Annotated in this window: 103 protein-coding genes (1 of these 103 running past the window's edge); 64 read left to right on the forward strand and 39 right to left on the reverse strand. The window is 69.9% G+C overall.

Features of this window, described 5'->3' with window-relative positions; translation table 11 throughout:
- Positions 1 to 150: 150 nt before the first annotated feature.
- The 8 genes from C6Y14_RS34440 (at position 151) to C6Y14_RS34475 (ending at position 7515) form a co-directional block, all read left to right on the forward strand.
- Positions 151 to 798, forward strand: coding sequence for an HAD family hydrolase (locus C6Y14_RS34440; protein WP_107020815.1), 648 nt, complete (start codon positions 151 to 153; stop codon positions 796 to 798).
- An 80-nt stretch (positions 799 to 878) separates the two neighbouring features.
- The gene (locus C6Y14_RS34445) at positions 879 to 2129 is read left to right on the forward strand and encodes an MFS transporter (RefSeq protein ID WP_107020816.1); all 1251 of its coding nucleotides are present in this window, start codon (positions 879 to 881) and stop codon (positions 2127 to 2129) included.
- Positions 2080 to 3252: an acetoin utilization protein AcuC gene (locus C6Y14_RS34450; RefSeq protein WP_107020817.1), complete on the forward strand. Its 1173-nt coding sequence runs from the start codon at positions 2080 to 2082 to the stop codon at positions 3250 to 3252. Before C6Y14_RS34445 ends, C6Y14_RS34450 begins: the two co-directional genes overlap by 50 nt.
- A gap of 332 nt (positions 3253 to 3584) precedes the next feature.
- On the forward strand, positions 3585 to 4400 hold the full coding sequence (locus C6Y14_RS34455; protein WP_107020818.1) for a phosphatase: 816 nt from the start codon (positions 3585 to 3587) through the stop codon (positions 4398 to 4400).
- 129 nt (positions 4401 to 4529) lie between these two features.
- Positions 4530 to 4739: a helix-turn-helix domain-containing protein gene (locus C6Y14_RS34460; protein WP_093781815.1), complete on the forward strand. Its 210-nt coding sequence runs from the start codon at positions 4530 to 4532 to the stop codon at positions 4737 to 4739.
- A gap of 165 nt (positions 4740 to 4904) precedes the next feature.
- Positions 4905 to 5003 (forward strand): 30S ribosomal protein bS22, encoded by a 99-nt coding sequence (locus tag C6Y14_RS34465; RefSeq protein WP_003948845.1) that lies wholly within the window; start codon positions 4905 to 4907, stop codon positions 5001 to 5003.
- Positions 5004 to 5342: 339 nt separating this feature from the next.
- On the forward strand, positions 5343 to 6404 hold the full coding sequence (locus C6Y14_RS34470; protein WP_107020819.1) for an NAD-dependent epimerase/dehydratase family protein: 1062 nt from the start codon (positions 5343 to 5345) through the stop codon (positions 6402 to 6404).
- A 25-nt stretch (positions 6405 to 6429) separates the two neighbouring features.
- Positions 6430 to 7515: a lysophospholipid acyltransferase family protein gene (locus tag C6Y14_RS34475; protein ID WP_107020820.1), complete on the forward strand. Its 1086-nt coding sequence runs from the start codon at positions 6430 to 6432 to the stop codon at positions 7513 to 7515.
- Positions 7516 to 7624: 109 nt separating this feature from the next.
- On the opposite strand, the gene C6Y14_RS34480 is transcribed toward C6Y14_RS34475, so the two are convergent.
- The 3 genes from C6Y14_RS34480 to C6Y14_RS34490 all read right to left on the reverse strand — a co-directional run bounded on the left by C6Y14_RS34480 (position 7625) and on the right by C6Y14_RS34490 (position 11188).
- A complete protein-coding gene (locus tag C6Y14_RS34480) occupies positions 7625 to 8860 on the reverse strand; it encodes a DUF5667 domain-containing protein (RefSeq protein ID WP_107020821.1) in 1236 nt (411 codons plus the stop codon).
- Positions 8861 to 9176: 316 nt separating this feature from the next.
- Complete coding sequence (locus C6Y14_RS34485; RefSeq protein ID WP_107020822.1) at positions 9177 to 9953, reverse strand: ECF subfamily RNA polymerase sigma factor, BldN family; 777 nt, start codon at positions 9951 to 9953, stop codon at positions 9177 to 9179.
- Between the two features lie 302 nt (positions 9954 to 10255).
- The gene (locus C6Y14_RS34490; RefSeq protein WP_107020823.1) at positions 10256 to 11188 is read right to left on the reverse strand and encodes an HAD family hydrolase; all 933 of its coding nucleotides are present in this window, start codon (positions 11186 to 11188) and stop codon (positions 10256 to 10258) included.
- A 426-nt stretch (positions 11189 to 11614) separates the two neighbouring features.
- Between C6Y14_RS34490 and C6Y14_RS34495 the strand changes: the two genes are divergently transcribed.
- The 9 genes from C6Y14_RS34495 (at position 11615) to C6Y14_RS34535 (ending at position 24022) form a co-directional block, all read left to right on the forward strand.
- Positions 11615 to 11881: a glutaredoxin family protein gene (locus C6Y14_RS34495; protein ID WP_107020824.1), complete on the forward strand. Its 267-nt coding sequence runs from the start codon at positions 11615 to 11617 to the stop codon at positions 11879 to 11881.
- A 331-nt stretch (positions 11882 to 12212) separates the two neighbouring features.
- Positions 12213 to 12986, forward strand: a complete 774-nt coding sequence (locus tag C6Y14_RS34500) for a redox-sensing transcriptional repressor Rex (RefSeq protein ID WP_107020825.1) — start codon at positions 12213 to 12215, stop codon at positions 12984 to 12986.
- A complete protein-coding gene (locus tag C6Y14_RS34505) occupies positions 12983 to 14890 on the forward strand; it encodes a glutamyl-tRNA reductase (RefSeq protein WP_107020826.1) in 1908 nt (635 codons plus the stop codon). The genes C6Y14_RS34500 and C6Y14_RS34505 overlap by 4 nt, the downstream gene beginning before the upstream one ends.
- Positions 14887 to 15846 carry a hydroxymethylbilane synthase gene (gene hemC / locus C6Y14_RS34510; RefSeq protein WP_107020827.1) on the forward strand — a complete coding sequence of 320 codons (960 nt, stop codon included), beginning with the start codon at positions 14887 to 14889 and terminating at the stop codon, positions 15844 to 15846. Before C6Y14_RS34505 ends, hemC begins: the two co-directional genes overlap by 4 nt.
- Positions 15843 to 17531: a bifunctional uroporphyrinogen-III C-methyltransferase/uroporphyrinogen-III synthase gene (locus C6Y14_RS34515; protein WP_107020828.1), complete on the forward strand. Its 1689-nt coding sequence runs from the start codon at positions 15843 to 15845 to the stop codon at positions 17529 to 17531. The genes hemC and C6Y14_RS34515 overlap by 4 nt, the downstream gene beginning before the upstream one ends.
- Positions 17532 to 17772: 241 nt before the next feature.
- Complete coding sequence (hemB, locus tag C6Y14_RS34520) at positions 17773 to 18765, forward strand: porphobilinogen synthase (RefSeq protein ID WP_107020829.1); 993 nt, start codon at positions 17773 to 17775, stop codon at positions 18763 to 18765.
- Positions 18766 to 18899: 134 nt separating this feature from the next.
- Positions 18900 to 21623, forward strand: coding sequence for an ABC transporter substrate-binding protein (locus C6Y14_RS34525; protein ID WP_107020830.1), 2724 nt, complete (start codon positions 18900 to 18902; stop codon positions 21621 to 21623).
- Positions 21624 to 21761: 138 nt separating this feature from the next.
- Positions 21762 to 23012 carry a helix-turn-helix domain-containing protein gene (locus tag C6Y14_RS34530; protein WP_225891426.1) on the forward strand — a complete coding sequence of 417 codons (1251 nt, stop codon included), beginning with the start codon at positions 21762 to 21764 and terminating at the stop codon, positions 23010 to 23012.
- 107 nt (positions 23013 to 23119) lie between these two features.
- Complete coding sequence (locus C6Y14_RS34535) at positions 23120 to 24022, forward strand: SAM-dependent methyltransferase (protein ID WP_107020832.1); 903 nt, start codon at positions 23120 to 23122, stop codon at positions 24020 to 24022.
- Between the two features lie 24 nt (positions 24023 to 24046).
- Here the strand turns inward: C6Y14_RS34535 and C6Y14_RS34540 are convergent, their stop codons facing one another.
- From C6Y14_RS34540 to argS, 3 genes are all read right to left on the reverse strand, one after another.
- The gene (locus tag C6Y14_RS34540) at positions 24047 to 24844 is read right to left on the reverse strand and encodes a DUF4253 domain-containing protein (RefSeq protein WP_107020833.1); all 798 of its coding nucleotides are present in this window, start codon (positions 24842 to 24844) and stop codon (positions 24047 to 24049) included.
- A gap of 97 nt (positions 24845 to 24941) precedes the next feature.
- The gene (locus tag C6Y14_RS34545) at positions 24942 to 25868 is read right to left on the reverse strand and encodes a phosphotransferase family protein (RefSeq protein WP_107020834.1); all 927 of its coding nucleotides are present in this window, start codon (positions 25866 to 25868) and stop codon (positions 24942 to 24944) included.
- A gap of 300 nt (positions 25869 to 26168) precedes the next feature.
- Positions 26169 to 27944, reverse strand: coding sequence for an arginine--tRNA ligase (gene argS, locus C6Y14_RS34550; RefSeq protein ID WP_107020835.1), 1776 nt, complete (start codon positions 27942 to 27944; stop codon positions 26169 to 26171).
- A gap of 331 nt (positions 27945 to 28275) precedes the next feature.
- Between argS and lysS the strand changes: the two genes are divergently transcribed.
- Positions 28276 to 30045, forward strand: coding sequence for a lysine--tRNA ligase (lysS, locus tag C6Y14_RS34555; protein ID WP_107020836.1), 1770 nt, complete (start codon positions 28276 to 28278; stop codon positions 30043 to 30045).
- 262 nt (positions 30046 to 30307) lie between these two features.
- Here the strand turns inward: lysS and C6Y14_RS34560 are convergent, their stop codons facing one another.
- The 3 genes from C6Y14_RS34560 to C6Y14_RS34570 form a co-directional block, all read right to left on the reverse strand.
- Complete coding sequence (locus C6Y14_RS34560; RefSeq protein ID WP_404828863.1) at positions 30308 to 31738, reverse strand: DUF2637 domain-containing protein; 1431 nt, start codon at positions 31736 to 31738, stop codon at positions 30308 to 30310.
- A gap of 184 nt (positions 31739 to 31922) precedes the next feature.
- Positions 31923 to 32819 (reverse strand): DUF3558 family protein, encoded by an 897-nt coding sequence (locus tag C6Y14_RS34565; RefSeq protein WP_107020838.1) that lies wholly within the window; start codon positions 32817 to 32819, stop codon positions 31923 to 31925.
- Between the two features lie 149 nt (positions 32820 to 32968).
- Positions 32969 to 33880 (reverse strand): hypothetical protein, encoded by a 912-nt coding sequence (locus tag C6Y14_RS34570; protein ID WP_107020839.1) that lies wholly within the window; start codon positions 33878 to 33880, stop codon positions 32969 to 32971.
- A 206-nt stretch (positions 33881 to 34086) separates the two neighbouring features.
- Between C6Y14_RS34570 and C6Y14_RS34575 the strand changes: the two genes are divergently transcribed.
- The gene (locus C6Y14_RS34575; RefSeq protein WP_107020840.1) at positions 34087 to 35280 is read left to right on the forward strand and encodes an RtcB family protein; all 1194 of its coding nucleotides are present in this window, start codon (positions 34087 to 34089) and stop codon (positions 35278 to 35280) included.
- 100 nt (positions 35281 to 35380) lie between these two features.
- Here the strand turns inward: C6Y14_RS34575 and C6Y14_RS34580 are convergent, their stop codons facing one another.
- Positions 35381 to 36175: an SDR family NAD(P)-dependent oxidoreductase gene (locus C6Y14_RS34580; RefSeq protein ID WP_107020841.1), complete on the reverse strand. Its 795-nt coding sequence runs from the start codon at positions 36173 to 36175 to the stop codon at positions 35381 to 35383.
- 428 nt (positions 36176 to 36603) lie between these two features.
- Here C6Y14_RS34580 and C6Y14_RS34585 point away from each other — a divergent pair, with 428 nt between their 5' ends.
- Positions 36604 to 37716: an LLM class flavin-dependent oxidoreductase gene (locus tag C6Y14_RS34585; protein ID WP_107020842.1), complete on the forward strand. Its 1113-nt coding sequence runs from the start codon at positions 36604 to 36606 to the stop codon at positions 37714 to 37716.
- A complete protein-coding gene (locus C6Y14_RS34590) occupies positions 37713 to 38339 on the forward strand; it encodes an FMN reductase (RefSeq protein WP_107020843.1) in 627 nt (208 codons plus the stop codon). The genes C6Y14_RS34585 and C6Y14_RS34590 overlap by 4 nt, the downstream gene beginning before the upstream one ends.
- A 472-nt stretch (positions 38340 to 38811) precedes the next feature.
- Here C6Y14_RS34590 and C6Y14_RS34595 read toward each other — a convergent pair whose 3' ends face one another.
- The gene (locus C6Y14_RS34595; RefSeq protein WP_107020997.1) at positions 38812 to 40116 is read right to left on the reverse strand and encodes a glycosyltransferase family 4 protein; all 1305 of its coding nucleotides are present in this window, start codon (positions 40114 to 40116) and stop codon (positions 38812 to 38814) included.
- 237 nt (positions 40117 to 40353) lie between these two features.
- Between C6Y14_RS34595 and C6Y14_RS34600 the strand changes: the two genes are divergently transcribed.
- A complete protein-coding gene (locus C6Y14_RS34600; RefSeq protein WP_107020844.1) occupies positions 40354 to 41118 on the forward strand; it encodes a response regulator transcription factor in 765 nt (254 codons plus the stop codon).
- Entirely contained in the window at positions 41119 to 42600 is a 1482-nt protein-coding gene (locus C6Y14_RS34605; RefSeq protein WP_404828865.1) for a sensor histidine kinase, read from the forward strand.
- A gap of 285 nt (positions 42601 to 42885) precedes the next feature.
- Here the strand turns inward: C6Y14_RS34605 and ppk2 are convergent, their stop codons facing one another.
- Complete coding sequence (gene ppk2, locus C6Y14_RS34610) at positions 42886 to 43779, reverse strand: polyphosphate kinase 2 (protein ID WP_107020845.1); 894 nt, start codon at positions 43777 to 43779, stop codon at positions 42886 to 42888.
- Positions 43780 to 44089: 310 nt separating this feature from the next.
- On the opposite strand from ppk2, the gene C6Y14_RS34615 reads away from it, so the two are divergent.
- Both C6Y14_RS34615 and C6Y14_RS34620 read left to right on the forward strand, forming a co-directional pair.
- On the forward strand, positions 44090 to 44932 hold the full coding sequence (locus C6Y14_RS34615; RefSeq protein WP_225891427.1) for an ABC transporter ATP-binding protein: 843 nt from the start codon (positions 44090 to 44092) through the stop codon (positions 44930 to 44932).
- Between the two features lie 14 nt (positions 44933 to 44946).
- On the forward strand, positions 44947 to 46260 hold the full coding sequence (locus C6Y14_RS34620) for an ABC transporter permease (protein ID WP_107021000.1): 1314 nt from the start codon (positions 44947 to 44949) through the stop codon (positions 46258 to 46260).
- Positions 46261 to 46380: 120 nt separating this feature from the next.
- Here C6Y14_RS34620 and C6Y14_RS34625 read toward each other — a convergent pair whose 3' ends face one another.
- The 3 genes from C6Y14_RS34625 to C6Y14_RS34635 all read right to left on the reverse strand — a co-directional run bounded on the left by C6Y14_RS34625 (position 46381) and on the right by C6Y14_RS34635 (position 50328).
- Positions 46381 to 48033, reverse strand: a complete 1653-nt coding sequence (locus tag C6Y14_RS34625; protein WP_225891428.1) for a methyltransferase — start codon at positions 48031 to 48033, stop codon at positions 46381 to 46383.
- A gap of 133 nt (positions 48034 to 48166) precedes the next feature.
- Positions 48167 to 49330: a 4-hydroxybenzoate 3-monooxygenase gene (locus C6Y14_RS34630; RefSeq protein ID WP_107021001.1), complete on the reverse strand. Its 1164-nt coding sequence runs from the start codon at positions 49328 to 49330 to the stop codon at positions 48167 to 48169.
- A gap of 335 nt (positions 49331 to 49665) precedes the next feature.
- A complete protein-coding gene (locus tag C6Y14_RS34635; protein ID WP_199854965.1) occupies positions 49666 to 50328 on the reverse strand; it encodes a hypothetical protein in 663 nt (220 codons plus the stop codon).
- 139 nt (positions 50329 to 50467) lie between these two features.
- On the opposite strand from C6Y14_RS34635, the gene hemL reads away from it, so the two are divergent.
- From hemL to ccsB, 7 genes are all read left to right on the forward strand, one after another.
- The gene (gene hemL, locus C6Y14_RS34645) at positions 50468 to 51787 is read left to right on the forward strand and encodes a glutamate-1-semialdehyde 2,1-aminomutase (RefSeq protein ID WP_107020847.1); all 1320 of its coding nucleotides are present in this window, start codon (positions 50468 to 50470) and stop codon (positions 51785 to 51787) included.
- On the forward strand, positions 51784 to 52458 hold the full coding sequence (locus C6Y14_RS34650) for a histidine phosphatase family protein (protein ID WP_107020848.1): 675 nt from the start codon (positions 51784 to 51786) through the stop codon (positions 52456 to 52458). The genes hemL and C6Y14_RS34650 overlap by 4 nt, the downstream gene beginning before the upstream one ends.
- 473 nt (positions 52459 to 52931) lie before the next feature.
- Positions 52932 to 54182: a polysaccharide deacetylase family protein gene (locus C6Y14_RS34655; protein ID WP_225891429.1), complete on the forward strand. Its 1251-nt coding sequence runs from the start codon at positions 52932 to 52934 to the stop codon at positions 54180 to 54182.
- A 54-nt stretch (positions 54183 to 54236) separates the two neighbouring features.
- Positions 54237 to 54881: a TlpA family protein disulfide reductase gene (locus C6Y14_RS34660; protein WP_107020850.1), complete on the forward strand. Its 645-nt coding sequence runs from the start codon at positions 54237 to 54239 to the stop codon at positions 54879 to 54881.
- A 6-nt stretch (positions 54882 to 54887) separates the two neighbouring features.
- Positions 54888 to 55655 (forward strand): cytochrome c biogenesis CcdA family protein, encoded by a 768-nt coding sequence (locus C6Y14_RS34665; RefSeq protein WP_199854966.1) that lies wholly within the window; start codon positions 54888 to 54890, stop codon positions 55653 to 55655.
- A gap of 3 nt (positions 55656 to 55658) precedes the next feature.
- Positions 55659 to 57494: a cytochrome c biogenesis protein ResB gene (resB, locus tag C6Y14_RS34670; RefSeq protein WP_107020852.1), complete on the forward strand. Its 1836-nt coding sequence runs from the start codon at positions 55659 to 55661 to the stop codon at positions 57492 to 57494.
- Positions 57491 to 58636: a c-type cytochrome biogenesis protein CcsB gene (ccsB, locus tag C6Y14_RS34675; protein ID WP_107020853.1), complete on the forward strand. Its 1146-nt coding sequence runs from the start codon at positions 57491 to 57493 to the stop codon at positions 58634 to 58636. The genes resB and ccsB overlap by 4 nt, the downstream gene beginning before the upstream one ends.
- Here the strand turns inward: ccsB and C6Y14_RS34680 are convergent.
- From C6Y14_RS34680 to C6Y14_RS34695, 4 genes are all read right to left on the reverse strand, one after another.
- Positions 58633 to 60711: a hypothetical protein gene (locus C6Y14_RS34680; RefSeq protein ID WP_318658078.1), complete on the reverse strand. Its 2079-nt coding sequence runs from the start codon at positions 60709 to 60711 to the stop codon at positions 58633 to 58635. The two genes, ccsB and C6Y14_RS34680, sit on opposite strands and share 4 nt — an antisense overlap.
- Positions 60712 to 60999: 288 nt before the next feature.
- Positions 61000 to 61983 (reverse strand): isopenicillin N synthase family dioxygenase, encoded by a 984-nt coding sequence (locus C6Y14_RS34685; RefSeq protein WP_107020855.1) that lies wholly within the window; start codon positions 61981 to 61983, stop codon positions 61000 to 61002.
- A gap of 10 nt (positions 61984 to 61993) precedes the next feature.
- Positions 61994 to 62491: a nucleoside deaminase gene (locus tag C6Y14_RS34690; RefSeq protein ID WP_199854967.1), complete on the reverse strand. Its 498-nt coding sequence runs from the start codon at positions 62489 to 62491 to the stop codon at positions 61994 to 61996.
- A gap of 295 nt (positions 62492 to 62786) precedes the next feature.
- Positions 62787 to 63242 (reverse strand): GNAT family N-acetyltransferase, encoded by a 456-nt coding sequence (locus C6Y14_RS34695; RefSeq protein ID WP_107020856.1) that lies wholly within the window; start codon positions 63240 to 63242, stop codon positions 62787 to 62789.
- Between the two features lie 86 nt (positions 63243 to 63328).
- Between C6Y14_RS34695 and C6Y14_RS34700 the strand changes: the two genes are divergently transcribed.
- Complete coding sequence (locus C6Y14_RS34700) at positions 63329 to 64183, forward strand: alpha/beta fold hydrolase (RefSeq protein ID WP_225891430.1); 855 nt, start codon at positions 63329 to 63331, stop codon at positions 64181 to 64183.
- 41 nt (positions 64184 to 64224) lie between these two features.
- Here the strand turns inward: C6Y14_RS34700 and C6Y14_RS34705 are convergent, their stop codons facing one another.
- The gene (locus C6Y14_RS34705; RefSeq protein WP_107020858.1) at positions 64225 to 65220 is read right to left on the reverse strand and encodes an aldo/keto reductase; all 996 of its coding nucleotides are present in this window, start codon (positions 65218 to 65220) and stop codon (positions 64225 to 64227) included.
- Between the two features lie 67 nt (positions 65221 to 65287).
- Positions 65288 to 66376 carry a sensor histidine kinase gene (locus C6Y14_RS34710; RefSeq protein WP_107021003.1) on the reverse strand — a complete coding sequence of 363 codons (1089 nt, stop codon included), beginning with the start codon at positions 66374 to 66376 and terminating at the stop codon, positions 65288 to 65290.
- 329 nt (positions 66377 to 66705) lie between these two features.
- On the opposite strand from C6Y14_RS34710, the gene C6Y14_RS34715 reads away from it, so the two are divergent.
- From C6Y14_RS34715 to C6Y14_RS34735, 5 genes are all read left to right on the forward strand, one after another.
- Complete coding sequence (locus tag C6Y14_RS34715) at positions 66706 to 67104, forward strand: Tat pathway signal sequence domain protein (RefSeq protein ID WP_107020859.1); 399 nt, start codon at positions 66706 to 66708, stop codon at positions 67102 to 67104.
- Positions 67101 to 67736: a class F sortase gene (locus tag C6Y14_RS34720; protein WP_199854968.1), complete on the forward strand. Its 636-nt coding sequence runs from the start codon at positions 67101 to 67103 to the stop codon at positions 67734 to 67736. The genes C6Y14_RS34715 and C6Y14_RS34720 overlap by 4 nt, the downstream gene beginning before the upstream one ends.
- A gap of 172 nt (positions 67737 to 67908) precedes the next feature.
- Complete coding sequence (locus tag C6Y14_RS34725) at positions 67909 to 68400, forward strand: RNA polymerase sigma factor (RefSeq protein WP_107020860.1); 492 nt, start codon at positions 67909 to 67911, stop codon at positions 68398 to 68400.
- Complete coding sequence (locus C6Y14_RS34730; protein ID WP_107020861.1) at positions 68384 to 68896, forward strand: hypothetical protein; 513 nt, start codon at positions 68384 to 68386, stop codon at positions 68894 to 68896. The genes C6Y14_RS34725 and C6Y14_RS34730 overlap by 17 nt, the downstream gene beginning before the upstream one ends.
- Before the next feature lie 217 nt (positions 68897 to 69113).
- On the forward strand, positions 69114 to 69347 hold the full coding sequence (locus C6Y14_RS34735) for a hypothetical protein (RefSeq protein WP_225891431.1): 234 nt from the start codon (positions 69114 to 69116) through the stop codon (positions 69345 to 69347).
- 31 nt (positions 69348 to 69378) lie between these two features.
- On the opposite strand, the gene C6Y14_RS34740 is transcribed toward C6Y14_RS34735, so the two are convergent.
- Positions 69379 to 69807 carry a PLD nuclease N-terminal domain-containing protein gene (locus tag C6Y14_RS34740; protein ID WP_107020862.1) on the reverse strand — a complete coding sequence of 143 codons (429 nt, stop codon included), beginning with the start codon at positions 69805 to 69807 and terminating at the stop codon, positions 69379 to 69381.
- Positions 69808 to 69943: 136 nt separating this feature from the next.
- Here C6Y14_RS34740 and C6Y14_RS34745 point away from each other — a divergent pair, with 136 nt between their 5' ends.
- The 4 genes from C6Y14_RS34745 (at position 69944) to C6Y14_RS34760 (ending at position 74618) form a co-directional block, all read left to right on the forward strand.
- Entirely contained in the window at positions 69944 to 71404 is a 1461-nt protein-coding gene (locus tag C6Y14_RS34745) for a menaquinone biosynthesis decarboxylase (protein WP_107020863.1), read from the forward strand.
- Positions 71401 to 72309 (forward strand): menaquinone biosynthesis prenyltransferase MqnP, encoded by a 909-nt coding sequence (mqnP, locus tag C6Y14_RS34750; RefSeq protein ID WP_107020864.1) that lies wholly within the window; start codon positions 71401 to 71403, stop codon positions 72307 to 72309. The genes C6Y14_RS34745 and mqnP overlap by 4 nt, the downstream gene beginning before the upstream one ends.
- Before the next feature lie 93 nt (positions 72310 to 72402).
- A complete protein-coding gene (locus tag C6Y14_RS34755; RefSeq protein WP_107020865.1) occupies positions 72403 to 73836 on the forward strand; it encodes an AAA family ATPase in 1434 nt (477 codons plus the stop codon).
- Positions 73833 to 74618 carry an HNH endonuclease family protein gene (locus C6Y14_RS34760; RefSeq protein ID WP_199854969.1) on the forward strand — a complete coding sequence of 262 codons (786 nt, stop codon included), beginning with the start codon at positions 73833 to 73835 and terminating at the stop codon, positions 74616 to 74618. Before C6Y14_RS34755 ends, C6Y14_RS34760 begins: the two co-directional genes overlap by 4 nt.
- An 11-nt stretch (positions 74619 to 74629) precedes the next feature.
- On the opposite strand, the gene C6Y14_RS34765 is transcribed toward C6Y14_RS34760, so the two are convergent.
- Complete coding sequence (locus C6Y14_RS34765; RefSeq protein WP_199854970.1) at positions 74630 to 74905, reverse strand: GntR family transcriptional regulator; 276 nt, start codon at positions 74903 to 74905, stop codon at positions 74630 to 74632.
- A 151-nt stretch (positions 74906 to 75056) separates the two neighbouring features.
- On the opposite strand from C6Y14_RS34765, the gene C6Y14_RS34770 reads away from it, so the two are divergent.
- The 10 genes from C6Y14_RS34770 (at position 75057) to C6Y14_RS34815 (ending at position 81600) form a co-directional block, all read left to right on the forward strand.
- A complete protein-coding gene (locus C6Y14_RS34770; protein WP_107020866.1) occupies positions 75057 to 75320 on the forward strand; it encodes a hypothetical protein in 264 nt (87 codons plus the stop codon).
- Positions 75317 to 75610, forward strand: a complete 294-nt coding sequence (locus C6Y14_RS34775; protein WP_107020867.1) for a hypothetical protein — start codon at positions 75317 to 75319, stop codon at positions 75608 to 75610. The genes C6Y14_RS34770 and C6Y14_RS34775 overlap by 4 nt, the downstream gene beginning before the upstream one ends.
- A 102-nt stretch (positions 75611 to 75712) precedes the next feature.
- Entirely contained in the window at positions 75713 to 76285 is a 573-nt protein-coding gene (locus tag C6Y14_RS34780) for a Uma2 family endonuclease (protein ID WP_107020868.1), read from the forward strand.
- Positions 76286 to 76316: 31 nt separating this feature from the next.
- Positions 76317 to 76991, forward strand: a complete 675-nt coding sequence (locus C6Y14_RS34785) for a UbiX family flavin prenyltransferase (RefSeq protein WP_107020869.1) — start codon at positions 76317 to 76319, stop codon at positions 76989 to 76991.
- Between the two features lie 55 nt (positions 76992 to 77046).
- On the forward strand, positions 77047 to 77502 hold the full coding sequence (locus C6Y14_RS34790) for an Lrp/AsnC family transcriptional regulator (protein WP_107020870.1): 456 nt from the start codon (positions 77047 to 77049) through the stop codon (positions 77500 to 77502).
- A 74-nt stretch (positions 77503 to 77576) separates the two neighbouring features.
- Positions 77577 to 78740, forward strand: a complete 1164-nt coding sequence (gene mqnE, locus C6Y14_RS34795) for an aminofutalosine synthase MqnE (RefSeq protein ID WP_107020871.1) — start codon at positions 77577 to 77579, stop codon at positions 78738 to 78740.
- Positions 78741 to 79046: 306 nt separating this feature from the next.
- Positions 79047 to 79607: a hypothetical protein gene (locus C6Y14_RS34800; protein WP_107021007.1), complete on the forward strand. Its 561-nt coding sequence runs from the start codon at positions 79047 to 79049 to the stop codon at positions 79605 to 79607.
- Positions 79608 to 79792: 185 nt separating this feature from the next.
- Positions 79793 to 80326: a GNAT family N-acetyltransferase gene (locus C6Y14_RS34805; protein ID WP_107020872.1), complete on the forward strand. Its 534-nt coding sequence runs from the start codon at positions 79793 to 79795 to the stop codon at positions 80324 to 80326.
- A 147-nt stretch (positions 80327 to 80473) separates the two neighbouring features.
- The gene (locus tag C6Y14_RS34810; protein WP_107020873.1) at positions 80474 to 80824 is read left to right on the forward strand and encodes a DUF4229 domain-containing protein; all 351 of its coding nucleotides are present in this window, start codon (positions 80474 to 80476) and stop codon (positions 80822 to 80824) included.
- Between the two features lie 83 nt (positions 80825 to 80907).
- Positions 80908 to 81600: a TetR/AcrR family transcriptional regulator gene (locus C6Y14_RS34815; protein WP_107020874.1), complete on the forward strand. Its 693-nt coding sequence runs from the start codon at positions 80908 to 80910 to the stop codon at positions 81598 to 81600.
- 5 nt (positions 81601 to 81605) lie between these two features.
- On the opposite strand, the gene C6Y14_RS34820 is transcribed toward C6Y14_RS34815, so the two are convergent.
- Positions 81606 to 82538 carry a MaoC/PaaZ C-terminal domain-containing protein gene (locus tag C6Y14_RS34820; protein WP_107020875.1) on the reverse strand — a complete coding sequence of 311 codons (933 nt, stop codon included), beginning with the start codon at positions 82536 to 82538 and terminating at the stop codon, positions 81606 to 81608.
- 341 nt (positions 82539 to 82879) lie between these two features.
- Positions 82880 to 84220 (reverse strand): 3-oxoacyl-ACP reductase, encoded by a 1341-nt coding sequence (locus tag C6Y14_RS34825; protein WP_107020876.1) that lies wholly within the window; start codon positions 84218 to 84220, stop codon positions 82880 to 82882.
- 288 nt (positions 84221 to 84508) lie between these two features.
- On the opposite strand from C6Y14_RS34825, the gene C6Y14_RS34830 reads away from it, so the two are divergent.
- A complete protein-coding gene (locus C6Y14_RS34830) occupies positions 84509 to 85795 on the forward strand; it encodes an acetyl-CoA C-acetyltransferase (RefSeq protein WP_107021008.1) in 1287 nt (428 codons plus the stop codon).
- Positions 85796 to 86006: 211 nt separating this feature from the next.
- Complete coding sequence (locus C6Y14_RS34835; protein WP_107020877.1) at positions 86007 to 87923, forward strand: AMP-dependent synthetase/ligase; 1917 nt, start codon at positions 86007 to 86009, stop codon at positions 87921 to 87923.
- A gap of 146 nt (positions 87924 to 88069) precedes the next feature.
- On the opposite strand, the gene C6Y14_RS34840 is transcribed toward C6Y14_RS34835, so the two are convergent.
- The gene (locus C6Y14_RS34840) at positions 88070 to 88273 is read right to left on the reverse strand and encodes a cold-shock protein (protein ID WP_033319512.1); all 204 of its coding nucleotides are present in this window, start codon (positions 88271 to 88273) and stop codon (positions 88070 to 88072) included.
- A gap of 371 nt (positions 88274 to 88644) precedes the next feature.
- On the opposite strand from C6Y14_RS34840, the gene C6Y14_RS34845 reads away from it, so the two are divergent.
- The 5 genes from C6Y14_RS34845 (at position 88645) to C6Y14_RS34865 (ending at position 99317) form a co-directional block, all read left to right on the forward strand.
- A complete protein-coding gene (locus C6Y14_RS34845; RefSeq protein ID WP_107020878.1) occupies positions 88645 to 89526 on the forward strand; it encodes a menaquinone biosynthetic enzyme MqnA/MqnD family protein in 882 nt (293 codons plus the stop codon).
- A 172-nt stretch (positions 89527 to 89698) separates the two neighbouring features.
- Positions 89699 to 91573: a serine/threonine-protein kinase gene (locus C6Y14_RS34850; RefSeq protein WP_107020879.1), complete on the forward strand. Its 1875-nt coding sequence runs from the start codon at positions 89699 to 89701 to the stop codon at positions 91571 to 91573.
- A 145-nt stretch (positions 91574 to 91718) separates the two neighbouring features.
- Positions 91719 to 94136, forward strand: coding sequence for a serine/threonine-protein kinase (locus C6Y14_RS34855; protein ID WP_107020880.1), 2418 nt, complete (start codon positions 91719 to 91721; stop codon positions 94134 to 94136).
- A 201-nt stretch (positions 94137 to 94337) separates the two neighbouring features.
- Positions 94338 to 94676: a hypothetical protein gene (locus tag C6Y14_RS34860; protein WP_225891432.1), complete on the forward strand. Its 339-nt coding sequence runs from the start codon at positions 94338 to 94340 to the stop codon at positions 94674 to 94676.
- A gap of 186 nt (positions 94677 to 94862) precedes the next feature.
- Positions 94863 to 99317 (forward strand): FtsK/SpoIIIE domain-containing protein, encoded by a 4455-nt coding sequence (locus tag C6Y14_RS34865; protein WP_107020881.1) that lies wholly within the window; start codon positions 94863 to 94865, stop codon positions 99315 to 99317.
- A 176-nt stretch (positions 99318 to 99493) separates the two neighbouring features.
- On the opposite strand, the gene C6Y14_RS34870 is transcribed toward C6Y14_RS34865, so the two are convergent.
- Complete coding sequence (locus C6Y14_RS34870; RefSeq protein ID WP_107020882.1) at positions 99494 to 99760, reverse strand: WXG100 family type VII secretion target; 267 nt, start codon at positions 99758 to 99760, stop codon at positions 99494 to 99496.
- Between the two features lie 188 nt (positions 99761 to 99948).
- On the opposite strand from C6Y14_RS34870, the gene C6Y14_RS34875 reads away from it, so the two are divergent.
- From C6Y14_RS34875 to C6Y14_RS44310, 3 genes are read left to right on the forward strand one after another with little or no spacing between them, the layout of a single operon-like run.
- Positions 99949 to 100263, forward strand: a complete 315-nt coding sequence (locus C6Y14_RS34875) for a hypothetical protein (RefSeq protein ID WP_199854971.1) — start codon at positions 99949 to 99951, stop codon at positions 100261 to 100263.
- Between the two features lie 15 nt (positions 100264 to 100278).
- Complete coding sequence (locus tag C6Y14_RS34880) at positions 100279 to 102405, forward strand: hypothetical protein (RefSeq protein ID WP_225891433.1); 2127 nt, start codon at positions 100279 to 100281, stop codon at positions 102403 to 102405.
- A 49-nt stretch (positions 102406 to 102454) separates the two neighbouring features.
- A complete protein-coding gene (locus tag C6Y14_RS44310; RefSeq protein WP_159074377.1) occupies positions 102455 to 103147 on the forward strand; it encodes a hypothetical protein in 693 nt (230 codons plus the stop codon).
- Positions 103148 to 103167: 20 nt separating this feature from the next.
- On the opposite strand, the gene C6Y14_RS44315 is transcribed toward C6Y14_RS44310, so the two are convergent.
- The 12 genes from C6Y14_RS44315 to C6Y14_RS34945 form a co-directional block, all read right to left on the reverse strand.
- Positions 103168 to 104112: a hypothetical protein gene (locus C6Y14_RS44315; protein WP_159074378.1), complete on the reverse strand. Its 945-nt coding sequence runs from the start codon at positions 104110 to 104112 to the stop codon at positions 103168 to 103170.
- Between the two features lie 71 nt (positions 104113 to 104183).
- Positions 104184 to 104633 carry an RDD family protein gene (locus C6Y14_RS34890; protein ID WP_107020885.1) on the reverse strand — a complete coding sequence of 150 codons (450 nt, stop codon included), beginning with the start codon at positions 104631 to 104633 and terminating at the stop codon, positions 104184 to 104186.
- Between the two features lie 4 nt (positions 104634 to 104637).
- Positions 104638 to 104904, reverse strand: coding sequence for a hypothetical protein (locus C6Y14_RS34895; RefSeq protein ID WP_107020886.1), 267 nt, complete (start codon positions 104902 to 104904; stop codon positions 104638 to 104640).
- Between the two features lie 10 nt (positions 104905 to 104914).
- On the reverse strand, positions 104915 to 105820 hold the full coding sequence (locus C6Y14_RS34900; RefSeq protein WP_107020887.1) for a hypothetical protein: 906 nt from the start codon (positions 105818 to 105820) through the stop codon (positions 104915 to 104917).
- Positions 105821 to 105841: 21 nt separating this feature from the next.
- Entirely contained in the window at positions 105842 to 106879 is a 1038-nt protein-coding gene (locus C6Y14_RS34905) for a hypothetical protein (RefSeq protein WP_107020888.1), read from the reverse strand.
- Between the two features lie 818 nt (positions 106880 to 107697).
- The gene (locus C6Y14_RS34915) at positions 107698 to 108372 is read right to left on the reverse strand and encodes a hypothetical protein (protein WP_225891434.1); all 675 of its coding nucleotides are present in this window, start codon (positions 108370 to 108372) and stop codon (positions 107698 to 107700) included.
- A gap of 17 nt (positions 108373 to 108389) precedes the next feature.
- The gene (locus tag C6Y14_RS34920) at positions 108390 to 108968 is read right to left on the reverse strand and encodes a hypothetical protein (protein ID WP_225891435.1); all 579 of its coding nucleotides are present in this window, start codon (positions 108966 to 108968) and stop codon (positions 108390 to 108392) included.
- Between the two features lie 81 nt (positions 108969 to 109049).
- Positions 109050 to 111023 carry a DUF6571 family protein gene (locus tag C6Y14_RS34925; protein WP_107020890.1) on the reverse strand — a complete coding sequence of 658 codons (1974 nt, stop codon included), beginning with the start codon at positions 111021 to 111023 and terminating at the stop codon, positions 109050 to 109052.
- Positions 111024 to 111072: 49 nt separating this feature from the next.
- Entirely contained in the window at positions 111073 to 111402 is a 330-nt protein-coding gene (locus C6Y14_RS34930) for a hypothetical protein (RefSeq protein ID WP_107020891.1), read from the reverse strand.
- Positions 111403 to 111418: 16 nt separating this feature from the next.
- Positions 111419 to 112510: a hypothetical protein gene (locus tag C6Y14_RS34935; RefSeq protein ID WP_404828867.1), complete on the reverse strand. Its 1092-nt coding sequence runs from the start codon at positions 112508 to 112510 to the stop codon at positions 111419 to 111421.
- The gene (locus C6Y14_RS34940; protein WP_199854972.1) at positions 112501 to 113172 is read right to left on the reverse strand and encodes a hypothetical protein; all 672 of its coding nucleotides are present in this window, start codon (positions 113170 to 113172) and stop codon (positions 112501 to 112503) included. Before C6Y14_RS34940 ends, C6Y14_RS34935 begins: the two co-directional genes overlap by 10 nt.
- Positions 113173 to 113418: 246 nt before the next feature.
- Complete coding sequence (locus tag C6Y14_RS34945) at positions 113419 to 113799, reverse strand: ML domain-containing protein (protein WP_107020893.1); 381 nt, start codon at positions 113797 to 113799, stop codon at positions 113419 to 113421.
- Between the two features lie 365 nt (positions 113800 to 114164).
- Between C6Y14_RS34945 and C6Y14_RS34950 the strand changes: the two genes are divergently transcribed.
- Together C6Y14_RS34950 and C6Y14_RS34955 are read left to right on the forward strand one after the other, a co-directional pair.
- Entirely contained in the window at positions 114165 to 114446 is a 282-nt protein-coding gene (locus C6Y14_RS34950; RefSeq protein ID WP_107020894.1) for a winged helix-turn-helix domain-containing protein, read from the forward strand.
- Between the two features lie 128 nt (positions 114447 to 114574).
- On the forward strand, positions 114575 to 114689 hold the start of the coding sequence (locus C6Y14_RS34955) for a metallophosphoesterase (RefSeq protein ID WP_318658079.1). Its footprint extends 1220 nt past the window's final position; the window shows 115 of its 1335 coding nt (coding positions 1-115); the start codon lies at positions 114575 to 114577; its stop codon lies beyond the right edge, outside the window.

Here is a 114689-nt window from a genome sequence, read left to right on the forward strand (position 1 = left end):
GGTACTGCAGGGGGGACCCTGTGGGAGAGTAGGACGCCGCCGAACTAATATTACGGAAAAGCCCCCGCACTTCGGTGTGGGGGCTTTTTTGCGTTCCGGCCCATACAGGCGCAGGCGGTGGGCTTTCCGAGACGCTTAGGGTCTGTAGGTATGCGCTACGACCTGGTGATCTTCGACAACGACGGTGTCCTCGTGGACAGCGAGCCCCTCTCCAACACCCTGCTCGCCGGGTACCTCACCGAACTCGGGCACCCCACCTCGTACGAGGACTCCCTGCGCGACTACATGGGGGCCGCCATGCATCGCGTACACGACCTGGTCGAGGAGCGGACCGGGGAGCGGTTGCCCGCCGATTTCGACGACGTCTTTCATCGGCGGGTGTTCGCCGCGTTCGAGCGGGAGCTGGAGGCGGTCCCGGGGGTCGAGGAGGTCCTGGAGAAGCTGACCGCGGACGGGGTTCCGTACTGTGTGGCGTCGTCCGGGAGCCATGAGCGGATCAGGGTCGGGCACCGGAAGACCGGGCTCGACCGGTGGTTCGGCGGCGGGCGCGTCTTCAGCTCGCAGGATGTCGGGCGAGGGAAACCGGCACCGGACCTGTTCCTGTACGCGGCCGAGCGGATGGGAGTGGCCCCGGACAAGTGCCTTGTCGTCGAGGACAGCCCGCTCGGAGTACAGGCGGCCCGCGCGGCCGGGATGGACGTGTACGGCTTCACGGCGATGACGCCGGCCGAGCGGCTGGCGGACGCCGACCGGCTCTTCGGCGAGATGGGCGAGCTTCTGGGACTTCTCCAGAGCTGAGCCCCCGGGCAGAAGCTGAGCATAATTCATCTTCTGGTTTCTCTACCCACGAGTAAGCCTGAGCTCTACGCTGAGCCGCCATGACAGATGTGCTGCGTCGTGGCCGGGCTTCCTTGGCGTTCAGCTTCTTCGCCCAGGGCGTCGCCTTTGCGCTCCTCGTGACGCGTATCCCGGCGATCCAGGACCGGTACGGCGTGTCCGACGGGCTGCTGCCCGCCTTCCTCGCCGCCGTACCGATCCTCGCCGGGGCCGGGAGCGTCTGCACCGAGCACCTGGTGAAGAGGGTGCCGCCGAGTCACGTACTGCGGTGGTCGCAGCCGGTCGTGCTGCTCGCGCTGCTGGGGGTCGGGGCCGGCGACGGGCTGTGGGAGCTGGGGCTGGCTCTCGCCGCGTTCGGACTCGCCGTCGGAGCGCTCGACGCGTCCATGAACATGCTCGGCGTGAGCCTCCAGCACACCTACGGACGCAGCATCATGCTCGGGTTCCATGCCGCGTACAGCCTCGGGGGGATCGTCGGAGCCTCGCTCGCGTGGGCGGGGGCGCACTGGGATCTGGCGCTGTTCGTGTCGTATCTGCCCGTCGTACTGGTGCTGGTGCCCGCCGCGTTGGTGGGGAGCCGCTGGTACGTCGACGGGAGCGGGCCCAACAGCGGTTCCAAGGAGGCCCAGGCGGCGGACAGCGTGGGCGGCGGAGCCGGTGGGGCCAGTGGTACGGGTGTGGGGTTCAAACTGCTGCTGCCGCTGTGTCTGGTGATGGCCATCGCCTACATCGGCGACTCGACCGTCTCCAACTGGAGCGCCAAGTATCTGCAGGACGTGCTCGGCAGCTCGGAGCAGCTGGCGACCGTTCCGTACAACGTCTACATGGTCACCACACTGCTCGGACGGGCCGTGGGGGACCTCGGGGTGCGGCGGTTCGGGGCCGTGGCGGTAGTGCGGGTCGGAGCGGTCGTCGCGGCGGCCGGCTTCGCGGTCGTGGCGGTGGCGCCGGGCGCCTGGGTCGGGATGCTCGGCTTCACCCTTGTCGGGTTCGGACTGTGTGTGATCGTGCCGCAGACCTTCGCGGCGGCCGGCAGGCTGTTCCCCGGGGCGGCGGACGCGGCCGTGGCACGACTGAACATCTTCAACTATGTGGGGTTCCTGATCGGTTCGCCCCTGGTGGGTGCTCTGGGCGATGCGTGGAGCTATCGGGGCGCGATGCTCGTACCGATGGCGTTGGTACTCGTGACACTGTTCTACGCCCGGTCGTTCGCTTCTGGACCTTCCCGATACGGTGACGGGCATGAGCGGCCGCGCACAGCTGATGTGGGACGAGGCAGTAACGGGCTATGACTTCGGTCCGGATCATCCGATGGATCCGGTCCGGCTGGCGCTGACCCGGCGCCTGGTCGACGCCTTCGGACTCGACCGGGAGGTGGATGTCGTCGCGGCCAAGCCCGCCGGTGACTCCACCCTGCGGCTGGTGCACAGAGAGGACTACGTCGAGGCGGTCAAGGCCGCCTCCGTGGATCCCCGGGCGGCCGACGCGGCGTACGGGCTCGGGACCATGGACGATCCCGCGTTCGCCGGTATGCACGAGGTGTCCGCCCTGATCGCCGGGCAATCAGTGGGTGCCGCCGAGGCCGTGTGGCGGGGTGACGCGCTGCACGCGGTGAACTTCGCGGGCGGGCTGCACCACGCGATGCCCGGGGGCGCGTCCGGGTTCTGCATCTACAACGACGCCTCACTGGCCATCGCCCGGCTGCTGGAGCTGGGGGCCGAGCGGGTCGCGTACGTGGATGTGGACGTGCACCACGGGGACGGTGTGCAGGCGGCGTTCTGGGAGGACCCGCGGGTGCTGACCGTGTCGCTGCACGAGCATCCGCGCACGCTGTTCCCGCAGACGGGGTGGCCCGAGGAGACCGGGGCCGCGGGCGCCGAGGGATCCGCCGTGAACGTGGCGCTGCCGGCCGGGACCGGGGACGCGGGGTGGCTGCGGGCCTTCCACTCCGTGGTGCCCGAGCTGATCGCGGACTTCCGGCCGCAGGTGCTCGTCACCCAGCACGGGGCCGATACGCACTTCGAGGATCCGCTCGCGCATCTGGCCGTGTCGCTGGACGCGCAGCGGGCCGTGCAGGTGGCGTGTCATGAGCTGGCACACGAGTACGCGGAGGGGCGGTGGGTGGCGCTCGGTGGGGGTGGGTATGCGGTGGTGGATGTGGTGCCGCGGTCCTGGACGCATCTCGTCGCGATCGCGGCGGGGCGGGAGGTGGAGCCGTCCTCCGTCATTCCTGAGAGTTGGCGGGCGGAAGTGTTCGCTCGTACGCGGCAGTTGGGGCCTGTGCGGATGACTGATGGGCGGTGGCCCGTGTCGTTCGTGGGGTGGGAAGCGGGGTACGACCCTGCGGATCGGTTGGATCAGGCCGTGTTGGCCGCTCGGCGGGCGGCGTTTCCCCTGCGGGGGTTGTTGGCCTAGGGCCTTTTGTCGCCCCCGCCGCCCCTACCCGTTCCCGTCCACACATGGGGGCTGCGCCCCCTCGCCCCCCTCGTCCTCAAACGCCGGACGGGCTGAAAGGGCGCACGGCGAGCGGGTTGAAAGAGCACACGCCGGACGGGCTGAAAGAGTGCACGGTGGGCGGGTTGAGGAAGGAAGGCGGGGCGCAGCCCGCGTTTCTTCAGGGGCGCGGGGAACTGCGCGGCCCGCCCCCACCGGCCCGCAGCCGAAATCCGGCGCGGCAGTTACGCCAACTGTGGGGTTGTCGGGCTGTTTTGGGCGCGGGCTCGTGGTGCCTGCGGGAGCATCGGGGGGTGGTGAGTACCGGGGCGTTGCGGGCGCATCTGCTGGCGGTGAGGCTGGCCGGGACCGTGGCGACCTCGCGGGAGGCGAGCCTCAGGAGTTATCGGCTGTTCGCCGCCCGGGACCCGCGGGTGACGATCGGACTCGATCCTGAAGGGGACTGGAAGCAGCCCGATCTGATCGCTCTGATGGCAGATAAGTGTGGCGTATCGGCAGATTCACGGCATACCTCCGGCCCCGATGTGATCGATCCCGATCGCACCCTCGTGGCGCTCGACGCCTTCGCGGAGCGCCTTGCGGAAGCCGCGCGGAACCGTTCCCCGGTGCTGCTCGGCACCGGACATCCGCACCGTCTGCTCGGCTTCTACGCCGCTCTCGCGGACGCTCTGTCGGCGGCCGGGTGTACCGTCCTCACCCCCGCGCATGGTAGCTGTGTCGACATAACGACCCGGTTCGGTCTACGCACGTACAACCTTGACTACGTACGGGGAGTCGCGCTGGTGCGGGAACCCGGGGTGCGAGGTGCCGGTCACGAGACCGGCGCGCACACACACTCACCCCTCCCGGTTCGCAGCGCCCTGGCCGCCGCGGCGGAGGCCGGCGGGCCGCTTCCCGAACTCGTGGTGGGGGACCACGGGTGGGTCTGCGGGGCAGGTCAGCTGGGGTTCGAGGCCATCGGCCTGGGTGACACCGATGATCCCGCGCTGTTCGTCGGCGAGGCAGAGGGGCGGGTGTCCGTCGTCGTTCCACTTGATGACGCTGTGCGGTCTGATTACTACCGACCGCTTACTCGCTATGTACTCAATCGAGCGTGTCTGTCACAGTAGGCCGCCGATGGGGGCTCCTCTTCCCCACTCGCATCACCCGCCCCTACTCTGGGGAGTGAGCACGCAACGACGAAGTGTCACCGGAAGGGGAAGCCGGCGACCGTCGAGTGCGGAAGGTTCAGGTGTGTCATGGCTGCTGGCGAGAGGCCTCTGAACGAGGTTCAGTTCCTTACCGTGGCGGAAGTCGCCTCGGTGATGCGAGTGTCGAAGATGACCGTGTACCGCTTGGTGCACAGCGGTCATCTGCCCGCGATCCGGGTGGGGAGGTCCTTCCGCGTCCCGGAGCAAGCGGTTCACGAGTACCTTCGCGAGTCCTACGTGGGGGTGGAGACAGCCTGACGGCGGTCCGGGAGAGGTCCCGGGGTGCTTGATCGCGTCCCCGGGATTTCGCCCGGAACCCCTCGATTACAACCTCTGGCGCTCAGGCGGGTAGGCTGGCCCCTCATAAGTCGTGTGGGCCCATGCAGCCCAGCAACGAGTAAAGAGAAGTGAGCGAGGGTAGTCGTGGGCTCTGTTATCAAGAAGCGGCGTAAGCGGATGGCCAAGAAGAAGCACCGCAAGCTGCTCAAGCGCACTCGCGTTCAGCGACGCAACAAGAAGTAGTCGCGGCCTGCGGCGGTCGCCCACCACGCGTGAGCGGGGCGTGGGCGACGCCGCGACAGTGCGCTCTGTGGCCCCTCACCTGTCGGTGGGGGGCCACAGTCGTGTGCGCCGGAGGGCCCGGTGAGGGCCTGTATGTCCGGTGATACGAACGCCGTGCGTATGTCTGGGCGTACGTTCCGTGCGGTGAATGGCTTGGTCTGATCGTATGTCCCGGGGTGCGGTCACTTCGTGCATCGGGCAGTCATCACAGCGCAACACCGACCCGCTAACGTGACCGTCACGGGGAACACGGCAGAGTACGAGCAGGTGTCGTCGACGGCTGGAAGGAAGGCGCTGATCTTGGGGAAGGTCGTGCTCGTGACCGGAGTGGCCCGTCAGCTGGGGGGCCGGTTCGTACGACGGATCCAGCGTGACCCCGAGGTGGACCGGGTGGTCGCCGTGGACGCGGTCGCGCCCGAGCACCACCTGGGCGGAGCGGATTTCGTACGCGCCGACATAAGGCAGCCCACCATCGCCAGGCTGCTGGCCGAGCACTCCGTGGACACGGTCGTGCACATGGACGTGACGGGCACCCCGCTGGGCAGCGGCAGCCGGGCCACGGTCAAGGAGACCAACGTCATCGGCACCATGCAGCTGCTCGGTGCCTGCCAGAAGTCGCCGACGGTCAAGCGGCTGGTCGTGAAGTCCAGTACGAACGTCTATGGGTCGGCGCCCCGCGATCCGGCCGTCTTCACCGAGACGACCCCGCCCAAGTCGCTGCCCAGCGGCGGCTTCGCGAAGGACACGGTCGAGGTCGAGGGGTATGTGCGGGGGTTCGCGCGGCGCCGGCCCGACGTCGCCGTGTGCGTGCTGCGGTTCGCCAACATCCTCGGACCGGGCGCGGACACCCCGCTCGCCGCGTACTTCTCGCTGCCGGTGCTGCCGACCGTGCTCGGCTACGATCCGCGGCTGCAGTTCGTGCACGAGGACGACGTGATCGACGTACTGCGGATCGCCTCGCACGAGCCGGAGCGGGGCACGCTCAACAGCGGCACGTTCAACATCACCGGCGACGGCGTCCTGCTGCTCTCGCAGTGCGCGCGCAGGCTCGGCCGGCCCACGGTCCCGTTGCTGATGCCCGCGATCAGCTGGGTGGGCTCGGCACTGCGTACGGTGGGCATGACGGACTTCTCGCCCGAGCAGCTGAGGCTGCTCACCCACGGCCGGGTCGTGGCGACGAACCAGATGCGCGAGACGCTCGGCTACCGGCCGAAGTTCACGACGGCGGAGACGTTCGCGGACTTCGCCCGCAGCCGGGGCCCCGGACTGCTGCCGCCCGAGGCCCTCGCGGGGGCCGTCGACCGGATCGCCGCACTGCCCGCACTGGGCGGTGGCCACCCCCCGACGCAGAGCGCCAACTGAGCGCCAACCGAGGAGCGCATCAACGATGGCGGACGCCAAGGTCATTCCGTTCGACGACGACCGGTCCCGCGGGAGTGCCGTACAACGGCCCGCGCGGCGCCGGGGCGCGGGGAGCAGGCGCAAGGGCGAGCCCACGGCGGTTCACGAGGTCCAGCCCCTGCCCGCACGAACGATTCCGCAGGATGATGTTCCTGTGACGCGTGAGGAACCGGCGGCTGGATCGCCTGCTGAAACGGCGGCCGGGGCGGCCGCTGTGGAGAAGCCGCGGGACGACGGCTGGGAGCGGCGGATCGCCGGCGGTCTGTCGTTCCTGCGGCGGCGCCTGACCGGTGACTACGAGGTCGACGACTTCGGTTACGACCAGGAGCTCACCGAGCAGGTCCTGATGTCGATGGTGCGCCCCCTCTACGAGAAGTACTTCCGCGTCGAGGTGAAGGGCATCGAGAACATCCCGTCCGAGGGCGGGGCGCTGATCGTCGCCAACCACTCCGGGACGCTGCCGCTGGACGGCCTGATGATGCAGGTCGCCGTCCACGACAACCATCCCGACAACCGGCATCTGCGGCTGCTCGCGGCCGACCTGGTGTTCATGCTGCCCGTGGTCAACGAGCTGGCCCGCAAGGCCGGCCACACCCTCGCGTGCGCGGAGGACGCCGAACGGCTGCTGCAGCGCGGCGAACTGGTCGGTGTGATGCCGGAGGGTTTCAAGGGCATCGGCAAGCCGTTCAGTGAGCGCTACAAGCTGCAGCGCTTCGGCCGCGGCGGGTTCGTGTCGACGGCGCTGCGCCAGGGCACGCCGATCATTCCGTGCTCCATCGTGGGCGCGGAGGAGATCTATCCGATGATCGGCAACGCGAAGACCCTCGCGCGGCTGCTCGGGTTCCCGTACTTCCCGATCACGCCGACGTTCCCGTGGCTGGGTCCGCTGGGCGCCGTGCCGCTGCCGACCAAGTGGACGATCCAGTTCGGCGAGCCGATCCGCACGGACGGTTATCCGCCGGAGGCGGCCGAGGACCCGATGCTGATGTTCAACCTGACGGACCAGGTCAGGGAACAGATCCAGCACACGCTCTACAAGCTGCTGGTGCAGCGCCGTTCGGTGTTCTTCTGACCGCTGGTTCCCACGGCTGACGCTGGTTCCCGCGGCTGACGACGAGTGCGTACGCGGATGGGGGCGCCCCTTGTGGAAAGGGGCGCCCCCACCTGCGTACCGACGGGAGCTAGTCCGCGTCCTCGCTGTCGATGCCCAGGCCCGGGAGCAGGCCCGGGAGGAGGGGCGGCAGGGTCACATCCGGCTCGGGGGCGGGAGTGTCCTTGCCTGACGGGGAGGCGCTGGTGTCGTCCTCCGGCGGGTCGAGGAGGCCGCCGGTGTTGCCGCCGAGCAGACCGTCGTCCTCCGTCTTGGACGTGGACGGCTTCGGCTTGCCGCTGCCCGTCCCGGAACCGGTGCCGTCGGACGAGTCGCGGCCCGAGGCGCTGGGCGGGACCGAGCGGTCCGACCCCGAGGAGCCGGGGGAGTCGGAACTCGGGCCCCGGTGGCGGCCGGTGCCCTCCGGAGCGGGCGGCTGCGGAAGCAGCGCGCGCAGCGGCTCGACCTCTTCGTCTATGGCGTCGAAGACCGAGCTGACCTGGCGGCTGACATCGCCGAGCTGGACGGGCAGCCGGTCGCGGAGGGCACCCCAGGCGTCGCGGTGCGACTGCGAGAAGGCCGAGAGCGCCTGGATGGGGCCCAGGGAGTCCGGGTCCCGCTCGTAGGCCTCGTGCAGCAGACGGTGGCCCTCGCCGGCGTCGTGCTGCATACCGAACAGCGCGCGCCTGATCTCGCCCAGGGACTCGTGGTCCAGGGGGCCCGAGCGACCGCGCTCCATCAGGCGACGCGCCTCGCTCAGCCGGGTGGAGGCCTGGTCGAGATAGAGCTCGCCGCGGTCGCTGCTGCCGTCGGCCATGCCCAGCTTGAGGTCCTCCATTCCGCGCTTGAGCCCGTAGAGCGAGTCACCGGGCAGGGCGTCGGAGCTGGCAGCGGCGACCCCGCTGAAGGCTCCGGCGGCCACACCCACGGTGAGTCCGCCCGCGGCGAGCCCCTTCGACAGCCGGGAACGGGGCCGCAGTTTCCCCAGTCCGGTCGCCCTGTGCGCGCCCCTGCCCCGGTGGGACCGTTGCTCGGGGACCGGAAGGCCCGTCGCATCGCCTCCCGCGGCCGTGCCCTCCAGCAGCATGGCCTCCATGGCGGCCACCAGCTGGGCCCTCTGGACGACCTTGACCTCGGGGTCCATCTGGGGTTTGGGCAGCTCGCCGAGGCCGGTCGCCAGGGACAGCATCCGGCTCTGCTCGGACCGGTCCGCGACAGCCGGAGCAGGTCCTTCGGACTGCTCGGCCGCCGTATCCCTGTCGGAGTGGTCCTCCAGGGCCTGGGCGAAGGCGTTCGTCCGCCGGTGCGCCGATACGTTCGCGATCACTGGCGGCACCTCCTCTCGTCATGACGGTCGGCTCCCCAGGGGGTCCTGAGGGTCACACCCCCTGACCACGACAACTCGATCGAGTGATCGAAGACGGCCAGGGTGTGACCACAGGGAGCCTGTATCCCGCACAACGAGCGGCTCGGCACTTGGGTTACGGACGACGGATGATCGGACCGTGAAGTCAACAGACTTTCACGGAGGGTGAGTTGGACGTCGCTGAGCGTATGGATTCATACGAGGTCGTACCCGGGCCGTACCGGTGCCGGTCCGGCGGGCCGGCCGCGTGGCGTCGAGCCTGCGGGGGTACGGGGTCTCAGCGGGCGTCTTCCGGGAGGAGCCGTGCCAGCGTGCGCACCGCCCGGTACTGGAGGGTCTTGATCGCGCCCTCGTTCTTGCCCATGACACGGGCGGTCTCGGCGACCGAAAGGCCCTGGAGGAACCGCAGGGTCACGCACTCCTGCTGCTGGGGGTTGAGGCGGCGGACGGCGTCCAGCAGTGCCGCGTTCGAGAGGGACTCCAGGACGGAGTCCTCGGGTGAGCGCTCGACCTCGTTGGCGTCGAGCATCTCGCCGGTGGTCACTTCGAGCCGGAAACGGCTCGACTTGAAGTGGTCCGCGACGAGGTTGCGGGCGATGGTGACCAGCCAGGCGCCGAAGTCACGGCCCTGCCAGGTGAACGTGCCGATGCGGCGCAGTGCGCGCAGGAACGTCTCGCTCGTCAGGTCTTCCGCGGTCGCCTTTCCGCCGACGCGGTAGTAGATGTAGCGGTACACAGTGTCGCTGTACTGGTCGTAGAGCCGGCCGAAGGCCTCGGCCTCACCAGCCTGTGCGCGCTCCACGAGATCCATCATCCGGGCGCTGTCACTGTCTGCGGCCGGGCGGCGTGCGGGGGTGGCTGGCGCGCTCGAACGTCCTCGTCTGCCGACCGCCGCGCTTCCCTCGGCCAGTGCGTAGCACGGGCCGACGGGCGCGACGGAGACAGCGAGGGCGGGGACGGCGTACGCGGTGGGGACGAAGCCGCGCAAGCGGTCGAGGACCGTTGCGCGCAGCGTAGCCAGGCCCGAGGCGTCAACCCCGACGTGTGGGTACACGGGACTCCCAGAGGCAGAGCTTCCATCACGTGCAGTACCGGACCTTTCACTCGTCGTAGCGAAGAGTGGGGTCCGTTATGCGTCTGAGGAGAATAACGCTTCGTACAGGCAGTGCTACACCCAGTTGCTCAAATCATCGATTACGTCGCTTCTGTAACCGAATGGCGCCTGATCAAGTGCCGGATAGTGACCGGTTGTTGATCGATTCGGTTCGCGTTCCGTCTGAGTCCGGGGCGTGTTGTGGCCGGGTGCCGTCAACGTGACGGGCGTGCCTTGAAGAGGCGCCGGGGTGCCGGGGCGCCCTAGCGGCGGCGGCGGTGCAGGGCGATGGCCGCCGCGGTGCCACCGGCGACCGCGCCCACCCCCGCGGCCGCGGGGATGCCGACCTTCGCGGCCTTGCGGCCCGTGCGGTAGTCGCGCAGCCGCCAGTCGAGCGTGCGGGCGTGCTTGCGGAGCTTGGCGTCCGGGTTGATCGCGTACGGGTGCCCGACCAGCGACAGCATCGGGATGTCGTTGTGGGAGTCGCTGTACGCGGCGCAGCGGCCGAGGTCCAGGCCCTCCGCGGCGGCCAGGGCGCGGACCGCCTCCGCCTTCGCGGGGCCGTGCAGGGGTTCGCCGACGAGCTTGCCGGTGTATACGCCGTCCACCGATTCCGCGACCGTGCCGAGGGCGCCGGTCAGGCCGAGGCGGCGGGCGATCACCGTGGCGATCTCCACGGGGGCGGCCGTGACGAGCCACACCTTCTGACCCGCGTCCAGGTGCGCCTGGGCCAGGGCACGGGTGCCGGGCCAGATGCGCTCGGCCATGTACTCGTCGTAGATCTCCTCGCCGATCGACATGAGTTCGGCGACGCGGTGGCCCTTCACGATGGACAGGGCGGAGTCGCGGGCGTCCTGCATGTGCTCGGGGTCCTCGACGCCGGCCAGCCGGAACCAGGCCTGCTGCCAGGCGAACCGGTAGAGGTCGCGGGACTCGAAGAACTTGCGCTTGTACAGGCCGCGGCCGAAGTGGAAGATCGCGGCGCCCTGCATCACGGTGTTGTCCAGGTCGAAGAACGCGGCGGCCTGGTCGTCGCCGTGCACCGGGAAGTCCGGTTCGGCGGTTCCTGGCGCGGCTGTGAGCTCTTCCAGTTCCTGGGAGGTCTTGCGCGCTGCCTCAGCCGAGGCTTCGCCTGCCAGCACGCTTCGCGCTGTCGCGGAGCGCCTACGGGGGGTGAGCCATCCGAGAGCGGCCATGGCGTGAGCATAGCCAGTTTGTTCGGGGCGGCTGGAGTCGGGAGGTTTGGATGCGGTGAACTCTTTGCGGCGTTGTTGTTGCGGAGCTTGGCCCTGGGGGCCGCTCCTGGGCTTCGCCGGGGGGTGTTCGTCGGGTGCGGGTTCGGTGGGGGTGGGCCCACGGGACTGCGCAGTTCCCCGCGCCCCTAAAAGATTGCGCCGTTCCCCGCGCCCCTGAGGACGAAAGATCGCGCCGTTCCCCGCGCCCCTGCGGACGAAAGATTGCGCCGTTCCCCGCGCCCCTGAAGACGAAAGACTGCGCCGTTCCCCGCGCCCCTGAAACAGGGCTGTCCGCCGGGTCCCTGTTTTTAGGGGCGCGGGGAACTGCGCGATCAGCCCCCGCTCACCCGCACCCGACCTACGGCCTCCGCGCGGGAGAATGGGGGGATGAGGTCTATTTTTCGGCGTGGGCGGGCGGAGCGGGTCGTTACGTTGATCGGGAAGCCCGGCTGCCATTTGTGTGAAGACGCACAGGGTGTTGTGGAGAAGGTCTGCGGTGAGCTCGGCGTGCGCTGGGAGAAGAAGGACATCACCGAGGACGCCGAACTGCACCGGGAGTACTGGGAGCAGATCCCGGTGGTGCTGGTGGACGGGGCGCAGCACACCTTCTGGCGGGTCGACGAGGGCCGGCTGCGGCGGGCGCTCACGGCGTAGGGGAGGCCGGTGGGGCGCAGGAGTAATCGGACCGTGGCCTGACTGAGCAGTCCGGCGGGGCCGGAATGTCACTTAGGATCGAGGGCGATTCGGACTCGGGGGCGGGGATCGTAGAGGAGAGTGTGCGGTTTTGCCCCCAAGATGTGAGGAACGAAGGTGCGTGTGCGCCGGTTCCGTACGGGTGCGCCGGGGGTGCGTGACCCCGGTCACGTTGGCCGGGCAAATCGGACACCATCTTTGTGCACGCGTTCACAAAGACATAGCCTGCATTCGACGGGGCGGTCCAGGGACGTGTGACCGCCTGAAGCCCCGCGCTACCCGCAGGAGCACCGTGGCAACTGGCCGAACTCACCGAACGGCGACCCGCAGCCGAGGGATTCCCGAGGCCACCGTCGCCAGGCTTCCCCTGTATCTCCGAGCCCTCACCGCTCTGTCGGAGCGCTCGGTACCCACGGTCTCCTCCGAGGAACTCGCGGCCGCGGCGGGGGTCAACTCCGCCAAGCTGCGCAAGGACTTCTCGTACCTCGGGTCGTACGGGACGCGCGGTGTCGGCTACGACGTCGAATACCTCGTCTACCAGATCTCCCGCGAGCTGGGCCTGACCCAGGACTGGCCGGTAGTGATCGTCGGGATAGGAAATCTCGGCGCCGCCCTGGCCAACTACGGCGGGTTCGCCTCACGCGGGTTCCGGGTCGCGGCGCTGATCGACGCCGATCCCGCGATGGCCGGGAAGCCCGTCGCCGGGATCCCCGTCCAGCACACCGACGAGCTGGAAAAGATCATCGACGACAACGGTGTGTCGATCGGTGTCATCGCGACCCCCGCCGGGGCCGCACAGCAGGTCTGCGAGCGGCTCGTCGCCGCCGGCGTGACCTCCATCCTGAACTTCGCGCCGACCGTGCTGTCCGTGCCGGACGGCGTCGACGTACGCAAGGTCGACCTCTCCATCGAGCTGCAGATCCTCGCCTTCCACGAGCAGCGCAAGGCCGGCGAGGAGGCCGAGGCGCAGGCCGACGCCGTACTCGCGGCCGAGGCCGAGGCCGCGGCGGCGAAGGGGGCCGGGAAAGGGCCCGACGGGGACGTTCCCGCCGTGATGCCGGCATGAGTCTTCTTGTTGTCGGGCTGAGCCACCGCAGCGCTCCGGTCAGCGTCCTGGAGCGCGCCGCGCTGTCCGCGGACGCCCAGATCAAGCTGCTCCAGGACACGGTCGCCGCCGAACCGGCCACCGAGGCCGCGGTGCTCGCCACCTGCAACCGGATCGAGCTGTACGCCGACGTGGACAAGTTCCACGCGGGCGTCGCCGAGCTCTCCACGCTGCTCGCGCAGCACAGCGGGGTCGGACTGGACGAGCTCACCCCCTACCTGTACGTGCATTACGAGGACCGGGCCGTCCACCATCTCTTCTCGGTGGCGTGCGGACTCGACTCCATGGTGGTCGGCGAGGGACAGATCCTCGGCCAGATCAAGGACGCGCTCGCCACCGCGCAGGAGCTGCACTCCGCCGGCCGGCTGCTGAACGACCTGTTCCAGCAGGCGCTGCGGGTCGGCAAGCGCGCTCACTCGGAGACCGGCATCGACCGGGCCGGGCAGTCCCTGGTGACCTTCGGCCTGGAGCAGTTCGCCGAGGACGCGACGGTCGACGCCTGGGCCCGGGACAAGCGGGTCCTGGTGATCGGCGCCGGCTCGATGTCCTCGCTGGCCGCCGCCACCCTGGCGCGCGCGGGCGTGGCCGAAGTGGTCGTCGCCAACCGGACGTTCGACCGGGCCGAGCGGCTCGCCACCCTGCTCGTGGAGCAGTACGCGCAGAGTAAGGCGGGAGAGGGCGGCACCGACGTGATCGCCCGTGCCGTGCCGATCGACGCCGTCGCGGATGAACTGACACGTGCCGATGTCGTCGTGTCGTGCACCGGCGCGACCGGTCTCGTCCTCACCGCCGAGGTCGTCGCGACCGCGATGGAGGGGCGTGCCGTCCGGGTGCCCGCTCCGGCCCCGGCCCCGGGTTCCGGTGCGCGCGCCGCGAGCGGTGCGTCCGCCGTACGAGGCGAGCTGCCGCCCACCAGCGTCGGCACCGAGGAGAACTGTCCCCTCGACCCCACCGCCGCGCAGGGCGCACAGAGCGTGCAGACCGTGCAGGGCACCGCCGGGTTCTCCGTGCTCGGCGAGGCCGCCGTGGCCGGAATGGGCGCGGCCGAACTGGGACAGCACGCCGCCTGGGTCGACAAGGGCGCGTCGGCGACGGCCGTCGAGGGCCAGAGCGGCTCCGTCGCGCTGCTCGACCAGGCCGCCGAGGCCGAGGCCATCACCGCCCTCGCCGCCGCCGCGGCCCTCCTCGGACGGGTGCCCGAGCGGCGCCGGCCCGAGCCCGTCGCCGAGGTGCCCAGGCCCACCCCCGTGCTCTCGCTGCTCGACCTCGCCATGCCCCGTGACATCGACGCGGCCGCGCACCGGCTGCCCGGGGTACGGCTGGTGGACATCGAGTCCCTCGCCGAGGCGTCCGCCGACGCGCCCATGGCCGCCGACGTCGACCAGGTGCGACGGATCGTCTCCGACGAGGTCGCCGCCTTCGGTGCCGCACTGCGGGCCGCGCACATCACTCCGACCGTCGTGGCGCTGCGCACGATGGCCGCCGACGTCGTCGCGGGCGAGATCGCCCGGCTCGACGGACGGCTGCCCGGCCTCGACGACAAGCAGCGCAGCGAGATCACCCAGACCGTGCGACGCGTCGTGGACAAACTGCTCCACGCGCCGACCGTACGGGTCAAGCAGCTGGCCGCGGAGCCCGGCGGTGCCGGGTACGCGGACGCACTGCGGACCCTGTTCGACCTGGACCAGGAGACGGTCGCCGCCGTCTCACGGGCCGAGGCGCGGGACGCCGACACCGATACCGCCGGTGCTGTGGGCACCGCCGGTGCCGTGGGCGACGGTCGTCGTGGTGACGGTGGGTTCGGCGACAGCAGAATGTTCGACAGCGACAACTTCGAGAGCGCCGAAAACCGAGGGCGAGCATGACTGAGCAGGCACTGAGGCTCGGGACCAGGCGGAGCAGACTCGCCATGGCCCAGTCCGGGCAGGTGGCGGACGCCGTGAGCCAGGTGACCGGACGGCCCGTCGAGCTCGTGGAGATCACGACCTACGGGGACACGTCCCGAGAGCACCTCGCGCAGATCGGCGGCACGGGCGTCTTCGTGACCGCCCTGCGCGAGGCGCTGCTGCGCGGGGAGGTCGACTTCGCCGTGCACTCCCTCAAGGACCTGCCGACCGGGCAGCCCGACGAGCTCGCGCTGGCCGCCGTACCCGTCCGCGCGGACGTCCGTGACGTGCTGATCGCACGCGACGGTCTGACGTTCGCCGAGCTGCCGGACGGGGCGAGGATCGGTACCGGTTCGCCGCGTCGCATGGCCCAGCTGAACGCGTACGCGCGTGACCTCGGGCTGACCATCGAGACCGTGCCGATCCGCGGGAACATCGACACGCGGATCGGGTTCGTGCGGGACGGCGAGCTGGACGGTGTCGTGCTGGCCGCCGCTGGACTGCAGCGCGTCGGACGGACCCACGAAGTGACCGACTTCCTGCCGGTCGACATCATTTTGCCCGCCCCCGGCCAGGGGGCCCTCGCGATCGAGTGCGCCGCGGACAACGCGGACCTCGTCGCTGCGCTCGCCGAGCTCGACGACCCGTACACCCGGGCCGCCGTGACCGCCGAGCGATCCCTGCTCGCCGCCCTGGAGGCCGGTTGCAGCGCACCTGTGGGTGCCTTCGCCGACCTGCTGGCCGACGGGCAGACTGTCAAGGAATTGCGCCTGCGCGGCGTCGTCGGCACGACCGACGGCTCGACGCTGGTGCAGTTGTCCACCACCGGTCCCGTGCCCGAGACACATGACCAAGCAATGGCGCTCGGCCGTGAACTCGCTGCCGAGATGCTTGCCAAGGGCGCGGCCGGTCTGATGGGGGAGCGAGTACATTGAGCCCCACCACCCTTCCCATCGGCCTCGAACACGGGCACGTCACCTTCCTCGGTGCCGGACCCGGTGATCCGGGACTGCTGACTCTGCGCGCCGTCGAGGCGCTGGGGAACGCTGATGTCCTGGTCGCCGAACCCGAAGTGCTCGACGTCGTCCGCACGCACGCCAGACGAAACGTCACCGTGCTCGACACCGATACGGGCGCGAGCCCGGACACGCCTCAGCTGAAGGTAGTTGACGGCACGTCAGCCACCTCTGGCGTCCCCGCGTCGAAGGACGCGGCCAATATTGTCATGGAGGCCGCGAGGGGCGGCAGGCGGGTCGTCCGTGCGGTCTCGGGCGACCCCGGGCTCGACGCGTACGCCGCCGGCGAGATGCTCGCCTGCGCCGCCGCGGGGGTGCCTTTCGAGGTCGTTCCCGGTGTCGCCGCCGCTGTGGGTGTGCCCGCTTACGCGGGTGTGCCGTTGCGGGACGCCGAGGGTGCGGACGTGCGGTTCGTCGACGCCCGTACCGCGTCCGCGCGGTGCTGGGCCGAGGTCGGGGCGTCCGACGGGACCGTGGTTGTTTCGGCCGCGCTTGATTCCGTGGGGGCCGCCGCGGGGGAGCTTGTGGCTGCGGGGCGTAAGCCCGATACCCCTATGACCGTCACCGTCGCCGGTACCACCACGCGGCAGCGGACCTGGTGCGCCACGCTCGGCACCATCGCGCAGACGCTGAAGCAGGCCAAGGTGCTGCCCTCGCCCGAGGGCGGGCGGCCGGTGATAGCCGTGGTCGGCGAGCGTTCCTCCGCCGCTCAGCGTGAGCAGCTCTCGTGGTTCGAGTCCAAGCCGCTGTTCGGCTGGAAGGTGCTCGTGCCGCGTACGAAGGAGCAGGCGGCGTCGCTCTCCGACCAGCTGCGGTCGTACGGGGCCGTGCCGCACGAGGTGCCCACGATCGCCGTGGAGCCGCCGCGGACGCCCCAGCAGATGGAGCGGGCGGTCAAGGGTCTGGTGACGGGCCGGTACGAGTGGATCGCCTTCACTTCGGTCAACGCCGTCAAGGCCGTGCGGGAGAAGTTCGAGGAGTACGGGCTCGATGCGCGTGCCTTCGCCGGGATCAAGGTCGCTGCTGTGGGTGAGCAGACCGCCAAGGCGTTGATCGCTTTCGGGGTCAAGCCTGATCTGGTGCCGAGTGGGGAGCAGTCCGCTGCTGGGCTGCTTGAGGACTGGCCGCCTTACGATCCCGTTTTTGATCCGATCGATCGGGTGTTTCTGCCTCGGGCCGATATCGCGACCGAGACATTGGTTGCTGGGTTGATCGAGCTCGGGTGGGAGGTCGATGACGTCACGGCTTATCGGACCGTGCGTGCTTCGCCGCCGCCGGCCGATACCCGTGAGGCGATCAAGGGCGGTGGGTTTGATGCCGTTCTGTTCACGTCGTCCAGCACTGTGCGGAATCTGGTGGGTATTGCCGGGAAGCCGCACAACGTGACCGTCATCGCGTGTATCGGGCCCGCTACGGCGAAGACCGCCGAAGAGCACGGGCTGCGCGTCGATGTCATGTCGCCCGAGCCGTCCGTGCACCGGCTGGCCGAGGCGTTGGCGGAGTTCGGGCTTCGGCGGCGGGCTTCCGCTCTTGAGGCCGGGGATCCTGTCACCCGGCCCAGTGAGCGGCGGCCCGGGTCTCGGCGTCGGCGTACCACCACGTAGTTCCTTTTTGGGCTACTTACCGCCGCGTGGTCCGTTCGTTGTGGGTCGGGGCCGTGCCGGTACGTCGAGTCCGTCGCCTTCCGGGTGTACTGCCGTACGCCTGGAAGTGTGGGGTTTTTTGCAGGAGCCCTATGCGACGGACTTCGACGTACCGGCGCGGCCCGCTCCCGTTGCAGGGCGGCCGGCGGGCTCCGACTGGGCGTCGGCAAAGGCAGTGGGTGGGCGGGCGTAGCGTGGTCTCATGACGACGTACGGATCCTTTCCCGGCAGCCGGCCGCGGCGGCTGCGGACCAGTCCTGTGATGCGGCGCATGGTTGCCGAGACCCGGCTGCACCCCGCCGATTTCATCCTTCCCGCTTTCGTGCGTGAAGGCATTTCCGAGCCTGTGCCCATTGCCGCGATGCCCGGCGTCGTGCAGCACACCCGCGACAGTCTGAAGAAGGCTGCCGCCGAGGCCGTGGCCGCGGGGATCTCCGGGATCATGCTCTTCGGGGTGCCGGAGGAGTCGAAGAAGGATGCCCTGGGGACGGCCGGGACCGATCCCGACGGGATTCTGCAGGTCGCCCTTCGGGACGTGCGCAGTGAGGTCGGGGACGAGTTGTTGGTGATGTCCGATCTCTGTCTCGATGAGACCACCGATCACGGGCATTGCGGGGTGCTGGACGCCGAAGGGCGCGTGGACAATGACGCGACCCTGGAGCGGTATGCCGAGATGGCTCAGGTGCAGGCCGACGCCGGGGCGCATGTCGTGGGGCCCAGCGGGATGATGGACGGTCAGGTCGGGGTCGTTCGTGACGCTCTCGATCAGATTGGGCGTGAGGATGTGGCGGTGCTCGCCTATACCGTCAAGTACTCGTCCGCTTTCTTCGGTCCTTTCCGGGAGGCTGTCGGGTCTTCCTTGAAGGGGGATCGGAAGACCTATCAGCAGGACCCCGCCAATGCGCGGGAGTCGTTGAAGGAATTGGCGCTCGATCTCGAAGAGGGCGCCGACATGGTGATGGTGAAGCCCGCGGGACCTTATCTGGACATCCTCGCGCGAGTTGCGGACGCGGTCGATGTGCCCGTCGTCGCTTACCAGATCTCCGGCGAGTATTCGATGATCGAGGCCGCCGCTGAAAAAGGGTGGATCGATCGGGATGCGGCCATCCTGGAGGCGTTGACCGGGATCCGCCGGGCCGGGGCCCGGAACATTCTCACGTACTGGGCCACCGAGGTGGCGCAGAAGTTGCGTTGAGGCGTCGCCCGGGGGCGTGCCGGGGGTGCGCCGGGGGCGGGTGGGCGTGAAGAGCGTATGGCTCGGAGTGATGACGTGACTACGGTGAGTAGTGTGGTGGGTCACTTTGGTTCGAGCACCGCTCCGGGGGGACCGTGGAACCCGTCTTCACGCATGCCGACAGGCTCTTCTCACTGCTGAACAGACTCGTACGCCGCCCGCGCGAGGGCGAGTTGCCGCGCGAGGTGCCCGACCGGGACGGGATTCCCGTGCTGGGGCTCGTCGGTGACCGGCAGGACCGGCTCGTCGAGCAGATCCGGCGGGCGCTCGGGGAGGCCCAGCCCCGGCGCGTACCGCACGAGATCATCGACGTGGACGAGCGCTGGGACGAAGTCAACCGTGAGCGTGGTGATCTCGCCGCGGACTGGCAGCGGTCCGAGGTGTGCCGCAGGGTGCTCGTCCAGCTGGCTCAGGAGTATTCGTCCGAGCGGGGCGGGCACGACCGGCGCGTACGCTTCCGGCGGTTCGGGCTCGTCAACTGGCTGCTGGAGATGACCTGCACGGACGAGGAACCCGACTCGCGGCACGACCAGGACATGCTGAGCCGGCTGCGGGACCGTGAGTTCCAGCGCCGGCCGGTGCTCGGTTTTCTGCGGGCGCCCGGCACCGAGGTGGCCCTGCAGGGCAAGGTGCCCTGGTGGGCGTACGTCTTCGGGCTGTACGTGCTGCCCCTGATGTGGTTCCGGGCCTGGCGGGTGCTGGGCGGCGAGTACCGGTGGCTGCTGCGGCAGCCGTACATGGCGCCCGGTGATCCGGGGACCTTCGCGGGGTTCGCGCTGCGGCTCACCCAGCCCCGGTGGGGGCGCGAGGATCCCGACCAGGTCGTGAAGTTGATGATCAACGCCTTTCTGGAGGATCTGCGTGTCGCCTACCGGCGGCGGCCCTGGCGGCGGCGGGCCGCGCGGCGTACGGCGTACTGCGTGGCGTTCCTCAAGGGCGTCAGCGACGACAACCGCGGGCGGGAGCTGGTGCGTTCGTTCGTGGAGGTGCGCAGGGAGACCGGTGCCTTCGATCCCCTGCTGATCGTCACCAGTTGCGCGGAGGGTGAGCACGATCACGAGCGCATGCGTGTGCGCAGCCTGGCGGAGGAGCTGTCGCCGTACGAGGCCTGGTGCGAGCGGTTGCGGGGCGCGGGACGCAGCCGGGACGCCGACTTCTGGTATCTGCCCGTGCGGGTGCCCGCGCCGCTGCCGGACGGGCACCCCGACCTCGCGGCCCAGAGCGAATGCACGTCCGCAGCGCGGCGGTTCACCGTCGGACGGCCACCGCTCTGGGCGGGACGTGCCGCCACCGCCGGTGTCGTCGCCCTCGTCCTCGCCCTGGTCGCCGCGACCGTCGCGGCGACGGTGGAGAGGGACGACCGGTGGCGGTTCGCGCACTGCGGACAGGCGCGGTCCAAGGCCGACGCGGCGACGGTGACCTGGGAGAAGGGGACGAGGGAATGTGTCGGCGTCGCCTCGCACGGGTTCGCCTTCGGTTCCCACGACAAGAGGCTGACGGAGACCTTGCAGGTCATCGCCGACCAGAACGAACGGGCGGAGCGGCTGCACCGTGACTTCGACAAGCGGCCGCTGGTCACTCTCGTACATGTCTCGGCCATGCTCAGCAGCCCCGACGGGCAGTCGCTCAAGGCTCTCTCGTATGCGCGCGAGCAGTTGCAGGGTGTGGCGAGCGCCCAGCGGCGGCAGCTCGACGGACAGGGCGAGACGGAGCCCGTGCTGCGGATCCTGTCGGCCAACGCCGGTTCCGGTATGCGGTACGGCGTGCGGGTCGCGGGCATGGTGCGGAAGCTGATGGAGGACGATCCGACCATCGTCGGTGTCACCGGCCTCGACGAGAGCCGCGAGGACACGGTCAGGACGATCGGTGCCCTCACCCGTGCGGGGCTGCCCATGGTCGCCACGACCCCGTCCGCCGACACGCTCGACGACCACTCACCGCTCTACCACCAGGTCTCGCCGCAGAACGCGCGCGAGGCCGAGGTCGCCGCCGCGTACGCCGACGAACTGGCCGAGAAGGGCGAGAAGGTGAAGAAGCGCGAGGTACTCGTCCTGTACTCCGCCGACCGGAGCGACGCGTACAGCCGGACCCTGTGGAAGGACGTCGAAAGTGCCTTCAAGGAGAAGGGCTTCACGGTGACGCCGTGGGAGTTCGTTTCCGAGGCAGCGCCTGTCGGCTCCTTCTCCGGTACGCCCGGTGCGCACTCCGCCGGTCCGGACGTCTGCCGTGACAAGAAGCGGATGGTGTTCTTCGCCGGACGCTCCGAGGACTTCGAGGCGATCCTGGGCGCCGTCGACCAGACGTGCGGCACCTCCGAACCCTTCATCCTCGGTGGTGACGACGTGGCCCGCCTCGGCGCCGACATGAAACGGCGCGCCTACTTCCGCCGCCTGGAGTACGACTTCCTCGACTTCACGCGCAACACGGCGTCCTGCGACGGCGCCGGCAACCTCTACAGCACGATGAAAGTGCTGTTCCAGGAGGAGTGCCCGTCCCTCGTGACGACCTATCTGGACGGGCACGCGGCCCTCGCGTTCGACGCCGTCGGTGTGTATCTCAAGGCGATCTCCTACCTCCAGGAGAGCGCGCGTGGCATGCCGCTCACCCCGCACGCCGTGTGGCAGGCGCTGGGCACCGTCCACGGCGAGCGGGCGCTCGACGGGGAGAGCGGCACCATCGACTTCGGTGGTGAGACGGGCGGGCACACCCCGATCGACAAGCTGATCTCGGTCCAGCGGGTGGTGAACGGCGGCCTGCCCACCCAGAAGGGCCTCTGCGGCCGTGTGGGCGATGGGATTCAGGCGGGCTGGTGCCCCTGAGGCGCTCGAACGGGCGCCGGGGGTGGCGTGCTTGGATGGTCCGGGCCGGTGCGGGGATCCGGCCCGGCCGCAGCAGCTTCGATGTGGGGAACGACCTGCCCTGACTGCGGATCCGGGACGTGGAGAGAGGTGCGGGCGGTGGCGGGGGACGAGTTCACTGAGCTGTTGGGGCAGCTGAAGGAGCGGTCGGGGCTCAGTTACGGGGTGTTGGCGAAGCGGCTGCACACGAGCGCGTCCACGCTGCACCGGTACGTCAACGGGGATGCCGTGCCGACGGACTACGCGCCCGTGGAGCGGTTCGCCCGGGTGTGCAGAGCGACCCCCGAGGAACTGGTCGAGCTGCACCGGCGGTGGGTTCTCGCCGATGCGCAGCGGAGGCAGAAGCCGAGTGGGAGAGTAGCGGGGGCGCCGGAGGGTGTTGAGGCCGTGGTCGAACCCGCCGATCTTCTGGTCTCGCCGCAGGTCGCCCCTTCGGGCTCACGGCGGCGGCGTACCGTCGTGCTCGCCGGTGCCGCCGTGGTCGCCGCTGTCGTGTCGGTGGCGCTCGTCGCGCAGTTCGTGACGGGTGACGACGGGGAGGGACGTGAGCGGCCTGTCGGGGCCGCCGCGTCCCCCGATGACCGGCCGGAGGCCAGTGCGTCCGGCGGTGCGAAAGGCAAGTCCGCCTCGCCGTCCGCCTCGCGTTCGGAGAGCCCGTCGGCGTCCGCCGACCCCTCCGTCTCGCGGAGTGCTGGGGCGGCCGGGCCCGCGGCGGGTGCCGGGGGCGCGGAGGGTGCCGCCGCACCCATCGTCGCCGTCAACCCGTACAAGTGGGACAGTCCGTGCAGTCAGCACTATCTCTTCGACCGCGAGCCGGAGAAGGTGCCCCCGCCGCCGAGCGAGCCCGACGCGCGCGGGTGGGTCAAGGCGCTCGGCGGGGTCGCCGCCGGGCAGCAGATGCTCGCGCTGACCGTCCAGGGCACCGGGAAGGCCACCGTCGTCCTGGACGATCTGCATGTGCGGGTGGTGGACAAGAGCGCGCCGCTCGCCTGGAACGACTTCGCGATGGGCGTCGGGTGCGGTGGCGGTGTGGAGACCACGTCGTTCGGTGTGAACCTCGACGCCGGGCGGCCCGACACCGCACCGAAGGCCGGGCAGCGCGACTTCCCGTACAAGGTGAGCGAGTCCGACCCCGAGGTGTTCTACGTCTTCGCGGACGCGCGGACGTACGACGTGAGCTGGTATCTGGAGCTGGAGTGGTCGAGCGGGGGCAGGACGGGGACCGTACGCGTCGACGACCACGGCAGCCCCTTCCGGACGAGCGGGAACGTGGGGCGGCCCGCCTACGACTATCCGCTCGGTGACTCGGCCTGGGGACCGAACGCGTCCGTGTCCGACGGGTCCGGCTGAGTTCCTGGCGCGTCGGTGGCCGGGCGGCGCAGTCGGGGCACGATCAAGTCACCGCGGGAGTTAGGTTGTTGCCCGTTGACGGACGCGACTCTCCAGGGGGAGACCCAATGCCCGGTGATGCTCTCAGCCAGGACCCCGCCGAGCTGAGAAGGAGGATCGACACCACCAAGGCACACCCGGCTCGTGTCTATGACGTCTTCCTCGGGGGCAAGGACAACTACCCGGTGGACCGGGCCGCGGCGGCCGCCGCGCTCGCCGCCAATCCGCGCGGCTATCTCGACGTCCGGCACAACCGCGACTTCCTGCGCCGGGCCGTGAACACCCTGACGGGCGAAGAGGGCATCCGGCAGTACCTGGACATCGGCACCGGGCTGCCGACCCAGGAGAACGTGCACCAGATCGCCCAGCGGCTCGCCCCGGACGCGCGTGTCGTGTACGTCGACAACGACCCCGTCGTCCTCGCGCACGCGCGCGCACTGCTCACCAGCGGGCCCGAAGGGCGTACCGACTACATCGACGCCGATCTGCAGAACCCGGCCCAGATCCTCGAAGCCGCCGCCAAGACCCTGGACTTCGAGCAGCCGGTCGCGCTGGCGCTCGTGGCGATCCTGCACTTCGTCGAGGACGAGCGCGCCTACCCGATCGTCCGCGAACTGATCGACGCGCTGCCCCCGGGCAGCCGGCTCGTGCTCAGCCATCTCACCGAGGACCTCAACGCGGAGAACGTGCGCGCGGTCCAGCGGACGTACACCGAGCGGGGCTTCACCTTCGTGCTGCGTACGAAGGCGGAGGTCGAGCGGTTTCTCACCGACAACGGGCTGGAAGTCGACGAGCCCGGTGTCGTACCCGCCCATCACTGGCGGCCCGACAACGCGGCGCCCGTGCCCGAGCAGCCCGAGACGGGCTACCTCGACGGTCTCGACGACATCGAGAAGGTCCGCTATCGCGACATCAACGATGTGACGGACGCGGACATCAACGTGTACGCCGTCACCGGCCGCAAGCCCTGAGCGTGCACCGGTGCGGACTGCCGGTCAGTCCCACCAGAAGGTCCAGGAACGTGCGCCGAGCACCTCACGCTCGGCGTACGCCCGCAGCGAGGCATGGGCGCTCTGTGTGATGTTGTCCGGGCAGAACGCGTGGTGCTCGGCGGCTATCGCCTCCGCCTCGGACAGGGTCCCGGGCGGGGCCGCGACGGACACGATCAGCTGGTCGAAGGTGAGCGCCACGACCCGGACGCCGAAGCGGTCCTCCCAGGACCGCAGGACCGCGCACAGCTCCGCCACGTCGTCGGTGAGATTGACCGGACCGCACCAGCCGATGGCGGCCGGGACGTCCGCGCTGCGGCGGGCCGGGACGAGCGCGAGGCGTGCATCCTTCAGCAGGCCCGCGCCGCCGACGAGCGCGTCCGTCACCTCGGCCGCCCATACGTCCGGATCGACATCCGGTACGCCCGCCGGGGCGAGGCCCGGCCAGTCGGCGTCCTGGTCCTCGGCCGCGCACTCCTCCCACAACTGAGCGAGGACCTCCTCGGCGTCGTGGTCGCCCGGATAGGAGGCGAGGTCCGGGTCCAACTCCCATTTGTCCGGGTGCGGTTCGCTGCCCGTCCGGCCGCCGACCAGGACCGGGCACAGGCCCGCCGTGCGGCGCGCGGACGCCAGCCGCAGCCAGTCGCCCGGCGCCGCCGGGGCGTCGGCACGCCACAGCAGCGGTTCGTCCCAGGGGCCGTCGACCGTCGTGTCGAGCAGGGCGCCGGGCGGGAGGTCGAGACCGAGCGAGCGGCCGGCCGGGTCGGCCGCGAGCGTCGGCAGCTGGTTCGGAAGAGTCGCCATGCCCGTGACTTTAGAGCCCGCCACTGACAACGGCCCCAGGGGGCGGAACGGTCCGGGGCCGTCATGACCTCGTGCGCCGACCGTCCGTGGCGGTCCGTCAGTCCGTGCCGAACCAGGTGAGCGCGAGCGAGTCCAGCGTCGGCTCGGGCGGTTTCGGCAGCATGCGCAGATACGAGGCCAGGTCGCTGTAGACGTGCAGCAGCGTGTACGCCATGACCGTGCGCGGGTCGAACGGCGGGCGCCCGTAGGCCTCGTAGAACCGCTTCAGGAGCCGGGGCTGTCCGCACGAGAGGAACAGGCCGACGTTCACGAAGTCGTAGGCGGGGTGGCCGGTCAGTACCGGCTCGAAGTCGAAGAGGCCGGTCAGCCGCCAGCCGTCCGGGTCCACCGTGAGGTGCTCGCGCATGAACTCGGTGTGCAGCAGCACCCGTCGTGAAGGAGCGGGCAGCGGGACCGAGTTCAGGAACCACGGGATCTGTTCGAGCCAGACCTCCGGCAGTCCGGACTCGCGCTGCTGCTCCACCGCGTTCGCGCGCTGCGCGTCGACGAACAGGCCCCAGTCGGACGGACCGACGAGACCCGACAGCGGCCCGGGGCTCAGCGCGTGCAGCGCCGCGAGCGTCTCACCGGCCTCCGTGACGATACGGTCCTGGTCCGCCGCCGGGATCCGCGACCACGCGTCCGCGAGACCCTCGCCGGGCAGCCGGGACATCAGGACGAAGGACCAGCCGTTCTTGTACGCGCCGGCCGAGTGCAACTGCGGTGTCGGGACCGGCAGTTTGCCGTACACATGGCTGAGCATCCGCTCCTCGCGCCGGGCGTCGAGCTTCTCGAAGGCGGGGAACAGCTTCAGAACGTGCGCGGCGCCGATGGAGTACACCGGGAGCGAGCCCTCGATGTAGCGGACCATCTGCTTGGGGACCAGGCCGAGGCGCTCGCACAGGTCCGCCACGGCCGGCCGCAGCAGGGCCTCGTCGCGGACGACAGCGTCCAGCTCCTCGCCGGTCTCAACGAGTGGCAGCATGACTGGCGCACACCCTCCGGACGGCCGGAGGGATGGAGAAGGGCAGTGCAGTGCTCATTGCGCTCCCAGCGTGCGGTTCGACGAGGCTCACGTACCCCGGAGTCGGGGTCGGCGGCCCGCAGCATCGCATACTCCGGGGTGCGCCCGGCCGGCTCAACCTTTGGCCCTTGCTTGCACGGACAGGCAGGGCCCGTGCAGGTCAGAGGCGCGTCGGAGGACAGCCGGGGAGAGGTCGCGGCGGAGGGCAGGGCAGGAGCGGGTGCGCCCCCATCGGCCGCTCACCCGAATGGGTGAACGGCGTCAGAGGCGTTCGGGGGTCCTGATGCCGAGCAGCGCCATGCCCTGGTGAAGCGTGCGGGCCGTCAGGTCGACGAGGAACAGCCTGTTCTCGACGACCTCCGGCGGGTTCGCGTCGCTCAGCACGTGGCACTGGTCGTAGAACGTCGTCAGGTGTGACGCCAGCTGGTACAGGTACGCGGCCAGCTTGTGCGGCTCGTACCCCGCGGCCACGTCCAGGAGCAGCTCGCCGAACTGGTCCAGGTGCAGCCCCAGCGCACGCTCCGCCGGAGCCAGCGCCAGCTCCGGGTGGGCCACCGGACGCGCGTCCCCCGCCTTGCGGAGGATCGACCGGCTACGGGCGTACGCGTACTGGAGGTACACGCTCGTGTCGCCGTTCAGCGACACCATCTGGTCCAGGTCGAACTTGTAGTCCCGGACGGCCGACGTGGACAGGTCCGCGTACTTCACGGCGCCGACCCCGACGAACCGGCCGTTCTCGACGATCTCCTCCTCGGACAGGCCCATCTTCGCGGCCTTCTCGCGGACCACCGTCGTGGCACGGTCGATCGCCTCGTCGAGCAGGTCCACCAGCCGGACCGTCTCGCCCTCACGCGTCTTGAACGGCTTGCCGTCCTTGCCGAGGACCGTGCCGAAGGCCAGCTGCTGCGCCTTGGTGTCCCCGTTCAGCCAGCCCGCCCTGCGAGCCGTCTCGAAGACCATTTTGAAGTGCAGCGACTGGCGCGCGTCGACCACGTACAGGAGCGTGTCCGCCTTCAGGTCGAAGACACGGTTCCTGATCGCGGAGAGGTCCGTCGCCGCGTAGCCGTAGCCGCCGTCCGACTTCTTCACGATCAGCGGCACCGGATTGCCGTCCGGGCCCTTCACGTCGTCGAAGAACACGCACAGGGCGCCCTCGGAGCGGACCGCCACGCCTGATTCTTCGAGGATGCGGCAGGTCTCGTCCAGCATGTCGTTGTAGCCCGACTCGCCGACGATGTCCGCGTCCCGGATCTCCATGTCCAGCTTCTCGAAGACCGAGAAGAAGTACACCTTCGACTCGTCCACGAACCGCTGCCAGGTGGCGAGAGTGTGCGGGTCGCCCGCCTGCAGGTCGACCACCCTGCGGCGGGCCCGCGTCTTGAACTCCTCGTCGGAGTCGAAGTGCGTGCGCGCCGCCTTGTAGAGGCGGTTGAGGTTCGACATCGCCTCCTCGCCCGTCTCCGCGGCGTCCGCCGAGCGGTCCAGCTCGTGCGGGTGCTCGTCCAGGTACTGGATGAGCATGCCGAACTGGGTGCCCCAGTCGCCGATGTGATGCCGCCTGACGACATTCTCGCCGACGAACTCCAGGATCCGCACGACCGCGTCGCCGATCACCGCGGAGCGGAGATGGCCCACGTGCATCTCCTTCGCCACGTTCGGCTGGGCGTAGTCGATGACCGTCGTTCCCGGGTGCGCGGCGAGCGGTACGCCGAGACGGTCCGCCGGGTCCGCGGCGCGGGCCGCGAGGGTCTCCGTGATCGCGCGGTCCGTGAGCGTGATGTTGAGGAAGCCGGGGCCCGAGACCTCGATGTCCCTGATCAGGTCACCCGCGACGACCTGGTCGACGACCTGGGTCGCGAGGTCCCTGGGGTTGGCCTTCGCCTTCTTCGCCAGGGCGAGGATTCCGTTGGCCTGGAAGTCCGCCCTGTCGCTGCGTCGCAGCAGCGGGTCCGCTTCCGCGGTCTCCGGCAGGGTTGCCGTGAGGGCGGTTGCGAGGCGCTGGTGGACGTGGGCGGTGAGGGACGTGACCGGGGGCATGGGGTGGGTGCCGTTCTCCTCGTGGGCATGGATCAGGCCAGTATCCCACGTGGGGCAAAGGGGTTTCTCGCCCCCGCCGCCCCTACCCTTCCCGTCACTGCATGGGGCTGCGCCCCTCGCCCCCTTATCGCGCTGCGCGCTCGTCCTCAAACGCCGGACGGGCTGGGGAGTCGCGGACCGTCCGCGAATCCTTCAGCCCGTCCGGCGTTTGAGGACCGGGGGTTCGGGGGCTGGCCCCCGAGTACGTGGCGGGGAAAAGGCGTTTTCGTGGTTGAGGGCAGAGCTGGGACAATGAGCCGGTCAGCCGTGCGAACCCGTAGGAAAGAAGGACGTGCCGATCGTGGCTCAGAGCACCGAGACCACCGACTGGGTCTCCCGTTTCGCGGATGAGGTCATCGAGGAGTCGGAGCGCCGAGCCCCGGGCGCGCAGACATCAGTCGCTACCGCTCCGGTCATCGTCGTCGCGTCCGGACTGTCCCCCTCCGGCCCCATCCACCTGGGCAACCTGCGCGAGGTCATGACCCCGCACCTGGTCGCCGACGAGATCAGGCGGCGCGGCCACGAGGTCAGGCACCTGATCTCGTGGGACGACTACGACCGGTACCGCAAGGTGCCGAACGGCGTCCCGGGGGTCGACGCGTCCTGGGCCGAGCACATCGGCCGGCCCCTGACCTCCGTACCCGCCCCGGAAGGCTCCGCGTACCCGAACTGGGCCGAGCACTTCAAGTCCGCCATGGTCGAGGCGCTCGCCGAGATGGGCGTCGAGTTCGACGGGATCAGCCAGACAGCGCAGTACACCTCGGGTGTGTATCGCGAGCAGGTCCTGCACGCGATGAAGCACCGGGGTGACATCGACGCGATCCTCGACCAGTACCGGACTAAGAAGGCGCCCCCGAAGAAGCAGCAGTCGCAGAAGCCCGTCGACGAGGCCGAGCTTGAGGCCGCGGAGGGATCCGGCGCCGCCGCCGAGGACGACGGCACCGGGTCCGCCGGGTACTTCCCGTACAAGCCGTACTGCGGCGGCTGCGGCAAGGACCTCACCACCGTCACGGCCTACGACGACGACACCACCGAGCTGACGTACAGCTGTAGCGAATGCGCCTACTCGGAGACCGTCCGGCTCAGCGAGTTCAATCGCGGCAAGCTCGTCTGGAAGGTCGACTGGCCGATGCGCTGGGCCTACGAGGGCGTCGTCTTCGAGCCGAGCGGTGTCGACCACTCGTCCCCCGGGTCCAGCTTCCAGGTCGGCGGGCAGATCGTCGGCAGCATCTTCGGCGGCAAGCAGCCCATCGGGCCCATGTACGCCTTCGTGGGGATCTCCGGGATGGCGAAGATGTCGTCCAGCAAGGGCGGGGTGCCGACTCCGGGCGACGCTTTGAAGATCATGGAGCCGCAGCTGCTGCGGTGGCTCTACGCCCGCCGGCGGCCCAACCAGTCGTTCAAGATCGCCTTCGACCAGGAGATCCAGCGGCTCTACGACGAGTGGGACAAGCTGGGCGGCAAGGTCGACGACGGGTCCGCCCTGCCGGGGGACGTCGCCGCCCACGCGCGCGCCGTCGGCACCGCGGCCGGGGAACTCGCGAAGACGCCCCGGCCGATGGCCTACCGCACGCTCGCCTCCGTCGCCGACATCACCGCCGGCGCCGAGGACCAGACCCTGCGCATCCTCGGCGAGCTCGACCCCGCGGACCCGATCACCTCGCTCGACGAGGTCCGGCCGCGGCTCGACAAGGCGGAGGCCTGGATCAACACCCAGGTCCCCGCCGACCAGCGGACCGTCGTGCGCAAGGACGCGGACGCCGAACTCCTCGCGTCCCTCGACGACCAGGGCCGGGCCTCACTGCGGCTGCTGCTCGACGGTCTCGACACGCACTGGTCGCTGGACGGGCTCACCCACCTCGTCTACGGCGTTCCGAAGGTCCAGGCCGGCTTCTCCGCCGACGCCACGCCCAAGGAGCTCCCGGCGGAGATCAAGGTCGCCCAGCGCACGTTCTTCGCGCTGCTCTACCACCTGCTGGTGGGCCGCGACACCGGCCCGCGCCTGCCCACGCTGCTGCTCGCGGTGGGCCAGGAGCGGGTGAGGAAGCTGCTCGGCGCGTAGCACTTGTCGCCGGCTGTACGCGGAAGGGGGCGCCCGGAGTTCACCGGGCGCCCCCTTCCGCGTACAGCCAGTAAATACTGGCACACCTGCGCCTGGCGCTAAGGGCTGTCCCGTAACTCCCGGCGGGCACACGACGACAGCTACGGCACCTCGCGGCGTTGCCGGATCGCCCGAATACACCCGGTATGAAGGCGACCCGGCGCCTTGCGATGTACCGCATCTGACGCCGCGCGCTGATCCACCGGGAGTTACGGGACAGCCCTTAGGCGATGTGGTCCTCCTGGAGCTCCGCCGTGTGGCGGTTGGTGAAGCGGGCGACCAGCCGGTCGGCCTCGCGCTGCGGGAGCGTGGTGCCGTACGTGTCCTCCACGTTGCCCCGGAACTGGCCCGAGGTCGGATAGCTGCCGTCTATCGACTTCTTGAAGACCAGGTAGTAGTCCTCCTCGGTCGGCTCCGTGCCGCCGCCCGTACCCAGCTCGCGGGTACGGCCGGAGCCGGTCGGGATCGGGAAGGTACCGGTGTCCTCCGGAGACGGCTCGGGGGCCGGGTCCTGCGGCTCCTGCTCCGCGTACTGCTGCTGCGGGAACGCCTGCTGCTGGGCGAACGCCTCCTGCTGCTGAGGGACCGCCTCCTGCTCGAACCGCCGCCGGTTCTGGAACCGCCGCTCGTCCTGGAGCCGTTGCTGCTCCTCGAACTCCTCGGCCTGCTGCTGCTCCGCGTACCACTGGGTGTACGCGGCCTGCGGGTCGTACGTCGGGTCGTAGCCGCCCTGGTACTCGACGGACTGGGGGTTCCGGGCCTGGAGCCACGGGTTCTGCGGCTCGGCCTGGTCCGGCTGCTCGGGGGGCTCGGTGAACTCGTCGCTCTCAGGAGCGGGGCGCCGCGCCCGGTCGCCGGCCGCGTCGTCGTCCCGTACCGCTGCCGCCGCCGCGGGGGTCCGGCCGCTCGCGGACGCCTCGGCCGGTTCCAGCGCGGGCTGCGGCGCCGGGGGCAGCAGCGCGGGCTCGATGCCCGCCGCCGCGAGGCCGGAGGGCGCGGTCTCGGCGAGGGGGACGCCGTAGCGGGCGAGCCGCAGCGGCATCAGGGACTCCACCGGGGCCTTGCGGCGCCAGGAGCGGCCGAAACGGGAGCGCAGCCGCGCCTGGTAGACGAGACGTTCCTGCTCCAGCTTGATGACCTGCTCGTAGGAGCGCAGCTCCCACAGCTTCATCCTGCGCCACAGGAGGAACGTGGGGAGCGGGGAGAGCAGCCAGCGGGTGAGGCGTACGCCCTCCATGTGCTTGTCGGCGGTGATGTCGGCGATCCGGCCGATCGCGTGCCGGGCCGCCTCCACGGAGACCACGAACAGAATCGGGATGACCGCGTGCATGCCCACGCCGAGCGGGTCCGGCCAGGCGGCGGCGCCGTTGAAGGCGATCGTCGCGGCCGTCAGCAGCCAGGCCGTCTGCCGCAGCAGCGGGAACGGGATCCTGATCCAGGTGAGGAGCAGGTCGAGCGAGAGCAGGACGCATATGCCCGCGTCGATGCCGATCGGGAACACGTAGCTGAAGTTCCCGAAGCCCTTCTCCAGGGCGAGTTCACGCACCGCGGCGTAGGAGCCGGCGAAGCCGATCGCCGCGATGACGACCGCCCCGAAGACCACCACTCCGATGAGGATCTTGTGCGTCTTGGTGAGCTGCATAGGCGCGGCCACCCGTACTCCCCTCCCCTTACGACCTGTTGCGCGCAACAGAGTGGCACATGTGTACGGGGTCCGGATGCCCGGTACGGGTGGAGCCCGGCCTCCGTGGGGGCCGGGCTCCACCAAATGTCCTGGTAGGGCTGCGAGTGGGAGGGCGGTCGAACTGGACGCCGCGGTTCCCGACTCGGGCCCTGTGTCAGTCCTTCTTGGTGGCGGACCTGCTGGGGCTCGCGCCGTCGTCGGAGCCGCCGCCGAGGTCCGAACCCTTGCCGGAACTCTCGCTCGCGGACTTGCTCGCGGACTTGCTCGGGGAAGCGCTCGCGTCGGTGCCCGACCCGGAGGTGGCCCCGCCACCGCCGCCGTTCGCGGTCACGACCGCCTGCACGGCCTCCTTCGCGGCCTTCTGCGCCGACTTCGTCAGATCGGCCGCCTTCGGGGAGTCGTTGCCCGCGAGGCCCGCGCCGTTGTAGTCGACCGTCACGACGACGTTCTCCACGCGCGTCACGAGCGTCTGCTGCCGGAAGGTGCCTTCCTTCTTCTTCAGGTCGTACGTCACCAGTGTCGCCTCGTTGCCCGTGCCGGACACCGGCTGCGACTTGGTGTTCTTCGCGTCCTCGACCGCACGCGCGTCCTCGGCGTGCTTCGTGTAGTACTCCGAGGCCAGCTTCTCGCCCGTGCCCCGCGTCTGGTCCGACTCGAAGCGCAGCAGCGACACGTTCAGCCAGCGGAACTGCGAGCCGTCCACGCCCTTGTTGTCCAGGCTGTCCCAGGAGCAGTTGCCGCGGGTGCTGATGTCCTCGGACTTGCCTTCCTTGCCGGACTTGGTGCCTTCCGGGACGAGCTCCTTCAGCGTCTTGGAGGAGAACACCTTGCACGGCTCGGGGAGCTTCGCGTACGTCGCCTCCTTCACCACCGCGGCCGCCTCCGTGGCGGAGGACGACGCCGAGGAACCGGACTCCTTCTTCGCGTCGTCGCCGGAGCCGTCGCCGGAGTCCGAGGAGCAGCCGGAGGCGACGAGCATCACCGGGAGGACGGCCGCCCCGACGAGGACGCGGGTGAGTCGCTGACGGTGTCGCTGTACGGATCGGTGCATGGTTCCTTCACTCAAGACGCTCGGGTGTACGTGCGGACGGCCGCGTTCTCCGCCTGACCGCACTCGGTCGGGTCCGAGGAGCCACGGTAGCCCGAACGGGACATGTGCGGCTCAGGTTCCGCCAGGGCCGAAACCCTCGCCGACCGTCCCTAATCGCTGAACGACTCGGCGAGCTGACCCGCCAGTTTCCGCGCCCTGTCCTGCATGTCCTCGCTGCTCGGGATGTCCGTGGTGGTCGCCGGCTGCTCGTCGTACTGGATGGTCACGACCACGTTGGACGTGCGGAACACCACAGTCACCGTGCGCTGCTTGGAGTCGTTCAGCGCGTCGTCGAGGAACGCGGTGTTGCCCAGATCGTCGAGCGTGCGGGGCTGCAGGGCGCTGGGCGTGGAGCCCGGGACGCCACTGGCGGAGGGGTCCGCGGACGGGTCTGTGGAGGGGTCGGTGGAGGGGTTCGCGTCCTCGGAGGAACCGCTGTCGCCGTCACCGGTGGCGTCGTCCGACGCACCGGACGTGCCGGACGTGTCGCCACCGGCGGTCGACCCGGCTCCCGAACCGGACGACCCGGACGCGTCAGGCGCTTCGGACGAGGCGGAGGACGACGCGGCCGGTACCGGAAGGTCCGCCGCCACCTCCTTCTTCGCGTAGATCTCCTCCGCGCGGTCGTCGTCGCTGACCGTGTTGTCGTAGGAGACCACCCGCTCGAAATCCACCAGCAGATGGTCCGTCGCGGTCGCCGACTCCGCCTTCCAGCGGCAGCCGACCTTCCGGTCCGTGTCGTACGTGACCGTCGCCGTGCCCTCGTAGGCCTTCTCGCGCTGCTCCTCGTCCGTGAGCTGCTCGATGCCCGGCAGCAGCGAGTCCAGGGTGCCGTGCGACACCGCGCCGCAGGGCTCGGGGAGGGTGCGGTACTTGCCGGGCTGCGCCGCGGTGGCCGTCGACGTCGTGCCGCCCGGCTTCGGGTCGTCCTGGCCGCCGCCGTCCGGCGAGCCGCCGGTGCAGCCGGCCAGCACGACCGCGAGGAGCGCGGCGACGCCGGGTACGTACGCCTTCCGCTGCACGGTGGGGCTCCTCTCGACGGGTCGATCGACTGTGCTCACGACCAGGGTGTCCTGTGGTTATTCGGTTGCCGCACGGGGGTGCGGCCTGGAGACAATGTGTATCGCACGCACTGCCGTGGACGCCGGTCCGTTGTCCCAAACGTTGGCCTTGGCGCCGGTTTTGCGATTTAAGACTTCTGTTGGTTTTCCGGGGGAATGAGGACGATATGTCGTACGTGGAGATGCCGGGGGCGAAGGTTCCGATCCGTATGTGGGCGGACCCGGCGTCGGTGGAGGAAGGGGCGATGCAGCAGCTCCGCAACGTCTCCACGCTCCCCTGGATCAAGGGCCTGGCCGTCATGCCGGACGTGCACTACGGAAAGGGCGCGACGGTCGGATCGGTCATCGCGATGCGGGGCGCGGTGTGTCCGGCGGCCGTCGGGGTGGACATCGGCTGCGGCATGTCCGCCGTCAAGACGTCCCTGACGGCCAACGACCTGCCGGGCGACCTGTCCCACCTGCGGTCGAAGGTGGAGCAGGCGATTCCGGTCGGACGGGGCATGCATGACAGCCCGGTCGACCCCGGCGGCTTCCACGGTCTCGCCACCCGCGGGTGGGACGACTTCTGGGGGCGGTTCGACGGGGTCGCTGAGGCGGTGAAGTTCCGTCAGGGGCGCGCCACCAAGCAGATGGGCACCCTGGGCGGCGGAAACCACTTCTGGGAGTTCTGCCTCGACTCGGACGACTCGGTCTGGATCATGCTGCATTCCGGTTCCCGGAACATCGGCAAGGAACTCGCGGAGCATCACATCGGTATCGCGCAGAAGCTCTCGCACAATCAGGGGCTGATCGACCGCGACCTCGCCGTATTCATCGCGGACACCCCGCAGATGGCGGCGTACCGGCACGATCTCTTCTGGGCGCAGGAGTACGCGAAGCACAATCGCGCGATCATGATGGCGATCTCGAAGGACGTCGTCCGCCGGGAGTTCAAGAAGGCGAAGGTCACCTTCGAGCCGGAGATCTCGTGCCATCACAACTACGTGAGCGAGGAGCGGTACGAGGGCATGGACCTGCTGGTCACCCGCAAGGGCGCCATCCGCGCGGGCTCCGGCGAGTACGGCATCATCCCGGGCTCGATGGGTGCCGGTTCGTACATCGTGAAGGGTCTCGGCAACGAGAAGGCGTTCAACTCCGCCTCGCACGGCGCGGGCCGGCGGATGAGCCGTAACGCGGCCAAGCGCCGTTTCACGGTCAAGGACCTGGAGGAGCAGACGCGGGGCGTGGAGTGCCGAAAGGACTCCGGTGTCGTGGACGAGATCCCGGCCGCGTACAAGCCGATCGAGCAGGTCATCGACCAGCAGCGGGATCTGGTCGAGGTGGTGGCGAAGCTGAAGCAGGTCGTGTGCGTGAAGGGCTGACGAATCCGTGCCGCATGAATTCATGCGGCACGGATTTCTTTTCTGCGGCGTCCGTCCCGGGCAGGTTCGGCGTCCGTCCGGGCCCGGCGTCCGTCCGGGGCTACAGCTCCCTGTGGACCTTCGTGTTGGAGGCCTGGGCGCGGGGGCGTACCACCAGCAGGTCGATGTTGACGTGCGAGGGGCGCGTGACCGTCCAGGTGATCGTCTCGGCGACGTCCTCGGCGGTGAGGGGTTCGGCCACCCCGGCGTAGACCTTCGCGGCCTTCTCCGTGTCGCCGCCGAAGCGGGTCAGGGCGAACTCGTCGGTCATGACCATGCCCGGGGCGATCTCGATGACCCGGACCGGGGTCCCGACGATCTCCAGGCGGAGCGTCTCGGCGAGGACGTGCTCGGCGTGCTTGGCGGCCACGTAGCCGGCGCCGCCCTCGTAGGTGCCGTGGCCCGCGGTCGAGGAGACGACGACCACCGTGCCGTCGCCGGACGCGGTCAGCGCCGGGAGGAGGGCCTGGGTGACGTTCAGCGTGCCGATGACGTTCGTCTCGTACATCTGGCGCCACTCCGCGGGGTCGCCCGACGCGACCGGGTCGGCGCCGAGCGCGCCGCCCGCGTTGTTGATCAGGACGCCGATCTTCTTGAAGGCCGTCGCGAACTCGTCGACCGCCGCACGGTCGGTGACGTCCAGCGCGTACGCCATCGCCTCGCCGCCCGCCGCGCCGATCTCCTCCGCGAGCGCCTCGATACGGTCCTTGCGGCGGGCCGTGAGAACCACCCGGTAGCCCGCGGCCGCCAGCTGCCGGGCCGTCGCGGCACCGATTCCGCTGCTCGCGCCGGTGACGACGGCGATACGGGACGCGGCGGCGGGCGCGGTGGATGCGGCGGATGCGGGGGCGGTCATGGGTGCTCCTCGGCGGAGGGGGCGGGCGGGGCGGGCTGGGCTGCGGCCGGTGCTCGCTCGTACGGTCGATTGCTCTCCCGGCCAGGATAGGCGGGCCCGGTGGGCGGCCGGACGTCTCACCTGATGGCGGCGCCCGGGGGGTGGCCGGACGTCTCACCTGATGGCGGCGCCCGGGGGGTGGCCGGGATGGCATACATGCGGTGACCCACTGCAGTTCCTCGCGCCCCTGAAAGACTGCGCCGTTCCCCGCGCCCCTGGGTTTGGGCTGCGGGCCGGTGGGGGCTGGTCGCGCAGTTCCCCGCGCCCCTAGGGGGTGGGGTGGGGGTGCGCAGTTCGGCTGCGGGTCGGTGGGGCGTGGGAATAGGCCGGGTCAAGGGGGCGTTCAGGGGTATAGTTGAATCGTCAACAACCTGGAGGATGAGGTAGCCATGCAGTTCGGGATCTTCACCGTCGGCGATGTCACGCCGGACCCCACCACGGGCCGGACCCCGACCGAGCATGAGCGGATCAAGGCCATGGTCGCCATCGCGCAGAAGGCCGAGGAAGTAGGGCTCGACGTCTTCGCGACCGGTGAGCACCACAACCCGCCGTTCGTGCCGTCGTCCCCGACCACCATGCTCGGCTGGGTCGCCGCCCGCACCGAGAACCTCATCCTCTCCACCTCCACCACCCTCATCACCACCAACGACCCGGTGAAGATCGCCGAGGACTTCGCGATGCTCCAGCACCTCGCGGACGGCCGCGTGGACCTGATGATGGGGCGCGGCAACACCGGCCCGGTCTACCCCTGGTTCGGCAAGGACATCCGCCAGGGCATCAACCTCGCCGTCGAGAACTACGCCCTGCTGTACCGGCTGTGGCGCGAGGAGACGGTGACCTGGGAGGGCAAGTTCCGTACGCCGCTGCAGTCGTTCACCTCGACGCCGCGGCCGCTGGACGGCGTGCCGCCGTTCGTCTGGCACGGCTCCATCCGCTCGCCGGAGATCGCCGAGCAGGCCGCGTACTACGGCGACGGGTTCTTCCACAACAACATCTTCTGGCCGGCCGACCACACCAAGCAGATGGTCGAGCTGTACCGGTCGAGGTACGCGCACTACGGCCACGGCACGCCCGAACAGGCGATCGTCGGACTCGGCGGGCAGATCTTCATGCGGCGCAACTCGCAGGACGCGGTGCGGGAGTTCCGGCCGTACTTCGACAACGCGCCGGTGTACGGGCACGGGCCGTCGCTGGAGGAGTTCACCGAGCAGACGCCGCTCACGGTCGGCTCGCCCGAACAGGTCATCGAGAAGACACTGTCCTTCCGGGACTACGCCGGTGACTACCAGCGGCAGTTGTTCCTCGTCGACCACGCCGGGCTGCCGCTGAAGACCGTGCTGGAGCAGATCGACATGCTGGGCGAGGAGGTCGTGCCCGTGCTGCGTGAGGAGTTCGCCAAGAGGCGGGCGGCCGGGGTGCCGGACGCGCCCACACACGCGTCGCGGGTCGCCGCGGCTGCCGCTGCCACGGCCGAGGCGGGCCAGGAGGTGACCGCGTCATGAAGCTGGTCGTCGTCTCGGCGGGGCTGAGTGTTCCGTCGTCCACGCGGTTGCTGGGAGACCGGCTTGCCGCGGCGGCTTCTGCCGGGAGTGGGGGCGGGGGCGGGGTCGAGGTCCAGGTGGTCGAGCTGCGGGATCTCGCGGTCGAGATCGCGCACAACCTGACCACCGGGTTTCCCGGGCCCGCGCTCGGGGCGGCGTTGTCCGCGGTGGCGGGTGCGGACGGGCTGATCGTGGTGACGCCGGTCTTCTCCGCCTCGTACAGCGGACTGTTCAAGTCGTTCTTCGACGTCCTGGACCGGGACGCGCTGGCCGGGAAGCCGGTGCTCGTCGCGGCGACCGGGGGGTCGGCCCGGCACTCGCTGGTGCTGGAGCACGCGATGCGGCCGCTGTTCGCGTACCTCCGGGCGGTGGTCGTGCCGACCGGGGTGTACGCGGCTTCGGAGGACTGGGGGGCGGAAGGGCTCGCCGAGCGGATCGGGCGGGCCGCGGGGGAGTTGGTCGGGCTGATGGGGGGTGGGGGGCCGTCTGTGCCTGGGCCTCCGGCTCCGGGGGTGGGTGTGCAGGTCGGAGGTTTCGAGGTGGTCCCGTTCGCGGAGCAACTCGCCGCGCTGCGGTCGCCTTGAGGGCGCGGGTTCGGTGGAGCTTGTCTGCGCCGTTCCCCGCGCCCCTGAAGAGCGGGGCTGGAGCCCGGCTGTTCGGCTGCGGGTTCGGTGGGGGTTGGCCGCGCTGTTCCTCGCGCCCCTGAGGGGGTGGGGCTGGAGCCCGGCTGATCGGCTGCGGGTTCGGTGGGGGTTGGCCGCGCCGTTCCCCGCGCCCCTTACTGGGCCTGGGGTGAGACCCCCTCGACCCGCGGCCGAACTCCAGACCCTCGCCCCCGCCCTCCCAGGGGCGCGGGGAACGGCGCGCTCAGCCCCCGCCGGGCCGCAGTCGAATTCGCACCCCAGCCTCCGCCCCCTCAGGGGCGCGGGGAACTGCGCGGCCAGCCCCCGCCGGGCCCGCAGCCGGGTAGCCGGGGTCAGACCCCGTCGGGCCCGCAGCCGGGCCGTCGCGGGCAGCCCCCGCCGGGCCCGCAGTCGGACAGTCGGGGGCAGCCCCTCAGGGCCCCGTCGTCCGGGGGTCGGGGGCGTGGGCGCCTGGGAGTGTGCGGCGGAGTTTTCGGGACTGGCGGCGGGTCCAGGACGCCGCGCGGGCACGGGTGCGGGTCCATGCCCGGCGGCCCCGCGTGGAGCCGAGGTCCGTGAGAAGGGCCTCGTAGCGGCCCACGATCGGCTCCGCGTCGTAGCGGTGCGAACCCGCCAGCGCCGCCTCGCCCATCGCGAGCCGCAGTGGCTCGTCCGTGATCAGGTCGAGCATCGCCTCGGCGAGCGCGCGGGAGTCACCCACCGGCACCAGCCGTCCGTCGACCCCGTCGGTGATGATCTCCGCCGGCCCCAGCGGACAGTCCGTGCTGATCACCGGCACCCCGCAGCGCATCGCCTCGACCAGCGTCATCCCGAACGACTCCGCGTCCGAGGCCGACACCACCATCGCCGACTTGGCGAACTCCGCCTCGATGGGGGTGCGCGGACCCATGAGGCGTACGTGCTCGGACAGGCCGAGGCCGGTCACCAGGTCCTGGAGGTGGTCGCGCTGCGCGCCGCCGCCGTAGATCCGCAGCCGCCAGTCCGGCTCCTTCGAGGCGACCGCCGAGAAGGCCTCGATCAGCAGGTCGAAGCGTTTGCCGGGGACCAGCCGGCCCGCCGCGGCCACGACCTTCGTCGTCGTGTCGCGGACGATGCCCTCGGGCGCCGGCACGATGTTCGGCACGGCCGCGACCCGCACCCCCGGCAGGTTCATCCGCCGCCGGTACACCTCCGCGTCCGCCTCCGTCGTCGTCACGACCGCGTCCAGCCGGCGGTAGTGCCGTGCCAGCACGCTCCGCAGCCGTTTGGTGTGCTGGTCGTGCCGCAGGTGTTCCTGGGCGATGCGCAGGGCCCGGCGCGGCGCGAAGAGGGAGACGTAGACGTTGATGCCGGGGCGGGTGCCGATGATCACGTCGGCGTCGGAGCCGGTCAGATAGGCGGCGGCCCGCCGGTCGGTGAGGCGCGTGTACTGCTCGTAGCGCTTGTCGGAGTTGGGGAAGTCCGTCGCCGGGAGCGTGTACTCGGGGTCGGTGAGGTCCGCGCTGCCGTCCTGTTCGTCCACCAGCGGGACGACCGTGATCCGCGGGTCGATCGTGAAGCGCGGCTCGGCCCGGTGCCGCCGCATGGACACGATCTCCACGTCGTGGTGGTCGGCCAGCGCCGCCGCGAGGTTGAGCGTCGTACGGACGGTCCCCCCGATGGCGTACGCGTTGTGCAGCAGGAACACGATCTTCCTGCGGCCCGTGCGGCCCGTGCGGCTGCGCCCCGTACGGCTCATGCGCTTCGCGGCCCCCTCGTCTGCCGTACGCTCCGTGCGTTCCGTACGCTCCGTGCGTCCAGTGCGCTTCATCGGTGCGTGGCCCTCCCCGTCGCGGCGCTCGCCCCCGGCACATGGGACACAGTGGCGGGGCGAGGTAAGCCACCGGTCCCGGCGGGGTGAGAGCCGGGTAAGAGGTCCGGCCCCGGCCCCCAGTCATCAGGTAGTACGTACAGAAGCGCTTGGCAGACTGGTGCCGTGCCCCACAATCTGCTGCTCGCCGAGGACGACCGCGCGATCCGCCACGCCCTGGAACGGGCCCTGAGCCTGGAGGGATACGAGGTCACCGCCGTCGCCGACGGTGTGCAGGCGCTCGCGCAGGCCCATCGCACGCCTCCTGACGTGCTCGTTCTCGATGTGATGATGCCCGGCATCGACGGCCTCCAGGTCTGTCGCGTCCTGCGTGCCGAGGGCAACCGCACCCCCATCCTGATGCTGACCGCGCTCGTCGAGACCGCGGACCGCATCGCGGGCCTGGATGCCGGCGCCGACGACTACGTGGTCAAGCCCTTCGACGTCGAGGAGGTCTTCGCCCGGCTCCGGGCCCTGCTCCGGCGCACGGGCGCCCCCGACGACGTACCCAGCGAACCGCAGCGCGCGCCCGATGGCCAGATCGCCGCCGCGGGCCTGCGCCTCGACCCGCAGGCCCGGCGGGTCTGGCGGGGCGCGCGGGAGATCGAGCTGACGCGCACCGAGTTCGACCTGCTGGAGCTGCTCGTCCGCAACGCGGGCATCGTTCTCGACCACACCACCATCTACGACCGCATCTGGGGATACGACTTCGGGCCAGGATCCAAGAACCTCGCCGTGTACGTCGGCTATCTGCGGCGCAAACTCGACGAGCCGGGAGGAGCGGCCGGTGCGGCCGGTGGGCCCGGTGCGGACGGTGTGTCCGGTTCGGCCGTCGTGCCCTCGGTGATCCACACCGTGCGGGGCGTGGGGTACGTGCTGAGGGAGGACTGAGTGCGGCCCACGGGCGTGCGGACCGGCCGGCCGGGCCGGTTCGGGCGGTGGGTGGCGCGGGCCCGGCTGACGTCGCTGCGGACCACCTTCACGGTGTCGTTCGCGGCCGTCGCGGCGGCCGTCACCGTCCTCGTCGGCTTCCTGTCGTACGACGCCGCCGCCCGGCTCGTGCGCGTGGACCAGCAGACCGTGTTCGAGGGCGTCGTGCAGGATCTGTTCGACGAGGTGCGCCGCAACCCGCTGGAGCCCGCGGACTTCGCCACCGCGGGCGCGGGCGGCGGGCCGCGCGACGAACTCGTCCGGCCCGGCGGCACGGTCGTCCAGGTCCTGGGTCCTGACGGATCCGTCGTCGACCGGGGCCGGACGCCGCTCCCCGTGGCCGCCGCCGACCGCCCGATCGCCGCCGCGCAGGCCGCCGGGCGGCTGGTGGAGCACCGGGACGTCGACGTCGGCGACGGCGTCTACCGCGTCGCGACCGTCTCGCTCGGCGGCGGGCGGGGCGCCGTACAGGTGGCGCAGGAGTTCAGCGGTACGGAGGATCTGCTGCGCGACCTCCAGCAGCGGACCGTGCTGCTGGTGGGCGCCGTGGTGCTCGCCGCCGGGCTCTTCGGCTGGTGGCTGGCCCGGCGCATCACCTCGCGGCTGGTGCGGCTCGCGGGCGCCGCCGAGGATGTGGCGCGCACCGGGCGGCTCGGCATCCAGGTGCCGGTCGCCGGGTACGACGAGGTGGCCCGGCTCGGCCGGTCCTTCGACCGCATGCTGGGCCGGCTCGCCCAGTCCGAGGACGACCAGCGGCGCCTCGTCCAGGACGCGGGACACGAGCTGCGTACGCCCCTGACCTCGCTGCGCACGAACATCTCGATCCTGCGCCGGATCGACGAACTGCCGCCCGCCGTCCGCGAGGAGCTGGTCGACGACCTCGCCCAGGAGTCCCGCGAGCTGACCGACCTGGTCAACGAGCTGGTCGCGCTGGCGGCCGGCCAGTCCGACACCGAGCCGCCGCGGCGGGTGGCGCTCGGCGACCTCGCGGACGACGTGGCGGTGGCGGCGCGCCGGCGCACGGGGCGGGCGGTGACGGTACGGGTCTCCGGGGACACGGTGGTCGACGGGCGGCCCGCGGCGCTCCAGCGGGCGATGTCCAACCTGGTGGACAACGCGGCGAAGTTCGACCGGGGCGGCAGCGGGCCGATCGACCTCGTCGTGACGCGCGCCGACCGTGACACCGTCCGGGTCGAGGTCCTGGACCGGGGGCCGGGTATCGCCCAGGAGGATCTCGACCGGGTCTTCGACCGCTTCTACCGCGCGCCGGACGCGCGCAGCCTGCCCGGTTCCGGGCTCGGCCTCTCGATCGTGCGCGAGGTCGCGTCCGCGCACGGGGGATCGCCGTTCGCCGTCCGCCGCGAGGGCGGCGGCTCGGTAACGGGCTTCACCGTCACCGTCACCGATACCGGCACCGGCACCGGCACCGGCCGGGCGGGGTGACGGGGCGCGCGGTCCGCATGGGGTGGTTGGGGCGGTTGGGTCCGACCGGTTTCATGGCCGTCGACCGACCGGGCCGCCGCCCTCGCGGTGGACGGCGAAGGGCCGACCAGCGGTCGTGGCCGGCGGCCGGCCGATCGGGGTCGTGACGGTCGGCGGCCGGACTCCTGGCCGTCGGCCGACGGGGCCGCCGTCGGCGGGCGGGCTCCTGGCCGTCGGCCGACCAGGGCCGTGGCTGTCGGTCGGCCGGTGCGGTGGCTGTCGGCCGGGGTCGTGGCCACGCCCTCGTCACCAGCCCTCGCGCAGGTCGTCGTCCTCGCCCTCCTCCAGGAGGGTCGCCGCCTCGCCCACGACCCTCGGATCCGGTTCCCCGACCACCTCGTGGTCCTTGTCCGTGTAGTCGAAGCGGGCCAGCACACTGCGCATGGCCTCGACGCGGGCCCGCTTCTTGTCGTTGCTCTTCACCACGGTCCACGGGGCCTGCTCGGTGTCCGTCTCGCGGAACATGGCCACCTTCGCGGCGGTGTAGTCGTCCCACAGGTCCAGCGAGGCGAGGTCCATCGGGCTGAGCTTCCACTGCCGTACGGGGTCGACCTGGCGGATCGTGAAACGGGTGCGCTGCTCGCCCTGCGACACCGAGAACCAGAACTTCACCAGGTCCACGCCGTCGTCGACGAGCATCCGCTCGAACCCGGGCGCCTGCCGCATGAAACGCCGGTACTCGTCGTCCGAGCAGAAGCCCATGACCCGCTCGACGCCCGCCCGGTTGTACCAGGACCTGTCGAAGAGCACGATCTCCCCGGCGGTCGGCAGATGCTCGACGTACCGCTGGAAGTACCACTGCCCGCGCTCGCGTTCGGTCGGCTTCTCCAAAGCCACCACCCGGGCGCCGCGCGGGTTGAGGTGCTCGGTGAAGCGTTTGATCGTGCCGCCCTTGCCGGCCGCGTCCCGCCCCTCGAAGACGACGACGAGCCGGCGCCCCGTCTCCTTGATCCAGCCCTGCAGCTTCAGCAGCTCGATCTGCTGCAGCCGCTTGTGCAGGTCGTACTCCGCGCGTTCCATGCGCTGCGCGTACGGGTAGTTCTCGCGCCAGGTGTCCACCGGGGTGCCGTCGGGGCGGATCAGCACCGGATCGTCGTGGTCGCTGTAGTCGACGCTCATGCCACTCAGCAGCTCGGTCATGTCTCTCCTCAGGAGGGCCGGTAAGGAGTGGGCATGTGTGCGATGAAAGCAAGCGGAGGCGTACGGACGGCGAAGTCCAGGTAAACGACCCGCGAGATTGTGGCAAGGGTGGTGGGGGAGCGGCGGTCGGTGCGAGGAGGCGGGGCGCACCGCGGGGGTGTCGCTGGGTACACCCCCCGATACGGGTTCTGCGCCCAATGTGCCCGTCTCCCCTTCTCCGTAGCGTCTTTCGCGGGGCACAGGCAGTGCCCGGCAGCGGGGGCACCGGCGGTGCCCGACACGGGGCGCGGACCGTGCCCGACGGAGGCTGATGACGATGTTTCGCCGAACCGGCACCGATCGACGTACGCACAGCAAGGGCGACCACGGCAAGGGTGCCCACGGCGCGGGCGGTCACGGCGCGGGCGCCGCCGACGTGGCCCTGCGGCTGGTCAAGGTCAGCAAGACGTACGGGAGCGACGACAGCGCCGTGACCGCCCTGGACGAGGTGACGCTCAGCCTGGCGCGCGGCACCTTCACCGCGGTGATGGGCCCCTCGGGCTCCGGCAAGTCCACGCTGCTGCAGTGCGCGGCGGGCCTCGACCGGCCCGACAGCGGCATCGTGACGGTCGACGGGGCGGAGATGACCGGCGGCACCGAGGCCGAACTGACGAAATTCCGGCGCAACCGGATCGGCTTCGTCTTCCAGCAGTACAACCTGCTCGACACGCTCACCGTGGCGCAGAACACGGTCCTGCCGCTGAAGCTCGCCCGGCGCAGGGTGAACCGGGACCGGGTGCGGGAGACCCTGACCGCCGTCGGTCTCGGCGACCGCCTCGGCCACCGGCCCGACCAGCTCTCCGGCGGCCAGCGCCAGCGCGTCGCCATCGCCCGCGCGCTGGTGACCGAGCCGAGCGTGATCTTCGCGGACGAGCCGACCGGCGCCCTGGACACCCGCAGCGCGCGGGACGTCCTGCGGCTTCTCCAGGACGCCGTACGCGTCCACGGCCGTACGGTCGTCATGGTCACCCACGACCCGGTGGCGGCCTCGTACGCCGACGCGGTGCTGTTCCTCGCGGACGGCCGGCTCGCGGGCGAGATGCGCCGGCCGACCGTGGACGCGGTGGCCGAGCGCCTCGCGCACCTCGGCGACGACGTGATGGCGGGGGCGTGAGCGCGATGTTCACCATGTTCACCCTGGCGATGCGTTCCGTACGGCAGCGTCCCGGGCGCTTCGCCGCGACCCTGCTGTCCGCCTTCCTGGGCGCGGCGATCATCATGACGTTCAACTCGATGCACGACACGGCCGGTGCGCCGGGTGTCGACTCCGTCAGCGCGAACACCCTGTCCACCGCGGCGGGTGTCGTCGGCGGCTACGGCACCCTCCTGGTGTTCTTCGCCGTCGCCTCCACCCTCACGGTGAACGTGCGCCAGCGCTCCGCCGAGATCGAGCTGCTGCGCTGCTCCGGGGCCACGCCCGCGCAGCTCAAGCGGATGGTCGTGGGGGAGGCGGTGGCCGTCGCCCTGGTGGGCGCGCTGCTCGCCGTCGGCCCCGCGATGCTCGGCGGGCGGGTGCTGCTCGACGTCTTCCAGGACAGCGGGCAGGTCGCCGAGTCCGTCGACCACACCTTCGGCCCCATCGCCCTGTTCTCCGGCCTCGACATCACGGTGCTCGCGGCGGCGGGAGCGGCGTTCCTCGCGGTGCGCCGGGCGACGAGCGGCCGGCGCCGGTCCCGGGGCAGGGGGCGCACGTTCCTCGTCCGCGGGTCCCTGGCCCTCGGCGGCCTGGCGATCTGCATCACCTTCGTCCTGTCCTCGACGGACGCCGCGCTGATGGCACCGCCCGCGTACGGCGCGATCCTGCTCTCGGTCGGCCTCGCGCTCCTGTCGCCGGGACTGCTGAGGTCGCTGCTCGGCCGGCTGCCACTGAGGGGGCCGAGCGGCTATCCCGCCGTACACGGCCTGCGGGCGCGCACGGCCGAACTGGCCGGTGTCATGGTGCCGTTGACCCTCTTCATCGGCATGGCCACGGCGACGCTCTACATGCAGGGCGTCGAGAACGACGCGATCGACGCGGCGGGCGTCCCCAAGTCGGTCGACGCGAAGAACCTCGAAACGCTCAACCTGACGGTCGTCGGCATCATCGTGGTCTTCTCCTGCATCATGCTGGTCAACTCCCTGTACGCGGCCACGACCTACCGGCGCAGGGAGTTCGGGCAGCAGCGGCTCGCGGGGGCGACTCCGGGGCAGGTCCTCGGCATGGTGGGCATCGAGTCGCTGGTCCTCACGGTGACGGGTGTCGTCCTCGGTACGGGGGCCGCGCTGGCCGGGATCGTCTCGTTCACGACGGTCCGCACGGACTCGGTCCTGCCGGACCGGGGGCTGGGGATCTGGCTCGGGGTCGTGGCGGTGGCGGTGGCGGCGACGATGGGGACGAGCTTGGTCACGGCTTGGCGGGTGGTGCGGACACCGGCGATCAGCGCGGTCGCGCTGGCCGCTTAGGGTGCGCTTCGAGAGTGCGGGTTCGTGGGGGCCGGCCGCGCCGTTCCCCGCGCCCCTAAAAGATTGCGCAGTTCCCCGCGCCCCCATCCGGGGGCGCGGGGAACTGCGCAATCTTTTGCGTCAGGTGCGGCGGGCGTGCAGGACTGTGCCGTCCAGGGGGAGCGGGGTGCGGTCCAGGAAGGTGAGGCCCGCCTCGGCGAACAGGCGGGCGTAGTGGTCGGCACCACGTTCCCGGCCACCCACGTTGCACATCATGTGCAGATCCCACGCCGTGGCCAGCGAGGCCGACCCGTCGACGGGCAGAACGCGTTCGACGACGAGCAGATCCGCGGCGACAGGCATCGCACGGGCGCAGTGCCGCAGGATCTCGCGGCAGCGGTCGTCGTCCCAGTCGTGCAGGACCCGGGACAGCACGTAGACGTCACAGCCCGCGGGCACGTCCGCGAAGTCGCCGGGCAGGAAGACGCACCGCTCCGCGTGACCGGCCCGGCCGAGAAGGTGCCGGGCGGTCTCGACGGTCTGCGGGCGCTCCAGCAGGACGCCGCGCAGGCGGGGGTGCGCGGACAGGATCCGGCCGAGCAGTTCCCCGTTGCCCCCGGCGATGTCGACCACGGTGGCGCCTTCGGGTGCCGCGGCGAGGACCGGGTGCGCGGGCAGCGGGTCGAACATCCGGGCACCGGCGGCCATCGACAGGTCGAAGAGTTCGGCGAGTTCGGGATCGCGGGCGAAGTGGTCGAAGTGGTTCTCGCCGAAGCGCTGCTCGAAGGCGACCTGTCCGGTGCGCACGGTGTGGTCGAGCCCGGCGAAGGACTCGTAGAACGGGCCCCCGTACATCAGCGCCAGCGGCCGCATCGACCCTTCGGCGTCCGTGCGCAGCAGCGCCCCGGTGTCCGTGAGGCGGAACCCGTCGCGGTCCTCGCTCACCACGCCGAGCATGGTGAGGTAGCGCAGCAGGGTGGCCAGGTTCGGCGCGAGGGCACCGACCTCCCGGGCCAGTTCCGCCAGGCCGGTGCCGCGCTCGCGGTCCATCGCGTCGGCCACCTCAAGGCGGGCGAACGCGGCGAGGGCCTGGGTCGTCCACGCCCCGGTCAGCAGCCGCAGCAGGGTCTCCGCGTGCTGCTGCCCCTGGTGGGCGTCGTCGAGGTGGGCGGCGAGGACGTCCCGGTGGTCGCCGGGGACGTACAGCTCCACGCGCCGGTAGCCGGCCTTGGCCTCGGCGGGCGCGGTGAAGTAGAACACCGTGCCGTCCTCGTGCGGGTTGTAGCCGCCGCCGTCAGGGGTGGCGCCGTACTGCCCGAACGCGGCGCACAGGCCGCGCAGCACCAGCGGGTCCGGTGCCTCGACCTCGAAGGCGACATGCGTCTCGCGCTGCCGCTCCCGCTCGTGCGCGGCGACCGTCGCGAGGTCCGACCCCGGTGGCACGGTCAGCGCGAACACCTCGACCGTGCGCCGCGCCCCGTCCGCGCACTCCACCGTGGGGCGCAGGATGCCGACTTGAAGGTCCGCCGGGGACCGGCCGTGCCGTACGGCGAGCCGTTCGCGTACGACGACGCTCGGCCGTGGTGGCGAGTCCGCGGCGAGCCCGCAGTCGGCGAGTGCGGCGTACAGCGCGGCCTCGTCGGGCGGGAAGACGAGCAGAGCCGCGTGCGAGAAGGCGCAGCGCTCCGCCAGGGCGCGCAGCTCCGGGCCGTCGAGCCCGGGGAGCAGCAGCGGGAGGAGGGTGGCGGTGTCCTGTTCCTTGACGAACTCGACCGTCTCGCGCAGGCGGGACATATCGCCCGACAATGCCGTGATCACTGCGGGTGGATCCTCATTCCGGGGTTCGGATGACTGCGTACGGATGGCTGTGTACGGGTGCCTGTGTACGGATGGCTGCTTGGGGACGACTGCGTACGGGCGTGAGCGGCTAGATGCCGACGTAGTGCTCGGCGAACCAGTCCTGCTGGCTGCGGGAGGTGCGCAGCGAGGTGAGGCGTGAGCGGCGCAGGGAGTTGTGGAACAGCGACTCGCCGTCCGCGCCGGACGGGCCGTGCAGCAGCCCGATCATCCAGTGCGAGAACTCCTGCGCGCGCCAGATGTGAGTCAGACAGCGCGCGGAGTAGGCGGCCAGGCCCGTGGGGTCGCCGAGCGCGAGGTCGTCGGTCAGGGCGTCGGCCAGGGCCGCGGCTTCGAGGACCGCGAGGTTGGCGCCCTTGGCGGCGGACGGGCTGATCAGTCCGGCGGCGTCACCGGCGAGGAACAGCGCGCCGTGGCGCAGCGGTTCGAGCACGTCGGACTCCAGGTCGACGACGGCCCGCTGCACCACACGCCCGCGGCGCAGCGGGCCGTACTCCGGCGCCCGCATCCGCAGTTCCAGTTCGTCCCAGATCCGTTCCTCGGACCAGGAGTCGGCCTGCATGCCCCGTTCGCACTGCAGGTAGTAGCGGGTGATCTCACTGGTACGGGCCATGTGTCCGGCGAACCCGCGCTCGTGGACCGCGTAGCCGACGGCGTCCAGGCTGGGCGGTGCCTCGGCGAGCAGGCCGAGCCAGGTCACGCCGTGGTCGCGGTGGTGGCGGACCGTGCCGGCGGGCAGGGAGCGCCGGGCCGCGCCGTGCCGTCCGTCGCAGCCGGCCACGTACCGGGCCCGCCAGCGCAGGGGCCGTCCGTCGGCCTCGCGCGCGGAGACCTCGGGCCGGCCGGTGTCGGCGCCGTGCACGGCCACCGCCTCGGTGCCGAACCGGATCTGTCCGCCGCGTTCGAGGTAGCGCGTCAACAGGTCGGACACCAGGTCCTGTTGGGGGTAGACGGTGTGCCGTTCCCGCTGCCCGAGCCCGCCGTAGTCCAGCCGGAACCGGCCGTCCCCGGTACGGAACTCGCAGACGCCGTGCGGCTGTCCGTGCCGGTGCAGCCCTTCGGCGAGGCCGTGCCGGTCCAGGGTCCGCACGGTGCCGGGCGCCAGGAAGCCGGCGCGCGCCCGGGTCCGTACGTGCGCGGGCTCGGCCCGTTCCAGGACCACGCAGTCGATGCCCCGGTCCAGCAGGATGTTGCCGAGCACGAGCCCGGCCGGTCCGGCCCCGAGGACGGCCACGTCGGTGGTGTGGCCGGTCGGTGCCGGTCGGTGCTTCCCGTCTGTCACGAAACCAGATATTAAGCAGGTCAAAACCGGTCAGTGCACCTGATTCACCCGAATGCGCCGATCGAACGGCAAAGCGGGCGGGGGGTGTTCGTTTTTGGGGTGGGCTCGGTGCGTCGGCGTGGGCTCAGTGCGTCGGGGTGGGCTCGGTGCGTTGAGGGTGCGGCCCGGTGGGGGCTGGTCGCGCAGTTCCCCGCGCCCCTTGCGAGGGCTGTGCCCTCAGGACAAGCGAAAGGACTGCGCCGTTCCCCGCGCCCCTTGCGAGGGCTGAAGTCGGGTGGATGTGCCGCTCAGGGCCAGACCAGGCAGTACGGCTGGTGGCCTGCCTCGTGGAGGCGGTGGCTGAAGTCCTGCCATTCGTGGAGGAGTTGGTACACGTTGTACGCGTCGCGGGGGCCGCCGCGGTCCGGGACCGTCGACCAGATGAAGGCTGCCGCGCCCACGGCCTCCTCGCCTATGCCGCGCAGCGGGTCGACGACCGTCATGGGGAGCCTGACGACGGCGTAGTCCGGGTGGAGGACGACCAGTTCGAGCGGGGGCACCTTGTGCAGGGGTATGCCCTCGATGCCGGTCAGAACCATCGCGGCCATCGTCTCCGGCTTGATCTTCGTGAACATGCCGTTCATACCGAGCTCGTCGCCGCCGAGCTCCTCCGGGCGCATGGAGATGGGGACACGGGCGGCGGTCGCGCCGTCCGGTGCCCCGAAGTATTTGTAGGTCACCCCCACCCGGCCACCATTCCCGCTGCTTCCTGGCCTGAGCTGGTCTGCCCCGCGGTCCGTGTAGTCCATACCGTCCATACGCGCGGACGGGTCGATCCGCTCAGGTTCGCCCTGCGATCCCTGTGTCTGCCGTGCCTCGGCCGCTTCCGCCTCGCGCCGGTGCTTCCCCCGCCGGGCACGCCGAGGGCCGAGGTCATCGGTCCCCTCGCCCAGTCCGCCACCGCGATGCATATCTCCACCCGACTGCTTTTCTAGGGTGCGCGACCCCCGCCACGCAACCCGATCATCGTGACAGTGACCTCCCCCACGGCCGCACGCCGAAACGTGCGTTGAAACACCTGTCCGCAGGATCTTCGCAGCCTCTGACACCATGGTCCGTGTGAGCTATCCGTACGAAGCCCCAGTTTCGCAGACTCTTTTCGACCGTGCGGCGGCCGTGACGCCCGGCGGCGTGAACTCTCCCGTCCGCGCGTTCCGCGCCGTGGGCGGTACGCCCCGGTTCATGGTGTCCGGTAACGGTCCATACCTGACCGATGCCGACGGGAGGGAGTACGTCGACCTCGTTTGTTCCTGGGGACCGATGATCCTCGGCCACTCCCACCCCGAGGTGATCGCGGCCGTCCAGGACGCCGTCTCCCGCGGTACCTCCTTCGGTACGCCGGGTGAGGGCGAGGTCGCGCTCGCCGAGGAGATCGTCGCCCGGGTCGAGCCCGTCGAGCAGGTCCGGCTGGTGTCCAGCGGCACCGAGGCGACCATGTCCGCCATCCGTCTCGCGCGCGGGTTCACCGGGCGCGCCAAGGTCGTGAAGTTCGCCGGCTGCTACCACGGGCATGTGGACGCTCTGCTGGCCGCCGCAGGCAGTGGCCTGGCCACCTTCGCGCTTCCCGACACCCCCGGCGTCACCGGCGCCCAGGCCGGCGACACGATCGTCCTGCCGTACAACGACCTCGACGCCGTGCGCGAGGCCTTCCGCGCGCACCCCGGCGAGATCGCCTGTGTCATCACCGAGGCCTCGCCCGGCAACATGGGGGTCGTGCCGCCGCTGCCCGGCTTCAACCAGGGACTCAAGGACGCCTGCGCGGCGGACGGCGCCCTGTACATCTCCGACGAGGTCATGACCGGCTTCCGTACGAGCCGGGCCGGCTGGTACGGGGTCGACGGCGTCGCGCCCGACCTGATGACCTTCGGCAAGGTCATGGGCGGCGGCTTCCCCGCCGCGGCCTTCGGCGGGCGGGCGGACGTGATGGGGCACCTCGCGCCCGTCGGCCCCGTCTACCAGGCCGGCACGCTGTCCGGGAACCCGGTCGCGACAGCCGCGGGCCTCGCGCAGCTGCGGCTGCTCGACGACGCCGCGTACACCCGGCTCGACGCGGTCTCCGGGCAGATCCGTACGCTCGTCACGGACGCCCTCACCAAGGAAGGTGTGGTGCACACCCTGCAGAACGCGTCCACCATGTTCTCCGTCTTCTTCAAGGGGGAGGACGTACGTAACTACGAGGACGCGAAGACGCAGGAGTCGTACCGCTTCAACGCCTTCTTCCACTCGATGCTGGCGCAGGGCGTCTACCTGCCGCCGTCGTCGTTCGAGTCCTGGTTCGTGTCGACGGCGCACGACGACCGGGCGGTACAGCGGATCGCCGACGCCGTTCCGGCGGCGGCACGGGCAGCAGCGGAGGCCACGGCAGCATGAGTGACATCACCGTCGTACACGTGATGCGGCACGGCGAGGTCGAGAACCCGGACGGGCTGCTCTACGGGCGGCTGCCCGGGTATCACCTGTCCGAGCTGGGGCAGCGGATGGCCGAGCGGGTCGCCGAGCACCTCGCTCCGCGTGACATCACGCACGTCGTCTCCTCGCCGCTGGAGCGGGCCCGGGAGACGGCCACGCCGGTCGCCGAGTCGCACGGGCTCGATCTCGCGACCGACGCGCGGCTCATCGAGGCGGAGAACGTCTTCCAGGGCAAGACCTTCGGGGTCGGGGACGGGGCGCTGCGCAACCCCGAGAACTGGAAGCACCTGGTCAACCCGTTCAAGCCGTCCTGGGGCGAGCCGTACCTGGAGCAGGTCGTACGGATGATGGGGGCGCTGGACGCCGCGAAGGACGCGGCGCGGGGGCATGAGGCCGTGGTGGTCAGCCATCAGCTGCCCATCTGGATGCTGCGGTCCTTCGTGGAGCGGCGGCGGTTGTGGCACGACCCGCGTAAGCGGCAGTGCACGCTGGCGTCGTTGACGACGTTCACGTACCGGGGCGACAAGATCGTGTCCGTGGGGTACACGGAGCCGGCGCGGGATCTTGTGCCCGCGCATCTCCTTGCAGGGGCGAAGCCGGTGAAGGGCAAGTCGAAGGCGTTCGGAGCGTAGCTTTCGGCTCCGCGCCGTTCGTGTGCATGGTGCGGGCCGGTGGGGGTTGCCCGCGCAGTTCCCCGCGCCCCTGAGAGGCGGGGCTGCGCCCTGGCCTCCACCGGCCTGCTTGTTCTCGTAGTGCGGCCCGGTGGGGGTTGCCCGCGCAGTTCCCCGCGCCCCTCAGGACCGGGCCCGCCTTTGAGGGGCGCGGGGAACGGCGCGGGTGACCCCCACCGGCCGTCAGTCGAATAGCCGCCCCTGCCACCTTCCCCCCCAGGGGCGCGGGGAACTGCGCGGCCAACCCCCGTCGGCCCGCAGACGGGCAACGCGCACACCCAGCGGAGCGAACCGGTTCCCGGGCTGTCGTCACAACTTCGCCATCGGATAGTCACCGAAATATCTGAGTGTGCGGGGGAACCCCCTTCTTCGTCGTGCCCTCTAACTACGTGTCCAGATTGCTTGGGCGCCGAGCACGACGAATGGGGACGGAAATGCGCGACATCAGCCGAAGGGGAATGCTGGGGCTGGGAGCAGGGGCCGGAGCCGCGGCGGCCATGGGGATCGCGGGCTGCGGCACCGCCCTCGGTGGCGGCTCCCACCACGTCGGCGGCTCCGGAAAGCCTGGTGACAGCGCCAGCGGCCGCCCCGCCCGCCCCCTGGGTGACGGCTCCACCACCTTCACCGGCAAGCAGCCCAAGCAGCCCGGGAAGCCCGTGCCTCTCCAACCTGGCGAAACCCCGCCACAGTTCGTCGTCTTTTCCTGGGACGGCGCGGGAGATGTGGGCAACGGCCTCTTCGAGCGCTTTCTGAAACTCTCCGAAGAGCATGACGCGCGAATGACGTTCTTTCTCTCGGGGCTCTATCTCCTCCCTGAGTCGAAAAAGCGCAAGTACCTTCCGCCGAACAACGCGCCGGGCGCGTCCGACATCGGTTATCTGACGGACGACCACATCAAGTCGACGCTGAAGAACCTCCGGCGGGCCTGGCTCGACGGCCATGAGATAGGCACTCACTTCAACGGCCACTTCTGCGGCGGCACCGGCACGGTGGAGAACTGGACGCCGGCCCAGTGGCGCAGCGAGATCGACCAGGCGAAGGCGTTCGTCAAGGAGTGGCGTACGAACACCGGCTGGAGCGAGAAGGACGTGCCCTCGCTGCCCTTCGACTACGAGAAGGAGCTCGTCGGCGGCCGCACCCCCTGCCTGAAGGGCCAGGACAACCTGCTGCCCACCGCCCGCGAGCTCGGCTGGCGCTACGACGCCTCCTCGCCCGGCGGCACCCAGGTCTGGCCGGGCAAGAAGGAGGGTGTCTGGGACCTGCCGCTGCAGGCGATGCCCTTCCCCGGGCACACCTTCGAGGTCCTCTCCATGGACTACAACATCCTCGCGAACCAGTCGGTCAACTCGACCCAGGCCCCGCCCGCCAACTACCCGGCGTGGCGCAGGCAGGCGACCGAGTCGTACATAGCGGGCTTCACGCGTACATACGAGACGAATCGCGCGCCCTTCTTCATAGGCAACCACTTCGAGGAGTGGAACGGCGGCATCTACATGGACGCCGTCGAGAACGCGCTGAAGCACATCGCGGGCAAGAAGGACGTACGCCTGGTGTCGTTCCGGCAGTTCGTGGACTGGCTCGACGCGCAGGACGCGGCCGTCCTGGAGAAGCTGCGGACCCTGGGCGTGGGGGAGGAACCGACCGGCGGCTGGAAGGCCTTCCTCGGTCAGGACCAGGCCGCCTGAACCCCGCGAGGGGGGTGCGCAAGATCCCCGGAACGGACATGCGAAACTTTTCACATGAGTGCCGCCAGCCGTGCCGTCCAGCGCACCGACCGGACCCGTAGCCGTGCCGACCGGACCCGTGGCCGTGCCGCCGCGGCCACCGGAGCGGCCGTCGCCGCGGCGCTGCTCCTGTCCGCGTGCGGATCCGGGGGCAAGTCCGGCGGGTCGGGTGACACCGGTTTCGTCACCGGCTCCGACGGCATCGCCACGGTCGGCAAGGGCAGCCGCGCACAGGCGCCCGAGCTGTCCGGCAAGACCATCGACGGCAAGCAGCTCGACGTCGCCGACTACAAGGGCAAGATCGTCGTCCTGAACGTCTGGGGCTCCTGGTGCGGCCCGTGCCGCCTGGAGGCCAAGAACTTCGTCAAGGTCTCCGAGGACCTCAAGGACCAGGGTGTGCAGTTCGTCGGCATCAACACCCGGGACACCAGCACCACTCCGGCGATCGCCTTCGAGAAGGCGCACGGCGTCGAGTACCCGAGTCTGTACGACCCGACGGGCAAGCTGATGCTCCGCTTCGAGAAGGGCACGCTCAACCCGCAGACGATCCCGTCCACGCTCGTCCTCGACCGGGACGGCAAGGTCGCCTCCCGGTCGCTGTCCGCCCTCAGTGAGGACAATCTGCGCAAGATGCTCAAGCCGATCCTCGCGGAGAAGTGACCGCTCGTGTCTCTTCTCGTGGCCGCGGGCACCGACCTCAACCGGACCGTCCTCGACGGGGCGCTGGTGCTCGCCATTCCGATCGCGCTGCTCGGCGGACTCGTCTCCTTCTTCTCCCCGTGCGTACTGCCGCTCGTACCCGGCTATCTCTCGTACGTCACCGGCGTCAGCGGCACCGACCTGGCCGACGCGCGACGCGGCCGGATGGTCGCCGGAGCCTCGCTGTTCGTGCTGGGCTTCACCGCCGTGTTCGTCTCCGGCGGGGCGCTCTTCGGCTACTTCGGCTCGACCCTGCAGGAGCACAAGGACACGATGTCCCAGGTGCTCGGCGTCCTCATGGTCCTCATGGGGGTGTTCTTCCTGGGGATGATGCCCTGGCTGACGCAGCGCGAGTTCCGCTTCCACAAGCGGCCGGTCGCCGGTCTGGTCGGGGCCCCGCTGCTGGGCGCGCTCTTCGGGATCGGCTGGACACCCTGCATCGGACCGACACTCGCCTCCGTGCTGGCGCTCTCCTCGTCCGAGGCGAGCGCCGGACGCGGGGCCATACTGACGGTCGCGTACTGCGTCGGTCTGGGTGTGCCCTTCGTCGTCGCGGCCGTGGCCTTCCGCAAGGCGCTCGGCGCCTTCGGCTGGGTCAAGCGCCACTACGTGTGGGTCATGCGGATCGGCGGCGGAATGATGATCGTGACCGGTCTGCTCCTGCTGACCGGCGCGTGGGACGGCATCGTGCAGGAGATGCAGGGCTGGTCCAACGGCTTCACGGTAGGGATCTGACGCATGAGCGCGACACGGGACACCGGCGCGAGGACCGACGGCCGGACCGACGAGAACGGTACGGGTGACACCGCGACGCGTGACGCCGGTGATCTCGGTGCCGCCGGGGCCCAGTTGTCCACCGCGCCCCGGGAGACGGTCATGCCCGGCTCCTTCGGCGGCGCGCGCGCACCGGGCGTCACGGGCCGGCTCGCGTGGACCGGACGCGAGGTCATCGGCTGGGCCCGCTGGATCTGGCGGCAGCTGACCTCGATGCGGGTCGCGCTGATCCTGCTCTTCCTGCTGTCCCTGGGCGCGATCCCCGGCTCGCTGATCCCGCAGTCCGGGACCGACGAGACGAAGGTCGCCGACTTCCTGGCCCGGCACACCACGATCGGGCCGGTCTACGAGAAGCTCGGGCTGTTCCACGTCTACAGCTCCGCCTGGTTCTCGGCGATCTACATCCTGCTCTTCATCTCGCTCATCGGCTGCATCGTGCCCCGCACCTGGCAGTTCGTCGGCCAGCTGCGCGGCCGGCCGCCGCGCGCCCCGCGCCTGCTGACCCGGCTGCCCGCGTACACGACCTGGCGGACCGCGGCCGCGCCCGAGGAGGTCAGGGACGAGGCGCTGAAACTCCTGAAGAAGCGGCGCTTCCGTGCCCACCTCGACGGGGACGCGGTCGCCGCCGAGAAGGGCTACCTCCGCGAGGTCGGCAACCTGGCCTTCCACATCGCGCTGATCGTGATGCTGGTCGCCTTCGCCTGGGGCCAGCTCTTCAAGTCCGAGGGCAACAAACTGATCGTCGAGGGCGACGGTTTCGCCAACACCCTCACGCAGTACGACGACTTCAAGTCCGGCAGCCTCTTCGACACGGACGACCTGGAGCCCTTCAGCTTCGTACTGGAGGACTTCGAGGGCACGTACGAGGAGACCGGACCCAACAAGGGCACGCCGCGCACGTACCAGGCGAAGGTCGACTACAGCGTGGGCGCGGACGGCAAGGAGCAGAAGAAGACCGTCAAGGTCAACGAGCCGCTCGACATCGACGACTCGAAGGTCTACCTCACCGCCCACGGCTACGCGCCCGTCGTCACCGTCCGGGACGGCAAGGGCGAGATCGTCTACCAGCAGGCCGTGCCGCTGCTGCCGCTCGACTCGAACGTCACCTCGACCGGCGCGATCAAGGTCATGGACGGCTACAAGGACGCCAAGGGCAAGCAGGAGCAGCTCGGCTTCCAGGCGTTCTTCCTCCCGGCGTACGGGGGCGAGGGCACCGCGGTGGTCTCGCAGTTCCCGGCGCTGCTGAACCCGGTGCTGAACCTGGCCGCCTACCACGGCGACCTCGGCGTCGACGCGGGCCTGCCGCAGAGCGTGTACCAGCTCGAAAAGAAGAACATGAAGGAGTTCAAGGACTCCAAGGGCAAGCAGCTGCGGGAGAACCTGAAGCCGGGCGAGACCATGCAGCTCCCGAACGGCGCCGGCTCGATCACCTTCGAGAAGGGGGTCAAGGAGTGGGCGAACTTCCAGGTCACCCGGCAGCCCGGGGCCGGCTGGGCCCTCGCCGGTGCCTTCGGCGCCATCTTCGGCCTCGCCGCCTCCCTCTTCATCCAGCGCCGCCGGGTGTGGGTGCGGGCCGTGACCGGCCCCGACGGGGTCACGGTCGTCGAGATGGCGGGCCTCGGCCGCAGCGAGTCCGCCAAGGTCCCCGAGGAACTGGGCGTCCTGGCGGGCCACCTGTACGACCTGGCGCCGGGCGCACCCGACACCCCGGACCAGCCCGACAACGACAGCCCGGACCAGCCCGGGAACGACACCCCCGAACCTCCCGCCGTACCTGCCGAAGGGGCTGAGACGAAGTGACTCTCGCCGCCGCAACCGACCTCGCCGCAACCGACTTCGCCGCCGCGACCGACCTGGCCGCCGCGACCAACGAGCACCTCGCGAACGTCAGCAACACGCTGATCTACTCCGCGATGGCCGTCTACACGCTGGCCTTCTTCGCGTACATCGCCGAATGGCTCCTCGGCAGCCGCAGCAAGGTCGGCCGGACGGCCGCCGCGCTGACCGCCGACCAGGCAGGCAAGGCCGGCAAGAAGGCGGCCGGCCCGGCGGTCACCGTGCAGAACGCGGGCGGCACCGCCGTACTGGAGCGGCCGCAGGTCGTCACGCGGGCCGCGGCCGGCGCCCGGGACGTGCCGGACGGGCCCGGCGCGCACGGCGGTGACGAGCAGGGCGACCTGTACGGCCGGATCGCCATCTCCCTCACCGTGCTCGCCTTCCTCATCGCGTTCGGCGGTGTGCTCGCCCGCGCCCTGTCGGTGCAGCGGGCGCCGTGGGGCAACATGTACGAGTTCAACATCACCTTCTCCACCGTCGCCGTCGGTGTGTATCTCGCGCTGCTCGCGATGAAGAAGAACGTCCGCTGGATGGGCCTCTTCCTGGTGACCACGGTCCTGCTGGACCTCGGCCTCGCCGTCACCGTCCTGTACACGGCGAGCGACCAGCTGGTGCCCGCGCTCCACTCGTACTGGCTGTACATCCACGTCTCCACGGCGATCTTCTGCGGCGCGGTCTTCTACGTGGGCGCGGTCGGCACGATCCTGTACCTCTTCAAGGACAGCTACGAGAACAAGCTCGCGACCGGCGGCAAGCCGGGCCGTTTCGCGACCTCCGTGCTGGAGCGGCTGCCCGCCTCGGCCTCGCTCGACAAGTTCTCGTACCGCGTGAACGCCGCCGTCTTCCCGCTGTGGACGTTCACGATCATCGCCGGTGCGATCTGGGCGGGCGACGCGTGGGGCCGCTACTGGGGCTGGGACCCCAAGGAGACCTGGTCGTTCATCACCTGGGTCGCCTACGCCTGCTATCTGCACGCCCGTGCCACGGCCGGCTGGAAGGGCCGCAAGGCCGCGTACATCGCGCTCGCCGCCTTCGCCTGCTGGCTGTTCAACTACTACGGAGTGAACATCTTCGTCACCGGCAAGCACTCCTACGCCGGGGTCTAGCCCAGACGCAGGGGGCGGCCGGCCAGGGCGTCCTCGGGCCAGTGCACGGAGGCCCGCAGCAGGGGCTCCACGTCCGTCGGCCGGAGCCTCGCCAGATGCCCGAGTTCGGACCGCAGCCGCTCGGCGACGACCGGGTCGGGCAGCGCCAGCGGGTCGGTGACCTGCCAGACCCCGTACAGCAGTCGGCGTATCCGCAGGTGCAGGGCGGTGTCCGTGCCCTGCGGCGGGGGCGGGCCGGTGCCGACGCGGCCGAGCGCGACCCGGGTGCGGGCGTCGGACGCGGAGCCGCCGTACCCGTCCGGGACGGGTGCGGGGTGGTACGGCGCCGACGCGAGGAACACCAGCGCCCGCAGCCACGCCTTCGTGTCGTGGCGGGGGAAGGCGTCGCGCAGATACGTGACGGCAGGTTCGGCGGCGCCCAGGGCGAGTTCGTGGAGCAGCCGGTAGAGGATCCGCTGCTCCTTCGGCCCCGAGCCGTTCCCAGAGCCGTTCCCTGAGTCGTCCCCCGAGCCGTCCGGCGCGACCGGGATGTCCGTGTAGTGGGCGACGAGTGTGCGGTGCGCGGCCTTCCAGGTGGCGTGGTCCGGCTCCCTGCGGTGCAGGCCGAGCAGCAGCAGCGCCCGCAGGAACGGATCGCCGACGAACTGGCCGGGAACCGTGGGCAGGCCCTCCTCGACGAGCCGCGCCTCCAGGTCGAGAACCCCCACCGCGCCGAAGTCGCCGGGGAGCCGAGCCGCGGCCAGCACGCACGCCGACTCGCGGTCGTGGGCCACGGCCAGCAGCGCCAGCTCGTCCCGCCGGCCGTCCGGCACCAGCCGGTCGAGCAGCTCACGGTAGGCGGGCCGCCCGTCACGCGCCGCACGCTTCTCGTGCGCCTCGTGCGCCTCGTGCGCCTCGTGCGCCTCGTGCGCTTCCTGCGTTTCCTCTGCTTCCTGCGGTACGAGGTCCGCGGTGAGGAGTTCGCCGGGTGTGCCGGCGCCCCGGGGAAGGTTCTGCCGGGCGGACTCGGCGAACAGCGTCGTACCGAGCGGGCTGCCGCCGGTCAGCCGGTGGGCCGCCCCCGGCAGCCGGGACGGTACGGCCAGGCCCCGGCAGGCCGCCTCGACGACGCGCGGGGTGTCGTCGGGGGACAGCGGGGGCAGCGCGACGAGCAGCGCCCGCGACGAGGCCGTGCCGCCGGGCTCCCAGCCGCTCGTGCGGGCCAGCTCGGACAGGGTGCGGCGGGTCGCGTTGCGCAGCGCCGGATGACCGTGGCCGCGCAGACCGGCGAAGAACGCCACCCGGTCCGCGATGCCGTCGGCCCGGTCCCGCAGGACCGCTCCCATCAGCCCGACGCCCGGCGCGCTCTGCGCGTTGTCGACGAGGACCACCGGACGCCCGGTCCGGTGCCCGCGCGGCAGCGAACCGCCGTACGCGTCGTCGAGATCGGCCAGCAGAGCCCGTACGAGATGGCCCTCGGCGTGGGTGCGAAGATCGCCGCCCGCCCTGAAGTGGCCGGAGAGCAGCAGAAGGCCGAGCTTGGGGTTGCCGTCGGCGTTCGGGTGGTCGCGGTACCAGGCGGCGGCCTTCCGCAGCCTGCGGTGCGTGGGCGAGACCCCCTCCGAGAACGTCTCCAGGGCGGCCTCGACGACCGGCTCGACCACCGGACCCGTACCCGGGAGGGAGCCGGTGAGCGGGTCGGTGAGACGGGCCGAGACCCGGCCGACCCAGCGGCTCGTGGGTGCGCCGACCCAGGATCCCGTGTCGTTGAGCAGCAGGATCTGTTCGGCCTCCCGGCGGACGCGGGGCACGTCCCGGTCGTTCCAGCCGCCCGCCGCCACGGCCAGCAGGCCCGCCGCGAGCCGGGGGAACGGGATCCGTCCCGCGTCGGCCACCGGCTCCGCGAGCTGCTCGGCGATCGTCACCAGCGCCTGAGCCACGGGCGACCAGACCTCGTGCGGCCGTCCCGCGGGAGGCCCCGCGAACCGGTCGGCCTCGCAGTCGATCAGCGCGAGCGGCGTCCGCCCCTCGTACGCGGCCCGCAGCTCCGCCAGCACCGCGCTCTTGCCGAGCCCGCGGGCCCCGGCGAACACCACGAAGGGGAGCTCCCTCGGGTGTTCACAGGGGCTTGGCCCGTGCTGGAACGGCCGCAGGCCGACGAGCCGTGGAGCGAGGCCGGGCGGCTCCGTGTCGAACAACGCCCCTCGGCTGTGCAGCCCTCTGCGCACCGCATCTCCCCCTGGGACCCCTCGGGTCCGGTTCTCGTAGAGGTGAGGTGTATCAACCGGGGCGCGGCCAGGGGGCGTTGCTTCGGAGTGGACCGATTGATGTCCGCGGGGTTACGCAAATGTCGGCGCCGTCGGCACAGTCCGACCGGGCCCGGTTCAGTTCACGGTGATCGAGTCGAGTTTCGAGCGCAGGTACACATGGGAGTCGACGGGTTCGTACGCCACCCGGCCGACCGGGGCCGGGACCGACTCGACGCGGGTCCCCGGGGTGCACTCGCCGAAATAGACGAGGGACATCAGCTCCTCGGTGGGCTCGTCGGCGGGCGGCGGCAGTACACGATGACGGCCGGAGCGCCAGCGGTCACCGGTCCAACGGGCCATCAGATCACCGATGTTGATGGTGAACGCCGCCGGGTCGAAAGGCGCGTCCTCCCAGCCGCCGTCGTCCGTCCAGACCTGCAGCCCGCCCTTGCCGGCCTGCCGGTCGAGGATGGTGACCGTGCCGAAATCGGTGTGCGGGCCGATACGGAACTGACCCTCCTCGGGCTCGCCGACGACCTCCCTGCCCGGATACCAGTTGATGTTGAAGCCGTAGGTCGGGTGGTCCATGTGCCGGGTGAAGAAGTCGGGCTCCAGGCCCAGCGCCTCACCGAGCAGGGCGAGGAGATGGTTCTCCAGTTCACCCATCCGCGCGAGGTACTCCTCGCACAGCGCGCGGAGCCCCGGGGCCTCCGCCGGCCAGACGTTCGGCGCGCACCACTCCGCGTCGGTCACCGGGTCCTCGAAGGGCTCGTGCGTCGCGAAACTCAGGGACTCCTTCAGGTCGGGCGGGGTCGGGGTGCCCTCCGCGTAACCGTTGGCCTCGGCGCCAGGACCGAGCCAGCCCCGGCCGCCGACCTTCACCGCGTACGGCTCCTTGGCCTCGGCGGGCAGCACGAAGAAGGCGCGGGCCGCCTCCCGTACGCGTACCCGCAGGCCGGGGTCGACGCCGTGACCGGTCACCAGCAGGAACCCGGCGCTCCGGAGCGCGCCGTCGACCGTCCGGGCGATCCGGGAACGGGCCTCGGGATCGCCGGAGAGCCAGGGGCCGAGATCTACGGTCGGCACGCGGGGCCCGCCGCGGGCAGCGGTGTCACTCACTGTCGTCGCGTCACTCACCGATGTCCTCGTTCCACAGTGCGGGGTTTTCCCTGACGAAGTCGCGCATCATGGCGACACACTCGGCGTCGTCGAGGAGCACGATCTCCACGCCGTGCTCCGCCAGCCAGTCGTGTCCGCCGTGGAAGGTCTCGGCCTCCCCGACGACCACCCGGGAGATCCCGAACTGCCGGACCAGACCGCTGCAGTACCAGCACGGCGAGAGCGTGGTCACCATCGTCGTACCGCGGTACGAGCCCTGCCGTCCCGCGTCGCGGAAGGCGGCCGTCTCGGCGTGCGTGGACGGGTCGCCGTCCTGGACGCGGCGGTTGTGGCCCCTTCCGAGCAGGGTGCCGTCCGGCGCGTACAGGGCGGCGCCGATGGGGATGCCGCCCTCGGCGAGACCGGCCCTGGCCTCTTCGACGGCGGTCGAGAGCCAGGTGCGGGCCTGCGTCCTGTCGAAGCGCTCCACGTGGTCCACACCGTCGCTGCCGTTGCTGCCGTCGCTCATGGCATCCACTCTCCCCGATCGACCCCCGGATCAGTCCCCGGACGGGTCCGTCTTCACCCGCGAGCCGGCGGGGGCGGGCCGCGCAGTTCCCCGCGCCCCTAAAAACCAAAAGACTGCGCAGTTCCCCGCGCTCCTGAAGGGCGAAAAGATTGCGCCGTTCCCCGCGCCCCTATCCCCGTGCCCCTTCGGTGGGACGGGGCGTAGCCCCTCCCCGAGGGGCGCGGGGAACTGCGCGGCCCGCCCCCACGGTCCCGCAGGCGAACGCGGTTTCTCAGGGGCGCGGGGAACTGCGCGGTCAGCCCCCACGCAGCCGCAGATCGATCCACAGGTCGCCGCCGCCCGGCAGGGTGTAGCGGTCGGACTCCACGTACCCGTGGGCCAGCGCGAACCGCAGCCCCTCGGCGTTGGCGGCCAGCACAACGGTCTCGACCGTCGTGGCACCGAGCGCACGGGCCAGCGCCAGCCCCCGTACGTGGAGCCGCTCACCGAACCCCCTGCGGCGGTGGCCGGGAAGCACGCGGGCGATCACGGTGGCCGCGTTCGCCGCGCCCTCCGGCGGCCGGACCGTCGTGCAGCCGACCAGCACGTCGTCGAGGTACGCCACTTCCAGGTGGTACCGCCCGGCCCGCTCGCGGACCTCGGCCAGGGACAGCGCGGCCGGCGGAACGATCACGTTGTGGACGTGCCGCCAGTCCTCCAGCAGGGCTTCGGAGGTGGTGGCTTCGACCCGTTCGATACGGAGATCGGTCATCGCAGCAGGCAAGCGTGTGACCGGACGGGGCGTCAACCGGGTAAATGCCGTTGTCCCTCTCGCGGGGGTGCGGCGAGGATGAGGGCGTGGCCCACTTCCTCGCTCACGACGGCACGCGGCTCGCCTACCGCGAGGACGGCGGGGCGGGCGAGGGCGGGCCGTTGCTCTGTCTGCCGGGCGGGCCGATGCGGGCGTCGGCGTATCTCGGGGACCTGGGCGGGCTGTCGGCGCACCGGCGGCTGGTGCTGCTCGATCTGCGGGGCACCGGCGGCTCCGAGGCACCGGCCGACCCGGCGTCGTACCGCTGCGACCGGCAGGTCGACGACGTCGAGGCCCTGCGCGCACACCTCGGCCTCGACCGGATCGACCTGCTCACGCACTCGGCGGGCGGCGACCTCGCGATCCTGTACGCGGCCAGGTACCCCCGCCGCGTCCGCACGCTCACGCTCGTCGCCGCGCGGGCCCGTGCGCTCGGGGTCGACTTCACCCCGGAGCAGCGGCGGGAGGCGGCGGCCCTGCGTACGGACGAGCCGTGGTTCGAGGACGCGTACGAGGCGTATCTGAGGATCTGGGACGGGTCCGCCACCGACGCCGACTTCGACGCCGGGACCCCCTTCTTCTACGGGAACCGGACCGCCGCCGCCCGGGCGCACGCGGCGGCCGAGGTGGCCCAGTCCAACGACGAGGCGGCGGACGCGTACGCGTCCGAGGGCGCGTTCGCCGATCCCGCCGGGACGCGGGCCGCCGTCGCCGGGCTCGACGCGCGTGTGCTCGTCCTCGCGGGGGAGCTGGACGGCGGCCCGCTGCCGCGTGTGGCCGCCACGGTGGCCGGCTTGTTCCCGCACGCCGAAACGGTCGTCCAGCCGGGCGCCGGGCACTTCCCGTGGGTGGACGACCCGGACCGGTTCGCGGGGACCGTCGCCACGTTCCTCTCGCGGTAGGCCGGTAGGCCGGTAGGCCGGTAGGCCGGTCGTGCGGCAGCTCAGGAGGCGGGGGTCGGTGTGTCCTCGGTGAGCAGGCCCGTCGCCTTCAGGGCGGTCCAGAAGTCCGCCGGGACGGGATGGTCGAAGAGCCGTACGTTCTGGGCGACCTCGTCGGCCGAGCGGGCACCGACGACCACGCTCGTGACGGCGGGGTGCCCGAGCGGGAACTGCACGGCGGCGGCGAGCGGCGGTACGCCGAACTCCGCGCACACGCTCCGCAACGCCCCGATGCGTGCGCCCAGTTCGGCGGGTACGGAGGTGTGTCCGTGGGGCGCCCCCGGGCGCGGGTCGGCCAGCAGGCCGGACTGGTAGACGCCCGCTGCCATGACGGCGACCCCGCGCTCGGCGCACAGCGGCAGCAACTCGTCGAGCCCGGAACGGTCGAGCAGGGTGTAGCGCCCGGCCAGCAGCACGCAGTCGGGTCCCGGCACCGCGGCCTCCCGCAGGAAACGGGCCGCCACCGGCGCGTGGTTGACCCCGATCGAGACGGCGCCCACGACTCCCGCGGCACGCAGTTCGGCCAGCGCCCGGTAGGCCTGCGAGACGGCGGCGGTGAAGTCCTCGTCGGGGTCGTGCACGTGCAGGACGTCGATCCGGTCCAGCCCCAGCCGTTCCAGGCTCTCCTCGACCGAGCGCAGCACCCCGGCGTAGGAGTAGTCGAGCCGCGGTCCGACGCCCGCCGGAGGGTCCGCCCAGATGGGCTGGGTGTCGGGGCCGCCCGGTTCGATGATCCGCCCCACCTTGGTGCACAGCACGTACGCGTCCCGCGGCCGTACGCCGAGCGCGGCCCCCGTACGGCTCTCCGAGCGCCCGTAGCCGTACACGGGGGCCGTGTCGTACAGCCGTATGCCCAGTTCCCAGGCGGTGTCGAGGGCGTCGGCCGCGTCCTCGGCCGGTACGGGCTCGAACAGGCCGCCGAGGGAGGCGAGGCCCAGCCCCAGACGGCTGACGCGCAGAGCCGTGCGGCCCAGTGGTACGAGTTCGTCCGCTTTCATCAGGCCGCTCTGCCTTCCGCCGATGCCGATGGGTCAGTCATTTGTCCGGGTCGGTCATTGGTCCGGGTCAGTCGGTTGTGGTGGGCAGGCGTAGGCGTACTCCGTAGCCGCCGGTGGGCGTGGGGCCGGCTTCGAAGGTGCCCGCGAGGTTCTCCGCCCGTTCGCCGAGGCCTATCAATCCGACCCGGGAGCCCGGCAGTTCGAGTACGGGGCGGGTCGGTGGGGTGTTGACGACCGTCACGCCCAGTCCGTCGTGCTCGTGCCACAGGCACACGGTCGTGGTGGCGCCGGGCGCGTGCTTGCGTACGTTCGTCAGGGCCTCCTGCACGGTCCGGTAGACCGCGCGCTCGGCCGGTGCCCCGATGCCGGACGGCAGTTCGCCCCGCAGTGTCACCTCGATACCGCTGGAGTCGATCAGCTGCCGCAGGTCGGCCAGGGTCGGCTGCGCCGCCGGTTCGGGCGTACGGCCGCCCGAGGCACGTAACAGCGCGACCATGTGCCGCAGTTCGTCGAGGGTGGTCACGCTGAGCCCGCGGATCGCCTGGGCGGCCTCGCGCGTCTCGGGGTCCTTCGCGCCGACCTGGAGGGCTCCGGCCCGTACGGCGATGAGGCTCACCTGGTGGGAGACGACATCGTGCATCTCCCGTGCCAGCTGGGCCCGTTCGCGGGCCAGGACGCTCTGGGCGTGCATGAGGCGCTCGTGCTCCCGGGCCTCCTCGACCTCGGCCAGCCGGTCGGCGGCGTCACGGCTGGCCTGCACCAACTGGCCCAGGAAGACCGGCGCGGCGGCCGTCGCCAGCAGATAGACGAAGTCCACGAACGTCCAGAAGCGGTCGTCCTCCGTGTACTCCGACAGCGGCCACGGCAGCGCGGAGGCCAGCGCCGACGCGATGGCGCAGCCGACGAGCAGCCGCCGGTCCCGGCTGCGTCCGGCCAGGGTGTAGAGGGCGGCCAGGGGCACCACGACGACCGACGAGAAGAGCGCGGCGGGCAGCGACAGCAGGAACACCGCCAGGGGGAAGCGCCGCCGCACGACGAGCGCCGCGCAGGCGGCGGCCGAGAGGGCCAGTTCCAGCGGGGTGTAGTCGTCGAGCTGGAGGCCGGTGTCCACGGCCGCGAGGGCGGCGAGCAGTGCGTCGGCCGGTATGGCTCTCAGGAAGGAGGCTCTGACGGCTACGGCCTTCACGGGGCCCCGGACCGGCACCTCGTCGTCCCCTGCTGCCTGAACCCGGATCACGCGCGTTCCGCTCCTCCCCGTCCGGCCGCCCTGCCCCGGGGCGCCCCCGGCCAGGCCTGCCGAACGCTGGCCAAGCCTAGAGGGGAGGCGGTGCGCGGCGGGGCCGATGGCGATGGCGCCGTACCCGTTCGAGGACTTTGCCTGTTCTTTACAACCTGGTCCGCCGCTGCCTCGTCTCTCCGCTCGCCATCCGCAACGCAGCCGTCCGCCGTACCACCGTGCGGACGGACCGATGAGAGAGAGCACACATGCGCCGAACTGTCCTCAGCGCCCTGGCACTCGCGTGCACCGCCGTGCTGGCGAGCACGGTGCCCGCGTTCGCCGACGGGACCGCCCCGACCCCCGTCCCCGCCTCGGCGAAGCCGAGCGCAGAACCGACCAAGGCCCCGGCCCCGGCCGAGAGCAAGCCCCCGGCCACCGCGCCGAGCGCCGAACCGAGCACCGCGCCGACCGAGGCGCCCACCAAGGCGCCCTCGGACGCCGAGGTCTCCGTCGTACCGAGCGGAGCGCCCGACACCGGCGAGGTGTCGACCGGGTCGCAGTCCGGTGGCGGGAGCGGCCTGATCGGCGGGGGCGCCGCCGCGGCGGTCGCGCTGGGCGGCGCGGCCGTCTACGTCGTACGCCGCCGACGGGCGACCGGGGCGTGACCCTGCCGTCCAGGCGCGCCTTCGTCACCGCGGCGATGGCCACCCTGCTCGTCGGCTGCGGCGGGGGAGGGGGCGGCGAGAGCGACGGGGCCGCCACCGGCCGCGGCCGGGGCGAGGACTCGTCACCGCCCCCGAGCCCGGCCGGGAAGAACGTGCGCGCCCTCGCCCGCTCGGTGCCCGTCGGGCTGCGCATCCCGGCCATCGAGGTCGACACGCCGGTCATGAGGCTGGGGCTCGCCCCGGACGGCAGCGTGGAGGTTCCTCCGGTCGAGGCCGACGACCGGGCGGGCTGGTACCGCCACTCGCCGACGCCCGGCCAGGTCGGCCCGTCGGTGATCCTCGGCCACGTCACGGTCGGCTCCTACGGCGAGGGCGTCTTCCGTGATCTCAAGCGGCTGCGGCGGGGCGACCGGATCGAGGCGCGGCTGGCGAACGGCACGGCGGCGGAGTTCACCGTCAGCGGTGTACGGACGGTCGCGCAGGCGGAGTTCCCGACGGAGGACGTGTACGGGGATGTGGGCCGGCCGGAGCTGCGGCTCATCACCTGCGGCGGCCCCCGCAGCGGTGACGGCTACCGCGACAGCGTGATCGTCTTCGCGGAGCTGAGTTCGAGCGGCCAGGGGGGTTCCTGACCGGGCGCGCCGCACGCCTTGGATTCCGGGCCGTCGGAACCGTACGCCGACGGTCCGGGATCCTTCCGGATGAGCACCACGAGCCCCGACCACGAGCCACGAGAGCCACGCAGGCCACGTAAGTCATGCAAGTCATGCAAGTCCTGTACACGGCGTCACGACCTGGAGAGCGTTGAAACGGTCCCGCGAGCAGGCAGCGTCCGAGCTGTTCGCCGCCCTCTACCCGCGGCTGGCCGGCTGGTGCCGCCGGCTGGTCGACGACGACGAGACGGCGCACGAGATCGCCTCGGAGGCGTTCACCCGGCTCTGGGCCCGCTGGACCTCCGTGGCCGAACCCCGTGGCTTCCTCTACGTGACCGCGGCCAATCTGGTCCGGGACCACTGGCGCAAACTGGAGCGCGAACGCAGGGCCGTGCGCCGTGCGACGGCCGAGGCCGCCGTCCGCCCGGAGACCGAACAGGCCGACCCTTCGGTGCGCCTGCTCGTACAGTCGCTGCCGGAGCGGCTGCGCGTCCCGATCCTGCTGCACTACTACGCCGACATGCCGATCCGGGAGGTGTCCGTGCTGACCGGGCGCAAGGAAGGAACCGTCAAGGCCGATCTCCACGCGGCCCGCGAACTGCTCCGCGCCCATCTGAGGAGAAGCGTTGATCACACACTCTGACGACGGCCCGGACTTCGAACCCGACGACCCCCTCGCCGTCATCCTGCGGCCCGCGTCCGACTACCTGGGCCCGCCCCCCGGCCGGTACGAGGCGATCCGCCGCGGCGCCGCCCGGCGCCGGCTGCTGCGTGCCGCGGCCGGGGCCGGCCTGCTGTGCGCCGTCACGGCTCTCGTGGCCCTGCCGGTCCGGCTCGCGGCCCCCGACCGGCCCGCGTCCCCGACGGTTCCCCTCGCTCCGCCGTCCACGAGCAGCCGTCCGGCCACGCCCACCCCGTCGCCGTCGACCGGGCCCGCCGAGTCCGACGCGGGCGGGCCCACCGAGGCCACCGAGCAGCCACCGGCCGCGAGCCCCGACGCGTCGACCGGGCCGTCCGCGGCCGCCCCCAGCAAGCCCCCGGCGGACTCGGTGGCACCCTCCGCGGCGCCGACCGAGAAGCCGTCGACGACACCGACACCGACTCCGTCCGCGAAGTCCCCCTCCAAGGGCCCCCGGTGACGGCTCGTCAGGCGGCGGACCGCACCGCCGGGGTGGGGCTGCCCCCACCCCGGGTCTGGTAGGTCGCTTCATGGCGGCGGCGGACGTACGGCGGCAGAGTTGAACTCAGAAAGTCGCCAGAAAGTCCAAGGGGAAGTTCGTTCCGAACTTCAACCAAGAAACGCAACCGAGGACTTCGCCCGGAAGCCGCTCCGCCCGCCGCCCGGAAGGAACCGCCATGAACATCTCCACGACCTCCGGCCCGATCACCGGCCTCGCGACCACCGCCGTCGTGACCGGTGTCCGCGCGACCCCCGAGAGCGAACTCGCCCCGCTGCTCGCCGCCTGGGACGACGCGCACCCCGGCGCCTGCGACGATCACGACCTGGAATGGCGGCACCTGCTGGACGAGATGGCCCACCCACGGACGACGCAGGCGTTCTACCGGCTGGCCGCGTCCGCCGGGAGCTGATCCCGGCGCGGCCCCCGTCGCCCGCTCCCGGTCAGGACTTCGGCGGAGCGGCGTCCTCGGGACCCTCACCGCCGGTGTCGTCCTTGCCGCCGCCCGACCCGCCGGGCTCGCCCTTGTCCCTGCCCTTGTCCTTGTCGCCGTCCTTGTCGCCGTTCTTGCCGCTGTCCTTGCCGCTGTCCTTGCCGTCGTCCTTGTTCTCGTCCCTGAGGGACTTGAGGAAGTCGGGGTTGTCGTCGGGCGCGACCCAGCCGCCCCGGCGGGACGACGAGGCGTCGCGCGGGGTGCGGACCCGCCCGACGATCAGCCAGGAGATCGAGCCCACGAGCGGGAACAGCAGCACGAGGATCGCCCAGAGGGGCTTCGGGATGTAGCGGACGTCCTTCTCATCGGTCGTGATGCAGTCGATGAAGGCGTAGATGCTGAGTGCCAGCGGCACCAGGATCATCAGCACCCGAAGCATGCGGTGGTTCCCCCTGCTGTGGAGACGCGTACGACGACGCGTGTGGAGATGTGTACAGAAGAACTCATGGCCGTCGGGGCCGGTCGAGCGGCCCCCCTTACGGAGCCAGCGTAGCGAGTAGCCGATACTGGGACGCATGGCTTACGACGATCTTCGCTCCCTGCTCCGGGCGCTGGAGCGCGAGGGCGACCTCCAGCGCATCAAGGCCGAGGTCGACCCGTACCTGGAGGTCGGGGAGATCGTCGACCGCGTCCAGAAGGCGGGCGGCCCCGCGCTGCTCTTCGAGAACGTGCGCGGATCGGCGATGCCGCTCGCGATGAACGTCTTCGGGACGGACCGCCGCCTGCTCAAGGCGCTCGGCCTGAAGTCGTACGCCGAGATCAGCGAGAAGATCGGCGGGCTGCTGAAACCCGAGCTGCCGCAGGGCTTCATGGGGGTGCGCGAGGCCTTCGGGAAGCTCGGCGCGATGACGCACGTACCGCCGAAGAAGGTGAAGTCGGACAACGCCCCCGTCCAGGAGGTCGTGCTCACCGGCGACGACGTCGACCTGGACGCCCTGCCCGCGCTCTTCACCTGGCCGCAGGACGGCGGGTCCTTCTTCAACCTCGGCCTCACCCACACCAAGGACCCCGAGTCCGGCATCCGCAACCTCGGGCTGTACCGCCTCCAGCGCCACGACAAGCGCACCATCGGCATGCACTGGCAGATCCACAAGGACAGCCGCAACCACTACGCGGTGGCCGCGCGTCGCGGCGAGCGGCTGCCGGTCGCGATCGCCTTCGGCTGCCCGCCGGCCGTGACGTACGCGTCCACGGCCCCGCTGCCCGGTGACATCGACGAGTACCTCTTCGCCGGGTTCCTCCAGGGCAAGCGGATCGAGATGGTCGACTGCAAGACGGTGCCGCTCCAGGTGCCCGCGCAGGCCGAGGTCGTCATCGAGGGCTGGCTGGAGCCGGGCGAGATGCTCCCCGAGGGCCCCTTCGGCGACCACACCGGCTTCTACACGCCGCAGGAACCGTTCCCGGCGCTCACCATCGACTGCGTCACGATGCGCAAGCGCCCGCTGATCCAGTCGATCGTGGTCGGCCGCCCGCCGACGGAGGACGGCCCGCTGGGCCGCGCGACGGAACGCTTCTTCCTCCCGCTCCTCAAGATCATCGTGCCGGACATCGTGGACTACCACCTGCCCGAGGCGGGCGGTTTCCACAACTGCGCGATCGTCGCGATCGACAAGAAGTACCCGAAGCACGCCCAGAAGGTGATGCACGCCGTCTGGGGCGCCCACATGATGTCGCTGACCAAGCTGATCGTGATCGTCGACTCCGACTGCGACGTCCACGACCTGCACGAGGTGGCGTGGCGCGCGCTGGGCAACACGGACTACTCCCGCGACCTCACCGTGGTCGAGGGCCCGGTCGACCACCTCGACCACGCCTCGTACCAGCAGTTCTGGGGCGGCAAGGCGGGCATCGACGCCACACGCAAGTGGCCCGAGGAGGGCTACACGCGCGACGGCGGCTGGCCCGAGATGGTCCTGTCGGACCCGGATACGGCGGCGAAGGTCGACCGCCGCTGGAAGGAGTACGGACTCTCGTGAGCAGCGCATCAGCGGCGATCCCGCAGCCCCGGCCCGGGCGCACGAAGGCGTTCCTGCGGCTCGTCATGATCGAGCACTCCGTCTTCGCGCTGCCGTTCGCGTACATCGCGGCGCTGACGGCGATGTTCCTGACGGACGGCAACATCCAGTGGGGCCGGCTGCTCCTCGTCACCGTGGCGATGGTCGGGCTGCGCACCTTTGCGATGGCCGTGAACCGGATCATCGACCGGGAGATCGACGCCCGCAATCCCCGTACGGCCCAGCGTGAGCTGGTCACCGGCGCGATGTCGGTGAAGCACGCCTGGACGGGCGCGCTGGTGGCCCTGGTCTTCTTCCTCGGCGCGGCGGCCCTTCTGAACCCCCTCTGCCTGGCGCTGGCGCCCATCGCGGTGATCCCGATGGTGGTCTACCCGTACGGCAAGCGGTTCACGAACTTCCCGCAGGCCATCCTCGGCCTCGCCCAGGCGATGGGCCCGATCGGCGGCTGGCTGGCGATCACCGGCGAATGGTCGTGGGACGCCGTCATCCTCGGCCTCGCGGTCGGCATCTGGATCGGCGGCTTCGACCTGATCTACGCCTGCCAGGACGTACGGACGGACCGCGAGGTCGGCGTGAAGTCGGTACCGGCGCGCTTCGGCGTCCCGGCCGCGATCTGGGGCGCGCGCGGCTGCCACGCCGTGACGACCGGCCTCCTGGTCTGGTACGCCCTGGCCACCGACGCGGAGATCTTCTTCTGGCTGGGCCTGCTGATCGTGGCGGCCGCGTTCCTGTACGAGCACACGATCGTCCGCCCGACGGACCTGTCCCGCCTGAACCGAGCGTTCTTCCAGGTCAACGGCTTCATCGGCATCGCACTGTTCGCGTGCGCGCTGCTGGACCTGCTGGTGCGGGGGTTGACCGTCTAACCTGCATCGTTCGAGGGGACCGCGCACGTAGAGTCCCTCGTGCTGAGTTTGCCCGCCGTGTGCGGGGCCGCGACCACGAGGAAGCCGAGCGCGATGTACCTGAGCCGGATCAGCGTGTGGAACGTCAAGTCGTTCCACGGTCCTCGCGAGGTCGTGCTCGACCTGGCCAGGCCGGACGGCTCGTATGCCGGATGGACGGTGCTCGCGGGACGGAATGGTTCTGGGAAGACGACGCTGCTGCGGGCTGTGGCGCTGGCGGTCATCGGCCCGGACAACGCGCGCCGCATCATGCCTAGTTTCGAGGCTTGGGCGAGCGAGGGCGCGGAGGTGGCCGAGGCCTCCGTCAAGATCGTCCCTGGCTACGAAGTGGATCACAGAGGGATTGACGGCACTCTTTTCGCAGACGTGCAGCCACCGGACACCTTCATGTCGGAACTACGGTGGCAGCGGCGCGGCGCACCCGCAAAGGGGCCGTACGGGGGTAGTCAGACGGAACCGTCCTTGTCTGCCGGTCACAGTTTGAATGTTGAGGGCGGCGATCTCTTCGCGCCGGGCGGCTTGTGGGATTCCAAACCCGTCGGTTGGCTCCTTGCCGGATACGGGTCCTTCCGCCGACTGTCCGGCGGTGACGACCGCCCCCGCAAGCGCGTCGGCGTGTTCTCCCGCGTGGGCACCCTCTTCGACGAGGACCTCTCCCTCGCCGAAGGCGTTGGCTGGTTGGTAGGCCAGCATCTGCGAGCCCTGGAGGGAGACGAGGCCGCCGCCGAGTTGAAGGCCACCGCGCTGGCTGTGCTGGGTGACGGGCTCCTGCCCGATGGGTGCCGGGTCGTGGACGTCGACTCGGAGGGCCTGTGGGTCGACTGGGAGGGCCGACGTTTCCCGTTGCGCGAGATGAGTGACGGTCTTCGCACGATTACCGCGCTCGTCGTGGACCTCCTCCGGCAGGTGTACGAGTCCTACGCCGTCGCCCGTGAAGTAGGCCTGGCTCTCACCGAGCAGCGGCACGGCCGTATCGTCGTGTCGGTCCCGGGCGTCGTACTGATCGACGAGGTCGACGCCCACCTGCACGTGTCCTGGCAGCGTCGCATCGGGCCGTGGCTGACCGCGCACTTCCCCGGCATCCAATTCATCGTCACGACGCACAGCCCGTACATCTGCCAGTCCGCCGATCCGGGCGGCCTCGTCCGGCTGCCCGGCCCCGGCGAGCAGGCTGGACCACATGTGGTGGACGAGGACCTGTACGAGCGCGTGGTGTACGGCAGCGGGGACGACGCCGCCTTGTCGGAACTGTTCGGTCTCGACAGTCCGTATTCCGAGAAGGCGGAGGCGCTGCGGGCCGAACTGGTCGCCCTGGAGGGGGCCGTCCTGCGCGGCACCGCCGATGCGGTGGCACTGGCTCGCTACACCCGTATCAAGCAGCTCCTCACCAGTTCGCCGTCGGCGCGCCTGGACGAGATGTCCGCCGGCCTGGCTCGGCTGGCAGACGAAGAGCCCCGTGCGGCGGGGGACGGAGAACTCGGCGAGTGATCAGGCTGGTGCGGATTCCGCTGCCCCGAGAGACCACGGAGTACCTGGAGCGGTACGGAGCCAGGGTGGAGGCCGCCGCCGACCGGAAGTCGGTGGCAGGCGACCTGTGGAGCCGGAACACCACTGTGCGCACGAAAGTACATCCTCGGTTGAAGGACACCCTCGGGGAGATGGCGGTCGGCCACGAGCGGTGCATGTACTGCGGTGACAACCAGGGGTGCGCCGTCGACCACTTCGAACCGTTGGCGTGCAACCCGTTGCGGACTTTCGACTGGACCAACCACCTCCTGGCCTGCTCGCTGTGCAACAGCCACCACAAGCGGGACCGCTTCCCGCGGAACGAGGTGGACGGTAGCGAGTTGCTGCTCGACCCGACCCGCGAGGACCCCCTGCGCCACCTGCATCTCAACCTGGCCGCAGGTTCGTACAGTGCGCTGAGCATCAAGGGTGAGGCGAGCACAGAGGTGTTCGGGCTGAACCGGCCTGTGCTCGTCAAAGGACGTAGGGAGGCTTTCACCCGGGCCGGACTCTTCATCGGGCAGTGGAAAACGTCCTGGCGGCGCGGCGACCGGGAAACGGCCTTGCAGATCGTCCGGCTCGCCTGGAACCAGCCCTTGGCCGACGTACTGGCGTCGATGTTCCATCAGGCGGTTCATCCGGCCGCGGCGGGGCTTTTTGCGGGCGAGGCGGACCTGTTGGCTCTCCTGCTCGACGCGCAGACCCGGGAGGCCTTCGGTCCCGGCCCGTCCAACGGGAGCGGCGCCGGAACGCCGACGCCGTAGCACCGGGCATGTCAGCCGGTGGTGTCCGCGTCGGCGCGGGCTTTTTCGATGAGGGCGGGGGCGTCGGCGGAGACGAACGAGCCCATGCCGGGCTCTGTGTAGACGAGGCCCTCTTTTCTGAGACCCACGTTCACCTTCTGAGCCGTAGCGGTCGCGAGGCCGAACTCCTCGACGATCTGCTGCACGGACGGCACGCGAGTGCGAGGCGTGTAGGTGCCGTCCTCGATACGGGAGCGGATCACCGCGGCCACCTGCCGCCAGCGGGGAATATCAGGTGCGAACTCCATCACTACACCATCGTCAGGTCACTACGGGTGTCTAGTCGATCTGTAGTTCCCCTAGAATACGTAGTGCACCTGTAATACCGTCTCTGGGACAAACCCCGGCGGCGGTTGCACCCGCCCCGGGGCACGACACCAGCTTCGAAGGAGCTGACACATGTCCGACCCTATCTCCGGCCTGACCTCCTGGGTGGGCCTTCTGCTGGCTTCCCTGGGTGTGCTCGTCCCCTTGGCGGGGCTCACCCCGCCCATGCCGACGGGGCGGCATCGCAGGACCGCCGCCCCGACCGTGCGGCCGAGACACCGGCCCGTCCTCGCTCCGGGGGCCCGGCGCCCCCTCGGCGTTCACGAGGGTGCCCTCGACGGTACGGCGAACCGTTCCGTGCGCCCGTACGTCCTGTGCGGAACGGAGGCCGCGTGAACGGCGGCGGATCCGACGGCACGGACGGCGCGCGTCAGCTCAGGCTGCTGCCCTGGTACGGCCTGCACGGCGGGCCCGCCTACGTCATCGCCGACCCGGAGCGGCCGGGGCCGGTCTCGCGGTACGCGGACGTCGTCGAGGCGACCCACCTGGAGATGGCGGCCGTACTGCTCGGCCACGCCCGCGAACTGGCCGACGAGGCGACCCCCGTCGAGCTCCGCCACCTGGTGGCGGAACTGACCCAGGCACTGACCGACACCCTGCGCATCGCCTCCGGGGTGCGGCGGTAGGGGGCGGGGGCCCGGCGTTCAGGCACTGGGCCGCGACGCCGGGCCCCTCCGTCCCGCTACCGTGCGGCCTACCATCGAGAGCAGGACCCCAGGGAGGCCACCGTGACCGTTTCGGACCTTGACCGCCTGCACTCACAGCTCAGCAAGCTGGAGGACATGTTCCCCGGCTACCTGACGGAAATTGTCGAGGGCAGCATCGTGATGAACCCGGTCAAGCCGTTCCACGGGAAGACTATCCAGCGGTTGTGGTCGGACCTGGAAGGCCAGCTGCCCTCCGGGTGGGCCGTCGTGAGCGACGTGGCGTTCGTGTTCGACGACGACAACGAGTTCTGCCCCGATCTCGCGGTCATCCCGGCGGAAGCGGAGGACGAGAACCGCAGCGCCTATCCCGCCGACCTGATCGAGTTCGTCGTCGAAGTGGTGTCACCGAGCAGTGTCCGACGTGACTACGAGGTCAAGCCCCGCTGGTACGCCTCCTGCGGCATCGCCAACTACCTGGTTGTCGACCCGCTCAAGGGGCACTGCGTGACGATGTGGAACCCCGGTCCCGACGGCTACCGCGGCCGTGACGTCATCCCGTACGGCAAGGACCTGACCGTCGACTCCCCGCTCGGCGGGCTGACACTCGGCACCGCCCGGCTGCCCGTTGACCCGCAGGGGCGCCACCGGTCCTGAGTCAGTGGCGTCGCGCCGGTAGGCTCAAGGTGTGAACGCAGGAGAAACAGAGCGTCGGCCTTGGATCGTGGGGGTCTCCGGCGCGTCCGGAACGCCGTATGCCGCTGCCGTGCTGCGTGCTCTCCTCGCGGCCGGTGAGAGCGTCGACCTCGTCGTCTCACGGGCCTCGCGGCTCACCCTGCTCGACGAGACCGGGATCAGTTTCCGGGACGCCCACTGGCAGGACGACCTGCGGGAGTGGCTCGGCCGGGGGGCCGACGGCAAGCCCGGCACGTTCGCGGTGGACGTCGACGCCGTACGGCACTGGAGCGCGGGGGACCTGGCGGCGGGGCCGTCCTCCGGCTCGTACCCTTCGAAGGGCATGCTCATCGTGCCCGCGTCCACGGCGTGTGTCGCCGGGGTCGCGCTGGGGCTGTCCAAGGACCTGTTGCAACGCGCCGCGAGTGTCGTCCTCAAGGAGCGGCGGAAGCTGGTCGTCGCCGTCCGGGAGACCCCGCTGAACGGGCAGACCCTGCGGCACCTGGTGACCCTCGACGACGCGGGCGCGACCGTACTGCCGGCCTCCCCGGCGTTCTACGCGGGCGCCACGCACATCCAGGACCTCGTGGACTTCGTCGCCGGGCGCGTGCTGGACGCGGCGGGCGTCGGGCACACGCTGTACCGCCGCTGGGAGGGCGAACTCGGCGGCGGCTCCCGCACCACCTGAACACAGCGCTACCCACTCATACTTCAGGAACTTTCAGCGGAAGGCTATCGATCGCATGGACGCGGTGGACAGGCAGCTCATCCAGGCTCTCAGGGAGAACGGCCGGGCCTCCTACGCGGAGCTGGGACGCCTCGTCGGACTGTCGGGGCCCAGCGTCACCGACCGCATCAACCGCCTGGAGGCGGCCGGTGTCATCACCGGCTACCGCGCGACGGTCGACTCGGCCTCGCTCGGACTCGGCGTCATCGCCCTCATCGGCATCTCCCTCTCCGACGCCGCCGACCACGAGGACGTGGCACGCCGGATGAAGGACCTCGGCGAGATCGAGGACTGCTGGTTCATCGCCGGCGACGACTCCTACATGCTCAAGGTCCGCGCGTCCGACGTGGACGGCCTGGAGCGGACCATCCGCCGGCTGTCCGGGACCAAGGGCGTCTCCAGGACCCGTACCACCATCGTGCTCTCCACGAAGTGGGAGAACCGGGTGGGCGAGCTGCCCGAGGAGGAGTAGGACGGGCGCGGGAGTACGGTTGGACGTCGCACGATCCACACGAATACGCGCAGGTCACAGGGAGAGGTACACGCATGGACGTCGGGCTCAAGCGCGAGCTGGAGGACAAGGTCCGGGCCGGTGAGCGGCTGACCCGCGAGGACGGCATCGCGCTCTACGAGTCGGACGACCTGGCCTGGCTGGGCGGGCTCGCCCACGAGGTGCGCACCCGCAAGAACGGTGACGTCGTCCACTTCAACGTCAACCGCCACCTCAACATGACGAACGTGTGCACCGCGTCGTGCGCCTACTGCTCGTTCCAGCGCAAGCCGGGCGAGAAGGACGCGTACACGATGCGCATCGAGGAGGCGGTGAAGCTCGCCAAGGCGATGGAGGGCGAGAACCTCACCGAACTGCACATCGTCAACGGGCTCCACCCGAACCTGCCGTGGCGTTACTACCCGCGGTCCTTGAGCGAACTGAAGAAGGCCCTTCCGAACGTCTCCCTGAAGGCCTTCACCGCCACCGAGATCCACCACTTCGAGACGATCTCCGGGCTCAGCGCCTCCGAGATCCTCGACGAGCTGATCGACGCGGGTCTTGAGTCACTGACCGGCGGCGGCGCGGAGATCTTCGACTGGGAGGTCCGGCAGCACATCGTCGACCACCGCACCCACTGGGAGGACTGGTCACGTATCCACCGCCTCGCGCACGAGAAGGGTCTGAAGACCCCGTGCACGATGCTGTACGGGCACATCGAGGAGCCCCGCCACCGGGTCGACCACGTCCTGCGCCTGCGTGAGCTGCAGGACGAGACCGGCGGCTTCCAGGTCTTCATCCCGCTGCGTTACCAGCACGACTTCGTCGACATGAAGGACGGGAAGGTACGCAACCGGCTGCAGGCCCGTACGCAGATGGCGACCGGCGCGGAGGCGCTGAAGACCTTCGCGGTGTCGCGGCTGCTCTTCGACAACGTGCCGCACGTCAAGGTCTTCTGGGTCATGCACGGCGTCCAGACCGCGCAGCTCGCGCTGCAGCACGGGGCGGACGACATGGACGGGTCGGTCGTCGAGTACAAGATCACGCATGACGCCGACAACTACGGCACGCCGAACAAGCTCACCCGTGAGGATCTGCTCGATCTGATTCGGGACGCGGGGTTCCGGCCGGTGGAGCGGAACACCCGGTACGAGATCATTCGGGAGTACGAAGCCGCGCCGGCGGGGCGGCGGGAGTCGCCTCAGCCGATGCGGTTCTGATCTTCTGATCTTTGGGCTGACGCTGACCTCCTGGGGGCTGCCGCCCCCGGGACCCCCGCCCGGTCCTTCGCTGCCGCGTTCTTCTGCGGGTGCGTGGGGGCTGGGCGCGCCGTTCCCCGCGCCCCTCAGGGGCGAAAGGAATGCGCCGTTGCCCCGTGCCTCTTTGGGGAGATAGAACGTTCGGTCTTGACAATGGGGCCCGACTGCCTCTTAGCTGTGACGTGACCGAACGTTCTCCATTATCTCCGTGACGTCTTGAGAGGCGCTGCCGTGAACACCTCCGTGAACACCTCCGTGAACTCCCCCGTGGACCCCTTCGTCGGGACCGCCCCCACCGCCGTCCCCGCGGCCCTGCGCAAGCTGTACTTCGTGCGCTTCGCCTTCGCCGCGGTGTGGGCCGCCCTGCTGTTCGCGACCGCCGACACGCTGGGGCCGGTGAGCGTGACGCTGCTGGTGATCTACCCCCTGTTCGACGTGGCGGCGGCGGTCGTCGACCTCCGGGCCGCGCGGGCCGACGGCGGCAGGGCTCCGGCGCTGCTCGTGAACATCGTGATCAGCTCCCTGACGGTCATCGGGCTCGCCGTCGCCGCCACGTCCGGCATCCCGGCCGTGCTGCGGGTCTGGGGAGCGTGGGCCGTCGTCTCGGGCGTCGTGCAGCTCGTCGCGGGCGCCCTGCGCCGGAAGCTGGGCGGTCAGTGGCCGATGATCGTCAGCGGCGCCATCTCGACCCTCGCCGGCTCGTCCTTCATCGCCTCCGCCGCCGGCGACGACGCCTCGCTGTCGAGCCTCGCCGGTTACGCCTTCCTCGGCGGCCTCTTCTTCCTCGCCTCGGCGCTGCGCCTGGGCCGCGCCCGCGACGCGGTGTGACCTCGTCCGCGTCGGCCGAGAGGCCATGAGGTTCGCGAGGTCCATGAGGTTCGCGAGGCCCATGAGGTTCGCGAGAGGGCGGTTCGGGGGCCGCGAGAAGACGGTGTGGGGCCGCTTGCGGGTCGCGCGGCCTTCGTCACGGCAGCCACTTGAGTCACAGGCCGGGTAATAAGTAATCTGCCCACATGGCCCTTACGTTCGAGCTCGACCCCTCCATCGGCCCCGCCCTGCGGGACGGCATCACCGACCTGTGGGCCGACGTGTCCAACGCGGGCGGCTCCGTCGGCTTCGTACCGCCCGTCTCGCGCGAGACCGTACGGCCCGAGCTCGTGAAGCACTTCGTCGCGATGGCCGAGGGCCGCACCCGGCTCCTGATCGGCCGCGACGAGGACGGAACCGTCGCCGCGACCGCCTTCCTCACCCGCAACACCCACCGCCTGATGACGCACTGGCTGTGGCTGTACACGGTGATGGTGCACCCGAGGCACCAGGGCAAGGGTTACGGCCGTGACCTGCTCACGGCCGCCGCCGACGCCGCCCGGAGTCTCGACGGCATAGAGGCGATACGGCTGACCTGCCGGGGCGGTGAGGGCCTGGAGCGGTTCTACGGATCGTGCGGCTACAAGGAGGTCGGCCGCGTACCGGACGCGATCAGGGTGTCGCCGGGCGACGACCGCGACGACATCACGATGCTGCTGTCACTGGGCCGCCTCGACTGACACCGCCGACTGATCCGCCGACTGACACCGGCGACCTACACCGGCGGGGCCGCGGACCCCCGACACCCCCCTACAAGATCGCGGCCCGCGCGTGCTTCACTGGACGGTGCCCTTTGGGAACGTTCGGAACGGGAAGAGTGGATTGAGATGCTCCGCTACACACTGATGCGCCTGGGGATCTTCGTGGGCTGCCTCGTGGTCGTCTGGGGCCTCGTCTACTCCGGCGTCGCCCCGCGCGGCCTCGGCGACTCGAACGGCATGTGGGTCGTCATGCTCGCCCTGGTCGTCTCGGCGCCCATCAGCTTCGTGGTCCTGCGCAAGGAACGCGACCGCGCCTCGGTGCAGGTCGTCCAGCGCGTCGACCGTATGAAGTCCAACCTGGAGGCGAACCGCAACCAGGAGGACGAGGCGGCCGACGCGGCAACGGGCAACGTGTCCGGCGAAACGCCGAGCGAGGTGCCCGGCGACGTGTCCGGCGCCCGGAGCCGGACGGCCTGAAGGCGACGGCGGGCCGCGTCCCGGCCCCGCCGCCACCGCACCTCGCCCCGGCGTGACCGCCGGCAGAACATACTCTTTCCTGTATGGGTGCAGTGAAGAGCAAGCGGATGCCCCGTGCCGTGCGCGAACAGCAGATGCTGGACGCCGCCGTACGGACCTTCGGGCAGCGGGGCTACCGAGCCGCCTCGATGGACGAGATCGCCGATCTGGCGGGCGTGTCCAAGCCGTTGGTCTACCTGTACCTGAACAGCAAGGAAGACCTCTTCACCGCGTGCATCCGGCGTGAGGCCGCCGCCCTGACCGCGGCCGTACGCGCCGGAGTCCGGCCCGATCTGCCCGCCGACCGCCAACTCTGGGAAGGCCTGCGGGCGTTCTTCACGCACACCGCGCAGAACCCGGACGGCTGGGCGGTGCTGCACCGTCAGGCGCGTACGCACGGGGAGCCGTTCGCCGCCGAGATCACGTCGATGCGTGAGGAGATCGTGGCGTTCGTCACCCAGCTGATCGTGGTCGCCGCACGGGAGGCCCACCGCAACCCCTCACTGCCCGAACGCGAGGTCGCGGGCCTCGCGGAAGCGCTCGTCGGCGCCGCGGAATCCCTCGCCGCCTGGGCCAACGCCACTCCCGGGGTCTCCGCCCGGCAGGCCGCCGCGACCCTGATGAACTTCGCGTGGGCGGGCTTGGGCGACCTGATGGAGGGCCAGCCGTGGGAGGAAGCCCCGGAGACCGCCGGGGCTCCGAAGGGCGCCTCGGCTCCGGCGGACGCGGCGCCCTGATCAGGTCAGGCGAGCGGGAGCACTTCCCCCGTCAGATGCAGTCGGCCGCCGTCGGCCCCGCGCAGCTCGAAACGGCTGCTCCTCGCCCCGTACGACACCGTCCCCGGCAGCAGCACCGGCGCCTTGAACTCCGCCCGTACGCGGACCGCTTGGGGTGTCCCGCGCCCGGCGAGGCAGCGCGCCACGGTCCACATGCCGTGCGCGACGGTCCGGGGGAAGCCGAACATGCGGGCGGTGAGGGGGTGGAGGTGGATCGGGTTGCGGTCCCCGGACGCGGAGCCGTACCGCCGCCCGACGTCCTCCGCGAGACGCCACTCGGCGAGCACGGGCAGCGGCTTGCGCTCCGCCGCGGCGGCCTGTCCGCGGAGCCGTCCCGCGACGGCCTGCTCGGCGACGCTTCCCGCTGCCGCGGGCTCGACGGCGTGCCGTGCCAGATAGGTACTGCGTGACTCCCACACGAGGTCGCCGGCCGCGCGCACCTCGGTCGTGACGACGGCCTCGGTCCCGCGCCTGTGAGGCACCAAGTCATCAACTGCCACGGCGAGTTCGTACTCCCCGGTGGCCGTGAGCGCCCGGTGCTGGGTGATCCCGATGGACGTGTGCACCAGCCCGAGCAGTGGCAGCGGGAACGTCCGCGCGCTCATCAGCCGCATGGCTGCCGGGAAGCCGAGAACGTGCGGGTAGGTCGGGGGCAGCTCGTCCGCCCCCACCCCGAAGCCGCAGGCCCGCTCGTACGCGGCGAGTCTGCCCAGGTCGACCCGGACGCCGGGCAGTACCAGCCGGGCACGGGGTGCGGTGACCCCGGTCCGGGGCCGCTTGAACGGGGAGAGCACCGCTCCCCGGGCCAGCAGGGGCCACAGCGCCGGCGACCGCCCGAGGGTACGCGTCCGCGTCCCAGTCCCAGTCCCACTGCTCCCGACACCCACAAGCTCACCCATCTCCAACTCTCCTCCTCCACAACAGCCCGTACTCACGGTCCGCTCCCGGGCGCGCCCCGGTGGGGGCGGGCCGCGCAGTTCCCCGCGCCCCCAAAACAAGGGCTGCGCCCTTGAGGGGCGCGGGGAACGGCGCGCCCAGCCACGACGCACCCGCACCCGGCAGCGGCGCTTTCAGGGGGCGCGGGGAACGGCGCAACCAGCCACAGCGCACCCGCACCGGGCAACGGCGCTTTTAAGGGGCGCGGGGAACTGCGCGACAAGCCCCCACCGGGCCCGCACCCGACGACGACCCCCGACCCGCCCCGCGCCGCAGGCATCCGCAGGCATCCGCAGGCACCCGTTCACGCCCCCAACAAGCTCTGCCCACACACCCGCACGACCTGTCCATTGACCGCCCCGGATCCCGGACCCGCGAACCACGCCGTCGTCTCGGCGACATCCGCCGGCAGCCCGCCCTGGGAGAGGGAGTTCATCCGCCGCCCCGCCTCCCGGATGAACAGCGGCACCGCGGCCGTCATCCGCGTCTCGATGAACCCGGGCGCGACCGCGTTCACGGTCACGCCGTACTCCGACAGCGCCCGCGGCCCGAGCGCCCGTACGAGCCCCACGATCCCCGCCTTGGACGCCGCGTAGTTCGTCTGGCCGGCGTTCCCCGCGATTCCGGCGATGGACGCGGTGGCCACGATCCGCCCGCCCGCCCGCAGCGTGCCGCCGGTCAGCAGCGCGTCGGTCGTGCGCAGCACACTCGCGAGGTTGACGTCGAGCACCGAACTCCACCGCTCGGCGGGCATGTTGACCAGTCGCCGGTCCCGCGTGATGCCCGCGTTGTGGACGAGCACGTCCAGCCCTTCGGGGAGCGCGTCGGCGATCCGCGCCCCCGCGTCGTCCGCCGTGATGTCGAGCGGGAGCGCGACCCCGTCGAGCCGCCGGGCGGCCGCGGCCAGGTCGGCCCCGGCGGCGGGCACGTCCAGGCACACGACTCGCGCCCCGTCCCGCGCGAGCGTCGCGGCGACGGCTTCGCCGATCCCGCGCGCGGCCCCGGTGACCAGCGCGGTCCGCCCGGCGAGCGGCTTTCTCCAGTCCGCGGGCGCCCCGTTCCCGGTCTCGCCGTCGCCGATCTCGACGACCTGTCCGCTGACGTACGCCGACCGGGGCGAGAGCAGGAACCGGAACGTCGACTCGGCGGCACGCGCGTCCGTGAGCCGTACGAGATTGACGGTCCTGCCCCGCCCGATCTCCTTGCCGAGGGACCGTACGAACCCTTCGAGGCCTTGCTGCACGGCGGCCTGGTGGTGGTCGGCGGGGTCCGTGGGCGAGCCGAGCACCACGATCCGCCCGCTGGCGGCGACCGACCGGACGACGGGGTGGAGGGCCGCGTGCACCTCGGCGAGCGTGTCGACGTCACGGACTCCGGTGGCGTCGAGGACGACGGCGACCGGGTTCTCCGTGCCCAGGTCCAGCGCCGAGCCGGCCGGTACGAGGTCCAGGTCCAGTCCCGCGAGCGCGAGGACGGGCGCGAGGTCGAGGTCGGACCTGCCCGCCGTGAGGTGCATCAACCGGCCCTGCAGGGAGGGTTGTTCGGCGCTCCACCGCCGTAGTCGCGCCGGCTGGGGCAGGCCGAGCCGCCGGGTCAGGAAGCGGCCGGGCGCGGTGCCGGTGAGGCTCAGATAGCGGTCGGCCATGGTTCAGCTCCCAGCTCGGTCGGATGCGCTCGGGCGCAGGCTCGCGCGGGCGCCCCCTCCTTGCTTACTCTGGAGTAAGGTTACCCGAGGTAATGCTACGTCACCGTGAGGGAGCAGGTCGAGATGAGCCCCGTCGAACCCAGTCGCGCACCCCGGCCGCTCCGCGCCGTCGACCCCGTTCCCGAGGCCGGATCCGTCCCCGCGGGCGGCCCCATTCCCGCCGCCGGATCCGTCTCCGCAGCCGGGCCCGCCCCCGCCGGCGGCCCCCTCCCTGCGCCGGGCCTCCGTATGCCGGGCCTCCGTATGCCGGAGCCGCGCCGCGTCGCGGTCGTCGGCGGTACGCGCATCCCCTTCGCCCGCTCGGACGGCCCGTACGCCGCTGCCTCGAACCAGGAGATGCTGACTGCGGCCCTCGACGGCCTCGTGGACCGTTACGGGCTCGAAGGGCCGGGCGCGGTGGGGGAGTTGGTGGCCGGTGCCGTCCTCAAGCACAGCCGCGACTTCAACCTCGCGCGCGAGACCGTGCTCGGTTCACGGCTCGACGCCCGCACCCCCGCGTACGACATCCAGCAGGCCTGCGGCACCGGCCTCCAGGCCGTGATCGCGGCGGCCAACAAGATCACGCTGGGGCAGACCGAGTCCGCCGTCGCGGGCGGCGCGGACACGGCCAGCGACGCCCCGCTCGGCGTCAACGACCAGCTGCGGCGCATCCTCCTGGAGGTCCGGCGCGCGAAGTCGGCGGGTGCCCGGCTGAAGGCGCTCACCCGCGTCCGCCCCGGCCACCTCGTCCCGGAGATCCCGCGCAACGCGGAGCCGCGTACCGGACTGTCGATGGGCGAGCACGCGGCTGTCACCGCCCGGACGTGGGCCGTCACCCGCGAGGCGCAGGACGAACTGGCGGCGGCCAGCCACCGACGGCTCGCCGCCGCCTACGAACGCGGCCTCTTCGACGACCTGGTCGTGCCCTTCCGGGGGCTGGCGCGGGACCAGAACCTCCGCCCCGGCTCGACGGTCGCCGAACTGGGCAGGCTGAAGCCCGTGTTCGGCATACAGGGTCCCAACCCCACCATGACGGCGGGCAATTCGACGCCCCTGACCGACGGCGCGGCCACCGTGCTCCTCGCGAGCGACGCGTGGGCGGCGGAGCGCGGCCTGACTCCCCTCGCGTATCTGACGGCGTACGGGACGGCGGCCGTCGACTTCGTGGCGGGGGACGTGGCCGGCGGGGAGGACGGGCTGCTCATGGCGCCCGCCCACGCGGTCCCGCGCATGCTGGAACGGGTCGGACTCGGCCTCGACGACTTCGACTTCGTCGAGGTGCACGAGGCGTTCGCGTCCCAGGTGCTCGCCACCCTGGCGGCCTGGGAGAAGCAGGGCCTGGGCCAGGTCGACCGGGCCCGCCTCAACGTGGCGGGCTCGTCCCTGGCGACCGGCCACCCCTTCGCGGCCACCGGGGCGAGGATCGTGGCGACCCTGGCGAAGCTGCTGGCGGAGCGGCGGAGCCCCGGCCGCGGCCTGATCTCGATCTGCGCGGCGGGCGGCCAGGGTGTGACGGCGATCCTCGAACGCCCGTGACCCGGCCGGGCGCACGACGATCCGCACGATTCCTCGTGCGCCCCGCCCCTGTGCGACGTCCTTCCATGCCCACACCTTGGGCAAAAGATGAACAGCCGTCCGAACACGCACCAACCTCTCACTCTTATGCACACAAGCCCCCCAGTTTCCCGGGTGAACCTGCCCGTTCACGGGTCCGTAATGGGAGAAGTACGAGAGCAAGGAGCCGCCCGTGTCCCGCGATCCCTCTTCCCGCCCCCAGCCCGCCCTGCCGGAACCCGAGGTCAGGCGGCTGGACGGGGTCGTGCGAGAGGTCTCGGTCCCGCCGCTGATCCTGCCCGTGACGCACGGCTCGCTCGCGGACATCCCGTTCGACAACGCGGACCAGGTGCCGAACGACCCGGTGCTCAGCCGCAAGGGGCCCGACGGCCGCTGGCAGGACGTCACGGCGGCCGAGTTCGCCGACCAGGTGCTCGCGGTCGCGAAGGGGCTGATCGCCGAGGGCCTGATGCCCGGCGACCGGCTCGCGATCATGGCGCGTACGACGTACGAGTGGACGCTGCTGGACTTCGCCGCGTGGGCCGCGGGCCTGGTGACCGTCCCCGTCTACCCGACCTCGTCCGTCTTCCAGACGCGCTGGATCCTCCAGGACTCGGGCGCGGTGGCGATCGCCGTCGAGCATGTGTCGCAGGCCGCCGCGCTCGGCCCCGAACGCGACCGGCTGCCCGACGTACAGCACGTGTGGATCTTCGAGAAGGGGCACACGGACCGGCTCGCCGAGCTGGGCCGGGGCGTCCCCGACCAGGAGGTCGCCGTGCGTCGCGGGGTCCTCGGCCCCGACTCGCTCGCGACGGTCATGTACACCTCCGGCACCACCGGGCGCCCCAAGGGCTGCGCGCTGACCCACGGCAACTTCTTCGCCGAGGTCGACAACGCCGTCGAACTGCTCCACCCCGTCTTCAAGTCCACCTTCAAGGAGCCCGCGTCCACGCTCCTGTACCTCCCGCTCTCGCACGTCTTCGGCAGGATGGTCGCCGTCGCGTGCATGCGCGCCCGGGTCCGGCTCGGCCACGCGCCGAGCATCCGTACGGAGGAACTGCTGACGGACCTCGCGGGCTTCAGCCCGACCTTCCTGCTGGCCATCCCGTACGTGCTGGAGAAGGTCTACAACAGCGGCCGCGCGACCGCCGAGAGGATGGGCCGCGCCGCCTCCTTCGACCGTGCCGCCCGGGTGGCCCGCGGTTACGGGGAGGCGCTGGAGGCCCAGCAGCACGGCACGGGCTCCGGGCCGAGCGCGAAACTCAGAGCGGCCCGCGCCGTCTACGACCCCCTCGTCTACCGCCGTATCCGCGCGGCCCTCGGCGGCAAGGTCCGCCAGGTGGTCTGCGGCGGCTCCCCGCTCGGCCGCCGCCTCGCCTCCTTCTACGCGGGCGCCGGCATCCAGGTGTACGAGGGCTACGGCCTCACCGAGACGACGGCCGCGGCGACCCTCACCTACCCGCACCGGCCGCGCCTCGGCACCGTCGGCTGGCCGCTGCCCGGCACCCGGGTGCGGATAGCGCAGGACGGCGAGGTCCTGCTGAACGGCAACCAGGTGTTCCGCGGCTACTGGGACCCGCAGGCGGGCGGGGTGGTCCCGGCCGCCCAGGACGGCTGGTTCGCCACCGGTGACATCGGCGAGCTGGACGACGACGGCTACCTCACGATCACCGGCCGCAAGCGGGACATCCTGATCACCACCAGCGGCAAGAACGTCGCGCCCGCGCCGCTGGAGGACTGGCTCCGCGCGCATCCCCTCATCAGCCAGTGCGTCGTCATCGGCGACAACCGCCCGTACGTCACCGCGCTGGTCACCCTGGACGGCGAGGGCATGGCCCACTGGTGCCGGATGACCGGCAGGGCGGAGGTCCCGACGGCGACGCTGGCCACCGACCCGGACCTGCTCACCGTCATCCAGCGGGCGATCGACGACGCCAACCGCCTGGTCTCCCGCGCGGAGTCGATCCGCCGCTTCACCGTCCTGCCCCTCAACTTCACGGAGACGGCCGGCCATCTGACCCCGACGATGAAGCTCCGTCGGGCGGTGGTGACCCGGGAGTTCGCCGGGGAGATCGAGACGATGTACGACGGCGCACTCGGCAGCGAGTAGCCGGCCGGGAGGAAGCGCGGGAGCGCGGGAGCGCGTGGGGGAAAAGGCAGGAGCCCCTTCACCTGACGGTGTGGGGCTCCTTGGGTCTTGCTTCTAGGTTCCGGATCAGAGTGCCGGGCTCGGGGAGCCCGGACTCAGCCGAAGGATCAGACGGGGGTGACGTTCTCCGCCTGCGGGCCCTTCGGACCCTGGGTCACGTCGAAGGTAACCGCCTGGTTCTCTTCGAGGGAGCGGAATCCGCTCGCGTTGATCGCGGAGTAGTGGACGAAGACGTCCGGGCCGCCGCCTTCCTGGGCAATGAAACCAAAGCCCTTTTCGGCGTTGAACCACTTCACGGTTCCGGTAGCCATAAGCCCTCCTTGGGCCCAAAGGGTTGCCCTGCTCCAGAACCTGCAAGGTGTAAACAAAAGCTTGAGAACAAAACCTTGTAAACAACTGCATTCGTCTGAAAACGACGAGAGCCCGCGGTCACATGCTCCGCAGGCTCTGTACTGCAAGGGAAACCAAACTGCAACTTGCGGACGACCTTACCCAGGAGGGCAGCCGAAAGCAATAGAGGGCAAGATCACGTCACCCGGAAGTTTGGCGGTCCCGCCAAAGGGGCTGACGTAGCGGTATCACCCGGTGTCACAGGGGTTGACACGGGAGGCGGAGGCGGTTTCGTACTCCACTCGGGCACCCTGGATCCTGCACCGTACCGCATGGGGGTTAGCCTCGCGATGTGGACAATTCTCCTGAGTCTCCCGAGGGGCGTCCCGACGCCCGCCGCTCACGGCCGCGCGTCGGCCACATCCAGTTCCTGAACTGCCTGCCCCTGTACTGGGGGCTCGCGAGAACGGGCACGCTGCTCGACTTCGAGCTCACCAAGGACACCCCGGAGAAGCTCAGCGAGAAGCTCGTACGGGGCGATCTCGACATCGGGCCCATCACTCTCGTCGAGTTCCTCAAGCACGCCGACGAGCTGGTCGCCTTCCCCGACATCGCGGTCGGCTGCGACGGCCCCGTGATGTCCTGCGTGATCGTCTCCCAGGTCCCGCTGGACCAGCTGGACGGCGCCCGGGTCGCTCTCGGTTCGACCTCGCGCACGTCCGTACGCCTCGCGCAGCTCCTCCTGTCGGAGCGGTACGGCGTCGAGCCGTCCTACTACACCTGCCCGCCCGACCTCAGCCTGATGATGCAGGAGGCCGACGCGGCGGTGCTGATCGGCGACGCCGCCCTGCGCGCCAATCTGCTGGACGGCCCGCGCTACGGCCTCCAGGTGCACGACCTCGGCGCCCTCTGGAAGGAGTGGACGGGCCTGCCCTTCGTCTTCGCGGTCTGGGCCGCCCGCCGCGACTACCTGGAACGCGAGCCGGTCCTCACCCGCAAGGTGCACGAGGCCTTCCTCGCCTCCCGCGACCTGTCCCTGGAGGAGGTCGGCAAGGTCGCCGAGCAGGCGGCCCGCTGGGAGGCCTTCGACGAGAAGGTCTTGGAGCGCTACTTCACGACGCTCGACTTCCGCTTCGGCGCTCCGCAGCTGGAGGCGGTCACGGAGTTCGCGCGCCGGGTCGGGCCCACCACCGGTTTCCCGGCGGACGTGAAGGTCGACCTGCTGGAGCCGTGAGCCGCGCCCGGACCCTGAGTGCGCGGGGCGCGCGGCACTACCCTGCAGGAGTGCGTGCGGGTCGTGCGGGTCGTCCGGGTGACGACACCCGAAGGACCTCCGGGGGGACGACACCCGGGGGCCGACAGACATCCGCACACGGGTCTACGGGGGACGGGGGAGGTGCGGGCGCATGCGGCCGCTCGAAGTCGATGAACCCACGGTGGTGGGGCCCTACCGGCTGCTCGGCCGGCTCGGCTCCGGCGGCATGGGCCGCGTCTATCTGGGCCGCAGCGCGGGCGGCCGTACCGTCGCGGTGAAGATCGTGCACCCGCACTTCGCGCTCGACGAGGAGTTCCGCGCCCGGTTCCGCCGCGAGGTGGAGGCGGCCCGGCGGGTGGGCGGCGCGTACACGGCCCCGGTTCTCGACGCCGACCCGGACGCCCCGGTCCCGTGGGTGGCCATCGGCTACGCCGCGGGCCCCACACTGACCGCCGCGGTCACCGACTCCGGCACCCTCGCGGAACACTCCGTACGCGTCCTCGGCGCCGGCCTCGCCGAGGCGCTGACCGCCGTGCACGGCCTGGGCCTGGTCCACCGCGACGTCAAACCGTCGAACGTGCTGCTGACCCTCGACGGACCCCTGCTCATCGACTTCGGCATCGCCCGCGCGACCGACGGCACGGCGTCCCTCACCGCGACGGGCGTCTCCATCGGCTCGCCCGGCTACATGTCACCCGAGCAGATCCTCGGCAAGGGCGTCACCGGCGCGGCCGACGTCTTCTCGCTCGGCGCGGTACTGGCGTACGCGGCGACGGGCTCGTCCCCGTTCCCCGGCGACTCCTCGGCCGCCCTGCTCTACAAGGTGGTCCACGAGGAGCCCGAACTGGGTGCGCTCTCCGGCGGGTTGCGGGAGGTGGTGGCCGGCTGCCTCGCCAAGGACCCGTCGGCCCGTCCCTCCCCGGCGGCCCTCGCGACCGCCTTGGCCCCGGAGGGCGCGGCCCGGCTGGTGGCGGCGGGCTGGCTGCCGGGCCCCCTGGTGGAACAGGTCAGCCGCAGCGCCGTACGCCTGCTGAACCTGGAGGTCGCGGACGGGACGGCGGAGGCGGCACCGTCGGGGGTGGTGGACTTCAGCAGGCCTTCGGTGGACAGCCCGGCAGCGTCAGTGGGCAGTTCCCCGGTGGACGGCCCGTCAGTGAAGAGTGCTTCGGAGGCGAACGCGGCGGGGGAGGGAGAGGCGCCCGGGGTCTTCGGCCCGCCCGACCCCTCGTACGCGTCCTACTCCCCCTCCTCCCCCTCCTCCCCCTCTTCCTCTCTCTCCCCCTCCCCGTACTCGCCCTACGCTCCCGGTGCCCACAACGGGCCGCACACGCCGTACCCGGGCGCCCCCACGTACGTACCGGAACCGCGGGACGCCGACGAGCAGGTCACCCCCGCCGCCGGCAAGGTGTCCGTCAGTGTGGCCGCGACCTCCGTGCCGGGCGCGGGCGGCCGGGGACGCAAGCTGAGCTGCACGGTCGCGCTCGCGGTGGCCGGGGCACTGGCGGCGGTGACGTTCGGCTCGGTGTTCGTGTTCGACCTGCTGCCGGGGACCGGAAACGGCTCCGACGGCAGCAGCGACGCGGGGCCCGCCGGGACACCGCCCGCGGCCAGCGCCGGCCCTTCCTCCGGGAGCAGCGGCACCCCCAGCAGCGGCCCCACCGGCGGCGCGGACAGCGCGGTACCCGCGTCGTACCTCGGCACCTGGGAGGGCGACGGCTTCGCCCTCGACGGCAAACTCCCCATGGGCACGTTCCGGGTGACGGTCGGCCAGGCCGAGAAGGGCGAGCGGCTCGGCACGTTCCGCCAGACCGACCTCATCGGCGGCACCTGCGACACCGACCTCTACCTCAAGAAGGTGACGGCCGGACAGCTGATCGCCACGAGCGTGGCCAAGCCGTCCACCACGTCCGAGTGCACGACGGGCCGCCACGAGGTCCGCCTGATCCCGGTCGGCGACGACCTGCGCTACGAGACGGACAACGCGGAGGCGGGGGATCCGGTGGCCCGGATGTCGAAGGCGGGGTAGCGCGGGGCGCGCGGCGCGCGGGAGAGGCGGGGCCGATCGGCCGCCCGTCCCCGCCTCCCTGCCTCCCCGCCTCCCCGCCTCTCCGCCCACCCCGTCGATCACTACTGTGTCTGCGATAGCGAACGTCAACGGGGAAGGCTCGACCATGGAGACACTGCAGCCCGACGACCCACGGGAGTTGGGCAGCTACCGGTTGCTGGGGAGACTCGGCGCGGGCGGCATGGGGCGGGTCTACCTCGCACGCTCACCGGGTGGCCGCACGGTCGCCGTCAAGGTCGTACGACCGGAGCTGGCCGCCGATCCCGACTTCCGCAGCCGCTTCCAGCACGAGGTCGAGACGGCCCGCGCGGTCTCCGGCCGCTACACGGCCCCGGTCGTGGACGCGGCCCCGGACGCCGCACTGCCCTGGCTTGCGACCGCGTACGTCCTCGGCCCCGATCTGACGGACGTCGTGGAGGCGCACGGCGCGCTCCCCGAGCGGACGGTCCGTGCGCTGGGTGCGGGACTCGCCGCGGCCCTCCAGGAGATCCACGCCGCGGGCCTGATCCACCGCGACCTCAAGCCCTCCAACGTCCTGCTGGCGGCGGACGGCCCGCGTGTCATCGACTTCGGCATCGCGCGGGCGGTGGACGGCAACCGCATGACGCAGACGGGAGTCGTGGTCGGCTCGCCCGGCTTCATGTCGCCCGAGCAGGCCATGGGGCGGGACGTCGGTACCGCCGGTGACGTCTTCTCGCTCGGCGTCGTTCTCGCCTTCGCCGCGACGGGCCGCAGCCCCTTCGGTGAAGGCGCCGCCTCGCACGCCGCGCTGCTCTACCAGGTCGTCCACGGCGAACCGGATGTCACCGGCGTACCGCAGTCCCTCGTCGGCCTGATCCGCGCCTGCCTGCTGAAGGATCCGGCGCAGCGTCCGGCACCCGCCGAGATCGTTGCCGCTCTGGCGCCCGGCGGAGTCGAGGGGCTGCTGACCGACTGGCTGCCGTCGGCGGTCGCCTCGACGATCGCGACGCATGCGGCCGGAATCCTGGACCTGGACCTGGAGATGCCGGAACCGGCGGTACAGGTGGGTTCGGCGGGTTCGGCGGGACCGTTGGGTTTGGTGAGTCCGGCTGGTTCGGCTGGTCCGGTGCAGGCGCCGTCGGCTTCCGGGTTCGGACCGCCGCCGGCGATGCCGGTCGCGGCACCGGGGTACGGACAGGGCGCGCCCGTTACCTCGGGTACCTCGGGTGCCCCTGGTACGCCGCCGTACGGGACCGGTGAGGCCCCCCTCGGCACCGTGCACCTGGGGTCGCCGGACACCGGACCGGGCACGGCCGCCGCTCCGGCCGCGTCCCGCCGACGGTTCCTCGGCCTCGCCGCGGGTGTCGTCGGGGTGGTCGCGGCAGGCGGCGGTACGGCGTGGTGGCTGAGCGGGAAGGACGGCGACGCCGAGAAGGACGGGGCGTCGGCGGCGGCCGGAGGAGGAACGGCCCAGGCGGGGGCGGGGGCGGAGAAGGAGAACTTCACGACACCGCCCGCGGGTACGGCCCCGCAGCCCCTGTGGCACAAGTCCGTCGCCGAGGACAGCATCGCCACGACCGAGCAGTTGCTCACCCATGGCGGGCTGCTGTTCATCAGCGGCGACCCGCTGGTGGCGTACGACGTGAAGTCGGGCAAGCAGCGCTGGTCCCGCAAGGACGTGCTGCCGTTCGGCGCCCCGCTGCTGCTCGCCGACGGCAAGCTGTACATGGCGGACTCGGACACGAGCGGCGTACTCAAGGCGCTCGACGCGACGACGGGCGAGGAAGCCTGGCGCAGCCGTCTCGGCGAGGACCTCAAGGTCGAGAAGACGATCGCGATCGACGCGAAGAACGTCTACGTCACGGTGACCGACTACGCGGACTCCCGCAGCGCCACGGACTTCCGTACGGGCGTCGCGGCCATCAGCCACAGCACGGGCAAGAAGGTGTGGCTGCAGAAGCGCGACTGGGGCACCGACGACTACGACGTCGAGGGCACGGTCTCCGGCAAGCACCTCGTCTACGCGGACTCCAACCGCAACCTCACCGTCCGTGACACGGCCACCGGCACCCAACTGTGGACGAAGAAGATCGGGGACGACTGGACCTGGCGCCCCACGGTCGCCCCGGGCCCAGGCCTCGTCCTCCTCCCCGGCACCACCCTGACGGCGATCGACGTCGAGACGGGCAAGTCCCGCTGGACCCTCTCCCCGAACGGCCGACGCGGCTTCGACAACCCCACGGTCGTCGACGGTGTCCTCTACACCGCCGACCACGACGGCGGCGTATGGGCGGTCGACGTCAAGACCGGCAGGAAACTCTGGCTCTGCGAGGACCCGGGCGCAGACCAGGCGCCCGCCCAGTTCCTCCGGGCGGGCGGCACCCTGTACGGAGCCTCGGCCATGGACGGCGGCGGAGTCTTCGCCCTGGACGCCAGGACCGGCCGGGCGCGATGGGTCTACAACGACAACAAGGACCCGGGAGAACCGTGGCAGATCACGATCTCCGGGAACCGGCTGCTGGCGATGCATGGGTATGAGGTCTATGCGCTGCCTGCGGTATGAGGGACACCAGACAGTTCGTTCCCTCTGGGCAGCGCTGGAGGACAGGCGGCCCCGGAGGACCGGCGAACCCGAGCGATTGCGATGAGCATGTCTGCAGATTCGACGTCAGCGTACGAAGTCCAGTTCACCTGGACGCCTTTTCAGCTTCTCAGCGGCGCGTGGACGAAGCGGCTTGTCGCGTTCCGCGTCGATGAAAGAGGAGTGACCCTGGGGGGTGCGCCCGCCCGGTACGCGAGTCAGACCGCCTTCGTTCCCTGGGGCGATGTCGAAGCGGTGGTGCTGTGGCAGCAGGAGACCTCCGCGCCGACACCGATGCGCTACGTGGGCCTTCGCCGCCGGGCGGGCGCACCTGCTCTGCCCGGTCCCAACTCCGCGCTGACGCGGGAGCGGACCGGCCGGCTGGCGGGCCATGTCGATCACGAGGTCTTCCTCGCGAGCAGGCACATCAACCTGTGGACCCTCGACCGCGAGCGCCTGGCCGAGGCCCTGCGCACGTTCGCTCCGACGGTGGCGGTGGAGGAGAACGGCCAGACCGGCTAGGCCCTGTCGTCAAATTCCCGGCGTCCGCCCGGAGCCCGGCAGGCGAGAATTGGACGACAGGGCCTAGGCCTCCCCGGAATGTGCACAGGCGATGCACCCGAACAGTTGACCAGTGCCAGCTAGGCTCTGGACTGCGTATTTTCAGATCATGACCTGCAGGATCCCAAGGGGAGGGGACACGTTCCGATGCGAGTGCGGGCAACCGTAATCCGGGAAGGAGTCGCACCGCAGGACGCGGTCATCAACGTCGACGACGGTACGACCGCGGCCGAAGTCGCCGCGGCGGTGGAACGGCTCCGTGCGCGGGGCGGCCCCGCGTCGTTCGCGGCTCAAGGGGTGGTGACACCTCTCCCTGGTCAGGCCCCCTCGTGGCAGCGGCCCGCCGCCGAGGCCGGGCTGTGGGTGGACGGCAGGCTCTGCGCACCCGAGGCGAAGATCGGCAGCACGCTGCGGGACGGCGTGCGCCTCACCACCGACCCGTCCGTCGGCCCCTTCATGGTCAACGGCGAACCCGTCGGCAGGTACGAGGTCACTGTCAGCGGAGGTGCCGGGGCCGGCCGGGTGGCCCGCCTCTCCGCCGGGGTCAGCACGATCGGCTCGGCGCCCACCGCCACGCTCTCCGTCGAGGACCCCTACCTGGCGCAGTTGGCGGCCCGGGTGACCGTCGACGTCAAGGGGCGCGTGGAGATCGCTCCCTACGACGGCGTTGAACTGGTTCTCGACGACGAGCCGGTGTCCGCCCCGCAGGAGTGGCAGCCCGGTGTCCTGCTGAAGTCCGGCGAGTCGCTGTTCAGCCTCTCCGAGGTCGGCGAGCCCGACGCCCACCTGTCACCCGCGGGAGCGGGCGGTCTCGCCTACAACCGCCCACCGCGTCTGACCTCGCCCAGAGCCAACCCGCGGCTCGTCGTTCCCGCACCGCCGAAGAAGGACGAGGCACAGCGGTTCCAGCTCATCTCGGCGATCCTCCCCCTCTTCTTCGGGGTGGGCATGTACTTCGTCACCAAGATGATCTACATGTTGCTGTTCTGCCTGCTGTCACCCCTCATGATCTTCGGTCAGTGGGTCAGCGACAGGCGGCACGGCAAGAAGAAGTACCGGGCCGCCATGAAGGAGTACCGGCAGGCCAAGGCCGATCACGAGGCCGAGGTCGAGCGGCTGAGCGAACTGGACCAGCGCCGCAGGCGCGAGGCCTACCCGGACCCGGGCCAGCTCCTGCTGTTCGCCACCGGTCCGCGGCGGCGCCTGTGGGAACGGCGGATCACCGACCCGGACGCGATGCATCTGCGGGTCGGCTTCAGCGATCTCCGTGCGGAGATCGACGTCGCCAACGCCCGCAACGCCAGCTCGGACGCGGAGGATCCGGAGCCTCCGGTGGTCACCAACGTGCCGCTGACACTGCCGTTCGCGGAGCTCGGTGTGGTCGGCATCGCCGGCGACAGGGCGCGTGCGGTGGCCGGCGCCCGCTGGATGACCGCGCAGGCGGCCGTGCTGCACAGCCCCCGCGACCTGTCCATGGTGGTGCTCTCCTCGGCGGCGGACGCGGCGCAGAACTGGAGCTGGGCACAGTGGCTGCCCCACACCAGCCCTCAGCAGGGCCAGAACTGCGTCGCCCTGATGGGCACCGACGCGGAGTCCATCTCGCGCAGGGTCACCGAACTCCTCGCGGAACTCACCAGACGGCAGGCGGTGGCCAAGGAGAACGGCGGCCTGAACGCCCTGCGTCCCGACACGCAGGTGCTGCTCGTTCTCGACGGCGCCCGGTTGCTCCGCAGGGTCCCCGGTGTTCCCCAACTGCTCCAGGAAGGCCCGGCGCACGGGATCTTCGCGCTCTGCGTGGACGAGGACGAACGACTGCTGCCGGAGGAGTGCCGCACCGCGATCTGCTGGACCCTGGAGTCGGCCACCCGGGTCCACCTCCGCGGGTACGGATACGAGGCCGCCGGCGACGTACTGGCGGACCAGGTCTCCATCGCCTGGTGCGAACGCATGGCCCGCGCGCTCGCACCCGTCGTGGACGTGAGCCGTGACGACGCCGACAGCGCACTGCCCACGGCCGCCCGGCTGCTCGATCTGCTGGAGATGCCCAACCCCACGGGCGCCGACATCGCCAGGATCTGGCAGCGCGGCGGGGCGACCACGGCGGCACCGATCGGACTGGCCGCCGACGGCCCCTTCGTTCTGGACATCCGCCGGGACGGCCCGCACGCACTGATCGCCGGTACGACCGGCGCCGGTAAGTCGGAGCTGCTGCAGACCATCATCGCCTCGCTGGCCGTGGGCAACACCCCGGACGCCCTCAACTTCGTACTCATCGACTACAAGGGCGGCAGCGCCTTCCAGGACTGCGCACGGCTGCCGCACACCGTCGGCATGGTGAGCGACCTCGACGCCCATCTGACCGAGCGCGCACTCGCCTCGCTCGCCGCGGAGCTCCGCCGCCGTGAGGAGATCCTCTTCCATGCCGAGACCAAGGACATCGAGGACTACAACGACGCCCGCAGGCTGCGCCCCGACCTTGAGCCCATGCCACGGCTCATGCTGGTCATCGACGAGTTCGCCTCGCTGGTCGCGGAGCTGCCCGACTTCATCGCCGGCCTGGTGGACATCGCGCGGCGGGGCCGGTCGCTCGGCGTGCACCTCCTGCTCGCCACCCAGCGCCCGGCGGGTGTGGTCAGCCAGGACATCCGGGCCAACACCAACCTCCGTATCGCGCTGCGCGTCACCAACGGCGAGGAGTCGCGCGACGTCATCGACGCCCCCGACTCGGGCAACATCTCGAAGGCCACACCGGGCCGCTGCTACGTACGGTCCGGAGCCCAGTCACTCATCGGTGTGCAGTCCGCGCGCATCGGTGGACGGCGGCCCGGCCACGACACGGCACCCCAGGTCACGCTGAACTTCCTGGACTGGGTGGCCTACGGGCATCCGCCGCCGCGAGCCGCACAGGCGGACGGCGACGACGGCACCATGGTCACGGACCTGGCCGTGCTGGTGGAGGCCATCAGCGCGGGCGCGCAGCAACTCGGCTGCGCGCAACCCCGCAGCCCGTGGCTGCCGCCGATCCCCTCACAGGTACTCAACTCCGAGCTGCCCGCTCTGCCCGAGGCCGGGCCCGGCGCCGACACCGTCCGCCCGGTGGCCTTCGGACTCACCGACCTGCCGGCCCAGCAGGCGCGCGCGGCCCTCGCGCTCGACCTGGCCGACGGGGAGCACCTGATGATCGCGGGCGGTCCGCGCTCCGGGCGGTCGACCGCCCTGCGGACCGTCGCGGGGGCGCTCGCACAGAACTGCGCACCGAGCGACGTCCACCTCTACGGAATCGACTGCGGAGCCAACGCGCTGCTCCCGCTGACCAGCCTCCCGCACTGCGGTGCGGTCGTCACCCGTGACCAGACGGCCCGTGTCGACCGGCTGCTGGGGCGGCTTCTCGACGAGGTCACGCGACGGCAGATGTTCCTCGCGGAGAAGGGCCAGTCGAGCGCGGCCGAGCAGCGTGCGGCCGCCGAGCCCGAGGACCGCCTGCCGTGGATGGTCGTTCTGATCGACGGGTGGGACGCCTTCCGCCTGGCGTTCGAGAACTACGACTACGGACGTCTCGTCGAGGCGGCGAAGCGGCTGTTCCGCGAAGGTGCCGCCGTCGGCGTCAAGGTGGTCCTGGCCACCGACCGAAGCGGCCTGATGGGAGAGATCTCCAGCTCCTTCGCCGAACGGCTCGTGCTGAGGCTCGCCGACCCCCAGGACTATTCGTTCGCGGGCATCACCCCGAAGGACGTACCCAAGGAGGTGCCGTCCGGCAGGGCCCTCAAGGGGACCGACGACGGGGTGCAGGAGAGCCAGATCGCGCTGCTCGCGGAGAACCCGAGCGGACAGGCGCAGGTGGCGGCACTGCAGGAGATCGCACGGGTGGCGGCGCAGACCTGGCCCCGCCCGGCCCAGCACCAGCGGCCCATCCGGGTCGACGTACTGCCGGCGCGGCTCAAGGCCTCCGAAGCCATGGCGCTGCAGCCCGACTTCGTTCCGCCGTCGGACCTGTGGGCCCTCTTCGCGGCCGGCGGGGACGAACTGTCGCCGCTCGGCATGGACTTGGAGGAGGCGGGCCCCGGCTTCGTCATCTCGGGGCCGCCGAAGTCGGGGCGCTCAAGCACCCTGGTGGTGGCGGCGATGTCCTTGCTGAGCCGTGGCACCGAGGTCGTCCTGATCACGCCGAGGCGTTCCCCCCTGCGGGACCTCGCCTCCGAGCCCGGTGTCCTCGGGACGCTCGACAGCGAGGGGTCGGCGGACGACCTCCAGGCGCTGACGGGCAGCGCGCGGGGGCCGTACGTCATCCTGGTGGACGACGCCGAGCTGATCTACGACACACCGCTCGACGAAGCCCTTGAGGAGGAACTGCGCCGCGGTATGGACGGCGGCCTCGGTCTGATCATGGCGGGCGCGGTCGACACGCTGTCCTCCCAGTACCGGGGTTCCGTGGTGCAGGCACGGCGCTCACGCAACGGCCTGCTGCTCTCTCCACAGGGCACGGCGGACGGCGAGATGTTCAACATCCGCGTGTCGTCGAACAGCGGCGGCGGCCCGACCGGCCGCGGACTGTTCGTCCGGAGCGGGGAGGCCATGCCGGCGCAGGCGGTGCTGCCGGGCTAGGGCTTCTTCGGCGGAGACCGGGCCGACGGTGGACGGCTGTCGCCCGGCTGAGGGCTGACGGCTGAGGGGGGCCAACGCATTCGGGCCGGACAACCTACAGGTTGTCCGGCCCGAATGCGTGTGCTCGATTGCTCGATGTGGGGTCGACTTCCCCCTCATCAACGACCGTTGAGCAACTAGTCGTTGATGGTGTCGTTCGCCTGGGCGGCGTCGCTGGTCTCCTTGCGGGCATTCTCAAGAGACGTGACGAAGTTCTGCAGCTGCGGCTTGAGCTTGTCCCATTCCTCCCGGAATCGGTTGGCTCGGCCACCCTTCCAGAACTCCTCACTGTGACTCGTGCCCGTGGAGATGGCACGAATCAGGTCGTCGAGGTTCCCGTGCTGAGTCTTGAAGGTGGTGGAAAGACTCCGGAGTCGTGTGGTATCTGCGCCCTTTAGCGTCATGACTGCCTCCCCGTGTATCGATAGCCAGACGAACCTTCGGTCCGCCGGACCCGATGCTATCGCAATGGGTGTAGCCACGTCATCGGCCCGAGGCTCCTTGCTTGCGGTACTGGAAGCTCCTTATTGTTGGTTCCCTGTAGACGACAAATATTTCCGAACTGCAACTTGATGCCGCACTGGAGGCGCACGTGGGCGATACGAACGAGCAGCCGAAGGTCGATAACCCTTATCGAACTCAGCTGGAGACGCTGAAGAGTAATCTCGTGGAGGAGGTCAAAGAGCTCAAAAAATGCCTTAAGACGGCATCTCAGGATGTTGGGGACAAAAAGAAATCCTGGGTCGGCAAGACGGCCAACAAGTGGCACGACGAAATCGAAGGTAACCGCGGCCGCATGATCAGGGAGATCGACAAGCTCATCCCGGCGGTGCAACGGAGGATCGACTCCCTGCCCGAGAAGGTGTCGCCGTCCGAGGCGAAGATGATGCGGATGGATCTGCGTTGACGACGCGGAGCGGCGTTGACACTGAACAAGCTGAAGCAACCGCACGGTACGGGGGACATTTTTATGGCAGGCGATGAGGACGGTTTCTCCGGCATCGACCCGGAACAGCTGGCCAAGACGATCCAGTCTCTCCAGAAGGACCAGGAGAAGCTGAAGTCCAGCGCGACGTGGATCAAGTCGAGTTTCGAGCGATACGGCGTCGAAACTGACCCGCTGACCGAGCTGCTCGCCATCGCCGGCTGGTCCGAGAACCAACTCCCCATGCTCAGACGCCGCCACCACCTCTCCATCGCCGAGGATGAGAAGTACGGCCACGGCTACAAGGGAATGGTGCGGATCAAGGAGAGCATGGTCGGTCAGACCAAGCAGTCCCAGGCGAATGGGAAGAAGCTGGGGGATGATTTCAAAGAAAAGCTTGAGAACGGGGAGGAAATTACTCCAGAAATGTTCGCAGACCTACGTGCGAACGAATCGGACGCCGACTATGTGAAGTCCTTCTACGACGTGCTCGGTTCGCGGAACCTGCTGTGGATGTCCCAGGAAATGGGGGACCGCAACAGTGATTTCTACAAGGATGACGCCGAGCAGCGGGAGAAGGACCGTAAAGTGATTGCCGACACCTTCGGTACGTATACGAAGGTGGCTTTTGAGGGCAAGACGCCCAAGGAGAAGCAGCGGGCGTGGAATAAATGGTTCGACGATTCTGCGGTTGACGAGCACTTTGGGTTCCGGCCGGACCGCCTGACTCCGCTGCTCCGTGGTGGGTCACATGACAAGGACTTCCTTGTGGCGTTCGGTGACCGTGTGTTCAGCAAGGATGCCAAGACCAACGAGAACCAGTTCCTCGGAAACAGTGGAATTGGTGAGGGGGAATGGAGCAAGGACGGCTACGAGCAGCTGTTCGACGCCATCTCACGGAACTCTGAAGCTTCCGGTGAGTGGATGGATCACAATCCGGACGGCGTCCAGTCGATGCTGTACTCCACGGGCCCCTGGAAGGTCGATGAACCAGCAGAGCGTGGAGTAGCTTTCCTCAATATTCTGCAGGCAGGAAGCGTGACGCTGCGGAAGGACAACCCGGCGCTGGCGGAGAAGAACGCCGCACGGCTGATCTATGAGAATTATCAGCACAGCAAGGGCGATTTGAAGAACGTACATCCGATCGACGGTACGTCCGCCGTTTACACCAGCATCCTGACCTCTTACTGGAAAGACGTCGAGCACAGTGTGACGTCGCCTGTGAGCAATAATTTGTGGAGTGGCGGAAAGGAGTGGAGCGACAAGTCCTATTTTGCCGGGCAGGATAAGAAGCGTGCAGGTCTTGAGTTTTCCCAGGACATGTGGGGAGCGCTGACGGTGGAAGCCGGTCGCGACCCCCGGGGTGCTGGAATCATCGGAGCACTTTTCCAGGGGTACAACGAGAAGATGATCGCGCAGGAGAACGACATCAACCCGCATCGTACGGGTGACTCTGTGCGCTATATCTCGGCGCAGAAGGGGATGATGCAACGCTTCTACTACGAGAACATGCGCACCGTTGCCGATCAACTGGGCGCAGAGCGCGACAAGTGGGTTGAGGACACCAACGCGTTCCGCGACGGCCTGATTGACCAAGTGACGGGTGTGGCAATGGGTGCTACCGGCGGAGCGGGTATGGCGGGCGCCAAAGGCGCTGCTATCGGCGCTGCTTATGGGATGGTGTCAGACGTCCTTACGGTTTGGATAAAGGATGGAGTCCATGTCGATGCATCGAACGCACCGGCTGCTCTTCGGCACCAGATCGAAGGCGTGAAAAAGGCGACCATCGACACGAGTTGGCAGACCTCTTACCAGGATCAGGCGAACGACCTCCTACGCGAGAAGAACGGTGGTTTCGACGCGAGGTACATCCCGGAAGTCGAGGTATGGAAGGTGGACGGAAGTCATGAGACGTACACCGGAAACCCGAAACAATATATCAAGGGAGACTCGTCGCGAAACTTCCTGACGAAGGATGGAGTCGTGATGGATCCGGAAAAGATGTCACCCAGGCAACGCACGGCCTATGGCGAATGGCTGCGCGACCCTGCCGTGGTCCAGAAGGTGTACACGCCATTTTCCGACGGCCGTAACGCCTGGGACTGGCCCGGCCAGAACGACTAGTGCTGTACAGAATGTATTTCTCGGTGCAGAGGCGAAAACAGGAGGCAGTGTGTTCGAGAAAAAGGCAGGGAAGTCCGAGGATATGGCGCCGGTCGTCGGCCGGAAATCTGTCGTGATGACTTGCCTTGCCGTTGTGCTGTTCGGGGCCGCGGCGTGCGGGGATGAAGCAGGAGCAGAACCGTTGAGTAAGTCACAGATCTCCCGCGCGGTGCTGAGTCAGGGAGATGTACCGGGATACAATTTCTTCGACGAATCACGTGCCGAGACGGATAAGTCGGCACGAGCGGACAAGAAGGCTTGTCAGCCCATTGTCGCGTTCGCTATTGCTCCCGAGATGTCAGCGTATGACAAACGCTCGGCACGTCAGAGAATCACCAAGAGTGAGAAGCCGGATGCCGACTATCAGCTCATTTTGACAAGTGCTGAGTCGGAGGCGGCGGCTCAGGACGCATTGAAGGACCTCAAGAGCGCTGTCACGGCTTGTTCTTCGGGATTCAATCTCACGTATTCGGGTCAGACGAACAAGGTTCGGCGAGTCACCTCCGACAAGACGTCGTCCGGCAGTCAAATCAATATCTTGTTCGAGTATCAGGCGGGAATGAAGATCCGATATGTCGTAATGCGGGAGGGGGCGACCCTGGTCAGAATCTCTGCTGCCACCCGGTACGCAAACGAATTCGTCACCGTGCCGAAGCGAATATCTGAAAAGCAGTTTCAGAAGCTGCGGAAAGTAGCGGAATGACGGGCCGTCCCCGAGGCGCGTCATTTGATGTGAAATGCGATACCTTTAGAGCTGAATGCGGTGGTGGATTTTGCTCCCTTGAGTCGTGCCGTGAGCTGAATCTGCCCCTGCCACGAGCCCGCGCGAAGATCTCCTGTTTCCTTGATTCGGAAATGTAGCGGCTTGCTTTCATCACGTGACAGGCCGATGTCGGAGACGAGCGCCGCGTCATCCTCCAGACTCTGGACGGCGTCGGAGGTCGGAGTGGGGCCGGGGGAGGGAATCTTCAATTCCTTCCAGCCGTTCGCTGTCTTCCACTGGACAGACAGGGCGGAAGTGGATTCGGCAGCTCTGCAGTCGCCTTCGACGTCTTCGCACAGGAAGGCCAGGATCTGGATCTTCGGGTAGTCCACCGCGGAGCGATTCTTCACCGAGAAGTCGTACTCGGACCAACCGCCTCCTCGCTGCACGTACTCGGCCCCCGAATCCTCCGCGACCTGAAAATTGGTCAATCGTGCTGATCCATGGGCGACGGCCACTGACGTGCGTGCTTTGCTTATCCTGGCGGTCACGCCGATGGACTGACCGCTGTCAGTGGGACGCATTCCAGGGGTCAGGCGCAGGTTGAATGTACTGCGGCCTGAAGGCAATGCGGTCTGAAACGTGCCGCTGAGATCCTTGTTGCTGCCGGCGGCCTTCGACGAGAGACGGAGAGTCTTCCACGATGAGGATCCGAGGTCCTGGTATTCAATGGCGACGTCACCCTTGGGTGCGTGCTGCAAGCTGATGGAAAGACTGACGTCGACGTTGCTTCGTTTTGATTCGCTGTTGTCCACGGCGAGAGCCAGCGGTCCCGGCTCTCCCCTCACGAAGTCGGACGAACTCTCGATTTTCATCCATACAGGGCTTGTGGAGGGCTGGCCCTCGTCGTGCGGCTCCTCGCTCGTGCACGAGGCGAGAGCTGCGATCGACAGTGCCGCGACCATCGCTCGGCTGTGGCGCATCTCGTTCCGATCCGTTCGGTGATGTGAACGCCAAGAGCGTTGGCGATCCTCGGTCAGCTCTTGCGGCGCACGATACGTAGTCCCACCGCGTCCTGCTGTTCGACGTCGCTGTCCGTTGCCAGATGGATAGGTACGAACACGACTGTCCAGTAGAAGCCGAAAAGCCAGCGGCCGGTGAGGCGGAGGAAGCGGGGGTGCCCGCCGTCCGAGGCCCGGACCACACGCAGGCCTGCCACCAGCTTCCCCAGGCTCGCCCGGGTCGCCAGCGTGAGCAGGACGTGGTTCACGAAGGAGACGCTCAGGGCCGCGCCGAGCGCCGCACCCCACACCGCGGGGGACTGCGGTCGGAGTTCGACCACTCCGTCGACCACCTTCACGCCGGTCGCGGCGCCGGCGGCGAGGCCGCACATCAGGGCGGTGAGCGCGTCGACGACCGCCGCGGTGATCCGGCGTACCGGGGTGGGGGCCGGGACGCGAGTGGGGGTGCGTTGCTGGTTGGCCACGGCGCTAGTTTCCGGTTCCCGTCTTCTTCTTGTCCGCCTCTTCCTGCTCCACGCGCTTGAGCGCCTTGTCTATGGCGGCGCGGGCATTGGCCACGGCGTCAGTGATCTGCTTCTTGTGGCCGGACCACTCGCCGCGGAAACGCTCGCTCTTGGGGCCCGTCCAGGTGCCGGTGCCACAGAGGTGCTGGACGTTGTCGACGGAGCGCTCCAGTTCGTCCGCGTACTTCTTGAGGAGACGTACGTCCTCTCGGCAGTCGCTCTCTCTGGACATGTTTCCTTCCTCAGCTGGTGGCGGCCGGGGTGATCAGCTTGGTGATCGCCCTGTGTAGTGATGTCTTGCCGACGGCACGCGCCTCGATGCCGGTCGGGGCGTTCGGCTTCTCGACGTACACCGTCCACAGGTCCTTGTCGGTGGCGTACGTCGTGAGGAGGGGGCCCGGGGCGTCGGCGAGGAGGACCGTCTGGCCGACGACGAGCGCGTTGTTGATGGCCTCGCCGAGGGCACGGCCGACGTTGTCGTCGCTGATCTGCTCGGGCGTGATCTGCTGGACGCGGCTGTCCTTGTCGGCGACCTCGAACGGGTCGATGAAGAGCTGCACCATGTCCGCCGCGTCCTTGGCGGAACTGGCGAGGGTGAACATGTGCAGGCCGCCGCCCGTCACACGCTCCACGAGGTACAGGTCCTCGGCGTGTATGTAGACCAGCATGTGTGTGACACCGCTCGACGTGTGCTGTTCAACCGCCAGCGCGCGGGCGGCGGTTCGCCGCAAGGTCAGGGCGAGACTCACCTCGGGGGTGATGCGCATGTCGAGGTCCACCCCGGACGGGACGGAACCGGGGTCCGTGCCGTCGGCGGGGACAGTGGCACCGGAAGCCGCATCGCCGGACTGAGAACTCGCGAACGCCGCTCGCAGCACGGCGTCGAGTTCGTCGATGTTGGTGACCTCGACCGCCTCCCGCGAGACGAGGGACCGCAGCGCCGTGGCATAGACCCAGTCGCGCTCCTGACCGGAGAGCTCGGTGATCCGTGGGGTGGGAGCGATGCATTCGGTCAGCGAGTCGGGATCGAGAATGGCGATCTCTTCGTCGGTGAGCCTCAGGAGGGGCTGGGTTCCCCCTTCGGAGAGCGCCTCGGCCAGGATTCCGCGGAACTCCTGGAGTTCCATGTCGATTTCAGGGCTTTTCATGACTGTTAGTCCGATGCTCGCTTACCAGAAGCTGTATTTGCGGATGGCGTTGGGGACCAGGTTGGTGACGGCACTCTTGGCACCGGCGACGATCTCGGCGCCCTTGTCCTTGATGTCGTTGCCCCACTCCTTGGTGGCCTTCCAGGCCTCCTTGGCGCCGTCCTTGATGTCGTCCCCCCACTTGTCCCAGGCCCAACTGCCCAGGAAGTAGGCCCCGGCCACGCCAAGGGCGACCCAGCCTACGACGGGGACCGCGGCGGCCACGGCCGCGGACGCGCCCAGGGCTGTGGCCATGCCCGCGCCACCCAGTACGGCCACGGCACCCGCGGCCTGGACGCCGCCCATGCCGCGGTCGGCCCAGCCCTGCGCGCCGTCGTGCGTGGGGAGGAACATCTCCTTGACGCCGCTCACCACGGCCAGCGGAAGAAAGACACGCGTAGCGAGAAAACCGGTCCCGGGCGCCTTGGAGAAGAGCTTCGCGGCGTAGGGGATCTTGAGGCGCATGGCGGTGTTCCGGACCGCCTGCTGCCACTTCCAGGGCTCCTTGTACCAGTTACGGATCCGCTGGTCCTTGAGGAGCTCCTGCAGGAGTTCGCCGCGCTTTGCCGCGGTGCGCGCGGCCGGAGAACCGAAGTACTTGTTGAGTTCCCAAACGGCGCGTGCGCCTGCCACGTTCTGCCCCTGGGCCCACCTCTGGTAGAGGTGCATGGACGCTTCGATGGCCGTGGGAATCTTGAGAATCTTGAAGGGCGTCTTGATGTCCTTGAGGGTGCCCTCCTTGAACTCCTTCCACGTCTCCAGTGCGCCGGCAAGACCGGCGAAAGTGAGAACCGCCTCCGGGTCGTCCAGGGACAGCCCCAGGCGACGACGGATGTCCTTGGCCTCGTCCTGCGCCCAGGATGCCTTCTTGGGGAAGTCGGAGACGCCTTCCGCCTTCGCTTCCCATTTCGCGAGAATGTTGCTGATCAAGCCGCCCTGGATGGAGAGAGTTCCTCCCAGTACGTCGACGGCGGCAGCCAGTTTCGGCGCCTGGACATCGTCCATTCCCTTGAAGCCCACTAAGTGATCCTTTTCTGCTTCGCTCTAGGGCGTGCCAATTCCCTGCCGAGGGTCAGTGGCATGACTCTTCAGAGCGCGAGGTGGCCGGCTTCCGCTGCATCGTCGCCGGACCTGTCGTGCTCGCTACCGCGGGCCGTCAGTGGTGGGGCTGCGGCAGCTGCGGGCGTGGCAGCAACGGGCAAGGAGTGGCGCTTCACTGTGAACCCCCGTGAGACAAAGATGCAGTCAAGAGCAATGACGGTATCCGTGGGGCGATCGGTTTCGCTACAGCGAAGTTCCTTGCACCGCTGGGCAGACATGGATGAAGCAGGGCAAGTCGTGAGGGGATGTGGCGCGATCGTGTCTGGGCCCACGGGCGTGTGGTCCATCGGCAAGCCTTCGGCAGGACCGCGGCAGGACCGAGGCAGGGCTGGTGTCGCGGTGACGCGACCGCAGCATGTAGATGCTGTGAAGCAGTGCGGGTGAAACGCTCTTTGCTTCCCTGTACAGCAACGTGTACTTACGACCTGCTGTGTCGGGGGATTACAGCTATCAGGAGTTGCTCCGCTGCACAGGAAGACCGCGGTGCGCGTTGCCGTGCCCGTCGCCGTACTCGCCTTTTCGCTGACCGCGTGCGCGTGCGCGTGCGCGTGCGCGTGCGGTGGCGGTGACGACGACGGCGCAGACGCCAAGCCGAAGCAGGCGGGGTCGCAGGCTGCGGCCGTGGCGTCGGAGTCCCCGGCCGAGGCTGCGCCCGGCGGCGCTCTCGATGCCGGCCAGAGCGCCACGAAGTATGTCTGGGCGTTCCCCGGCAAGTAGGCCTGGGGCGGTCCCCGTCCTCAGCTCGGCAGCTTGGACGGGAGGTCGCATTTGGCGTCCTTGTGGGCCTGACGGGCGAAGTCTGTCGCCAGGTCGATGAGAGTCTGGCGTGCTTCCTTGTCTGAGGTTTCTAGCGGTTTCAGGGCGTCGGCGAGGACGGTCATGTTCCAGGGTTGCTTGCTGGTCTTCTCGCTGGCGTAGCAGGGGACCCAGATCGCGGCCACTTCCGCATTGGAGACGCCCTTGAGGCCGGCGGCGAAGTAGGTGGTCTTGCCCCCAGAGTTCGGTGGGATTTCTGTCTCAGCCCACTGTTTCCAGGGTCTGGCCGATCCCATCTCGGCTGCCAGGATGAGGAGGGATTCGGAGGCATCGCCAGTTACGGTGCAGGTGCTCCTGAATTCCCAGTTCCGATCTGGTCTCCAAGTCCCGTTGAAGCTGTAATTCGGGGCCCGAGGTAGCACAGAGTCGAGAATCTCGGCGGTCTTCTCCCTGCCAGGCACGTGAGTGCACACGTCGTCGGCCCGAACGTGGCCATGCCTCTCGAAGCTTCCGAGCAGGTGGGCGAGGATCAAGGTCGCGGCGGTAGCTGCGGCCATTCCGCCGTAGACGAGGGGCCTACGAAAACGTCCGAAGTCGTTCGCTTCCGTCGAGGGTGTTGAGCCTGCGGAAATTCCGTACTCCTCTTTGCGCGACAAGTTTCGGAGTTTTGGCGTCAGTTCGGGAGCTTGGACGGGAGGTCGCACTTGGCGTCCTTGTGGGCTTGGCGGGCGAAGTCTGTCGCCAGGTCTTTGAGGATCTCGCGGGCTTCTTTGTCCGAGGCGTCGAGGGGTTTCAGGGCGTCGGCGAAGACGGTCATATTGTACCTCGATTTGCTTGTTTTTTCGTGCGCATAGCAGGGTACCCAGATGGCGGCGAATTTGGAATTGTAGATTCCCTTGAGCCCGACATTGAAGTAATCGAACTTACCGCCGGAATTCCGTGGAATGTGAGTCTTGATCCACTCCTGCCATGACTTGTCGGGCCCTGCTTTGGCGTCTAGGTAGAAGAGGGCGTTATCGTTTTCATCTCTAATGCCGCATCGGCTCCTGAAACCCCAGTCCGCGTCCGGCCTCCACGTCTGTTCGAAGTCGTATCTGGAAGCCTCGGGAAGCGCGGAGCTGAATACCTTGGCGACCTCTGGTCGATTGGGTACGTTGCGGCAGATGTCTTCGGCCTTGATATCCCCGCGCTTCTGGAAGATCCCAAATAGGTAGGCGATAGTCAGGGCTGCGCCGACAACCGCGATCACCACGCCGTAGATGAAGGTTTTCCGTAGGAATTTACGGTCGCTCGGAGGCAATGTTGATCATCCATTCAATTTCAAGCCGAACCGCTACTCGGCAGCTACACGCTTGTCAATCAGAGGGACTGCATCGGCAAAACCCCTGCCTGCCTGGTCACCAGCCCTGGATGCAGCCGAATCATCACCGGTTGCAGCCCTGACGGAATATTGGGTCGTCAGGATTGCTGAGCGTTCACTCTGTGCTGTGTTCTTCACGTTCTGGTAGACCTGCTCCTTTCGTTGCTCTCCGTCATCGCCAAAACCGTCGAGGATACCGCTGAAAATTTCTCCTGCTGCTGTTCCGGCGAGGCCACCCGCGACAACGCCGCCGGGACCGGTGAATGGAGTCATCGCAATGGCTGTCGCACTGCCGACCAAGGAGCCTCCCCACGTGCTTGCGTGGTCTTTCCATGCGCTGCTTTGTGCGGCCGAATCAGCGCTGTCTTTATCGGCCTGGAAGTGTTGCCCCGCACCAATCACGCCCTGGAACAGGCCGGTTCCGTAGGTGATTTTATCGATGGCGGCATCAGCCGGTTGCGGGTAGGTGCTAGGGTGTTTTACCTGGGCTTCCATCAGTGCGGCGGCGTATACGTGTTGAGAGACCATGAGTCGCTCATATCCTTCTCCATTTCGGGACACCGCATATAGGAACCGTACAGTATCTGCTGTATCCATTTCTGCCGCTGTTCCGGAAGTCGGATATAGTTTGTCCCCGTACATGATGTCTGCATCCAGAGCACGTTGCATATCCGGCATGTACTCGGCGGAGATGTTCGCGAAACTGTCCGAAAAATACTCGTGATTGCGCAGGAGGTCCTGATCCTCGGATACTGATCTCACCAGGGATTCGAACAATTTGGCTTGGGCTTCTGAGTGTTTTACGTCCTCTGTTGTGGCCTCTTCGCCCGGGCGATGGCCCGTCATTGCTGCTTCTAGTGCGTGGCCCAGGGAGTTGCGGCCCGTCACGCTCTCCTCGCCCGGCTTGCTGTCGTTTGGCCACTCTCGGGATTCGAAGAGGTATTTGAAGTTCGACTCTGGCTTGCCTGCCTCGTTCTTCTGCTTCGCTGTGAAGAACACCGTTGCCGCGGCCGGGCTGTTCGACAGGGCCTTCATGTAGCCCGTGAGGGGATCGTTGCCCTTGTCGTTGCCCACGTGGTTGAGCCTGCCCGTGGCTCCCCACGCGGGGCCGGGGCCGTCCAGGACCTGCTTGTCTTCCTTGATCAGCGCTGTTCCGTAGTTTTCGAGGAACTTGTCGTCGTAGTCGCCGAAGCGCATCAGGTTGCTCATGACAAGGAAGCCTTTGGGGCCACCCGAGCTGCCGTACGGGGGAGGGCCCGGTTCTGCGATCGGGTCGCCTCCGAGCACGACCATGTCCTTCTTCCACCGCACCATCGCCGGTGCGGTGGAATTGGTCGCCGCCGCAACGGTGAGGCTCAGGTTCCTCTGTACGTCGTCGAGGGCGTCGGAGCTTTTGAAGTCCGAGGGGCGACCGTATCCCGGAGCGCTGCCCAGGTTGCTCATCCCGTACCAGAGCTGCAGCGTCTTTCTCGCTCCCAGGGCCCCTACGACCTTCTCGGCGAAGGGGTACTGGTCGTGGTTGAGGGCGAAGAGGGTGTTCAGTTCGGAGAGTTCTGCAGGGGAAAGGTCTTCGGGGTCCTTCTTCGCGAGCTTCGTCGCGCGCTTCGCATCCTTGGCCGCCGCGGCGTTGGCGGCCCGGGTCACGTTCGCCTCGTTGATCTGCACCATGCCCTTGAAGGCGGAAAAGGGGCTGTTGTCCATGTTCATGGACAGGTGGTAGCGCCTCTTCAGCATGGGCAGTTCGTCCCGGGCCCAGCCGGCCACGTGCAGGATGTCCTGCAGTTCCTCGGCGCCCACGCCGTAGTGGGCGAGTTCCGTCTTGTAGTAGGACGCCCGGTCCTGGAGTTTCTCCTGGTCCCGCTGTACGGAGTCGATCGTGCCCTTTAGCGCGTCCGGGTCAATGCCCGAGAAGACACTCCCGCCGCTTGAACTGTCAGCCTTGTCCATGCCCACTGTCCCCGTTCGCAGCGCACCCGCTGCCGACCTTCAGCCGCTTTCAGTACATTCGCCGGTTGCGGTTCATCGCGCCGGCTTCCTCGGGTGTGACCTTCTCCGGCATGCGGTCGATCTCGCGCTGGATGTCCGTAAGCACCTTGTCGATACGGGCTCGTACGGTCCTGCGGTGGCCGACAACATCGCCGTGCCACTTGTCAGCGGTCTTGCCCACCCATGATTTCGTGGAGTCCCGGCCGCCCTTTCCGATGTCCCCCGCCCCCCTCTTCAGGGCGTCGACCAGGTCGGACCGTTCCTTCTCAAGCTCCCGCTTCAGCCGTTGCAGTCGTTCCCGGTCCGGGTTGTCCTGCTTCGGTTTGGCATCGGCTGCCATTTCGCTCCCCCGTCAGTCAGCGGTTCACCGACTGGATCTCCTCCACCGTGATGTTCTGGGTGGCCTCGATCGTGCCGTCCGGCATACCGATCGCTCCCGCCTGGCCCGTGCCCGTCCAGCTGATTTCCCAGGTGAGGGCTGCCTTGAGGGGGAGTGCGGCGCCGCCTGAGGAGCGGCGGTAGATGATGCCGCAGGGCGGCGTCTCGCCGGCCTTTCCCTTGGCGTAGGGCTCGCCGATCTTGCCGTCGACTATCGGGCAGCCGCCGTCGGCGGGGATTGTCGTGGCATCCGCCGTGCCGGGGCTGAGCGTCAGGGATTTCGGCTTCGCCGTCGTGGTCGCCTGGATGTTGAAGCCGGGGACGTTGATCGCGGCTGTTGCCTGGACCTCGTCGAACGTGGCTTTGTCCAGCCATGCCCACGTCGGCAGGTTCACCTTCGTGATCGCCTCGGGGGCGAGTGTCACCTTGGTGCCGGGTAGTTCCATGTGCTGGTAGGCGAGGGCCGCCAGCATCTCCGGGGTGATGGCCTGTTCGTACTGCGGGGGCGGGGCTTCGCCGTTGTCGACCCAGAAGGGGAGTGCGCTGCACGAGGTGCGCTTGAGGTAGTCCGGCTCGTTCGGGTTCTCGACGCCGGCCCAGAACATCCCCTCGCCGTCCTTGTCGACGTTGTAGTCCTTGTAGCCGGGGGTGTCGGTCCAGCCGTAGTCGTCCTCGTAGTGGCGTTGCATCTCGCCGATGGCCGAGCCCGCGGTTCCCGTGATGGCGGGGTCGTTCTGCCACTTGTCGATGTCGCCGGACATCTTCTTCTTGAAGTCCTTGGCGCCCATGTAGGGGGCGTACCAGCAGGGCGGCGGCGTCCAGTTGACGTCGGCGGAGGCGACGTTCCCCGCGCTGCCGCTCTTCGTCACGGCTCCGGAGTACTGGACGCTGGCGGCGGCGTAGATGCCTGTGCCGTCGCCGCCGCCCTTCTGATCCGTCTTGGTGTCCCCACTATTGCTCGGCGTCTCCGTCGCACTGGCCGGTGTTCCGAGCGTGAGCGTGCCGAGAGTCAGTACCAGCGCAACCGTGCTGATGCTGAGGGGCGTACGCCGTGGTGTGTTCACTGGCACTTCGCCGCCTTCGTCTCGACGAGCACCTTGGACGCCTGCCACAGGCCTTCACCGGTGGGGAACTTGACCATGATGATCTTGAAGTAGTCGAAGCCGTCGATGCTGGGCTTGGTCTTGAGGACCTTCCCGGTCTTGATTTCTTCGCTGTAGAACTTGTTCGAGTCCACGCAGAACGCGACCTCCACCGAGTTGCCGTTCGCGGCGGACCGGGTGGCGGCCTGGTAGTGGCGCCGGGTGCCAGTGGCTGTCCAGCCGCCGTCGACCCTCCTGTCGATCTGCGTCTTCGCGTAGGTCAGGCCCTCACCGGTGGAGTACGTGGTGACGGCAGCGTCCTTCGCCGTCCCCTTGTCGATGCCGCGGTAGATCGCGCGGACATAGTTCGCCGCATCATCCATAGCCGCCGCCTCGTTCTTAGCCTTCGGCTTGTCCCAGTCGAAGACCAGGTTCATGTCCTTGGGCAGGGAGACGTCCACTCCGTCGGGGCTGTCCTCGGACCCCGCACCCGCCGGCTCCGCCGATTTCGTCGGCTTCTTCGAGCCCTGGTCGGCGCCTGCGATCTTGTCGTTGTCGCTGGACTTGTCGTCCCCGCCGCCGCACGCCGTGAGCAGCAGGGCTGCGGTCGCGGCGAGCGCGGTAGCAACGGGCAAAGAGCGGCGCTTCACAGTGGACCCCCGTGTGATTCAGATGTATTCGAGAGCCACGACGGTATCCGTGGGGTCAAGGCTTTCGCTACCGCGAACTCCCTTGTGCGGACGGGCGGACCTGGAGAAATCAGGGCAAGCCGATGGCGCAAGTGACCCGATCGTGTCTGAGTGCACAGCGGACCCGGACATGCCCCCGGATATGACCCGCATGTGCCTGGAGCCCCGGACGCCGACCTGCGTCCGGGGCCCGAGGCCCGCCCCGCCTCAGTTCTGCTGGGTCGCGCCGCGCTCCGGCGTCCGGCAGCGCGGGCACCCGCACGGCGGGTACGCCGACGTCTGCGGCAGTGGCGACGGCAGCGGCCCGGCTCCTCCGCCGGTCCGGATCTCGACCCTGCTTCGCTCCCCGGTCACGGCGCCCCGCGCGTCAACCGTGTAGACGCGCAGGGTGAGGCGCGCACTCCGGTGAGGGGGAGTGGGTTGCGTGAGTTCCAGTACGTCCGTCATGGGCGGGTACTGGTCCGCGCACTCCGGGCACGCGTAGACGTTGAAGCCGGGGCCCGTCGCCGCGTGCACCTCGTGGACCAGTACCGGCTGGGCCGTCACCCGGTGGCAGCGTGCGCACATCCGCACGGCGGGGCGCGTCATCGGGCAGCCACCGGGACGCCGTGAATGCCGTGTTCCGCTGCGCGGCGGCTGCGGATCGAGTTGAAGCGGTGGGGTGGTGGGACCGGGATGTAACGGAGCGGCGGGAGTGACCCCAGGCGGTGACGGCCGCGCGGGCTTGGGGTGCACAGGTTCAGCACCCAGGCGAGGAGGCGGAGAGGGAGGAGGTGGAGGGTAAGGTCCAGCACGTTGACGCTCCTTCGAAGCGTTGGCCATGCCCCGGGACGGTTACCGCCGTCGCCGGGGTATTTCACGCCGTGAGCATACATTGCTACGCATGTCAGTGCATAGCAGTTAGCAGCTGTAGGGCCATCACTGCAGCTCAGCGCTGTTTTACGGTGGTAGTCATGGCAGCAGAAACAGGTGACTATCCGATCGACCCGAACAAGATCGCGTACGTCTATATGCAGGTGGCAGACCACATCGCTGCCCGTATCGCGTCGGGTGAGTTGCAGCCGGGTGCGCGGTTGGCCGGAGAGCGTGACCTCGGTACGGAGTACGGGGTCGCCTATCTGACCGCCCGCCGAGCGGTCCGCGAACTCCGCGACCGCGGCCTCGTCATCACCCTCCCCGCCAAGGGCACCTTCGTCGCGTACCCCGAGACGACAGACGACGGTCAGGAGCCGTAGGGGAGCCATAGGAGTTCGCGTTCACCGCACGTGGGCACAAAACAGGCATGCCATGCTGCCTCACCGCCCCGCACGCCCTCCTTCGAACCCTTCACTCCATAGCCCGTCCCCCCGACGCCGTGTCCGCCGTGGCCGCCGTCGATCTGGAACTGGTCACCCTCACCGAGGACATGGCCGTCATCACCTGGCACACCGGTGTGGAATCGGAGGGCGAGGTCGTCTACGGCACCCATCCCGCCCATC

This window comes from Streptomyces dioscori (assembly GCF_003024195.1).
Classification (GTDB): domain Bacteria; phylum Actinomycetota; class Actinomycetes; order Streptomycetales; family Streptomycetaceae; genus Streptomyces; species Streptomyces dioscori.

What these genes read in the sequence shown, in the direction of transcription:
- C6Y14_RS34440 (WP_107020815.1), top strand. Translation starts at nt 151, where the DNA reads ATGCGCTACGACCTGGTGATCTTCGACAACGACGGTGTCCTCGTGGAC.
- C6Y14_RS34445 (WP_107020816.1), top strand. Translation starts at nt 879, where the DNA reads ATGACAGATGTGCTGCGTCGTGGCCGGGCTTCCTTGGCGTTCAGCTTC.
- C6Y14_RS34450 (WP_107020817.1), top strand. Translation starts at nt 2,080, where the DNA reads ATGAGCGGCCGCGCACAGCTGATGTGGGACGAGGCAGTAACGGGCTAT.
- C6Y14_RS34460 (WP_093781815.1), top strand. Translation starts at nt 4,530, where the DNA reads ATGGCTGCTGGCGAGAGGCCTCTGAACGAGGTTCAGTTCCTTACCGTG.
- C6Y14_RS34475 (WP_107020820.1), top strand. Translation starts at nt 6,430, where the DNA reads ATGGCGGACGCCAAGGTCATTCCGTTCGACGACGACCGGTCCCGCGGG.
- C6Y14_RS34490 (WP_107020823.1), bottom strand. Translation starts at nt 11,188, where the DNA reads ATGGCCGCTCTCGGATGGCTCACCCCCCGTAGGCGCTCCGCGACAGCG.
- C6Y14_RS34495 (WP_107020824.1), top strand. Translation starts at nt 11,615, where the DNA reads ATGAGGTCTATTTTTCGGCGTGGGCGGGCGGAGCGGGTCGTTACGTTG.
- C6Y14_RS34505 (WP_107020826.1), top strand. Translation starts at nt 12,983, where the DNA reads ATGAGTCTTCTTGTTGTCGGGCTGAGCCACCGCAGCGCTCCGGTCAGC.
- hemC (WP_107020827.1), top strand. Translation starts at nt 14,887, where the DNA reads ATGACTGAGCAGGCACTGAGGCTCGGGACCAGGCGGAGCAGACTCGCC.
- hemB (WP_107020829.1), top strand. Translation starts at nt 17,773, where the DNA reads ATGACGACGTACGGATCCTTTCCCGGCAGCCGGCCGCGGCGGCTGCGG.
- C6Y14_RS34535 (WP_107020832.1), top strand. Translation starts at nt 23,120, where the DNA reads ATGCCCGGTGATGCTCTCAGCCAGGACCCCGCCGAGCTGAGAAGGAGG.
- C6Y14_RS34540 (WP_107020833.1), bottom strand. Translation starts at nt 24,844, where the DNA reads ATGGCGACTCTTCCGAACCAGCTGCCGACGCTCGCGGCCGACCCGGCC.
- C6Y14_RS34545 (WP_107020834.1), bottom strand. Translation starts at nt 25,868, where the DNA reads ATGCTGCCACTCGTTGAGACCGGCGAGGAGCTGGACGCTGTCGTCCGC.
- argS (WP_107020835.1), bottom strand. Translation starts at nt 27,944, where the DNA reads ATGCCCCCGGTCACGTCCCTCACCGCCCACGTCCACCAGCGCCTCGCA.
- C6Y14_RS34565 (WP_107020838.1), bottom strand. Translation starts at nt 32,819, where the DNA reads ATGCACCGATCCGTACAGCGACACCGTCAGCGACTCACCCGCGTCCTC.
- C6Y14_RS34575 (WP_107020840.1), top strand. Translation starts at nt 34,087, where the DNA reads ATGTCGTACGTGGAGATGCCGGGGGCGAAGGTTCCGATCCGTATGTGG.
- C6Y14_RS34580 (WP_107020841.1), bottom strand. Translation starts at nt 36,175, where the DNA reads ATGACCGCCCCCGCATCCGCCGCATCCACCGCGCCCGCCGCCGCGTCC.
- C6Y14_RS34585 (WP_107020842.1), top strand. Translation starts at nt 36,604, where the DNA reads ATGCAGTTCGGGATCTTCACCGTCGGCGATGTCACGCCGGACCCCACC.
- C6Y14_RS34590 (WP_107020843.1), top strand. Translation starts at nt 37,713, where the DNA reads ATGAAGCTGGTCGTCGTCTCGGCGGGGCTGAGTGTTCCGTCGTCCACG.
- C6Y14_RS34595 (WP_107020997.1), bottom strand. Translation starts at nt 40,116, where the DNA reads ATGAGCCGTACGGGGCGCAGCCGCACGGGCCGCACGGGCCGCAGGAAG.
- ppk2 (WP_107020845.1), bottom strand. Translation starts at nt 43,779, where the DNA reads ATGACCGAGCTGCTGAGTGGCATGAGCGTCGACTACAGCGACCACGAC.
- C6Y14_RS34615 (WP_225891427.1), top strand. Translation starts at nt 44,090, where the DNA reads ATGACGATGTTTCGCCGAACCGGCACCGATCGACGTACGCACAGCAAG.
- C6Y14_RS34620 (WP_107021000.1), top strand. Translation starts at nt 44,947, where the DNA reads ATGTTCACCCTGGCGATGCGTTCCGTACGGCAGCGTCCCGGGCGCTTC.
- C6Y14_RS34625 (WP_225891428.1), bottom strand. Translation starts at nt 48,033, where the DNA reads ATGTCCCGCCTGCGCGAGACGGTCGAGTTCGTCAAGGAACAGGACACC.
- C6Y14_RS34635 (WP_199854965.1), bottom strand. Translation starts at nt 50,328, where the DNA reads ATGCATCGCGGTGGCGGACTGGGCGAGGGGACCGATGACCTCGGCCCT.
- hemL (WP_107020847.1), top strand. Translation starts at nt 50,468, where the DNA reads ATGGTCCGTGTGAGCTATCCGTACGAAGCCCCAGTTTCGCAGACTCTT.
- C6Y14_RS34650 (WP_107020848.1), top strand. Translation starts at nt 51,784, where the DNA reads ATGAGTGACATCACCGTCGTACACGTGATGCGGCACGGCGAGGTCGAG.
- C6Y14_RS34655 (WP_225891429.1), top strand. Translation starts at nt 52,932, where the DNA reads ATGCGCGACATCAGCCGAAGGGGAATGCTGGGGCTGGGAGCAGGGGCC.
- C6Y14_RS34660 (WP_107020850.1), top strand. Translation starts at nt 54,237, where the DNA reads ATGAGTGCCGCCAGCCGTGCCGTCCAGCGCACCGACCGGACCCGTAGC.
- resB (WP_107020852.1), top strand. Translation starts at nt 55,659, where the DNA reads ATGAGCGCGACACGGGACACCGGCGCGAGGACCGACGGCCGGACCGAC.
- C6Y14_RS34690 (WP_199854967.1), bottom strand. Translation starts at nt 62,491, where the DNA reads ATGAGCGACGGCAGCAACGGCAGCGACGGTGTGGACCACGTGGAGCGC.
- C6Y14_RS34695 (WP_107020856.1), bottom strand. Translation starts at nt 63,242, where the DNA reads ATGACCGATCTCCGTATCGAACGGGTCGAAGCCACCACCTCCGAAGCC.
- C6Y14_RS34705 (WP_107020858.1), bottom strand. Translation starts at nt 65,220, where the DNA reads ATGAAAGCGGACGAACTCGTACCACTGGGCCGCACGGCTCTGCGCGTC.
- C6Y14_RS34715 (WP_107020859.1), top strand. Translation starts at nt 66,706, where the DNA reads ATGCGCCGAACTGTCCTCAGCGCCCTGGCACTCGCGTGCACCGCCGTG.
- C6Y14_RS34735 (WP_225891431.1), top strand. Translation starts at nt 69,114, where the DNA reads ATGAACATCTCCACGACCTCCGGCCCGATCACCGGCCTCGCGACCACC.
- C6Y14_RS34740 (WP_107020862.1), bottom strand. Translation starts at nt 69,807, where the DNA reads ATGCTTCGGGTGCTGATGATCCTGGTGCCGCTGGCACTCAGCATCTAC.
- C6Y14_RS34745 (WP_107020863.1), top strand. Translation starts at nt 69,944, where the DNA reads ATGGCTTACGACGATCTTCGCTCCCTGCTCCGGGCGCTGGAGCGCGAG.
- C6Y14_RS34755 (WP_107020865.1), top strand. Translation starts at nt 72,403, where the DNA reads ATGTACCTGAGCCGGATCAGCGTGTGGAACGTCAAGTCGTTCCACGGT.
- C6Y14_RS34765 (WP_199854970.1), bottom strand. Translation starts at nt 74,905, where the DNA reads ATGGAGTTCGCACCTGATATTCCCCGCTGGCGGCAGGTGGCCGCGGTG.
- C6Y14_RS34770 (WP_107020866.1), top strand. Translation starts at nt 75,057, where the DNA reads ATGTCCGACCCTATCTCCGGCCTGACCTCCTGGGTGGGCCTTCTGCTG.
- C6Y14_RS34790 (WP_107020870.1), top strand. Translation starts at nt 77,047, where the DNA reads ATGGACGCGGTGGACAGGCAGCTCATCCAGGCTCTCAGGGAGAACGGC.
- mqnE (WP_107020871.1), top strand. Translation starts at nt 77,577, where the DNA reads ATGGACGTCGGGCTCAAGCGCGAGCTGGAGGACAAGGTCCGGGCCGGT.
- C6Y14_RS34805 (WP_107020872.1), top strand. Translation starts at nt 79,793, where the DNA reads ATGGCCCTTACGTTCGAGCTCGACCCCTCCATCGGCCCCGCCCTGCGG.
- C6Y14_RS34810 (WP_107020873.1), top strand. Translation starts at nt 80,474, where the DNA reads ATGCTCCGCTACACACTGATGCGCCTGGGGATCTTCGTGGGCTGCCTC.
- C6Y14_RS34815 (WP_107020874.1), top strand. Translation starts at nt 80,908, where the DNA reads ATGGGTGCAGTGAAGAGCAAGCGGATGCCCCGTGCCGTGCGCGAACAG.
- C6Y14_RS34820 (WP_107020875.1), bottom strand. Translation starts at nt 82,538, where the DNA reads ATGGGTGAGCTTGTGGGTGTCGGGAGCAGTGGGACTGGGACTGGGACG.
- C6Y14_RS34825 (WP_107020876.1), bottom strand. Translation starts at nt 84,220, where the DNA reads ATGGCCGACCGCTATCTGAGCCTCACCGGCACCGCGCCCGGCCGCTTC.
- C6Y14_RS34830 (WP_107021008.1), top strand. Translation starts at nt 84,509, where the DNA reads ATGCCGGGCCTCCGTATGCCGGAGCCGCGCCGCGTCGCGGTCGTCGGC.
- C6Y14_RS34840 (WP_033319512.1), bottom strand. Translation starts at nt 88,273, where the DNA reads ATGGCTACCGGAACCGTGAAGTGGTTCAACGCCGAAAAGGGCTTTGGT.
- C6Y14_RS34850 (WP_107020879.1), top strand. Translation starts at nt 89,699, where the DNA reads ATGCGGCCGCTCGAAGTCGATGAACCCACGGTGGTGGGGCCCTACCGG.
- C6Y14_RS34855 (WP_107020880.1), top strand. Translation starts at nt 91,719, where the DNA reads ATGGAGACACTGCAGCCCGACGACCCACGGGAGTTGGGCAGCTACCGG.
- C6Y14_RS34865 (WP_107020881.1), top strand. Translation starts at nt 94,863, where the DNA reads ATGCGAGTGCGGGCAACCGTAATCCGGGAAGGAGTCGCACCGCAGGAC.
- C6Y14_RS34870 (WP_107020882.1), bottom strand. Translation starts at nt 99,760, where the DNA reads ATGACGCTAAAGGGCGCAGATACCACACGACTCCGGAGTCTTTCCACC.
- C6Y14_RS44315 (WP_159074378.1), bottom strand. Translation starts at nt 104,112, where the DNA reads ATGGTCGCGGCACTGTCGATCGCAGCTCTCGCCTCGTGCACGAGCGAG.
- C6Y14_RS34895 (WP_107020886.1), bottom strand. Translation starts at nt 104,904, where the DNA reads ATGTCCAGAGAGAGCGACTGCCGAGAGGACGTACGTCTCCTCAAGAAG.
- C6Y14_RS34900 (WP_107020887.1), bottom strand. Translation starts at nt 105,820, where the DNA reads ATGAAAAGCCCTGAAATCGACATGGAACTCCAGGAGTTCCGCGGAATC.
- C6Y14_RS34925 (WP_107020890.1), bottom strand. Translation starts at nt 111,023, where the DNA reads ATGGACAAGGCTGACAGTTCAAGCGGCGGGAGTGTCTTCTCGGGCATT.
- C6Y14_RS34930 (WP_107020891.1), bottom strand. Translation starts at nt 111,402, where the DNA reads ATGGCAGCCGATGCCAAACCGAAGCAGGACAACCCGGACCGGGAACGA.
- C6Y14_RS34945 (WP_107020893.1), bottom strand. Translation starts at nt 113,799, where the DNA reads ATGACGCGCCCCGCCGTGCGGATGTGCGCACGCTGCCACCGGGTGACG.
- C6Y14_RS34950 (WP_107020894.1), top strand. Translation starts at nt 114,165, where the DNA reads ATGGCAGCAGAAACAGGTGACTATCCGATCGACCCGAACAAGATCGCG.